A 115,343-nucleotide genomic window follows, 5' to 3' on the forward strand; every position below is an offset into this window, starting at 1 on the left:
GTCGGGGGACCCCGCGTCCGGCACCCTGATGACCGCCCTCAACTCGGGCCTGTGAGACCGCGGCGTCCCGGTCCGCCCCCTGCCCGGGGCGTCCCGGGACGCCGCCCCCGCCCGGCCCCGCCCCCGCCCGGCCCCGCCCCCGCCCGGCCCCGCCCCGGCCCGCGTGGCCGTGGGCCAAGATCGTTGCGCGAGTTGCCGGGCAATCGGGCGTATCTTGCGCGGTCATTCCCCCGATTGCCCGGCAACTTGGATGATCTATCGACGGCGCGGAGGCGTGACAATCCGGCTGAAGCGGTCTTATCTGGTACGCGACGATCATTCTGCGCCGCTGGAGGCCCGTCGTGTCCACAACCGCCAAGAGGCTGGCCGCCGCGGCGGCCGCGCTGCTCGCCACGCTCGCCCAGGGCCTGCCCGCCGCGGCCGCGCCCACGGTGACGGTGCTCTACTACGGCCTGAGCAACCCACGTGGCCTCGCCTTCGACGCCGACGGCGACCTGTACGTGGCCGAGGCCGGTCGTGGCGCCGACGGCAGCCCCGACCCGGTCTGCCTGCCCCGGCCGCAGGGCGAGGGCTGCTTCGGTACCACCGGCGCGGTCGGTCGCCTGAGCTCCGACGGCTACGAGCGGCTGCTGACCGGCCTGCCGTCGCTGGCCGGACCCGACGGCACCGAGGCCATCGGCCCGACCGACGTCGCGTTCAACAAGCACGGCCACAGCCTGCTCACCATCGGCCTGAGCGAGGACCCGAAGGTGCGCGCCGAACTGCCCGCCCCCGGGCAGTTGATGGGCGGCCTGTTCACCATGCGCCGTGACCCGAAGAGCTGGCTGACCCTGAGCCTCTACCCCGAGTTGGTCACCGACATCGCCGGGTCCGAGGCGACGGCCAACCCCGACGGCGGCGAGCTGGACAGCAACCCGCAGTCGGTCGCGTACGACCCCGACGGCGCCGTCGTCTCCGACGCCGCCGCCAACGCGCTGTTCAGCGTCAATCCGGCCGGGGCCGTGTCGACGCTGGCGGTGTTCCCCAACCGGGAGGCGGTCGCCCCGCCGAGCTTCGGCCTGCCCCCGGGCACCACGATCGGCATGCAGTCCGTGCCGATGGGCGTGGCCGTCCACGACGGCGCCTACTACGTCGCCGAGCTGACCGGCGCCCCGTTCCCGACCGGCGGCGCCCGCGTCTACCGCGTCGTGCCCGGCCAGGCCCCGACCGTCTACGCGCAGGGCCTCACCACCGCGATCGACCTCGCCTTCGGCCCCGACGGCTCCCTGTACGTCCTGGAGTTCACCCACACCTCGATGTACGGCCCCGCCCGCGGCGTCGGCGCGCTGATGCGCATCCGGCGCGAGGGCGCGACGCCCGAGGTGGTGCTCGGTGACATCAACTTTCCGGGCGGGCTGACCATCCGGGGCGGGAGCGCCTACTTGACCGACTGCTCCACCTGCGCCAACAGCGGCCGCGTACTCCGCGTCCCCCTCCCACGCTAGCGAGGTAAGGAAGGGCCCCTTCTTATCGCATTACGCGGTAGAAGGGGCCCTTCTTAACCTCCGTGCCCGTCCAGGCGGCGACGGCGGCGCGGTCAGGCGGCGGCTCGGGCGTACAGATCGGCGCGGACCCTCGCGGCCGGATTGCCGAAGGCGACCATCCTGGTCAGGCGGGTGCCGATCGGGGTGTGGTGCACGATCGAGGCCATCGTCCGCTTGGCGGCGTCGGCGAACCGGCTGCCGCTGCCCAGCGCACCCTTGGCCTGCAGCTGCTGGAACTTGATCACCCGGCCGATGTCGGCGGTGCGCGGCCCGGTGTACCCCGCCAGCGCCGCCGCGGTCACCACCGCGTCCGGCCCGTCCCGCTCGGCCTGCTCCAGCGCCGTCAGCAGCACCGGATGAGCCAGTACGGCGTCCTGCAGGGCCAGGTTGACGCCCTGGGCGCCCAGCGGGCTGTGGGTGTGCGCGGCGTCGCCGATGAACAGCAGCCCGTCGCGGGCCCACTCGCGGGCCGTGCCGCAGAACACGTCCAGCAGGCTGAGGTCCTTGAGCGCGTGCACGTGCTCGCGGATGCCGTCGGCGTACTCCGGAGCGGCCCGGCACAGGTCGTCGCGGAACTGCCCGAACGGCTGCGCCGCCAGCTGCTTGTAGCCACCGTGCGGCAGCGCCCAGCCGACCTGCACCCCGGGCGGGGCACCGTAGTGGACCAGCATGCGGCCGCCGCCGCCCCGGATCGTCACCGTGCGCGGCGGGTCGCCCTTGACCGGCACCTTGAACCAGAGCAGGTCGAAGTCGAAGACGTCACGCCGGTCGTACGGCACGCCGCTGAGCTGCCGGGTCTTGGAGAACCGGCCGTCGGCGCCCACGACGCAGCGGGCCCGGATGACGGTGCGCCCGCTCGGGCCGGTCACCACCGCGCCGCGTACCGCTCCGTCCTCCCGCACCAGTTCGGTGATCTTCGTGCCGGGCAGGTACCGGAAGCCGGGCAGGCCCTCGCACCGGGCCAGCAGCTCCGCCAGGATGTGCTGCTGCGGCAGCGCCAGCATGTAGTTGTACGCCCCCGGCAGGGTCCGGTAGTCGACCCACAGCACGGCCCGCCCGCCGCTGTAGAGCTGGAACCGGTCGTGCACGTGGCTGCCGCGCCCGCGCGCGGCGGCGAGCACGCCCAGTTGGTCAAGCACGGCCAGCCCACCCGGCTGCAGGATCTCGCCCCGGTACTCCCGGTCGAACGACGAGGACTTCTCCACCACGGTCACCGCCACACCGGAGCGGGCCAGCAGCAGCGCCAGCGTCAGCCCGGCCGGGCCGCCCCCGATGACGCACACGTCAGTGGACCAGTTGTCGGTCTCGGTCACAGTCGCCTCCTTCGTCCCTACGGTCGCAACCGGCGGCTCGAGTCGCGCTCAAGGCGCGCTGGAGACGTCCGCCCGGTTGCTCCGAACAGGCCACTGACCTGCCCCGACCAGGGCACATTGGTCTTGGGAGAGGAGCCCGACATGGATCAGATGACACACGCCACCGCGACTGCCGCCGCCACCGAACCGCAGGACTGTCCCGGCCCGGTGACCGCACGCTGGAAGGCCGAACGCGACAAGCTCGACAAGGAGATCGCCGAACGCGGCGTCGACTGGGACCAGCCCCGGTCGATCTACTGGAACGCCGCGTGCGGCCCGGAGGCGGGTGCGGACTTCGCCGCCGTACGCGCCCGGGTACGCCGCTACGCCGACTTCGCCCCCACCTTCGAGGCGATCGCGCGCCGCCGCGAGGCCCGCGCCGCGGCCGCCGACGCCGCCGGTGACCTGGTCACCTCGCGCGACAACCACTTCATGGCGGCGCTGCACTGGGGTGCGGCCCAGTGGCCGATCCACGCCGACGACGAGGTCAACCGCTTCTACCACCGGCGCAAGCGCGACTGCTTCCGTCGCTACGCCGAACTGGCCGACCACCGCATGGAGCAGGTGACGATCCCGTTCGAGGGGCACCACCTGCCCGCCTGGTTCCACCTGCCGCCCGGCTACACCGGCGGGCAGGTCCCCACGGTGATCGCGGTGCCGGGGATGGACAGCTTCAAGGAGGCGACCGTATCGCTGTACGGCGACCGCTTCCTCAGCCGCGGGTTCGCGGTGCTCGCCATGGAGGGCCCCGGCCAGTACGAGGCCCGGATGCTGGGCGTGCCGATGACCGTCGAGGGCTGGACGAAGGCGGGCACGGCCTGCGTGGACTGGCTGCTGCAGCGGCCGGAGGTCGACCCGAACCAGATCGTGCTCAGCGGGATCAGCTTCGGCTCGTTCGCGGGCACGCTCGCGGCGGCGTACGAGCCTCGGCTGCGCGCCTGCGCGGTGATGAACGTCTGCCACCAGCCCGGTTGGAAGGCCGCGTTCGGCAAGGCGTCGCCGACCTACAAGATGCGCTTCATGTACATGTCCGGCCACGACGACGAGGCCGAGTTCGATCGGTTCGCCAAGACCCTGGACCTGACCCGGCATGTGGACCAGTTGGCCATGCCGTATCTGGTGGCGGCGGGCGAGCGCGACGAGCTGAGCCCGATCGAGCACACCCGCAAGCTGCTGAGGTCGGTGCCGGGTCCGAAGCGGTTCGTCGTGTATCAGGACTCGCGCCACTCCATCGGCGGGGTGCCGTCGACCAACCTCGGCCCGTTCGCGCCGACGCTGGTCGCGGACTGGCTGGCCGCGCGCCTGCGGGGCGAGGAGTTCACCAGCGAGGAATGGTTCATCGACGCCTCCGGCAAGGTGACCGCGACCGCCCTCAACTGATCGCCGTCAAGAAGGGCACCTTCCACCACGCAAAGCGAGCAGATCCTCTGCTCGTCTCGCTGACGCGAGCCGACGAAGGTGCCCTTCCTTACCTGTCAGCGGAAGATGGCGATGGGGTTGAGGACGAGGTGGCCGGTGGCGGCGTCCCAGCCCTGCACCGTGCCCAGGCAGCGGGCCCAGAACTGCTCCTCGGGCACGTCGTCGCGCAGGCCGGAGTTGCTGCAGCGCAGCCGGATGCCGGCCGCGCCCTCGCCGACCGTGCCGTCGCTGTATGGCGCGAGCAGGGTGGTGTGCCGGTCGGAGCCGAGCGTCGGCTCCAGCCGGAACACCCCGCGGACCAGCACGTACGCCCCGCCGCCCAGCTGGCTGAGCTTGACCCGCGAGCGGCGCATGGGCACGTTCCGGCTCGGGGTGACCGCCAGCCGTTCCAGGTCGACCTGGACCAGGTCGTCGGCGAGCACGTCCATCATGATGCCGATGACCGTGATCGGTTCTGCCACTTCCAGGTACTTGCGGAACTCCTCGCGGTTGCGCTCGATGCTCGCGCCGAACTTCACCATCGGCACGTCGCCGTCGGCGCCGACCCGGCGGCGGCTGCCGACCTTGGCCTGCACCTCCTGCTCCAGCGCGCCCTGGTACTTGTACTGGTAGAGGTCCATCACGGACTTGTCGTGCAGGTAGAAGCTCAGGTACGGCGGCCGCCGGGTGCCGCGCCTGCGGTCGGACAGTTGGGCGATCAGGACGCCCACCGCCAGCAGCACGGCCAGCACCGTGCCCAGCCACACCAGCAGCCACGGCCACCACACGCTCCACCACAGGTCAGCAGCCACGGATCTCCTTGAACGCGGTCAGCAGGGAAGTGGTGTCCGCGTCGACGGCGAAGCCGCCGGTGGCGCGGGCGACCCGGTCGAGGTCGGCCCGGTCGGCCTCGCCGTACGCGATGGCGAAGGTGCGCACGGGAGCGGCGGGCAGGTCACGCAGGAGCCGGTCGAGGCTGATCCCGGCGTTGTTCTCGCCGTCGGTCATGAGCACGATCGACACCTGCTGGCGCGGGTCGTCCCGGCGCAGTGCGGCGGCCCGGTCGTAGGCGTGCTCGAGCGCCGACCACACGGCGGTGCTGTCGTCGAACGAGTCCACGCTCAGCCACGAGCGCAGTTTGTCCAGGTCGGCGGCGGAGTTGACGATCAGGTCCCGCTCGTCGAGCACCCGGCCGCCGAACCGGATCACGGTGAACCGCTCGCCGCGGAAGATCCGGCCGAACTTTCCGTCGGGGGTGCGGTCGGCGCCGCCGAGCGCGGCGAAGGCCTGACGCAGCGCCGCGATGCGGGCGCCGCGCATCGAGCCGGAGAAGTCGAGGGTGAACACGACCCGGGTGGGGGCGTGCAGCGCGGGGTCGGCGTACCGGGTCAGCAGCCGGTCGACGACGTCCAGGGTGTCGGGGAAGTACAGCGCGTTGCCCATGGACCCGGCCAGGCGCGGGTCGCGTTCGACGCCCGGGTCGACCGGCCGCCGCAGCGTCCGCTCCATGATCTGCCGCTGCGCCACGGGGCTCTTGAGCCAGGCCACCGCCGTGTCGTACGCCTCGCGCCGGGCCGGGTCGAGCAGCAGCAGCGGGTAGTCGGAGATGACCAGCCCGTCCTGCGGGTAGACCAGTTCGAGCGGCTCGGGCAGGCGCCCGCTGGCGTTGAGGCGCAGCAGCGCCGACTCGTAGTTGACGACGGCGTCCAGTTCGCCGCGGTGCGCGACGAACGCGTCGAGCAGCTTGGCCGAGTCGGGCGCGGTGACGGTGTGGCCGGTGAAGAAGCCGCGCAGCCGGTCGCAGGTCACGTCCTGCGGGCGCAGCGCGCCGCCGTGGCCCGCCGCGGCGGTGGCCACCCCGACCAGCGCGGCCAGCCCGCTGTTGGACTGGCGCGGGTCGGCCATGGCGAATCGCAGCGACCCGGTGGCGGCGCTGTCGGCCAGGTCGGCCCAGGACACCTGGTGGTCGGGTGCGGCCGCGCGCAGCGCCTGCGCCACCGCGGGGGTGACGCCGACCGCGACCGGCGAGGTCATGATGCTGGTGCTCAGCGGCGCGGGGGAGGTGCCGCCGGAGGCCGCGAGCTTGAGCCGGAAGTAGCGGTCGGACGACAGCCAGGCCAGATCGTGCCGGTACGCCCCCGGGGTGAGCGCGTTGGCGGCGTCGACCGTGCCGGTGAGGTCCAGCTGCAGCTCGACGCCGGTCCGGGCGCGCAGCTCATCGAGGATCGGCTGCATGTCGGCCAGCTCGGCGCTGGCCAGCACCCGCAGCACCTGGCGCGGCGGGTCGTCGCCGGTGCAGCCCGCGATGCTGCCCAGCAGCAGGCATCCGGCCAGCACGGCGGCCCAGGACCGGGGTGGGCGCCTCACGGGCAGCTCCCGGTTATCTTGATCATCTCTTCGAACAGCGGGAGCTCGGGCAGGACCGCCTTGGTGTCGTCGCCGCCCGAGGAGGGCACCTGGATGCCGTGCGCGGACAGGTGCTGCGCCAGGGGCAGGCTCTCGGTGACCGTGTCCGGTGCCAGCACCCGGAAGCCGAGTTCGACGGCGCGGCGGCGCAGGTCCGGGTCCTCGGTGACGAGGCGGCTGAGCCGGTCGCCCTGTTCGTTGAGGGCGATCAGCTGCGGCTGGGTGAGGAAGTTGGTCTTCGGGTAGAGCAGCACCCGGCTGCGGTCGACCTGGCCGGTGCGCGCCACCTGGCCGAGTTGGTACGACAGGAACTGGTGCTCGTACACCACGATCACCGGCGCCGAGCCCTTGCCCTCCGGGGTGATGTACGGCCGGAACAGGTCGGCACCCGGCAGCCCCTGCGCGGTCACCAGCGGCTTGATCTTCTGTGCCAGCGCGGTCGCCTCGGCCAGGTCGCGCGGCACCCGGTTGCCGTTGCTGACGAACGCGACCAGCCCCATGTAGGTGCTGGAGGAGTTGGACGAGCAGATGTTGGGGGAGTGGGCCAGGACCGCGTTGCCATTGGAGACGCCGAAGTCCGTCAGCCCCAACGAGTTCCAGGTCTTGGTGGGGTTGGCCGCGACGTCGAGAAACTTGGCCAGGTCGAGCGTGTAGTACAGCGACTGTCCGGCCGGGGCGCCGCGCTGCGGCTCGGCGATGTCCGCCGCGCTCAGCGCCTCGGCGTACTCCCGGTAGGTGGCGAGCACGATCGGACTGGTGAAGGGCCGGTAGACGCGGGTGTAGGCGGGCGGCGTCGCGCTCTGGCGCTGGGCGATGATCAGGTCGGCCGACTGCTGGCCGGACGGGAACACCACGTCGTAACCGGCGAGGTCGTGCAGGGCCACGTCGCGCGAGCCGGTACGGGTGACGTGCACCTGCAGGTGGTGGCGCATCAGCAGCCGCTTGACCTCGGGGTCCTCGAAGAAGTCGCCCTTGGAGGCCATCTTGCCCTCCAGCACGACTGTCTGCTCGAACGGCAGCGCGATGTTGCCTGACGGGATCAGCACGGAAAGCCCGACGACGACGCACGTCAGCGCCGCCCCGAACGGCACGAGGAACCGGCGGCGCAGCCCGAAGGGCGCGGGACGGCTCCGGACCGCCAGTGACGGCTCCGCCACGGTGGTGCTGCCGATCGACACGACGGTCTCCATTGGACTGGACGCGGGCTGCCCATGCGTGAGTTTCGATGGTAGTGGGTGCGCTCCAGTCGCGGTTGGACGGATGGTGAACCATCGGTTGCGATACCGACACCACGATCATCGGCAATCGCTCTCCCATGATCGGCGGAGAATCTTTGCAGCCGTCCACAAACCTCGAATGCTGCCCCGGGCAACAAATAGGCTGGCCAGCGCCCTTGCTTTAACGGACGCGGGCATCTGGTGGCGTCACACGCGCGAAACATGGCCTTGACAGACATTGAACGAGGGACAACTCTCTCTTCAGAGAGCGCTCTCTATCGCCCCACCGGCTCGTCCCCTCGCGCCGGCAAAGCCCGGACCCCGATTTGGGAGAAGAGATGCAACCTGCCCCGCGTCTCGCCGCCTCCCGCGGCAGACCCCTGTACGCCCTCGCGCTCGCCGCCGTGGCGACGCTGCTCATCGCCTACGCCGTCGTCATCGCGACCAACCCGGCCAACGCCGCGGTCACCCTGCTGTCACAGGGCAAGACCGCGACCGCGTCCTCCACCGAGAACGCGGGCACCCCGGCCTCGGCGGCCGTCGACGGCAACACCGGCACCCGCTGGTCCAGCGCCGCCGCCGACCCGCAGTGGCTCCAGGTCGACCTGGGTGCCACCGCGAACATCAGCCAGGTGGTGCTGAACTGGGAGACCGCCTACGGCAAGTCCTTCCAGATCCAGGTCTCCGACAACGCCACGACCTGGACCAGCATCTACAGCACCACGACCGGCACCGGCGGCGTGCAGACGCTCAACATCACCGGCTCCGGCCGCTACGTGCGGATGTACGGCACCGTGCGCGCCACCGGCTACGGCTACTCGCTGTGGGAGTTCCAGGTCTACGGCGAGATCCCGGGCGGCGGCGCCTGCGCCGGCAACGCGGCCCTGGGCAAGACCGCCACCGCCTCCTCGGTCGAGAACGCGGGCACCCCGGCCTCGGCGGCCGTGGACGGCAGCGGCACCACCCGCTGGGCCAGCGCCTTCGCCGACCCGCAGTGGCTGCAGATCGACCTGGGCTCCACCCAGTCCATCTGCCAGGTCGTCCTGACCTGGGAGGCGGCGTACGCCACCGCGTTCCAGATCCAGCTGTCGGACAACACGACCACCTGGACCACCGTCTACAGCACCACCACCGGCACCGGCGGCACGCAGACGCTCAACGTGTCGGGCAGCGGCCGCTATGTGCGGATCTACGGCACCGCGCGGGCCACCGGCTACGGCTACTCGCTGTACGAGGTGGCGGTGCGCACCGGCACCCCGACCTCGCCCAGCCCGAACCCGTCGCCCAGCCCCAGCCCCAGCCCGAGCCCGAGCGGCGACCCGATCCCCGGCGGCGGCTCGCTCGGCGCCAACGTGAAGGTCTTCGACCCGAGCATGTCCGGCGCCACCATCCAGGCGCAGGTCGACGCCGTCTTCCACGAGATGGAGTCCAACCAGTTCGGCACCCAGCGCTACGTGCTGGCGTTCAAGCCGGGCACCTACAGCGGGTTCAACGCCCAGATCGGCTTCTACACCTCGATCATCGGTCTCGGCCAGAACCCCGGCGACGTGCGCATCAACGGCGACGTCACCGTGGATGCGGGCTGGTTCCAGGGCAACGCCACGCAGAACTTCTGGCGCTCGGCGGAGAACCTGTCGGTCTACCCGTCGGCCGGTTTCACCCGGTGGGCGGTGTCGCAGGCGGCCCCGTTCCGGCGCATGGACATCCACGGCGACCTGAACCTGGCCCCGAACGGCTACGGCTGGGCCTCCGGCGGCTACATCGCCGACAGCCGGGTCTCCGGCTCGGTCGGGCCGTACTCGCAGCAGCAGTGGTACACCCGGGACAGCCAGATCGGCGGCTGGGTCAACGGCGTGTGGAACATGGTGTTCTCCGGCGTGCAAGGCGCTCCGGCCAACAGCTTCCCGAACCCGGTGTACACGACCCTGGCCACCACCCCGTTCAGCCGGGAGAAGCCGTACCTGTACCTGGACTCGGGCGGCAACTACCGGGTGTGGGTGCCGTCGCTGCGCACCAACGCGTCCGGCACCAGCTGGGCGGCCGGCTCGACCCCGGGCTCCTCGCTGCCGCTGAGCTCGTTCTACGTCGCCAAGCCCGGTGACAGCGCGGCGCGGATCAACCAGGCGCTGGCCCAGGGCCTGCACCTGCTGTTCACCCCGGGCATCTACCACGTCAACCAGACGATCAACGTCAACCGGGCCGACACCGTCGTGCTGGGCCTCGGGTACGCGACGATCATCCCGGACAACGGGGTCACCGCCATGCAGGTGGCCGACGTGGACGGCGTGAAGGTGGCGGGCATCCTGTTCGACGCCGGTGCGACCAACTCGCCGAACCTGCTGGTGATGGGCGCGTCGACCTCGGGCGTCTCGCACGCGGCCAACCCGTCGTCGATCTCGGACGTGTTCTTCCGCATCGGCGGCGCCGGTCCCGGCAAGGCCACCAACAGCCTGCTGGTCAACAGCAACAACGTGCTGATCGACCACATCTGGGCGTGGCGCGGCGACCACGGCGCGGGCATCGGCTGGACGGTCAACACCGCCGACACCGGTCTGATCGTCAACGGCAACAACGTGCTGGCGACCGGCCTGTTCGTCGAGCACTACCAGAAGTACAACGTCATCTGGAACGGTCAGGGCGGCCGCACCATCTTCTTCCAGAACGAGCTGCCCTACGACCCGCCGAACCAGGCGGCGTACATGAACGGCACGACGAAGGGCTACGCCGCGTACAAGGTGGCCAACACGGTCACCAGCCACGAGGCGTGGGGCATGGGCAGCTACTGCTACTTCAACGTCGACCCGACGATCCACGCGGCACGCGGGTTCGAGGCGCCCAACAACGCCAACGTGAAGTTCCACAGCCTGCTCACGGTGTCGCTCGGCGGCAACGGTGTGATCGACAACGTCATCAACACCACCGGCGCCGCGGCCCAGGGCACGGCCACCGTGCCCGTCAACGTCGTCAGCTACCCGTAACCGCGGTGGGCGCGGGGGGGGGGGGGGGGGGGCCCCCCCCCCCCCCCCCCCCGACGGCGACGTGAACGTGATCACCCTCGGGTGACCGGGCCCGCGCGGCGGGGCTAAGCTCGACAGCGCGAAGGGGAGTAGCTCCCAACGCGGTGGTCGACACAATGGCCCGCCCGTGCGGTCCCGGTCACCCGACCTCGTCTACGACGGGGTGAGCGAGACCTTCGACTTGGCTGAAACGCCGGGTCGAGGTCGTCGCGTGCGCCCAGCCCGGTGTGTGTTCCCGGGAGGGCGAGAAAGTACATGGACGGGTTCCTGGCCGCGCTGCTCATCAGCTTCGGCGTCATCTTCGTGGCGGAGTTGGGCGACAAGTCCCAGCTGATGGCGATGACCTTCGCCACCCGCTACCGCACCAGCACGGTGCTGATCGGCATCACCCTGGCCACGGCCGTGGTCCACCTGGTCTCGGTGGCGGTCGGCGCCGGGCTCGGCGCGACGCTGCCCACCGGCCCGATCAACCTGATCGCCGGGCTGGCGTTCCTCGGCTTCGCCGCCTGGACCCTGCGCGGCGACAAACTCACCGACGCCGACGAGGCACGCGCCGCCAAGAGGCACCGGTCGGCCCTGTGGGCCGTGGCGGGCACCTTCTTCCTGGCCGAACTCGGCGACAAGACCATGCTGGCCACCATCACGCTGGCCACCAGCCACGGCTGGTTCGGCACCTGGCTCGGCTCCACCATCGGCATGGTCGCCGCCGACGCCCTGGCCATCCTGGTCGGCCGCCTGCTCGGCAAGCACCTGCCCGAACGAGCCATCAGGTTCGGCGCCGCCGCCCTCTTCGCCATCTTCGGCGGATGGCTCCTCATCGAGGCCATCACCCAACTGACCTAACCAAGATCGCTCAAGCTGCCGGGCAATCGGGCGTATCTTGGGGCGCCATTCCCACGATTGCCCGGCAACTTGAGCGATCTTGCGCGGCGGCGGCGGCGGCGCGCGCGTCCGCGGCGGCGGGCGGGGCGGCGGGTGCGGCACGGGCGGGTGGGTGGGACTGTGTGGGTGGACGGGGTGGGTGGGACTGTGTGGGTGGGACTGTGTGGGTGGACGTGGGTTCGTCGGTGCTCGGGTGGTCCGGATCGCGTGCTTTACTGGGCCGACCTCGCCGCGGCACCTGCCGTGGCGGCGTGACCGTCTCCCCGCGCAGGAGCCTCCGTGAGCAGCCCGCATCACCACGCCGACGTGACGAACCACCGGTACGGCGACTCGCCGCGTCACGACCACGCCGGTGCCGATCCGGGCGGGCACGGCCACTCCCATGCGCACGGCTCGCAGCCGGTCGCGGTCAGCCGCAGGGCGACGCGGCTGACCCTGGCCGCGCTCATCCCGGCCGCGCTGCTGACCCTGGTCGGGCTGGTGCTGCTGTGGCCGGGCCAGCTCAAGTCCGAGCCGTGGACCGGGCCGCCCCAGTTCGAGGGCGTGGTCCAGGCGGTGCACTCGGTCGACTGCGCCACGGTCCCGGAACCGCCCGCGCAGAGCCCGGACCAGAGCGGGCCGCCGGTCTGCGGTGAGGTCACGGTCCGATTGACCGGCGGGCCGGAGGAGGGCAGCGAGGTCACCACGGCGATACCGGCCGGGCCGGGCGCCCCGCGGGTGTCGCCGGGCGACAAGGTCTTCGTGATCAAGACCGATGACTCGGCCGAGGGTGGCGGGGTCACCTACGACATCCTGGACCACGACCGCGGCGACGGCATGTGGGCGCTGGTGCTGGCGTTCGTGCTGGCGGTGGTGGCGTTCGGGCGCTGGCGGGGCGTGGCCGCCCTGGGCGGGCTGGCGTTCACGTTCGCGGTGCTGCTGATGTTCATCGTGCCGGCGATCCTGCAGGGCAGCTCGCCGCTGCTGGTCGCGATCGTCGGCTCCGCGGCGATCATGCTGGTGGTGCTGTACCTGACCCACGGGATCAACATCCCGACCTCGATGGCGGTGCTGGGCACCCTGGCCGCGCTCGCGCTGACCGGCGGGCTGTCCGCCCTCGCCGTGAGCCTGCTGCACCTGACCGGCATGTCCAGCGAAGAGTCGCTGTACGTCACCTTCGTCAACGGCGACATCAACATGCCCGGACTGCTGCTGGCGGGCATCCTCATCGGCGCGCTGGGCGTGCTCGACGACGTGACGGTCACCCAGGCGTACACGGTGACCGAGCTGGCGCAGGCCAACCCGGCGCTGGGCTTCGCCAAGCTGTACGCCGCCGCGGCCCGGGTCGGCCGCGCGCACATCACCTCGGTGGTCAACACCATCGTGCTCGCCTACGCGGGCGCGTCGCTGCCGACGCTGCTGCTGCTCGTCGCCGGTGGGTCGCCGCTGGGCACCACGCTCACCTCGGAGTTCCTGGCCCAGGAGATCGTTCGCTCGATCGTCGGCACCCTCGGCCTGATCACGGCGGTACCGATCACCACCGCGCTGGCGGCGCTGGCCGCCAGCGGCGGCAGGCGCGAGCGGCGCCGGACCCCCTCGCCCCGCCCGCAGCGCCCGCGGCACACCGACGCCCTCGAAGAGGCCTGGGGCGTCCCGCCGGAGCGGCACGACACCGCCGGGTATCACCGACACGGGTGAACCGTCCGGTGTGGCCGGAGAAAATCCGGCGAACTGAGCACGATTGCGGAAGTCTGGCACGCCCGATTCCGGTAAGTTTCGCGAGTTACGCGCTCGTCCGAACGACCGGAGGCACTTCCGTATGACCACCAGCAAGCTCATCAGCAGCGCCGCCGACACCGTCACCGCGGTGGTGACCGCGCCGCCGATGTCGGCCGTCACCAAGGAGTCGCCGACGCCGAGCAGCGGCTTCGACGTGCACGGGCTGTGCGAGCACCTGCTGAACTCGATCCACATCAGCCGGACCGCGGTGCGCCGGGAGAGCTGGCCCGCGGGCAAGGTCGTGGTCATGGACCAGCCGCCGTGGGTGAAGTTCCCGCCGGAGCTGGCGTCGCTGAGCGCGGCCTGGGCGGCACCCGACGCGATCGAGGGCGAGGTGCAGCTCAACGGGCGGATGCTCCCCGCCGAGCTGGGTGCCGGGATCACGCTGATGGAGCTGGTCGTGCACGGCTGGGAGCTGGCTCGGGCCAGCGGGCAGACCGTCGAGTTCGACGACGAGGTGCTGGAGGTGGCGCTGGCGCAGGTCGCGGGGGTGGCCCCCAGTCTGCGCGGGCGGCCGGGCGGCTTCGGGCCGGAGGTGCCGGTGCCCGCCGAGGCGAGCACGCTGGACCGGCTGGTAGGCCTGAGCGGCCGCGACCCCCACTGGAAGCCCTGACCGGCACCGACAGACCGCTGCGCGAACGGCGACCTCCACCTGGAGGTCGCCGTTCGCGCACCTGGAGGTCGCCGTCTGCGCGAAACGTCGCGTTTACATTTGCATGCGTCGAAGTTACCGTGTCTCTATAACGTTATAGACAACGTTGTACAGACGCCAGGGAGGCGCTATGCACCGTCGCACCGTCCTACGTGGCGGCGTCGCCGTCGCGGGCGGGCTCGCCCTCGCCGGTCAGGCCGTCACCGCATCCTGGGCCGGCGGCACCGGCACCCCGGTCACCCTCGTCGGCGACACCTCGTCCGGCGGGATCTACTTCCCGTACGGCGCCGGCCTCACCCGTACCCCGTTCCTCAAGCTCCCGGCCGGGTCCATCCGCGCCACCGGCTGGCTGTCCCAGCAGCTGTCGCTGGACGCCTCCGGCATCGCGGGCAACTACGACCAGGTCTCGCACTTCCTCGTCTACGCCGACAGCGGCTGGGTGAACCCGGCCAAGGGCGGCTGGGAGGAGTTGCCGTACTGGCTGCGCGGCCTGACCGCGCTGGCCGCCGTCACCGGCGACGCGGCCCTGCGAAGCAAGGTCTCCACCTGGGTCAACGGCATCGTCGCCACGGTCCAGCCGGACGGCTTCTTCGGCCCCACCGCCCTGCGCACCTCGCTGGGCGGCGGCCCGGACTTCTGGCCGTTCATGCCGCTGCTGCAGGCGCTGCGCACGTATCAGGAGTACTCCGGTGACACCCGGATCGTCCCGATGCTGACCAAGTTCCTGCAGTACCAGAACCAGTTCGGCGCCTCGGCGTTCAACCAGAGCTGGGGCTCGGTGCGCTGGGCGACCAACCTCGACACGGTGTTCTGGCTGTTCGCCCGGACGGGCCAGAGCTTCCTGCTGTCGCTGGCCGACAAGATCCATCAGTACAGCAAGAACTACGTCAACAACCTGCCCAGCATGCACAACGTCGACCTGGCGCAGGGCTTCACCGAGCCCGCGCTGATGGCCCTGCGCGGCAACACCTCGCTGACGCAGGCGACGTACAACAACTACTCGACCATCCAGTCGCAGTGGGGGCAGTTCCCCGGCGGCGGGTTCGCCGGGGACGAGAACATCCGCACCGACCAGCGCGACCCCCGGCAGGGCTTCGAGACCTGCGGGATCGTCGAGTACATGCAGAGCTTCGAGACGTTGACCCGGCTCACCGGCGACCCGAGCTGGGCCGACGGCTGCGAGAACCTGGCCTTCAACTCGCTGCCCGCCTCGATGGAGCCCAACCACAGGTCGCTGCACTACATCACCAGCGCCAACAGCGTGCAGCTGGACAACCGGGCCAAGACCCAGGGCCAGTACCAGAACGGGTTCGCCATGCAGGCGTACCTGCTGGGCGTGGACCAGTACCGGTGCTGCCCGCACAACTACGGGCAGGGCTGGTCGTACTTCACCGACAACCTGGTGCAGGCCACCGCCGACCGGGGCCTCGCGGTCACCATGTACGCCCCGAGCACCACCACCGCCAAGGTCGGCGCGGGCGCCGCCACGGTCACGCTCACCCAGGAGACGTCGTACCCGTTCAACGGGGCGGTGACGTTGCGGCTGGCCACCTCGGGTGCGGTCGCGTTCCCGCTGTACGCGCGCATCCCGAGCTGGTGCCCCAACCCGTCGCTGACGGTCAACGGCGCCGCCCAGCCCGTGGTGGCCGGACCGGCGTACGTGGCGGTCAACCGCACCTGGAACAACGGCGACACCGTGGTGCTCACGCTGCCGATGTCGCCGAAGACCACCACCTGGACCGCGAACCAGAACGCGATCTCGGTCAGCAACGGCCCGCTGACCTACTCGCTGGAGATCGGCCAGAACTTCCTGCGCTACAACGACCCCAACAGCGCCTGGCCGGAGTGGCAGGTGTTCCCGACCTCCGCCTGGAACTACGGTCTGGTCCCGGGCACATTCGCCGCGGTCGCGGGCGGCGGCTCGGGCAACCCGTTCACCCCGGCGGGCACCCCGGTGGCGCTGACCGCGCAGGCCCGGCCCATCCCGAACTGGCAGGCCGACAGTGAGAACGTGGTGTCGCGGCTGCAGCTCAGCCCGGTCGCGTCCAGCGAGCCGATCAAGACGGTACGGCTCATCCCGATGGGCGCGGCCAGCCTGCGGATCACCTCGTTCCCGGTGATCGGCGGGTCGCGGCAGTGGCAGCTGCCGGCGACCCCGTCGGCGTCGTGGACCTTCTCCGGCGACACCGTCACCGCGCTCAACAGCTACTACGACCCGGCCAGCTCGTACGACCAGTCGCACCGGCGCTTCACCTGGTGGGACCACACCGGCACCAGCGAGTGGGTGCAGTACACCTACGTCGCGCCGGTCAGCGCCAGTTCGGTCAGCGTCTACTGGTACGACGACACCGACCACGGCCAGTGCCGGGTGCCCGCCTCGTGGCGGCTGGAGTACCTGAACAGCTCCGGCGCGTGGCAGGCCGTGTCGGGGGCCTCGGGGTACGGGACGGCGCTCAACACGTACAACACGACGACCTTCACCGCCGTGACCACGACGGCGCTGCGCATCGTCGCGCAGCTCAAGGCCGGGTTCTCTGGCGGCGTCCTGCAGTGGAACGTCACCGCGACCCCGGCGATCACGCGCCCCAACACCTGGTACCGCGTCCAGAACGCCAACAGCGGCAAGGTGCTCGGAGTGGCCGGGATGTCGACGGCCGACAGCGCCAACGTGGTGCAGTTCGCCGACAACGGCAGCGCCGACCACAACTGGCGCTTCGACCACGTCGGCAACGGCTGGTATCTGATCGTGAACCAGAACAGCGGCAAGGTGCTCGCGGTCGGCGGCATGTCCCGGGCCAACAGCGCGCTGGTGCAGCAGTTCGCCGACAACGGCAGCGCCGACCACTACTGGCAGCTGCTCGGCGACGGCGGCGGCTGGCTGCGCATCCGCAACCTCAACAGCGGGCTGGTGCTCGGGGTGTCGGGCATGTCGACCGCCGACAGCGCCCAGGTGGTGCAGTACGAGGACAACGGCACCGCCGACCACCGCTGGCGCCTGCTGGGCTGAGCAGTGCGCCCACCGCCGGACGACGCGTGCGCGTGGCTCGGCGGTGGGCGCCGCCGGGTGGGATAGAACTAGGGCGAGGACACGGACCTGCAGCTTCGCATGATCGGCACAGGCCGCGGCCGATTCATGTCGCGCACACGGGGGAATCCATGCGACTTCGTACGACAAGACCGCGCATCCGGCGCCTGGGCGTGCTCGGCGCCCTGCTGCTGCCGGCGCTGCTGGCGGTGCCCGCCACCGCGACAGCGGCAGGCAACGACCACGAGGGCAAACCCAAGTCCAAGCCCGCGGTGGCACAGGGCGCCGAAGCCTTTGGCGTCAACGACAGCGGCCAGCTCGGTGACGGCAGCACGACCGACCGGCGGCTCACCGCAGTCACCGTGGCCATCCCGGACGGGGTCAAGGCCGTCGCCGCCGGGGTGTTCCACGGCCTGGCGCTGCTGAACAATGGCACCGTCAAGTCCTGGGGCATCGGCGCCAACGGCGAGCTGGGTAACGGTCAAACCCAAGACTTTCCGGTACCCGGTTCGGTGGCGGACCTGACCGGGGTCAAGGCGATCAGCGCAGGCGGCTTCTTCAGCCTGGCGCTGCTGGACAACGGTACCGTGATGAGCTTCGGTCGCAACAATGTAGGCCAGCTCGGCGACGGCACCACCACCGCCCAGCCACTCCCGGTCGCGGTGATCGGGCTCCCCAGGAAGGCGGTCGCCATCTCGGCGGGCGTCGACCACAGCCTGGCCCTGCTGGACGACGGCACGGTATGGGCCTGGGGCGGCAACGGCCACGGCCAACTCGGCAATGGCACCACCAGCAACCAGCCGCAGGCCACCCCCATCGCGGTCACCGGTCTTACCGGCGTCAAGGTCAAGGCGATCAGCGCGGGCTTCACCTTCAGCCTGGCCGCGCTGGGCGACGGCTCGGTCCGGGCCTGGGGTGACAACGACCACGGGCAGCTGGGCAACAACTCCACCACAGACAGCTCGTCGCCGGTCGCGGTGGCGGGGCTGGCGGGCGTCAAGGTGAAGGCAGTCAGCGCGGGCGACGATTACAGCCTGGCCCTGCTGACCAGCGGCCGGGTGAAGGGCTGGGGCTTCAACGCTAACGGCGAGCTGGGTGACGGCACGTTCACCAGCCCCCGGCTGACTCCGGTGGACACGGTCGGCGTCACTGGCGTCACCGCGCTCGACGCTGGCTTCGGCGAGAAGTTCCCCGGCGGGCAGAGCCTGGCAGTGGCCAACGGCAAGCTGGTGGGCTGGGGCCTCAACGTCCTGGGCCAACTCGGCAACGGCACGTTGACCAGCCGCAACCTGGCCGCGCCCATCCGCACCGGCCTGGGCCGGCCGCACTCGGTCGCCGCAGGGCAGCTGTTCAGCGTCGTCTCCTGAGCGTGCCGAGCGCCCTACACTGGGTGCTGTCGGCCACCTTCAGGTGGTCGGCTCGGTGAGAGCCCCTCGTCCGGGTAACGAGGGGCCCTCACTCGGGGTCGCCGGGGCGGTAGGGCCGTTCCGGCGTCCACAGGACACGATGGCTGCCGAAAACCTTTTCGGCAAGATGGCAACGGCGTTACGGCCAGATTGACTGTGTCATTGTTTTGGTGAGATAGGACGAGCGCACGCCCGGTCGAAATCTTTCGACCGGGCGTGCGGTCTTTTCAGCTCCGGGTCCAGCGCTGGTACGGCTGGCCGTTGCAGTCGAACAGCACCAGCAGGGTGCCGTTGGCGGTGCCGCCGTTGACGGGCGAGATACACCGCCCGCTCTGCACTCCCGCGATCGAGCCGTCGGCGCGCAGCGTCCACTGCTGGTTGGCGGCACCGCTGCAGCTCCACAGGATGACCTTGGTGCCGTTGGCGGTGCCCGCACCGTACGCGTCGAGGCACTTGCCCAGGATCTGCAGCGCCGCGCCCGACTGGGTCACCGTCTGGTTGGCGCCGCCGTTGCACGTGTACAGGGCCAGCTGAACCCCGTTGGTGGTGCTGGAGTTCGGGTCGTCCAGACAGGTGCCCGAGGCGCCGTTGACGAGCTTGAACGTGGTCGGCTGGGGCGGGGTGGTGCCGCCGGACTTGATCAGGAACAGGTTGTCGGCGACGTTGTAGTACGTGGCCAGGTAGCTGCCCGCCGCCGGGTTGGTGTGGTAGTAGTCGTCGTGGTTGCAGTCCAGGCGGTCGTCGTGGGCCCGGTCGGTGCAGCGGTAGACCAGGGTCACGCCGTCGCTGTCCTTGTAGCACATGACGTCGTACTCGTCGACGCAGTGGGCGGCGCCGGAGGCGTTGGGGGCGTTGTCGTTGACCGCGCCGAGCGTGTGGCCGAGTTCGTGCGTGGCCACTCCGGCGGTCCAGCAGCCGTTGTCGGCGCGGGCGTACTCGGGGCCGACGTTGGAGCGGTTGCTGTCGCCCTTGCGGGTGTCCCCGGCGAACCCGCCGATGCCGCAGTAGACGTTCGCGTCGACGAACTGCAGGTACTTGCGGTCGGTACGGGTGTACCCGGCCGCCTGCACCGCGTTGAGCAGCGGTGCCCAGTCGTTGGCGTTGAGCGCCGCGTCGGGGATCTGCACGTCGCGCACGACCGCCCGGCAGGCGCCGTTGACGTTCTCGGTCACGTAGCGCACGTGCCGGGTCCCGCCGGTCTCGGCGGCACTGGCGTTGTAGATGTTGTCGACGCCCTCGGCCAGCGTCCGGAACGTCTCCAGGTACTGCGCGTAGCGGCTGGTGCTGCCGTGCACGTACAGCACCTCGACCCGCTTGCCGGAGGTGCCGTCGCCCTCGCAGACCGGCAGGGCACCGGCGGCGACGGCCGCGGCCAGCGGCTTGATCTCACGCTTGACGTCCAGACCGGCGGGCGCGGCGTCGGGCCCGTGCGTGCACACGACGTGGTGGTTGGTGACGATCCGCTGGAGCCCGGCGCAGAGGTCGGCACCGGGCCGGGCCTGCGCGGCCGCGGACGGCAGCGCGAAGGACAGGAGCAGGAGTGAGGCCGCGGCGGCCAGGACGCGGCCGCCAGGCAGGTGCAGGTTCATTGCGGTTCCTTCCCATGGGGGTATGGGTGGCCGCTGTGTACCCGGCACAGCGTGGGCCGGTGCCGCGACTTCGCGGCCCCGGCCGACGGATCAGGAGGCGGGTTCGCCCGAGGGCGCGGTCAGGGTGACGCCGGTCGCGACGGGGGTGCCGAAGTTCGGCGTGCCGTCGGCGTTCCAGGTGAACTTCTGCACCCGGGTCGACCGGTTCATGTCGCAGCCGCCGCTCACCGAGCTGTTGGCGTGGTACACGATCCAGTCTTCGGTGCCGTCGGGCGACTTGAAGAACCCGTTGTGGCCGGGCCCGTAGACGCTGTTGGCGTTGGAGCGCTGGAAGACCGGGTTCGGCGACTTCGTCCAGGACGAGGACAGCAGCGGGTCGCCGGTCCCGTTGTACGTCAGCATGCCGAGCTTGTAATCCGGAGTGGAGCAGTGGCTGGTCGAGTAGATGATGAAGGTCTTGCCGCCGTGCTGCAGGACCTCACCGCCCTCGGCCACCGCGCCGCCTACGGTCTCCCAGCTGAGCGTGGGCGTGGTCAGGATGCGGCGAGTGCCGCTGGCCGTCCACGGGTTGCTCAGCGGGCGGATGAACATCGGCTGCGAGCCGTTGTAGAACGTGCCCAGCAGGTACAGGTTGCCGTTGAGCTGCAGGATGCCCGGGTCGAGCTCCCAGGTGTTGTCCGAGGTCGGGTCGAGCAGGTCGGCCTTGAACGTGTACGGGCCCATCGGGTCCAGCCCGGCGCTCTCCAGCACGTGGATGCGCTGGGTGCCCAGGTCGTACGGCTCGCGCCCGGCGGTGTAGTAGAAGTACCAGCGCTGCCCGTTCGGGCCGTTGAGCAGGTGGAACTCCGGCGCCCACATGGTGCCGGCACCGTTGGGGTTGACCAGGTTGAAGATGACCTGGTCGGTGGCGGTGGCCAGGCCGCGCATGGTGGTCGCCTTGCGCATGGTGATGGTGCGGTTCCAGGTGGTCGTGGCCAGGTAGTAGTAGCCGTTGTAGTAGGTCAGCCACGGGTCCGGGCCCTGCGCCTTGATCGGGTTGGTGTAGGTGTTCCCGGTCCCGCCGCCAGAGGTGACGGTCCAGGTGAAGGTGGCCGAGCCGCTGACACCGCCGCTGGTCGCGGTCACCGTCACGGTGTACGTGTTCACCGTCGACGGGGTGCCGCTGATCACCCCGGTCGAGGTGTTGAGGCTCAGGCCCGCGGGCAGGCCGGTGGCCGACCAGGTGTACGTGCCGGTGCCGCCGCTGGCCGCTAGGGTCAGGCTGGTCGCGGTGTTGACGGCAGTGGACCGGTTGCCCGGGTTGGTGACGGTCACCGAGCCGCTGGTGGTGGTGTAGCTCGGCAGGCGCCACACGCGGCTGGACGCGGTGCTGCACGGCAGCTGGACCAGGCCGGTGTTGGCGGTGGCGACGCCCCCGGCGGGCACGACGCACTTGCCGGAGCTGACCGACACCAGGTTGAACGTCTTGTCGGTGCCGCTGACGGTCACCGGCACCAGGCGCCACTGCTGGTTGGTGTTCGAGTGGCAGGTCCACTGGATGATCGTGGCGTTGTCGGCGGTCGAGGCGCCGTTGACGTCGACACACTTGCCCGCGGTCAGCGTCGCGATGGTGTAGGTGTCGGTCGTCCCCGACACCGGGTTGAACGTGAACCGCTGGTTGGTGCCGGAGTTGCAGCCGTACTGCACGAGTTGGATGCCGTTGTTGGCGTTGCTGTTGGGCAGGTCCATGCAGTTGCCGCCGTTCTGGTTGACGGCGGTGCTGCTGAAGCTGACCGCGGCCACGGCGGGTTGCGGCACGAGCAGCAGCGCCGCTACCAGCAGCGGCACGCTGAGCAGGGTGATACGACGAGGCGAACCTCTCACGGGGCACTTCCTTTTGCGGGTAGGCGGGTGCGATACACCGCTGGGATGGAAAGCGCCCCACGAGCCGCAGCGTTGCGCTGCGCGGCCCGACCGCACGCCTACCCGGTCACCCCAGTGGCTCCAGGCAGTATCGCCGACATCCACATCGGTGGACAAGACTCACTCGTCGCCGCGCAGGTGGGGAGGGTGTGCGCGCGCCTTTGCTCTGCACCCACGCGCTTGCTCTGCACCCGTGGGCGCGACACCGACCGGGCCGGGAAAGCCGGGTTCGGGAAAGTACGCCGAAAATTCGGGTTTATCGCCACGAAGGCGGGGGTAACCCGCGCGCGTACGGAAAGGGGTTCACCATGGACGGGGCGACACCGCCACCCGGCGACGCGCCCGCCACGGCGGGCGGTGGCCTCATCGAGGAAGTCGCCGGGTTGCGCAGCAAGGGCCGCCAACTGGTCGAGGAGTTGGTCCGGCTCTCCCGCCAGTTGACGGAGCTGCACCGTGCCGTCAGAGCGGACCAGACCTCCGGTCGACAGCGACCTCCCGAACGGCCGCCGCCCCGGCTGTCGGCGGGTGGGCAGCCGGACAGCCGGGGACGGGAACCGGGCGGTCGGTCGGGGCGGGACACCCGCCTGCTCTGACCGACCGCCCGGGATCGGAGCACCTAGGGACAGCTGATCCGGCTGTCGCCCGTGTCGATCGTGCACATGTCCAGGCCGGTGCCGCCGTCGGCGCTGTCGTTGCCGCCGACTCCGTCACGGATGTTGATGACGTCGTTGCCGTCCTCGCCGTACACGGTGTCGCTGCCGCTGCCCGCCGTGATGATGTCGACGCCGGGTCCGCCATAGATGGTGTCGTTGCCCGCGCCGGCGCTGATGATGTCGTTGCCGCCCAGGCCGCAGATCACGTCCGGGCCTGCCGTGCCGACCAGCACGTCGCTGGCGGCGGTGCCGACGATGGTGCACGCGGGCGGCGCGCCCGTGGTCACCGTGAGGCTCGCCGCGGCCCCCGGCCCGGGTCCGCTCTCGGCGGCGGTGACCGCGCTGGTGGTGTTGTTCTTGACGCCGGTGGTCTGGGCCAGGACATTGACCTTGAGGGTGCACACCGCCGACGGGGTGAGCGTCGCGCCGGTGAGGATGATCAGTGGGCCGCCCTGGTTGGCCACGACCGAGCCGGAGCAGGTGTTGACCACCGCCGGGGGTGTCGCCACGACCAGTCCGGTCGGAAGGGTGTCGCTGAAGGCGATGCCCGTCAGCGTGTCCACGGCGTTGGGGTTGGTGACCGTGAAGGTCAGCGAGGTGGTGGTGCCGACTGGGATCGACGCGGCGCCGAAGGCCTTGGCGAGGGTCGGTGGCAGCGGCGCGGCCGCAGCGGGGTGTGCCGTGGCGGCGACGAACCCCGCCGCCATCACCGCCAGTGCGGCGGCTCTGCGCAGCAGGCGGCTTCCGCTGTGCCGGTCCTGCCGGGCGGTGGCCTGTCGGCCGTGCTCTGCGGTGCTCATGCCAGTTCTCCCGTGCCACTTGTGAAACGGATCGACTACCGAATACTAGGCAGCACAAGGGATATTTCGGGCGACGATGGAAAACTTTCTCAAATCGTATGTAGAGTACGCGAATCACTCTCGGGTTTCGTGGTATCTCGCGTCGGTCTGAGCATCCACTCCGGAGGGATCACAGCGATGGGTGTGGTGTTGTGTGGCGGTGGTAACGCCGTCGTCCTTGATCGTGTGACGCCGACGTAACGCATCGTTCCTACCCTGGAAATCACCGGTCGGCGCGACCGGTCGGCGGGAAGGGGTGGGTGTGGCGGCGACCGCGGCCCGTGACGGTGTTTCCCAGGTCAGGACGGTGTGCTCGTACTGCGGCGTGGGCTGCGGGATGGTGCTCGACGTCGCCACCGGGCCCGACGGGCGTCGGCGCGTACTCAAGGCCGTCGGGGACCGCGAGCACCCGGCCAACCGCGGCCGCCTCTGCACCAAGGGCGCCACCAGCGCGGACATGCTCGCCGCGCCCGGTCGGCTGACGTCGGCCCGGCTGCGCGCCGAACGCGGCGGCCCGCTGGCCGAGACCGATCTGGACACCGCGATCGACCACGTGGCCGGGCGGCTGCGGGCCATCGTCGACGAGCACGGACCCGACGCGGTCGCGTTCTACGTCTCGGGGCAGCTGACCCTGGAGGCGCAGTACCTGTCGAACAAGCTGGCCAAGGGGTTCGTCGGCACCAACCAGATCGAGTCGAACTCGCGGCTGTGCATGGCCAGCGCGGGCAGCGGCTACAAGCTGTCGCTTGGCTCGGACGGCCCGCCGGGGTCGTACCAGGACTTCGACCACGCCGACGTGTTCTTCGTGATCGGCGCGAACATGGCCGACTGCCACCCGATCCTGTTCCTGCGCATGATGGACCGGGTCAAGGCGGGCGCGAAGCTGATCGTGGTCGACCCGCGGCGCACCGCCACCGCCGAGCGGGCCGACCTGTTCCTGCAGATCCGGCCCGGCACCGATCTGGCGCTGCTCAACGGCCTGCTGCACCTGCTGGTCGAGGCTGGGCAGGTCGACGAGGCGTTCATCGCCGAGCACACCGAGGGCTGGGACGCGATGGCGGCGTTGCTGGCCGACTATCCACCCGCGACGGTCGCCGAGCTCACCGGGCTGGCCGAGGCCGACCTGCGCCAGGCCGCGGCCTGGATCGGGGCGGCCGGGGACTGGATGAGCTGCTGGACCATGGGCCTCAACCAGAGCACCCACGGCACCTGGAACACCAACGCACTGTGCAACCTGCACCTGGCCACCGGCGCGATCGGGCGCCTGGGCAGCAGCCCGTTCTCGCTGACCGGGCAGCCCAACGCCATGGGCGGCCGCGAGATGGGCTACATGGGCCCCGGTCTGCCGGGGCAGCGGTCGGTGCTGGCCGCGGCCGACCGCGAGTTCACCGAGGGGGTATGGCAGCTGCCCGCGGGCACCCTGCGTACCGACGTTGGCCAGGGCACGATCGACATGTTCGAGCGGATGGCCGCCGGGCAGATCAAGGCGTGCTGGATCGTGTGCACCAACCCGGTGGCCTCGGTCGGCAACCGCAAGACCGTGATCGCCGGGCTGGAGGCCGCCGAGCTGGTGATCGCGCAGGACGCGTATGCCGACACCGAGACCAACGCGTACGCCGACGTGCTGCTGCCCGCCGCGATGTGGGCCGAGACCGACGGCGTGATGATCAACTCGGAGCGCAACCTCACCCTGGCCCGCCAGGCGAGCGACGCACCGGGCGACGCCGTGCCGGACTGGCTGCTCATCGCCCGCGTCGCCACCGCCATGGGCTACCCCGGGTTCGACTACGGCAGTGCCGAGGAGATCTTCGCGGAGATCCGCCGCTTCGCCAACCCGCAGACGGGGTACGACCTGCGCGGCGTCTCGTACGCCCGGCTCGCCGCCGGTCCGGTGCAGTGGCCCGCCGCCGACCCGGACGGCCCCGACCGCAACCCGGTGCGTTACCTCAACGACGGGGTGAGCCGCCACCTGGTCGAACGCCCCGACGGCAGCCGCCCCCGGCTGGCGTTCGCGACCGCCTCCGGCCGCGCCGTGTTCTGGCCCCGGCCGCACCTCGCCCCGGCCGAGCTGCCCGACGACGACCACCCGTACGTCCTCAACACGGGCCGGGTGCAGCACCAGTGGCACACCCTGACCAAGACCGGCAGGGTCGACAAGCTGAACAAGCTCAATCCCGGCCCGTTCCTCGAGGTCAACCCGGCCGACGCGGCGGACCTCGGACTGTCCGAGGGCGACTCCGTGCGGCTGACCTCACGCCGGGGCGAGGCCGTGCTGCCCGCCGTGGTCACCGACCGGGTGCTGCCAGGCACCTGCTTCGCCCCGTTCCACTGGAACGACCTGTTCGGCACCGACATCACCGTCAACGCGGTCACCAGCGACGCCGTCGACCCGATCTCGCTGCAGCCGGAACTGAAGCACTGCGCGGTCGCGCTGGCCCGGGTCGCCGCGCCGCTGCCCGTCGTCGCCGACGAGCTGCTGCCCGCGATGACGCCGATGGGCGCCGACGACCTGCGGCGGATGCTCGGCCTCGACGACGCGATCCCGGTGTTCACCGAGAACGAGCGCCGGTACCTGTCCGGGTTCTTCACCGCGCTGGCCGCCTCGCCCCGAGAGGGCGTGCCGGTGCTGCCGCCGTCGGCACCGATCGACGCGGGGCGGGCGCTGTGGCTCAACGGGATGCTCGCGGGCACCTACAGCCGCGCGCTGGGGCAGTCCCGGGTGCCGTCGGGCCGCCGGATCCAGATCCTGTGGGCGTCGCAGACCGGCAACGCCGAGGGCTTCGCCGGGGTGATCGGGCAGCGGCTGGCCCAGGACGGCTGGCAGCCGACCGTACGCAGCATGGCCGACCCGCTGCCCGAGATCCTGGCCGGGCCCGCCGACCTGCTCGTGGTCACCAGCACCTTCGGCGACGGCGACGCGCCCGACAACGGCGGCGCCTTCTGGCAGGCGCTACGCGACCCCGGCGCGCCCCGCCTGGACGGTCGCCGCTTCGCCGTGCTGGCCTTCGGCGACTCGATGTACGCCGACTTCTGCGGACACGGCCGCCGCCTCGACGCCCGGCTCGGCGAACTCGGCGCGCTGCGGCTGACCGAACGCGCCGACTGCGAACCCGACTACACCCCGACCGCCACGAGCTGGCTCGACCGCGTCGTCGCCGCGCTGGCCTCGGCCCCGGCGGGCGGGACGCGCACCGCGACGGGCGGTCCGGCCGCGCCGACCCGTGAGGCGCCGCTGGCCGCGGCGCTGGTCGGCAACCGGCTGCTCGGCCTGCCCGGCTCGGCCAAGGAGGTGCGGCAGTTCACCTTCGACACCAGCGGCGGCGAACTGGCCTACAGCGTGGGCGACGCCCTCGGCGTGTGGCCGGTCAACTGCGGCGAGCTGGTCACGGAATGGCTGGACGCGACCGGGGTGGATCCGTACGAGCCGGTCGAGGTCACCGGGGTCGGCACGGTGCCGTTCATCGACGCGCTGCGGCTGCACCTGGAGATCGCGAAGATCAGCCCGGACTTCCTGCGGTTCGTCGCCGAGCGCACCCACGACCAGCATCTGCGCTCGCTGCTGCGCCACGACAACACCGGCGAGCTGGCCAAGTGGAGCTGGGACCGGCAGGCCGTCGACGTGGTGGCCGAATACCGGCTGCGCGCGAGCGCGCAGGAGTGGGTCGGCGCGCTCAAGCGCCTGCAGCCCCGGCTGTACTCGATCTCCTCGACGCCGCTGGTCGACCCGCACCGGGTCAGCCTGACCGTGTCGGTGGTGCGCTACGCCAACCGCGACGGCCGGGCCCGTAAGGGCGTGGCGTCGACGTTCCTGGCCGACGCCGCCGCCGACCTGCAGGTGCCGGTGTTCGTGCAGCGCTCGCCCCACTTCCGGCCACCGGCCGACCCCGACACTCCGATGATCATGGTGGGTCCGGGCACCGGCGTCGCTCCGTTCGTCGGTTTCCTGCAGGAGCGGCGAGCGCTGGCCGCCAACGGCGCCAACTGGCTGTTCTTCGGCGAGCAGCGGCGCGCCACCGACTTCTACTACGCCGACGAGCTGCGCGAGCTTGGCGACGACAAGGTGCTGACCCGGCTGGACCTGGCCTTCTCCCGCGACCAGCGGCACAAGGTGTACGTGCAGGACCGTATGCGCGAGCACGGCGCCCAACTGTGGTCCTGGCTGCAGGACGGCGCCAACTTCTACGTCTGCGGCGACGCCCACCGGATGGCCAAGGACGTCGACCAGGCGCTGCGCGACATCGCCACCGCCCACGGCAACCTCACCCCCGAGGCCGCCGCCGTCTACGTCAAACAGCTCGCCGCCGACAAACGCTACGTCCGCGACGTGTACTGACCACTGGCAGAGATCTTGGCCGGCCGGACGCTCTAGATCGGAACTGGTGGTCGTAAAGCTGGCTTTACCGGCGCCTTCTGACCGACCGCAGCGATCATGGCCGCGGATGGCCACCAAGATCACTGTCTCCGGTCACCTTCCGGGCGGCAGCGGTGCCACACCTCGATCAAGATGGCCATCGGTGGTCGGTCACCGGGCGAGGACGGCACCCCCGTCTCAGCCGCCGCTCCCCAACCCGGCCATGACCGCCGACGGCGCAGGACTCTGTTCATGAAGCAGACGCGGCTGTACAGGCGCCCTCGACTGGCAAACCGTAGCTAAAGCAGGATTCAGGCCTTGCATCTGCGGTTGGTAGGCTGGATCGCGTGACGTCATACCGCATCGGTGAGGCCGCGGAGCTGTTCGCGGTCAGCGCCGACACCATGCGCCGCTGGGTCGACGCGGGGCGGGTGCCCGCCCACCGTGACGAACACGGCCACCGGGTCATCTCCGGGGCGGACCTGGCCGAGCTGGCCCGGTCGTTCACCGCCGAGGACGACGGCTCCGGCCACTCGTCGGCGCGTAACCGGCTGCGCGGCATCGTCACCGCCATCGTCCGCGACACGGTGATGGCCCAGGTCGACATCCAGGCCGGACCGTTCCGGATCGTCTCGCTGATGAGCCGGGAAGCCGCCGACGAACTGGACCTGCGGGTCGGCTCGTTGGCAGTGGCGGTGATCAAGTCGACCACGGTGGTCGTCGAGCGGGCCACCGCGCTCAAGGGGAGGGCGAACGTATGAGACACAGGTGGATCCGTACGGCGCTGGCCGCGGTGTCCCTGGTCGCGGCCACCGCGCTGGCGGCCTGCGGCTCGGACACGCCGCAGCCCGACGCGAGCGGTAGCGCGGCCGGGATCAGCGGAGACGTGACCGTGTTCGCGGCCTCGTCGCTGACCGAGTCGTTCAAGCAGATCGGCAAGGACTTCGAGGCGGCCCACCCGGGCACCAAGGTCACCTTCAACTTCGCGGGCAGCTCCGCGCTGGCCACCCAGATCATCCAGGGTGCCCCGGCCGACATCTTCGCCGCGGCCAGCCCCGCCACCATGAAGACGGTCACCGACGCCGGTGACGCTGCCGGCACGCCCACGGTGTTCGTCAAGAACCAGCTCGTCATCGCGGTGCCCAAGCTCAACCCCAAGGGCGTCACCGGCCTGGCCGACCTGACCAAACCCGGTCTGAAGGTGGCGCTCTGCGCCGAGCAGGTGCCGTGCGGCGCGGCCGCGAAGAAGGCGCTGGACGCGGCGGGCGTCAGGCTCACCCCGGTCACCCTGGAGCAGGAGGTCAAGGGGGCGCTGCAGAAGGTCAAGCTCGGCGAGGTCGACGCGGCGCTGGTCTACCGCACCGACACCCAGGCGGCCGCCAACGACGTCGACGGCATCGAGTTCCCCGAGTCGGCCAAGGCCATCAACGACTATCCGGTGGTGCTGCTCAAGAACGCTCCGAACGAGACCGCCGCACAGGCGTTCCTGGACTACCTGCAGACCGGTCCGGCCAAGGCCGTGCTGGGCGCGGCCGGATTCCAGGCCCCCTGAGGCGTACGGCATGAGCGACGCCCCCGCCGCCACGGTGACCGACCGGTCGCCGCGGCGGCGCGCGCCCCGGCAGGCCCCGGTGGTGCTGCTGGTCCCCGCGCTGTTGGGGCTGGCATTCCTGGTCGTCCCGCTGGCCGGGCTGCTGCTGCGCGCACCCTGGGCCACCCTGCCGCAGCACCTCGCCAGCCCCGGTGTGCTGGCCGCGCTGCGGCTTTCCCTGGTCACCGCCAGCCTGGCCACGATCGTGTGCGTGCTGCTCGGCGTGCCGCTGGCGTGGCTGCTGGCCCGGGTCGAGTTCCCGGGCCGTCGGGTGGCGCGTGCCCTGGTCACCGTGCCGCTGGTGCTGCCGCCGGTGGTCGGCGGCGTGGCGCTGCTGCTCGTGTTCGGCCGCCGCGGCCTGATCGGGTCGTGGCTGGACAGCACGTTCGGGATCACGCTGCCGTTCACCACCGCCGGGGTCGTCGTCGCCGAGGCGTTCGTGGCGATGCCGTTCCTGGTCATCGCCGTCGAAGGGGCCCTGCGCGGCGCCGACCACCGGTACGAGGAGGCGGCCGCGACCCTGGGGGCCGGGCGGTGGGCCGTGTTCCGGCAGGTCACCCTCCCGATGGTGGCGCCCGGTGTGGCCGCCGGGGCGGTGCTGTGCTGGGCGCGGGCGCTGGGCGAGTTCGGGGCCACCATCACCTTCGCCGGGAACTTTCCGGGCCGCACCCAGACCATGCCGCTGGCCGTCTATCTCGCCCTGGAGACCGACCTGGACGCCGCGATCGTGCTCAGCCTGGTCCTGCTCACCGTGTCGGTGGTCATCCTCGCCGCGCTGCGCGACAAGTGGATCGCCACGTCATGACCGGCGCGCCCCTGCTCGACGCCCACCTCGTGGTACACCGCGACAGCGGCTTCGACCTCGACCTCCGGCTGGCCATCGGCCCCGGCGAGGTCGTCGCGCTGCTCGGCCCCAACGGCGCGGGCAAGACCACCGCGCTGCGCGCCCTGGCCGGGCTGCTGCCGCTGACCGGCGGACGGATCACGCTGCGCGGCGACCTGCTCGACGAGCCGGGCACCGACCGGTTCACCCCGCCCGACAGGCGACCCATCGGCGTGGTGTTCCAGGACTACCTGCTGTTTCCGCACCTGAGCGCGCTCGACAACGTCGCGTTCGGGCCGCGCCACCGGGGGATGAAGCAGGCTGCGGCTCGTACCCACGCGATGGCCTGGCTGACCCGCGTCGGCCTGGCCGAACACGCCCAGCGCAAGCCCCGGCGCCTGTCCGGCGGGCAGGCCCAGCGCGTCGCGCTGGCCCGCGCCCTGGCCGTCGACCCCGTGCTGCTGCTGCTCGACGAACCGCTCGCGGCGCTGGACGCCCGCACCCGCCTGGACACCCGTGCCCAGCTGCACCACCACCTGGCCGAACATCCGGGCGCCACGCTGCTGGTCACCCACGATCCGCTGGACGCCCTGGTGCTCGCCGACCGGCTGGTCATCGTCGAGCACGGCCGCATCGTGCAGGAGGGTCACGCCGACGAGATCACCGCCCAGCCGCGCACCGACTACGTCGCCCGCCTGGTCGGCCTCAACCTCTACCGAGGCAGCGGCGACGGCCACACCGTCACCCTGCCCGGCGGCTTCACCCTGACCAGCGGCGACACCGCGTACGGCGACACGTTCATCGCGTTCGCGCCGACCGCTGTCGCGCTGCACCCGCACCGCCCCGACGGCAGCGCCCGCAACACCTGGGCCGCCACCATCACCGGCATCCAGCGCCACGGCGACAACCTGCGCATCCAGCTCGCCGGGCCGGTCACCGCCGCCGCCGACATCACCCCCGGTGCCGCCACGCAGCTCGACCTCGCCCCCGGCCGCACCGTCTGGGCCGCCGTCAAGGCCACCGAAACCCGCGCCTACCCGGCATGAGCAGGTCCGATAGCCTTGACCGATGATCGTGACCACCGCGACCGAGGCCGCACCCGGGCGTCCCGCCAACGAGGACCAGGTGTTCCAGCAGGGTCGGGTAGTCGGCGTGTTCGACGGTGTCACCGCCCCGGACCTGCCGGACGGCTGTGAGCACGGCCCCGCGTGGTACGTCCGGCGCCTGGTCACCCGGCTACGCGAAGCACTCGCCGACGCCCCGGCGGCTGCCCTGTCCGAGGTGCTCGGCCAGGCCATCACGCGCGTGCGCGGCGATCACCCCGGATGCGACCTGGCCAACCCCAGCACTCCGGCGTCCACGGTCTGCCTGGTCCGCGCCGACGCCGATCACCTGGAGTATCTGCTGCTGGGCGACAGTCCGCTCGTGGCCGAGCAGGGTGGGCGGGTCGTCGCGCTCACCGACGACCGGTTCGACCTGGTCTACGCGGACATCCGGGCCGAGGCGCTGCGCGGTGACGTGCCGCTCGGGTCGGCCGAGCACATCGCGCGGCAGCGCACCGCCGCACTGCGCAAGCAGGAGCTCACCAACACTCCCGGCGGTTACTGGATCGCCGCCGCCGATCCGCGGGCCGCTGCGAACGCGATCACCGGGCGGCTGCCGCTGACCGGGCCGGACGAGGTACGCCGGGCCGTGCTGCTCACCGACGGGGCGTCCTGTGCGGTCGACATGTTCGGGCTGTTCGACTGGGCGGGGCTACTGGACCTGGTCACCGAGCAGGGGCCGGAGGAGCTGATCCGGCGCGTGCGCGCGGCCGAGACCGCCGACCGCGACGGGTACGCCCGACCGCGCCACAAACGACACGACGACGCGACCGTCGCGCTGTGCCGCTTCGGTACGGCGTGATCGATGTGGCGCCCATCACAACGTGAGACAGGACGTCGGGGCTGCTCGTGTCATTCCGCAACTACTACCGAGAAGAGGTGAGCGGTGCGCGGTGCGGGCGACTTCGACGAGTGCTACCGAGCGACCTCCCGGCGGCTGCTGAGCTACGCGTACGCCCTCACCGGCGACTGGACGCAGGCCCAGGACATAGTGCAGGAGGCCTACCTGAAGGCCTGGCGGCAGTGGGGCCGGCTGTCGCATTACGAGGACGTCGAGGCATGGCTGCGGCTGATCGTGCATCGTCAGGCGACCGACTCGTGGCGCCGTCTGGTTCGGTGGCGTCGCGCGATGCCGCTGCTCACCGCCCCGACGCAGACGGCACCGCCTGACGAGTCGGCGGTGCTGGTCAGCCAGGCCCTGGCCGAGCTACCGCTGACGCACCGCCGAGTCCTGGCGCTGCACTACCTGTTCGATCTGCCGGTTGCGCAGATAGCGGTCGACACGGGCGTGCCGTCGAGCACCGTCACCACGTGGCTGGCGAGGGGACGCGCAGCTTTGTCCACCGCGCTCATAGCGATAGAGGTGAGCGGCAAGTGAATGACATCGAAGAAGCCTTCGCCCTGATCCGCCTCGAGGCCGAGCAGCGAGAGCTCCCCATGGCCGACCAGGTCCGCCGGTACGGCGACCGACGCGCCCGCCGCCGAGCGGCGGTAGCCACCCTGGCCGCTGTCGTCGTCGGTGTAGTCGCGACGATCAGCGTGTTGCCCCTGATCACGTCTCCGAAGACCCTGCCGCCTACCCGTGCGACCGATGCGTCGCCTGCCCTCAGCGGCGGCGAGATGAGCAAGCTGATTGACCAGGCGCGCGAGGATGTGGGAATCGGCTCGGCAGTCAACGCGAAGCAGTTCGCCGTGAGCTCCGGACCGCTGGACACGACCGTCCAGAACGTGGCCGAGGCCGTTCCCGAGAATTCGTACACGCTGGCCGTGACCTGCAGAGGTGCTGGCAAGGTGACGGTCACCTGGTCATTCGGAGGCAGGGCGAGCGGCGACCACATCGAGGTGGGAGCTGACGGCTACCTGTCTCAAACAGGTCACCTGACTTGTGCGCCAGCGTCGGTGAAGAACTTGCCCGCCTTGATGAAAGATCACCGTAGCGGGACATTGACTGTCCGCATCGAGCCCGACAGTGAAGCGCTCAACCACGCCGCATACGCCTATGTGATCACCACAGATTGACTCGTGGCGGCCACGGGCCCGAGGTGGGTGGCCAGGTCGGTGAGGATCTGGACGTAGTCGTCGTGCTCGAAGGTGAACGGCAGCGCGAACGCGACCTCATCGACCTAGCGGAACGCGGCGTGCGCGTACAGCCGCTCGGCGATTTCGGCCGATTCGCGGCGTACTCCGCGCACTTGGCGCGCTGTTCGGGGCTGGCCGAGTCGGCGGGGTGACGACCAGCCCCTGCGACACCGGGGCCGCCTGCCCGTAGGGATGGGCTGCCCGGAACGCCCGGACGTGGGAGCGGATCTGCTCGAAGTCCTCCGACTCCACCGTCTTCACCACGCTGCTGGTCAGCAGGTTCATGCCGTGCTCGCCCGCCCACTGGCACGAGCGCAGGCTGCCGCCGCCGTACCACATGCGGTCGGCCAGCCCGGGGGAGTGCGGCTGGACCCGGTCGGAGAACACCTCGATCGCGGCCTCGCGCCGCGTGATCAAGTCAACGCGGCCTGAGCGGCCAGGTGATCTGTTGTTCCGAGCGCCGCTTCGCCGCCTCGCTCGCTGCCGTCGGGAGCACTTCGCCGTACGCTCGCGACATGACCGGCCTTATTCAGGTGTCCACTGCCACCGAGCACCGCGAAGCCGCCGTCACCCTCGCGGGTAACGCCGTCCGCCTCCGCCTCGCCGCCTCCGCCCAGGTCAGCGGTCCGGTGACTTCCGTGTTCTGGCACCTTGGCGAGTACGGTACGGGCGAGGAGTGGCAGGCGACGCTCATCACCACAGAGGATCGGTACGCCGAGCTCGAGGCGTTCCTGCTCGCAAACCACCCATGGCAGAACCCACAGGTCACGGCCGTCCCGGTTACCGCCGGGGCGAGCGCATGCGTCACCTGGGCTCGCAATGCGGTCACTGCGGACTGACCGCGAGCCTGTCACGTAGCTCGCGCATGGCGGGCGTCCCCTCGAACGGGGCGGAGAGCGCGAGCGTCGCCGCCATCCGCGCCTTCGGCCTGGTAGAGGACACGCCAACCGTCAGCCTGTGCGCGCGAGTGATCGTGGCAGCCGCCAGCTCTATCTCACGCCCGTGCAGGTACGCCTCAGCCAGCGCGAGCAGATACAGCGCCTTGTCGCGCGCGTACGCCTCCGGGAAGTCAGCCAGTGCGCTCGTCAACGGGGGCACCGCTCGCAGGGGTCGGCCAAGAGCCGACCAGCACCGGCCGGTCATGATGGCGATCTCCTGCGCATCCACCCACGTCGCCCAGTCCGGATCGGCGGGGGCGCCTGCGTCGTCGAGAGCGCCTGCGGCGGAGCTGAGCGCCTCTTCGGCCTCCGCGACCAGCCCGGCGACGGCAAAGGACCACGCAGCTCGGTCGAAGACCAGCGCGCGAACCCGCGCCGGTACGCGGGCAGTCAATGCCTGGCACGATGCGCGGGCAAGCTCGACGTCTACCTGGCCGGTGAAGGCGCGCTGGTACGCATCGAGCGCGAGCGCGTTCGCGACCAGCGCCTGATCTCCTGCCTCGACCGCCGCCTGCCGACTCGTCTGATAGAGCCGCAGCGAGCGATCGGTCCAGCCGGCGTCGAACGCCGCCCAGCCTGCCAACTGGGCCTGCTCAGCCAGCACGGCGAGCAGTGTTCGGCGGGTGTCAGTTGTGTACGTGGCACCGCTGAGCACAGCCTCTGTCGCTTCGACCTCGGCGAGGTAGAGGCCAAACGTGTCGGCGCCGCCGAGCGAGTCGTCCAGGCGGCGGAGCTGAGCCATGCGGTCGAGCGCTATGCCGACGTCCACGGTCCCGACTCTGCCACCGGAAGCGCCCGCCAAGGCTGCGCCACCTGCTGCGACCACCGTCAGCAGCTCCCGCCGATTCACGTCGACGACGGTACGCCGTCTGCCTCGGGTCGCGGCCAACGCGATCAGCACCCCGTTGGCGCCGAGCGCGTTGTCGAGCGCGCGGGCCAGCTCCGGAGACGGCTCTCGGAATCCGCTCTCGGCGTGACCGACAGCCGCTTTACTCCAGTTGATCCGCTTCGAGAGTGCGTAGAGACTCAGCCCCGCCGTTCTCGCGAAGGGCCTTCAAGGTCTCGCCGAAACCGCTTGCCACGTTCCGCTTCCCGTAGACGACCGTAGACGGCTCGCACCTTCTCCACGCGACATGCGACCGCGAGGCTACTCATAGCGCGGGGCGGTCGTAGATCCGAGATCCGGCCGCCTCGCCGCCCTAATCAGACGGTACGCCGCACCAGGGGAGGGATCAACGATGGTCGCTAGCGTGGCGGAGCCGGCCCCGATCACCGCGAAAGCTGAGATCGTGACGGCAACCGACACCAGCCGCGACGGGCTTTGCGCAGGCTGCCTCGACGACTACGGCATCGCCACCTGGGCACCATGCACTGTCTTCCGGCGGGCTGATTGCGTGCTCGCAGCGGAGGCGGGCCAGTGACCGACTCCGAGACGCGCCCTGCGTGGGCCGACGAACCGACCGCGGAATGGACCCTCGCCGAACGCCTGCGGTACGACATCGCCGAGTTCAACGACGCTCAGGGCTTCCGCTCGACCGCTGAGCCCGCTTGGCTCACGGTTCCGACGGGCGTGTATCGGGCCATTGCGGCTGGGCTGCGTGACTCGTGAGCACCAGCCCGACATTCTGGGTCGTCGCTGACGGCTCAGGCGTTCGTGTGGGCGACGTCGTCGCCGTTGAGGCTGGTGAGGGGCCAATTGTTGAGGTAGGTCAGGTAGGTTGGCCGGTCGTCGAGGTGCACAACAGCCGACGCGAAACCCACCCCCTGTGCATCATCACCCGCGTTCGGTACGGCACGCGCAACACGTAGCTCATCCATGCCACAAACGGCATGCGACCCGATCTCGATGATGTCGACGGCTCAAGATCCCGCTGGCCGTCAGCGTAGGCGCAGGTTGACGATCCCTCAGCGAACCCCTCCGGCCACCCCGGCCAGCAGTTCACCCGCAGGCTGTTGCTGTCGACCCGGCGCCCGGTGGCCTGGCCCAACCGCCGTCCGGCGGAGACCACCTTGAAGTTCGCCACCAACTGCCCTCGCTGATGCGTACGCCGCCACTCCGGCGCCGTGAGTGCGTCCCCGACGATTGTGGGGCTTCGTAAAGCGCACCCAAGTTTTGGCTGGTCAGACAGATATCGTTGGCAGTAGCGGCGGTTCGACACATCGCCCGTCAAGTCGTTTGTGATGGGCAGTAGCGTATTGATGGTGTCCGGTCATGTGTTCATCAGCTATAGCCATGCCACCGACGGGCCGTATGTTGAGCGGCTTGCCGTATACCTGGAGGCGGCGGGTCTGGCGGTCTGGTTCGACCGCGAGATCATCACTGGTGACCGGTGGAGCAGGGCCATTGAGGAGCGGATCGACACGTGTGCGGCGTTCATCGTGGTGATGAGCGACGCAGCGCGGCAATCAGCATGGGTGGACCGGGAGATTGATCAGGCACAGGAGATGGGCAAGCCCATCTTTCCGCTACTGCTGGACGGCCGACGCTTCTTCCGACTCGCCGATATTCAACATGAGCCCGTACACGGCGGAAAGATGCCCTCACTAAGATATGTGAGCAGGTTGCGTAGGTTATCGGCTCCCGCCGAGCCGCCAACGCGCCGGGTGGTGGAGCATGCCGCTCCCGCCGAGCCGCCAACGCGCCGGGTGGTGGAGCATGCCGCTCCCGCCGAGCCGCCAACGCGCCGGGTGGTGGAGCATGCCGCTCCCGCCGAGCCGCCAACGCGCCGGGTGGTGGAGCATGCCGCTCCCGCCGAGCCGCCAACGCGCCGGGTGGTGGAGCATGCCGCTCCCGCCGAGCCGCCAACCCATCGGGTGCTGGAGCACCTCACTCCCATCGACGAAACCTACGGTTACGCTTCCATGTCCGCGCTGGCGTTCGGCCCGGGCGGGCGTACCCTTGCCGGCGGCTGTGTCGATAGTGTTGTTGACGTGTGGGATCTGGCCGAGCAGCGCCCGCTCAGCAGGGCCGCCATCCTCACCGGCCACCGGAAGTGGGTGTCGGCGGTGGCGTTCAGCCCAGATGGGCGCATCTTGGCTACCGGCAGCGGTGATATGACGGTGCGGCTGTGGAACGTGGCCGACCCGCCGCCCCGGGTTTCCGCCGCCACCCTCACCGGACACGGGGGCTCTGTGGTGTCAGTGGCGTTCAGCCCAGATGGGCGCATCCTGGCTACCGGCAGCAGCGACATGACGGTGCGGCTGTGGAACGTGGCCGACCCGCTGCACCCGGTTGCCGCCGCCACCCTCACCGGCTACGCCGCTTCTGTACGGTCGATGGCGTTCAGCCCAGATGGGCGCATCCTGGCTACTGGCAGCAGCGACATGACGGTGCGGCTGTGGAACGTGGCCGACCCGCTGCACCCGGTTGCCGCCACTACCCTCACCGGACACGGGGGCTCTGTGCTGTCGGTGGCGTTCAGCCCAGACGGGCGCATCCTTGCCACGGGCAGCCGAGACATGACGGTACGGCTGTGGAACGTGGCCGACCCGCTGCACCCGGTTGCCGCCACTACCCTCACCGGACATGAGGGCTCTGTGCTGTCGGTGGCGTTCAGCCCAGATGGGCGCGTCCTTGCCACGGGCAGCCAAAACATGACAGTGCTGCTATGGAACGTCAACCCGCTGCTAAAGAGCCTCACTGCCACTCTCACCAGCCGCATCTACCGCACCGAGGAGGTGATGTCGCTGGCGTTCAGCCCCGACGCGCACACCCTGGTAATCGGTATTAGCGAAGACAAGTCTGTGAGGCTGTGGAAGATAGAGACGTGATAGCCCATCGTGAAGCAGGTATCGAAACCGCCTTCCAAGCACCGAATGGATGCCGCAGCGTGCGGCCTCAGGCATCGCTTGTGGTCGGGTGCCAGCCGAGTGCCGGGCCGAGGCGGGTGGCCAGGTCAGTGAGGATCTGGACGTAGTCGTCGTGCTCGAAGGTGAACGGTAGCGCGAACGCCACCTCGTCGACCTCGCGGAACCCGGCGTGCGCGTACAGCCGCTCGGCGATCTCCACCGACGTCCCGACCAGGTCCGGCGCGAACATCAGCCGAGCCGGCCCCTGCGGGGTCGCCGTACGCGGCAGCCGCTTCGCGGCGTACTCCGCGTACTTGGCGTGCTGTTCGGGGCTCGCCGAGTCGGTGGGGATGACGACCAACCCTTGCGAGACGCGCGCCGACCGGCCCGAAGGATGGGCCGCCCGGAACGCCCGGATGTGGGACAGCTGGATCTGCTCGAAGTCCTCCGACTCCTCCGCCTTCACCACGCTGCTGGTCAGCAGGTTCATGCCGTGCTCGCCCGCCCACTGGCACGAGCGCAGGCTGCCGCCGCCGTACCACATGCGGTCGGCCAGCCCGGGGGAGTGTGGCTGGACCCGGTCGGAGAACACCTCGATGCCCTCGACACCCTTGAAGTCGGAGGCGGGCTCGCCGCGTACCAGGTGGAGCAGCCGCCGGACCCGCTCGTAGCCGAAGTCCTCGGCGTCGGCGGTGTCCGGGTAAAGCGCCTGCTTGACCCGGTCGAAGTGGGTCGGCGGGCCGACGCTGACGCCGGGGTTGAGGCGACCGCCGGACAGGATGTCGACCGTGGCCAGGTCCTCGGCCAGGCGCAGCGGATTCTCCCAGCCCAGCGGGGTGACCGCGGTGCCGAGCTCGATGCGGCTGGTGCGCTGCGTCGCGGCGGCGAGCACCGCCACCGGCGACGAGATGCCGAACTGCAGGTGCCGGTGGCGCAGCCAGGCGCTGTCGAAGCCCAGGCGCTCGCCCAGTTGAATGATCTCCAACGTGGACTCGTGGCCGCGTCGCGGATCGGCCTCGTCGAACAGCCCGATGGTGAGGAAGCCGAGCTTGCGCAGCGGCTGCGAGGGGAGCGGCACGGGCGGACCTCCGTCGTGAGTCGCCTCCATGATCCCACGGCCGGGCCGCGCGCCCCGACCGCGCGGCCCGGCTGTGGGATCAGCCGATGGTCACCACCTTCGCCCACTCCGGTGGCGCGTCGGGCACGTACTCGTTCTCCTTGTCCTCGTCCCACCTGGGCGCGTCCGGGCGGGCGAACAGCCCGACCACGGTCCGGCACGGCGGTTTGGTCTCCGGCCAGGGCGTCTGCCCGTCGGTGAGCACCACCACGACGTCGGGGCGCGGGTTGGCCCGCAACGCCTTGGCGAAGCCTTCCCGCAGGTCGGTGCCGCCGCCGCCGACCAGCGGGATGCCCTCGGCGCGGCACAGCGGGTGCGCCACTCCTGCGGCCGCGTCGCAGGACATGACGCTGACCAGGTCGCGGCGGCCGCCCACGCCGCGGGCGATGGCGGCGACCTCCAGCAGCGCGCTGCCGAGCTCGGTGTCGCTCACCGAGCCGGAGGTGTCGATGATGACGCTCACCCGGGGCGGGGTGCGGCGCAGGCTCGGCAGGACCACGCCGGGCAGGCTGGCCGCCCGCCGCGACGGCCGGCCCCAGACGTAGTCGTCGCCCGAACCGGAGGTCGAGGCCGCCGCGCGTACGGCCGCGCCCAGCAGGTCCCGCCACGGCTGCGGCGGATGGAATGCCTGCTTGGCCCAGCGCTGCCAACCCTGCGGCACGTCACCGCGCCCGCTCATGCCCTGCGCCACCCGGAACCGGACCGCGTCGCGTTCCTGCTCGGTCAGCCCGCACGCGCCGCCGGGGCCGAGGTCCCACTCGCGGTCCAGGCCGTCGGCCCCGCTGCCGCAGTCCAACCAGACCAGACCCTGGGTGTACGGCCCGAGCCGGAACTGCCCCAGGTACTCCTCCATCAGCAGGTCGGACGGCAACTTCAGCAGTCCGGGCTGGACTGCGTCGGTGGGCCAGGGCAGCCCGTCGCCGTACACGTCATCGTTGATCTCGCAGTCGGCGGCGATGTTCATCCGCAGGCGCTCGCCCGGACCCGACAGGTTGTGCCGCGCCGCGTACCGGTCGCCGCGCCCGTGGTGGTCGCGCAGCAGGTGGGACACCTCGTGCACCCATACCCCGGCCAGCTCCTCCAGCGGGGTCGCGGCCACGAACGCGGGCGAGACGTAGCAGCGCCAGTGCCGGTCCACCGCCATCGTCGGCACCCGGCGGGACTCCACCGGCTGCAGCGCGAACAGGGCGGTGGCCAGGTACGGCCGCACCTTCGCCGCGTACAGCCGGGCCGCGTACAGCTTCTCGGTGTCCATCGTCATCGGCGCGCACCGGCCTGCTCGGCGGCCTGCTCGACCGCCTGGTCCGCGCGCTTGGCCACCGCCACCGCCCCGGCCAGCCGCTCGATCGCGGCGGGCACGTCCCAGCCGTCCTGCCGCAGCGAGGCGAGCGTGGTCGCGGGCACGACCACCAGGTCCGGCGCGCCGGTGTCCAGGGCCAGCACCAGCAGCGCCCACGCCGCGTCCCAGCGGGACCGGTCCGGGCGGGCGCGGACCGCCGCGACCACCCCGTCGAGCACCGCCTGGCGCAGGTCGCCCCGGTCGGGCAGCACCGCCGACGCCGGGTCGGCCAGCAGCGCCTCCGGGTCGGGCAGGTCCATCCGGTCCAGGCTCGCCAGCAGCTCCAGCCCCGGCCCGTCGCCGACGGTGCCCCGGACCAGCATCGACAGCACCTCGCGGGAGGTGCCCGCGGCGGTGGCGAAGGCGATCAGCCGCAGCGCCATGTCCCAGCTGCGCGGCGACGGCCAGGGGCCGCCCCGGCGGGTCTCGGCGCTGGGCAGCTTGTGTACGAGGCCGGGTCGGGCGGTCAGCAGCCCGCACACCGCGCGGCGCGCGTAGGCCACCGACTGGTGCAGCCGGGCCGGGTCGAGCCTGGGCAGCGTCGCCCGGGGCCAGACGCCGCCCAGACCGCGTACCACCACCTCATGGTCGTAGCTCCACTGCAGATGCACGAACCGGTTGGCCAGCGGCGCGCTCAACTCCCAGCCGTCGGCGGCCGACGACCTCGGGTTGGCCGCGGCCACGATCCGTACGCCCGGCGGCAGTTCCAGCGCCCCGACCCGGCGCTCCAGCACCAGCCGCAGCAGCGCCGCCTGCACCGCCGGGGGAGCGGTCGACAGCTCGTCAAGGAACAGCAACCCGCGCCCGGCCTGGACCAGGCGGACCGCCCAGTCTGGCGGGGCCATCGGCACGCCCTGCACCGCCGGGTCGTCGCCGACGATCGGCAGGCCGGAGAAGTCGGTGGGCTCGTGCACGCTGGCGATCACCGTGGTCAGCGGCAGGTTCAGCGACGTGGCGAGCTGGTTCAGGGCCGCGGTCTTGCCGATGCCCGGCTCGCCCCACAGCAGCACCGGCAGGTCGGCGGCGACGGCCAGCATCAGCGCCTCCAACTGGGTGTCGGGACGCGGTTCGGTGGCGGTGTCGCCCAGCAGGGCGAGCAGCTCGGCGGCGACGTCGAGCCGCTGCGCCGGGAGAGTCGTGAACGGAAGGTCAAGGACGGAAATAGACATGTGGCATCACCTTGAGGGCAGGTCAGGGCCGCGCCGCGGCCGGAGTAAGAAAGAGAAGGGCGCGTGGGTACGCGGATCAGCGCGGACTGCTCGCCTGGCGTGGTCGGGCGCGGCTTGCCCCGCGACGGCTGTCGCCTGGTGCCCGGACCGGTCCGCGACCGGTGAACCCGGCCCGGTACAGCCCGTGCGTGACCTGCCGCTGCGCCGCGCGTTCGAGTTCTTCGCGCAGCGCTCCGGCGCGCAGCAGTACGTCCGGCCCGAGCAGCGCTTCGACGGCAGCCAGGGCACCGGCGGTGTCGCCGTGGTGGAGCCGGGCCTGGACGTCGGGCAGGCACTCCGGACTCCGGTGTGCCAGGTCGATCGCCCGCAGGCAGGCCATCGGACTGCCGCCCAGCTCGGCCAGGAGCGACTCCCGCCGCAGCTCGACCGGATCGTGGTCCAGCGCGACCAGCACGCCGTCCACGATCCCGATCCGGTGGTCGGTGCCTCGGCACTCGACTACGCGCACCCCCGTGCCCACGTCGTCGAGTCGGCCGCCATCGACCGGTTGGTGGTCGGGCACCAGCGCCGCCGCGACGAGCGGGTGCAGCCGGTCGGGCATGACGGCCCCTGCCCGCAGCAGTTCCAGGTCGGGCAGGACCCAGGTCGCCGCGTACGGCAGGACCGGACGCGCCGGGTCGTCCCGCTTCACGCGTGCGAGCCGGGCCACGCGGAGCCGGTCGGCCGACACGTCGAGTGACAGCCGCTGCCGCCCGCGCAGCCGTACCGTCACGGCGCCGGTCCGCCCTTCGGCCTTCAGCAGCAGCGCGGCCTCGGCCGCCCACCGGTCCACGGCACAGCCCGAGTCCGGCGGCACCAGCTCGGGCGACACCGGATCGGCTCGGTCGTACCTGGACGGTGCGCTCGCTCCGGACCGCCGCCCCAGTTCCTGCGCGTGCCGGACGTCCCACAGGTGACGATGCAGGTCGAGCCGGAACCGACGGTCGGCATGCGGATGCGGATGCACGTGGGGCAGCTCGGCCGGGCGGGACTCGTCCCACAGGGCCAGGCTGATCCGCTGCCCGGCGTCCGCCCACGCCGGTGGCGTCCGAGCCACCAGGTGCACGGCGGCACCCGAGCCGGTCGAGTGGTAGCGGGCCAGCGAGATGGTCAGGCCCGGCCGGAGCAGGCCGTCCGGGGCGATCCGGGGCATGTGCCAGCGGAGCAGGTCAGGAGCCAGATTGCGCAGATCGGCGCGCAGACCGTCCGCGAACTCCCGGCCATGGATGCGGGCGATGACCCGCAGATTCAGATCGACGTCGAAGCGTGCCGCTGCGCACGCCCCGGCCCAGTCGCCCGCGATGCGGCGGGCGGTCGCAGATCGGATCATCGAGGGCGGCACGGCGAATTCGCGTACGTGCTGCCAGAAGAGGAGACGGGCGTCTCCGTTCGCAACAGTCGAGCGCATCAGCACTCACCTTTTGCGGACGGGACCTCCGTTCCGTTCAGGAAGGTAGTCATCGCGGGCAGCGTAACGCATCGCGTCACCGCTGTCAGGTACAGTCTCGGCCCATGGCGGCAACGCAGGTGTCTCTGCGCCTGTCGCGCCTGGGAGGTTGAGGTGACGGACGAGGTCACGGCCTCCTGGGTGAGGATCGAGGCCTGGCTGGACCGCCATGCGCCCGCCAGCGCGACGCTGTTGGCGGGCCCGGCCGATCACGCCGAGATCGACGCCGCCGAAAGCACCCTCGGTCTGCCGTTTCCCGCCGAACTGGTCGTGTCGCTGCGCCGTCACGACGGCCTCACCGAGTGGGCGGGCATCTTTCCGGATCTGCCGCCCGCCTCGGTCGCGCAGATCGTCGAATACCGCCAGATCTGCATGGAGGTCGCCGAAACCGTCGACGGTTTCGCCGTGTCCGTCACCGGTGAGCCGTGGTGGCATCCACTGTGGCTGCCGTTCGCCGTCGACGTCGGTGCCATGGTCATCGACCTGAGGCCGGGACCCGGACATGGGCGGCTCGGGTGGGCCGGGCACAGCAATCCCGGCTTCTTCGACGACGGCTGGCCATCGCTCGGCGCATACCTTGACGCCGTGGCGCAGGCGCTGCACGGTGGCGGCGACGTGGGTGGCTGGTTCCCGTACCTGGAGGCCGGTGGCGGCCTGTGGTGGAGCGGTGCGGACGAGACCGAACTGAACGGCGAACCGCTCGTTCCAGCACCGCGCTTCTGAGCCGGACTCAGTCGGCCAGGCGGCGGACCTTCACGGTGCTGTCGCTGCGGGTGCCCGGCTGACCCTCCGGTCCCGTGGCGGCGAACTCGTACGCCTGGCTGACCAGCACCTCCCACTCGTGGTCGGGCAGCGCCAGCGCCGCCAGGACGTCGTCCGGGCTCGGGAACTCGACGTCGTCGTGGTGCCCGGCATGCCAGGACGGGAAGGCGCAGTGCCCGACGACCAGCAGCACCCCGCCCGGCAGCACCGCGGCCGCCGCCGTACGCAGCACCGTCCGCCATGGCAGCGGGCCGCGCGAGTGCAGGAAGCAGACGCTGACCAGGTCATACCTGCCGGCGGGGAACGACTCGGCGAGGTCGTGGCGCTGCCAGTCGATGTGGTCGCCGAGCCCGGCCACGGCCGCGTGGGAGGCGCCGCGCCGCAGCGCGGTGGGGGAGATGTCGACCGCCGTGACCCGCCAACCGTGCGCGGCGAGCCAGATCGCGTCGGCGCCCTCGCCGCAGCCCAGGTCCAGCGCCATCCCCGGGGTCAGCCCGGTCGCCTCGCGCACCAGCGCCGCGTTGGGCTTGCCGCTCCACACCTGCTCGCTGCCGCGGTAGCGCTCCTCCCAGAGCTGCTCGTCGCTCTGCCGGGTGTCGGGATGGTCGTGGGACATGGCGCGCTCCTGTCGTCGTACTCCGACATGATCCGTCAGTGGCCCACGGGCCGCACGGATTCCGCGCCGTCAGGCCGCGGTCAGGTCGATCCAGTATCGCCGGGTGTAGCCCAGTTCCGTGTGGCGGATGTCCTCCAGCACGCCGCCGTTGCGCTCGATGGTGCGCGCCGAGGCGATGTTGGTGTCGTCGCAGGTCACCAGCGCGCGGTCGAGGCCGCGGGCGCGGGCGTGCCCCAGCACCTCGCCCAGCGCCCACGAGGCCAGACCCCGCTTGCGCGCCGAGGGTCGGACACCGTAGCCGATGTGGCCGCCGGCGTGCAGCAGGAAGTCGTTGAGCCGGTGCCGCAGCGAGATCGACCCGACGATCTCGCCCCGGTCGGCGATCCACCAGTACGTCGCGTGCACCAGGCCCTCGGCCACCGGGATCGACTCGTCCGACATCCGCTTCATGCGGTCGACGAACACGGTGAACCCGGCCAGGGTGTCGACGTCCTCGTCCTGGCGCAGTCCGCTGCCGTGCTGGATGACGTCGCGGCCCCAGTCGTCGCGGCAGTCGAGCCAGGCCTGGTGCAGCGCGGTGTTCGGTGTGATCAGCTCGGGCATGGCGGCCAGGGTAGGTGCTGGTGACGACCTCGTCGACCGGATTTGCGGCCGATCGCGTCACGCCCTACGTCCCGCTATTTGAGATTTAATAGTAAGTATTCTTGACTGTTAATCATCGACTCGGGACGATCTGAAAACGCTCGTCCCCAGGAATGCTCCTCCCCCCGTCCAGAACGGAGCAGCGATGAACAGACTGCGCATCTCTGTCGCAGCCGCCATTACCGCCCTCGTCGCCACCGTCGCGGCCGTCGCACTGGCCGCCCCCGCCGGTGCCGCCGAGCTGATCTCCAACGGTGGCTTCGAGTCGGGCAGCCTGTCCCCGTGGACCTGCTCCGGCGGCACCGGCAGCGTCGTGTCCACCCCCGTCCGCACCGGCACCAAGTCGCTGCAGGGCGCCGCCTCCAGCAGCGACAACGCCAACTGCACCCAGAACGTGGCGACCGTGTCGGGCACCTCCTACACGCTCACCGCGTGGGTACGCGGGAACTACGTCTACCTCGGCGTCACCGGCGGCGCCTCCAACTGGACCCCCAGCGCCGCCAACTGGACCCAACTGACGGTCACCTTCACCGCCAGCAGCACCTCCACCCAGGTCTTCCTGCACGGCTGGTACGGACAGGGCACCTACTACGCCGACGACGTGTCGCTGCAGGGCCAGGGCGGCACCTCCGTCCCGGGCGTGCCGGGCACCCCGGTGGCGGGCACGATCACGAACACCTCGATCGCGCTGTCGTGGGCCGCGTCCAGCGGCACGGTCAGCGGCTACCGGGTGTACGAGGGCAGCACCGTGGTCTCCTCGCCGACCGGCACCTCGGCCACCATCTCCGGCCTGGCCGCGTGCAGCACGCACACCTACTCGGTGGCGGCGTACAACAGCACCGGGGAGTCCGCGCGCTCGGGCAGCGTCACCGTCACCACCACCGGCTGCACCACCGGCGTGCCCGGTCCGCCGAGTAACCTGCGGGTCACCGGCGCGACCGACACCTCGCTGTCCATCGCCTGGAACGCGGGCACCGGCACCATCAGCGGCTACCGCGTCTACGAGGGCAGCACGCTGCGCACCACCACCACGGCCCTGGCGGCGACGCTGTCGGGCCTGGGCACCTGTTCCAGCCACACCTACACGGTCAAGGCGTACAACGGGACCGGCGAGTCCACCGGGGTCTCGGTGACCGGGACGACCACCGGCTGCACCACCGGCACCCTGCCCAAGCACCTGCTCACCGGGTACTGGCAGAACTTCACCAACGGGGCGACGCCGCTGCGGCTGTCGTCGGTGCCGACCAGCTACAACATCGTGGCCGTGGCCTTCGCCGAGGCGAACGCGAGCACCCAGGGCGCGGTCACCTTCAGCGTCGACTCCGGACTGTCCTCGGCGCTGGGCGGCTACACCAACGCCCAGTTCACCGCCGACATCTCCACCCTGCACTCGCGCAACCAGAAGGTGATCCTGTCGGTCGGCGGCGAGAAGGGCACCGTGTCGGTGTCCAGCTCGACGGCGGCGACGAACTTCGCCAACAGCCTCTACACCCTGATCACCACGTTCGGGTTCGACGGCGTCGACATCGACCTGGAGAACGGTCTCAACGCGACCTACATGGAGCAGGCGCTGCGCAACCTGCGCTCCCGCGTCGGCTCGAACCTGATCATCACGATGGCGCCGCAGACGATCGACATGCAGTCCACCGGGTCGAGCTACTTCGCGCTCGCCCTGGCCATCAAGGACATCCTGACGATCGTGCACACCCAGTTCTATAACTCGGGCAGCATGCTCGGCTGTGACCAGCAGTTCGCGTACTCCCAGGGCACCATCAACTTCATGACCGCCCTGGCCTGCATCCAACTGCAGAGCGCGCTGCGGCCCGACCAGGTCGCCCTGGGTCTGCCCGCCACGACCCAGGCGGCGGGCGGCGGCTACGTCAGCCCGAGCGTGGTCAACAACGCGCTGGACTGCCTGGCCGCCCGGACCAACTGCGGCAGCTTCGTGCCGCCGACGGCCTGGCCGAGCATCCGTGGGGCGATGACGTGGTCCATCAACTGGGACGCCAGCAACGGATACGCGTTCGCGAACTCGGTGCACGGCCACCTGGTCGGCATGCCCTGACCCGGTGACACGGACGAGCGGCGGGCCCCCGGGGGGGGGCCCCCCCCCCCCGGGGGGGGGGGAGGGCGTGTGGGGGGGCGGGGGGGGGGGAGGGGGGGCCCCGCCCACGGGGTTGGCCTTGCCGCCCCGGGGCTCCCGGGGCGGGGGGGGCCCGGGGGGGGGGGCCCGCCGCTCGGCGTCTGGTGGCTCAGGACTTGGCGGGCTGCGGCGTAGCGTGCTGCTGGGGCGTGGCCGGGCCGAGCAGGCCGTACCGGGCGGTGTCGAGCGTGCCCTTGCCGGTCACCGCGTAGCCCGGCGAGGCGGCGTCGGTGGTCAGCGAGATGTTTGCCTCGTAGCGGGTGTACCAGTTGGCCGCGCCCTTGGGCGGCTGGGCGGTGCCGGCGTTGATGACGTACGGCTTGGTCGCCAGCGCGGTGTTGGTCGAGGTCATGGTGACCGTGGCCGCGTTCTCCCCGGTGTACACCCATTCCACCTGCGAGGACTCGTTCTCGTCGTCACCGGTGCGCTCGAACTCGGTTGCGTTCAGCACGTCACCGCTGTACGCGGACACCAAGCGCTTCTTGTTCTTGGTGTCGTCGACGATCAGCATCGGCAGGTAAGTCGAGCCCCACTGCGGCCGCAGTTGCGCGTCCACACCCAGGATGGCGAAGTCGCCCACCACGCCCCGGCCGGCCTTCCAGTGCTCGACCACGCTGGGCAGCGGAATGTTGCCCCAACTGTGCTCGTGGAAGCCGTGCCCGTCGAACTCGCGCACCTCGTCGTAGATCTTCAGCGTGCCGGTCGCCTTGCCGGTCGGCACGGGCGCGGTCCAGCCGTAGTACGTGTCGGTGCTGCCGAGGAAGATGACGCCGGTGCCGGGCCGGAACGGCGCGGCCTGGTTGGTCAGCGTCAAGTCGAGGCCGAAGTCTCCGTCACGCCCGGTCAGCCGATAGGTCTTCGTGTCACCGGTGAGGCTGAACGGACCGATCTTCACGTCGCAGCGGTCGGTGGCGCTGGAGAACTGGTTCCAGGCGTACGTCTTGATCACGTCGAAGTTGGAGCCCCACGGGAACGACATGACCAGGCTCGCGGCGGGCAGCCGGTTCTGCTCGGTCGGATTGAGGGTGAGCGCGTCGCCGGGCCGGGTGCGCAGCGTGAACGTCACCACCGTGCCGTCGTCGGTCATGAACTCGCAGTGCCAGCGCTCGTACACCTTGGGGTCGCTGTTGACGGCCGCGGTGCGGAACCCGCCCTCCCACGGCTGGAACTGGTCGGCCTTCAGCGACAGCCGCTCGTAGTCCGACGGCGCGTCGCCGAACGTGTTGAGCGTGGCGGGCGGCAGCCCGGCCTTGGGCTTCTCGTCGCTGCCGCAGCCGGCCAGGGCCGGGATGGCGGCGAGCGATCCGGCCGCGAGCGCGCGCAGCACGGTGCGTCGCGACGGCGTGGAGCTGTACAGATGAGCATTCATGGCGCCGTCCCATCGCCCCGGCCCCGAGCGGGCGAACCGCCGGAGTCCAACCCATTGATTGTTGTTTGCGCAGAATATACGGCTCACTGGCCGGGTTGGCGGCGATTTGAGCAAAGTGTCCGTGGGTCGCGCAAGACCACTCAATTTGCCGGGCAATCATGGGAATGGGGCCACAAGATTCGCCCGATTGCCAGGCAACTTGAACGATCTTGTAGGCTCGGGCGGGGTGGTGACAGCGCGAAGCGCCCCCGCGGCCAGGCCGGGGAGCGCACGCGGAACCGGTCGGCTCAGCGAACCGGATCGCGGCGGTACAGCCGCTTGGCCCACAGGTAGCAGCACACGGTGATGCCCACGCCCCAGGCGACGGCGCCCACGGCGTTGCCGCCGATCGGACCGCCCAGCAGCAGCCCGCGCAGGGTCTCCATCATCGGCGTGAACGGCTGGTACTGCGCGAACCAGGCGACCGGGCCGGGCATCGAGTCGGTGGGCACGAAGCCGCTGCCCATGAACGGCAGCAGGATCAGCGGCATCGGCAGGTTGCTGGCCGACTCGATGCTCTTGGCGACCAGACCGCAGGCCACGCCGAACCAGGTGATCGCCAGCGAGATGAGGGTCAGCAGCCCGGCGGCGGCCAGCCACTGCACCACATTGGCGGTGGGGCGGAAGCCGACCGCGATCGCCACGCCGATCACCACGGCCAGGGCCAGCAGCATCTGCACCAGGTTGCCCAGCACGTGGCCGGTCAGCACGGACGGGCGGAAGATCGCCATGGTCCGGAACCGGGCGATGATGCCTTCGCTCATGTCCTGCGCCACCCCGATCGCGGTGCCCTGCGCGACACCGGCGATGGCCAGCAGCAGGATGCCCGGGGTGACGTAGTTGGCGTAGACCTCCCGGCCGCCACCGGCGGCGATGCCGTCGCCGAGGGTGCCGCCGAAGACGTACACGAACAGCAGCAGCATCACCACCGGCACCCCGATCAAGTACATGATCAGCGGGTAGCGGCGGGCGCGCAGCAGGTACCGCCGCAGCATGGTGGTCGAGTCGCGCAGCGCGTAGGTGGCGGTGCTCATCGGGTGGCTCCTTCGAGGGTGGTGGCGGTGTCGGGGCGCCCGGTCAGGGCGAGGAAGACGTCGTCGAGGTCGGGGGTGTGCACGGTCAGCTCGGCGACCTCGACGGCGGCGCGGTCGAGCCGGTCGAGCACCTCACGCAGCGAACCGACGCCGCCGTCGCTGGGCACCTGCAGGGTCAGCGCCTCGTCGTCGCGGGTGTTCGGGCCGAGCGCGCGGGCCGCGGACTCCAGTTCGGCGAGCCCGGCGAAGCGCAGCCGGATGTGCCCGCCGGGGATGAGCCGCTTGAGCTCGGCCGGGGTGCCCTCGGCGATGATCCGGCCGTGGTCGAGCAGCGCCACCCGGTCGGCGAGCTGGTCGGCCTCCTCCAGGTACTGCGTGGTGAGGAGGATGGTGACCCCGCTTGCGACCAGGTCGCGGATGATGTCCCACATGGTGCGACGGCTGCGCGGGTCCAGGCCGGTGGTCGGCTCGTCCAGGAAGATGACCTTCGGGTTGCCGACCAGGGTCATGGCCAGGTCGAGTCGGCGCCGCATGCCGCCGGAGTAGGTCACGACCGGCTTGGTGGCCGCGTCGGACAGGTCGAACCGGGCCAGCAGGTCCGCGACGCGGCGGCGGCCCTCGGCCTTGGGCAGGTGGTTCAGGTCTGCCATGAGCATCAGGTTCTCGGCGCCGGTGAGCAGGTTGTCCACGGCCGAGAACTGGCCGGTGACGCCGATCGCGGCCCGCGCGCCGTCGGGGTCGGCGGCCACGTCGTGTCCGGCCACGACGGCCTGGCCGCCGTCGGCGCGGATCAGCGTGGACAGGATGTTGACGGTGGTGGTCTTCCCGGCGCCGTTCGGGCCGAGCAGGGCGAAGATCGTGCCCGTGGGCACGTGCAGGTCGATGCCTTCGAGCACGGCCGCCTTGCCGTACGACTTGCGCAGGCCGGTGACCGTGATCGCCGATCGGGGGGTGGTCATGGGGTGCTCTCCTTCAGGAACGGTGGATGATGATGTCGCCCCAGTGCGTGCGGGCCCGGATCTCGACCTTCTCGTCGGTCTCCCGCGGCCCTTCGGCGCCGGCGAGCTCGTTGCGTACGGCGCCGGTGGCGTTGAGGTCCAGCCAGGCGGCAGTGCCCTCGGGGATGCCGACCTCGAGCTTTCCGGCCGCGGTCTGCAGCACGACCGCGCCGCGGACGACCGCGCCGACGCGGATCCCGCCGTGGGCCGTCTTGGCGGTCAGCCCGGCCGCGGCCCGGCCGACGTTGATGCCTCCGTTGGCGGCGTTGATCCGGGCCGGGCCGTCGGCGTCGCCGAGCCAGATCTCGCCGTTGGAACTCTTGAGAACCGTGCTGCCGGTGACGTGCCCGACCCGCAGGCGGCCGGTGCCGGTGGCGGCCTCGGCGTCGCCGTCGACGTGGTCGACCCACAGGTCGCCCGCGCCGGTGCCTGCCTGCAGCGGGCCGGTCTGCTGCAGGTGCAGGTCGCCGTAGCCGGTCCTGACGCGGCACTCGCCGAGCCGTCCGGTCGCCCGCAGTGAGCCGATGGAGGTCGAGCCCTCCAGGCCGGAGCCGGTCGGCACGTGGATCTCGACGTCGATCGACCCGGGCTTGCCGAACAGCGAGCTGGTCTTCGGCGTCCGGACCAGCAGGCGCCCGGCGGTGAACTCGACCCGGGTCTGCTCGGCCAGCTTCACCGACTTTGCGTTGTTGTTGCTCGGTCGCACGGTCACGACGGTGTCGGTGCGCTCGGCCGCGTGCACGCGCACCTCGGCGGCCGAGACCTGGATATCGACGATGATCGGTGTCGGTGTGTCGAAAGTGGGCATGGTGGTCCCCTCGTGGCGGGTAGGTTGAGAGAAAGTCCTGGTGGAGCCGGGTCAGCGGACCCAGCCCGTGTAGCGCTGGCCGCTGTCGACGACCTGCGCGGAGGTGGGGCGCGGCGCGGAGTCGGCGCCCAGCATGGCGGCGGCGGCGCGGACCAGCCACGTGTTGACCGACATCCGCTCGCGGGCGGCCGCCTCCTCGATCCGGGCCTTGAGGTCGTCGGGCAGGCGCAGGTTGATCCGGGTCATCGGGCCGCGCTCGCCGGAGCCGTCCTCGACCGGGGCGGAGGCGGGGGCGGGGGTGGCGGGTTCGCCGGCGGGCGGCGTCTCGTCCAGGCGGGGGGTCACCACGAAGCCCGGGTCGCGTCCGCGCAGGCGCAGCTCGACCGAGCCGGGGGCCATGTCGCGGGTGATCTCGTCGGCGGCGGCCGACAGCGCTTCGAGCAGCGTCAGCCGCACCGCCGACTCCAGCGGCGCGGTGAGGCGGTCGGCGAGCGCGCGGGCGTCCTCGCCACCGGCCTCGGCGGCGGTGGCGAGTTCGCGGCGCAGCGTCTCGACGTACGGCGTCAGATCCATGACGTCACTATGGCACCAAGATGGCACCACTCGCAAGCCATTCTGGCTCATTCGTGTGCCATGAACGCGCGGAAGGGGCCGAACCCGCAGGTCCGGCCCCTTCCGTGCGGACGCCAAGATCGGTCGAGGGAAGTTTCAAGATCGGTCAAGTTGCCGGGCAACCGGGCGAATCTTGGGGCGCCTTTCGCCCGATTGCCCGGCAGGTCGGGTGATTTAGGACCCCTGTGGTCAGAGGGCGCGCTTGTTGAGGAGGCGGTTGGGGGTGCCGGACAGGGTGCCGGTGACGACGCCGGTGGTGGCGTTGTTGATGATCCAGGTGTGGACGGTGGCCTGGGTGGCGTCGCCGTAGGTCGCCTTGTAGAGCACGGCGATGCCCGCGGCGTGCGGGGTCGACATCGAGGTGCCGTTGTAGCTGCCGGTGGTGTTGCCCGGCAGCGTCGACACGATCGCCGAGCCGGGGCCGTAGATGTCGACGCAGGAGCCGGTGGAGGAGTAGCTGGCGCGGGCGTCGGTCGAGGTGGTGGCCGCGACGACCAGGGCGGCGGTCAGGTTGCGCGGTAGTCGGTCGCAGGAGTTGCCGCCGGTGTTGCCCGCCGAGGTGGCCAGGAAGACGCCCGCGTTCATCATGTTGGTCAGCGCGGTGGCCAGGGTCGAGCTGTAGGTGATGTTCCACGACGTGTTGGCCACGGCGGGCTTGACGTGGTTGCTGGTCACCCAGTTGACCGCCGCGACCGCCCCCGAGGTGGTGCCGCTGCCCGCGCAGTTGAGCCACTTCACGCCGTGCAGCGACACCTGCTTGGCCACGCCGTACGAGGTCGAGCCGATGGTGCCCGCCACGTGGGTGCCGTGGCCGTTGCAGTCGGTGTTGTTGCTGTCCACGGCGTTGTAGTTGAACTGGGCCCGGCCGCCGAAGTTCGGGTGGCCGGCGTCCACGCCGGAGTCGATGATGTACGCGTGCACGCCCGCGCCGGTCGCGGTGTAGCTGTAGCTGGCCGACAGCGGCAGGTTGGTCTGGTCGACGCGGTCGATGCCCCAGGCGGGCGGGCTGGGCTGGGTGGTGTCCAGCACGTGGTGGTGCCACGCGTCGCGCTCGATGGCGACCACGTCGGAGCTGTGCGACAGCTCGGTGACCTGGGCGGGGCTCAGCGCGGCGGCGAAACCGTTGACCGCCTTGCCGAAGTCGACCCGGGTGGTGGCCTTCAGGGCGCGCAGCGCCGTGCCCCTGTCGGCGCCGGGGCGGAAGGTGACGAGGTAGACGCCCGGGATGACGGTCGTGTCCGCGTCGGCGGCGGGTGCCGTGATCGGGACGGGGATCGCGCGGTACGGCGCCCCGGCCGCGGTGGCGGAGTCGGGTAGGGCCACGAGGGTGACCACGGTGGTGGCGGTGATGGTGGCGAGGGCGAGCAGGCGGTGGCGCCAGGGCCGTGTTGATGACACGTCTTCCTCCACATACCGGTGGACGTCCTGGGTGGACGGTATCTGGCCGGGAGATTACATAGACGTTGTTACGACTATCAATGCTTTGGGCGTGACGTTTTCGGCGGTAGGCCGGAACTGGCGCGATGCCGCCAAGGACAACTTTCGGTGAGATCGACAGAAGTTCTTGTTGGCACATCTGAAAGTGTGGACACATCGATGAAAAGTCTCTAGGGTGGCCGTCATCAATGTTTCGTATGTGTAACCGGCGGCGCGGTTACCCCTGAGCCCACCCCGGCATCCGGCGCGGCGGCGCGCGCCCTGCCTGGCCTCTCCCAGTCAGGAAGGGTCGGACCCCCATGTCCACAAGACACGCGTTCAGACGTACCCTCAGGCACGCGGCCGCGGCCGCGCTGCTGCTCACCGGCCCGGCCCTCGTGGCCGTCGCCACCACCGCCGCCCCCGCGGCGGCGCACACCATCGACCCGGCCGGATTCCAGCAGATCGAGCTGGCGCGCGGCGTCGCCGAGATGGGCGAGCCCATGTCGCTGGCCGTGCTGCCCGACCGGTCCGTGCTGCACACCGCCCGCAACGGCACGCTGCGCCGCACCGACGTCAACGGCGTCACCTCGGTGGTCGGCACCATCCCCGTCTACACCCACGACGAGGAGGGCCTGCAGGGCGTCGGCATCGACCCCGGCTTCGCCACCAACCGCTACATCTACCTGTACTTCGCCCCGCCACTGTCCACTCCGGCCGGTGACGCGCCCGCGACCGGCACCGACTGGACGGCCTGGACGGGGGTCAACCGGCTGGCCCGGTTCACCCTCAACGCCGACTTCACGGTGAACATGGGCAGCCAGGTCAACGTGCTGGACGTGCCCGCCAACCGGGGGCTGTGCTGCCACGTCGGCGGCGACATCGACTTCGACGCGGCGGGCAACCTCTACCTGTCCACCGGCGACGACAGCAACCCGTTCGACTCGGCCGGGTACGCCCCGATCGACGAGCGCACCGACCGCAACCCCGGCTACGACGCGCAGCGCTCGGCGGGCAACACCAACGACCTGCGCGGCAAGATCCTGCGGATCAAGGTCGCCGCCAACGGGACGTACACGATTCCGTCGGGGAACCTGTTCGCGCCGGGCACGGCCAAGACCCGGGCCGAGGTCTACGCGATGGGCTTCCGCAACCCGTTCCGGATGAGCGTCGACAAGGCCACCGGCGTCGTGTACGTCGGCGACTACGGCCCCGACGCGGGCACGACGGATGCCAACCGGGGCCCCAGCGGACAGGTCGAGTTCAACCGGATCACCTCGGCGGGCAACTACGGCTGGCCGTACTGCACCGGCGCCAACACCAGCACCGAGACGTACAACGAGTGGAACTTCGCCACCAACAGCACCGGGGCCAAGTTCAACTGCACCGGCGGGCCGACCAACAACTCGTTCCGCAACACCGGTCTGACCACGCTGCCCGCCGCGCGCCCCGCCTGGATCAAGTACGGCGGGGACAGCGGCACGCCGACCGAGTTCGGCGGCGGCTCCGAGTCGCCGATGGCCGGGCCGGTGTACCGCTACAACGCCTCGTCCACGTCCGCGGTCAAGTTCCCGCAGGACCTGGACGGGATGTTCTTCGCGATGGAGTTCGGGCGGGGCTGGATCAAGCCGATCCACGTCAACGCCGACGGCAGCCGGGGCACCATCGACGCCTTCCCGTGGACCGGCAAGCAGGTCATGGACTCGGCGTTCGGCCCGGACGGCGCCCTGTACGTGCTCGACTACGGCACCGGCTACTTCAACGGCGACGCCAACTCGGCGCTGTACCGCTTCGAGTACGTCGGCACCGGCAACCGGGCGCCGATCGCGAACGCCAACGGGACGCCGACCTCGGGTTCGGCGCCGCTGACGGTCGCGTTCTCGTCGGCGGGTTCGTCGGACCCCGAGGGCGGGGCACTGACGTACTCGTGGGACTTCGGTGACGGGACCAGCTCGACGGCGGCCAACCCGAGCCACACGTACGCGACCAACGGGACCTACACCGCGACACTGACCGTACGCGACCCGCAGGGCGTCGCGGGCGGCGACAGCGTGATCATCACGGTCGGCAACACCGCGCCGACGGTGTCGCTCAACGTGCCGGGGGACGGGCAGTTGGTCAGCTTCGGCGACACGGTCAGCTACTCCATCTCCGTCAGCGACACGCAGGACGGCGCGATCGACTGCGCCAAGGTCAAACTGACCTACGTGCTCGGCCACGACCAGCACGGGCACCAGATCACCTCGAAGAACGGCTGCTCGGGCACGATGACCATCCCGGTCGACGGTGAGCACGACGACGCGGCGAACATCTTCGCGATCTTCGACGCGGAGTACACCGACGGCGGCGGGCTGACCACACACGCCCAGGCGATCCTGCAGCCCAGGCACCGGCAGGCCGAGCACTTCGGCTCCTCGCTCGGCATCAACACGTTCACCAAGACCACGGCCGAGGGTGGCAAGACCGTCGGTGACATCCACAACGGCGACTGGATCTCGTTCACGCCGTACCGGCTGACCAACGCGACCGGCTTCACCGCCCGGGTGTCCTCCGGCGGGGTCGGCGGCACGCTGCAGGTCCGGGCCGGGTCGGCCACCGGCACCGTGCTCGGGTCGGCGACCGTCCCGGTGACGGGCGGCTGGGAGACGTTCACCAACGTCAGCGGCACCATCACCAACCCGCCCAACGGCACCACCGCGCTGTATCTGACCTTCTCCGGTGGCGCGGGCGCGCTGTTCGACCTGGACTCGTTCACGTTCACCACCGCCGCGGGCGTCGGGCCGATCAAGGGCCTGGGGGGCAAGTGCCTGGACGTGCGCGGTGCGGCCACGGCCGACGGCACCCAGGTGCAGATCTACACCTGCAACGGGACCGGGGCGCAGACCTGGACCGTCAACGGGCAGACGCTGCGGTCGTCGGGCAAGTGCTTGGACATCTCCGGCGGCGGCACGGCCGACGGCACCAAGGTGCAGATCTGGACCTGCAACGGGTCGGGCGCGCAGAACTGGGTCTACCAGTCCTCGGATCAGACCCTGCGCAACCCGCAGTCGGGCAAGTGCCTGGACGTGTCGGGCAACAACTCCGCCGACAGCACGGTCGTGCACCTGTGGACCTGCGTCGCCGGGGCGGCCAACCAGAAGTGGACCCTGCCCTGACCAGCCGCGGGCCGGGCGGCACCCCCCGCCCGGTCCGCTCCCTCCCTCGTTAAAGGAGCAACCCCGTGCGCAGCATCCTGCGAACCGCGCTAGGCACGGCCGCGGCCACGCTGACCGTGCTCGCGGCCACCGCCTGTCCGGCGGCCGCCGCCGACACCCCGTACGACGTGCTGGTCTTCTCCAAGACGGCCGGCTTCCGGCACGACTCGATCGCCGTGGGCACCCAGGCCATCCGTGATCTGGGCGCCGCCAACAGCTTCACCGTCACCGCCACCGAGGACGCCGCCGCCTTCACCACCGCCAACCTGGCGCAGTACGAGGCGGTCGTCTTCCTCAACACCACCGGCGACGTGCTCAACGACACCCAGCAGACCGCCTTCGAGAGCTACATCCGGGGCGGCGGCGGGTACGTCGGCGTGCACGCCGCCGCCGACACCGAGTACTCCTGGCCGTTCTACGGCAACCTCGTCGGCGCCTGGTTCGCCTCGCACCCGGCGATCCAGCAGGCCAACGTCAAGATTGAGGATCGGGCCAAGGCCGCCACGGCGCACCTGCCGCAGACCTGGACCCGCACCGACGAGTGGTACAACTACCAGACCAACGTCCGGTCCACCGCGAAGGTGCTGGCCACCCTCGACGAGTCGTCCTACACCGGCGGCGGCATGGGCGCCGACCACCCGCACGCGTGGTGCAAGACGATCGACAGCGGCCGGTCGTTCTACACCGGCGCCGGACACACCCAGGAGTCGTACGCCGACCCCGCGTTCCGGGCGCACCTGCTCGGCGGCATCCGGTACGCCGCCAACCGCACCAAGGCCGACTGCCGCCCCGAGAACGGCTACACCGCCCTCTACAACGGCTCGACCACGGGCTGGTCGCAGGCGGGGCCGGGCAGCCTCACCAACAGCGACGCCACGCTGACCACCGTCGGCGGCATGGGCCTGTTCTGGTACAGCGCCAAGCAGTTCACCTCGTACTCGCTGAAGCTGGACTGGAAGCTCACCGGCGACTCGAACTCGGGCGTGTTCATCGGCTTCCCGCCGTCGACCGACCCGTGGTCGGCGGTGGACAACGGCTACGAGGTGCAGATCGACGCCACCGACGCCGCCGACCGGACCACCGGCTCGGTGTACACGTTCCAGTCGGCCAACATCGCCGCCCGCGACGCCGCGCTCAACCCGCCCGGCGAGTGGAACACCTACGAGCTGCTGGTCGAGGGGGAGCGGCTGCAGATCTTCCTCAACGGCGTGAAGATCAACGACTTCACCAACACCAATCCGGTGCGGAGCCTGGCCGGGCACATCGGCATCCAGAACCACGGCACCGGCGACACCGCCGCGTTCCGCAACGTACGGATCAAGGAGCTGGGCGGCACCACGCCGACCGACGTGACGCTGCAGGCGGAGTCGTTCACCACCGCCAGTGGCGTACAGGCGTTCACCAAGGCGGGCGCGAACAACGGGCAGACGCTCGGCTATGTCGACCCGGGCGACTGGGCGTCGTACGCCAACGTCAACACCGGCGGGGCGACGAGCTTCCGGGCCCGCGTGGTGTCGGGCGGTCCGGGCGGTGCCATCCAGGTGCGCACCGGCTCCACTACCGGCCCGATCCTCGGCACGGTCGCCGTGCCCAACACGGGCAGCTGGTCCACGTACGCCAACGTCAGCGCCCCGCTGACCGGTGTGCCCACCGGCAACCAGACGCTGTTCCTGACGTTCACCGGCACCGGCACCGGCCTGTTCGACGTCGACGACTTCACCCTGGTCAAGACGGCGACGCCGGGCACCGGCCCGATCAAGGGCCTGGCGGGCAAGTGCCTGGACGTACGCGGTTCCGGCACTGCCGACGGCACCCAGATCCAGCTCTACACCTGCAACGGCTCCGGGGCGCAGAACTGGACCGTCAGCGGGCAGACGTTGCGGGCGCTGGGCAAGTGCCTGGACGTCTCCGGCGGCGGCAGCGCCGACGGTACGAAGATCCAGCTGTGGACCTGCAACGGCTCCGGCGCGCAGAACTGGGCCTACCAGTCCGCCGACCAGACCCTGCGCAACCCGCAGTCGGGCAAGTGCCTGGACGTGTCGGGCAACAACTCCGCCGACAGCACGGTCGTGCACCTGTGGACCTGCGTCGCCGGGGCGGCCAACCAGAAGTGGACCCTGCCCTGACCGTGTCGCGGGCCGGGCGGTGAGCGTCGCCCGGCCCGCGACCTCGACAAGTTTTGGCTGGTCACTGGCGTGGCGATGGCGGATCGGATCGGGACTGTCTCCGTACGATCTGGCCAATCGTTGTGAAAGGTGACCAATGCGAAAGATTGATCGGGCCGCGGTCGTCGCCGCGGCCCTGCTCACCGCCGCGCTGACCGGCGCCACTCCTTCCTGGAGCGCCACTTCCTGGAGCGCCGCCGGGGCCGGTGAGCAGACCTACGACGGCGCCGGAACCTACACCTTCGACCTGCCCCAGGGCGTCGCCGTGACCCTCGAAATGTGGGGCGCGGGCGGCGGAGGCGGCGGTGGCACCGCCGGTGGTGGCGGCGGGGGCGGCGGGGGCGGCGGCAAGGCCCTGCTCGGTCGGGGCGGTGGCGGCGGCGGGGGCGGCAGTTCCGGCGGCGGGGGCGCGGGCGCCGGATCGGGCGGCGCGGGCCAGTACGTCAAGTGCGTGCTGCCCGCCGGGTTCCCGCCCGCCCACCTGTCCATCGTGCTCGGTCGGGGCGGTAGCGGCGGTCGCGGCGCCACCGGGGTGGCAGGCGGTGCGCCCAGCGCGCCCGGCGGTAACGGCAATTCGGGCCAGTCCTCGGCAGCCGGTTCCGACGGCGCCGATGGCGCGCCCACCGAGGTCAGCGTGCTGTTCAACGGCACCCCGCTGAGCCTGACCGCCGCCGCGGGCGGTGAGGGCGGCAAGGGCGGCCCGGCGTTCGCCGACAACGGCCCCGGCGGCGAGGACGCCACCGCCGCCCGTCCCGGCCAGGCCCGGCCCGGCGGCCTCGGCAGCACCACCCCCGGCGACGGCGGCGTGGGGGGCCACGGCGCCGTGCTGTCGCCGCGCCTGTGCGAGGCGGTCGACGGCGCCGACGGCAACCCGGGTGGCAACGGCACCAACGGCACCGGCGGCGCGTCCGGCGCCGACGGCGCCACCAACGGCAACGGCGGCACCGGTGGCGCGGGCGCGTCCGTGGTCGGCACCGGCGGTGCGGGCGGCACGGTTACCGACGGGGTGCCGCACGGCGTCGGCGGTGCGGGCGGCGCGGGCGGCAAGGGCGGCAAGGGCGGCGCGGGCGGCAACGGGGCGTACGACAGCAGCCTGGCGGCCTTGGGCGGCGGCGCCGGCGGCACGTCCTCGGCCGGGGTCACCGGCCTGGCCGGCGCGGACGGCCACGTCCGGCTGACCTGGTGAGTCCCCGAGCTCACACCTGCTGGTTGTACGCACAACCCGGCAGGTGTGAGCTCCGAGCTGGCCCTCCGCCGGAACGGGGCGGCGACCCGGCGCACCGAGGTCCGCCGCGCTCCAGTCGTCGTCGCCGGGGTGCGATGACGCTCAACGCGGCCGCGCCCCGCCGCCCGGTGCCGCCGTTTCGTGCCTCCGCTCGTGCCTCCGCCCGTGCCTCCGCCCGTGCCTCCGCCCGTGCCTCCGCCCGTGCCTCCGCTCGTGCCGATCGCTCAGACGTGCAGGCTGCGGCCGCCGTCGACCACGATGCGCTGGCCGGTGACGAACCCGGCGCCCTCGGTGGCGAGGAAGCTCACCACGTGCGCCACGTCCTCGGGCGTACCCATCCGGCCGGACGGGACCGTGGCCAGGTAGCCGTCGGTCTCGCTGCCCTCGTGCCGCTCCACCGGGATCCAGCCCGGCGCGACGGTGTTCACGGTAACCCCGTGCGGGGCCAGCTCGTGCGCCCAGGCGCGGGCCAGGCCGATCTGGCCGCTCTTGGCCGACGCGTACGCCGACCAGCCCACCGGCGGCCGATCGGCGATCTCCGAATCGATGTGGATGATGCGGCCCCAGCGGCGCTCGACCATGCCGGGGGACAGGGCACGGCCGAGCAGCACCGGGCTCTGCACGAAGAACGCGAGCTGGCTCAGGTGCGCCTGCCAGTCCGCCTCGGCGATCGGCGCCTCGGGCTGTGGTCCGGTGGCGTTGAGCACCAGCACGTCGATCGGGCCCAGGTAGCGCTCGACGGAAGCGGCCAGCTCAGCCACGGCGGTCTCGTCGGTGACGTCGGCGGCGAACGCGGCCGCGGTGCCGCCCTCGGCCTGGATCTCGTCGACCAGCTGCGCCAGCGGTCCGCCGCAGCGACGGCTGTTGACCGCCACCGCCATGCCGTCGCGGGCCAGCCGCTTGGCGACGGCCCGGCCCAGGCCACGGGAACTACCGGTGATGAGCGCTACGCGCTTGGGGGCTGCCACGCCGGTCGATCCTGCCAGCGTCCACCGTCTGCCACACCCCCGTCCTCCACACTGCGACCCCCATCACCGCGCCGGGCGCGGCCGCCGAGCGCGCCGAGTGGAAATGGGCGGGCACCGAGCCGTGTCCGGCGGCTACCGTCGTGATCCGTGACAGCGACACCGATGCGGCAGATCCGGGCCTGCTACGACGCGGACTCGATCACCGTCTACCAGGCGTATTCGTCCCTGATCGCCGAACCGGCGGTGGCCGCGGGGCGGTTCTCGACCGGGTTCAAGCGGGATCGGATGACGTGGATCAAGCCGTCGTTCCTGTGGATGATGTACCGCAGCGGCTGGGCGGCCAAGCCCGGCCAGGAGCACGTGCTGGCGATCCGGATCCGGCGCGAGGGCTTCGCCTGGGCCCTGGCCAACAGCGCGTTGAGCAGCTACGAGCATGGTGTGCACGCCGACCGGGCACAGTGGCAGCGATCACTGCGCGCCCCGGTGCGCGTCCAGTGGGACCCCGAACGCGACCTGCACCTGCGGCCGCTGCCGTACCGGGCGATCCAGATCGGTCTGTCCGGCGAGGCCGTGCCCCGCTACGTCGACGAGTGGACGCTGGGCATCGAGGACGTCACCGCGGCCTGTCGCGAGATCCGGGCACTGGTGGTGGCAGGTGACCTGGCGGGGGCGGCGGCGCGGTTGCCGGTCGAGCGGCCGTACCCCCTGGAACCGGTGCCTGCCGCATCATGATCCGAAATCGTGGACGCTGGGTGCTGTCATGGCGACATCCAGCGTCCACGATTTCGGATCTCCGCCGGTTACTCGTCGATCCAGGCTGTTGCGGGGGCCGTGCGCCGCAGCACCAGGCCGTCCCTGATCTCCCACCAGTAGGCGTCCTGTTCCTCGGGGGAGATCAGCATCAGGCCGATGGCCTCGGCCGCGCCCCGCTGATCGGGGTCCAGTTGGATCCAGCCGCGCGCGGTTGCGTATCTGCCCATGCCGCGCAGCGTGGCGGCGCGGACCGGCAGCAGCGCCGGTCCGCGCACGAGGTGGTCAGCCGACGGGGGTGCGGACGCGGTCGGCGAGGGTGCGGCCGTGGCTGTGCGCGGTGGCATGGGCGTCGCGCAGGGACTGGTCGGCCAGGCCGCGCAGGGCCTCCATCGCCGGGTTGACCCCGGCCAGGGTCAGCTCCGCCTCCACCTGGTGCAGGTCGAGGCCGAACACGTCGCTGAAAATGCGGTGCAGCCAGGGCGTGCCGTGGTCCCAGCCTTCGCGTGGGCTGCCCGGCCCGTACCCGCCGCCGCGCACCACGACCAGGGCTGCCGGGCGTCCGAGCAGCGGCCGGTCCGCGCCGGGTCCGAGCCGCGGGTCGGTCATGAGCAGGTCGATCCAAACCTTGAGCTGCTGCGGGATGTTGAAGTTGTAGAGCGGCACGGCGAACAGGTAGGCGTCGGCGGCCAGTACCTCGTCGGCGAGGTCGGTGGCGAGCGCCACCGCCTCGGCCTGCGCGGCGCTGCGGTGCTCGGCCGGGGTGCGGCCGCCCACCACGGCGTCGGCCCAGGCCTGCGCGGGCAGCGGGGCCGCGCCGAGGTCGCGGCGCAGCACGGCCGGGTGCGGCTGGTCGCCCCGCCAGGCCGCTTCGACGGTATCGGCGACCTCACGGCTGACCGACCCGTCGGTACGGATGCTGGCGTCGAGGCGGAACAGGTTCATGACATCTCGCTTTCCCAGACGAGCTTACTTCCAGATGTTCTGTTTGACAGAACATCTAGTTCCTAGCACATCTCGCGTGGCACCGCCACTCGCGTACCATCGAGTCCGTGACCGCCACACCCGCCCCCGCCGCCACCAATCCCTGCGCGGGCGACCCCGGTTCCGCCACGGACTTCGGCCTGGCCCTGGGCGCGGTGTTCCGGCAGTACCTCAAGGCCGCCGCCGACGCGGCCGACGGTGTGCCCGGCGGCGGGCGCGGCTATCAGGTGCTCGCGCTGTCGGCGGCGGGGGTGTGCGCCAGCCAGCTCGCGCTGGCCAAGCAGCTGGGCATCGACCGGACCGTGATGACGTACCTGGTCGACGACATGGAGCGCGGTGGGCTGATCGAGCGGCAGCCCGACCCGGCCGACCGGCGGGCGCGCCGCCTCGTCCCGACCGAGCAGGGCCGGGCCGTGCTGAAGCGGGTCCGGGAGAAGTTGGAGCGCGCGGAGCGGGAGATCCTCGCGGGGCTGGCCGAGGAGGAGCGCGAGACGCTGCGGACGCTGCTGCAGCGCGTGGCCCGGCACCACCGGGCGACCGCCGAACACGCCTGTCAGGCGGCCGCGGCGGTCGTCCAGGCCTGAGCCGTCAGGGCGTACGCGCCCGCGTGGCCTGCCACTTCGCGACCAGGGCCGCGATCTCGTCCTGCAGGAAGACGAAGAACTCGGTCATCTCGGTGAGTCGGGCGCCCGCGGCGGACTCGGCGCCCACGGCCGAGACGCCCTCGGCCATCACATCGGCGACCAGTTTGTACACGCCGCCCTTGGCGACGCTGGCCATGTACCAGGAGTTGCTGACCGAGCGGTAGCGGGTGCTGCGGGAACCGGGGACCGGCTCCCGCAGCACCAGGCCGACCTGGACCAGGTAGCGCACGGCGTCGGAGGCCGCGGCAGGGCTGACCCCGAGCCACTCGCCGAGCTGCGCGGCGGTCATCACCCCGTCCTCGGTGCAGGTCAGGGCGCCGAGGACCCGCGCGGGCATGCGGGGGAAGCCGAGATCGGACAGCGTCACCGCCAGGTGCTCGACGAAACGTCGTACCGCTTCCTCGTCACGTTCGGCCATCCGCACATCCTCCATCACCGGTCGGTCCGGCCGCAGCCAGCGCTGTCACGTGTCAGGTGGCCAGGTCCCGCCGCCGGAACAGCGCCATCCCGGCCGTCGTCAGCGCGATCGCGACGCCGAGCAGAGCCAGGATCGGGGTGGCGGTCGGGTCCACGGCCGGGATCGCCGGCACGTGGGTGAACGGGGACAGGTCCCGTACCAGCTGGGGCAGTCCGAACAGGTCGCCGAACAGCCCGCAGGCGATGCTCACCACCAGCGCGGCCCAGGCCAGGCCGACGGTGTATCGGGGCAGCGCGCCGAAGACCAGCACCACGAACCCGGCCACCACCAGCGCGCCGGGCAGCTGGGCCAGCCCGGCCCCGGCCAGGGTCAGCACGCCCACCTCACCACCGGCCGCGGCGTCGGCCAGGCCCATGAACACCCCGGCCAGCACCAGCAGCACCGTGGCGCCGAAGACCGCCCAGATCACATGCGCGGCGACCCAACGGATCCGACCCACGGCGGTGGCGAGCACCGCCTCGGCCGTGCCGCCGGACTCCTCCGCGCGCAGCCGCAGCAGCGCCTGGATCACGAAGCCTGCGGCGAGCGCGCCGTACACGTTCATCATGGCGGCGAAGAAGACGTCGACCAGGCTCGGTCCACCCCCGCCCGCCAGGCCGTTCATCATGTCGACCACGCCCGCGTTGGTGCCGAGCGCGTCCTTGACGGCCTTGCCCAGCGAGCCGATGCCCAGGCCGAACACGGCGCTGCCGATCACCCAGCCCAGGGTGGAGCCCCGGTTGAGCCGCCAGGCCAGGCCGAGCGGGCCGCGCAGCGTACGCGCGGCGGTGGCCGGACCGGGCCGGTCCGGGAGCATGCCCGCGCCCAGATCCCGGCGATCCACCAGCGCGAACGCGGCCGCGACGAGCACGGCGGCGAGCAGCAGCGGCAGCACCAGCACCCACCAGCGCTCCTGCCCGTACGGCCGGGCCAGTTCGCCCCAGCCCAGGGGGGACACCCAGGTGAGCCAACCGGGGTCGACGGCGATGCCGTCGGCTGCCCGCTCGCCGAGCGCGTCGCCGATGCCCCGCACCAGGTACGCGACGCCGACGGCGGTGGCGGCGGTGCCGTTGGCCGCCCGCGCGCCCTGGAACAGTTGGGCCGCGACCGCGGCCACCCCGGCGAACGCCAGGCCGGTGACGGTGCACGCCGCCCCGAACGCCAGCGCGCCCTCGGTGCCCAGCTTCGCGCCCATCAGCGTGGCGGCGACCACCAGGCCCAGCAGTACGTTCGCGACACCGATGGTGATCAGCGCGGCCGACAGCGGGGCGTGGCGGCCGACCGCGCCCGCGCCGATCAGCTCGGCGCGCCCGTTCTCCTCGTTCTGGCGGGTATGCCGGACCACCGCGAAGGTGCTCATCAGCGCCACCACGACCAGCATGGTGGTGAGGTTGCGGAAGTTGACCAGCGCGCCGAGGTCGGCGCCGACCGGCACGCCGCGCATCACCAGGATCGCGGCGCTGGTGCCCGCCCCCTTGAGCGCGGTGATGCGGGACTGCTCGTCGGCGAACTCGCTGGCGACCGCGCTCGCCCCGGCCGAGGACAGCGCCGCCGCGGCGACGATCCAGACCGGCAGTTGGATGCGGTCGCGCCGAGCCGCGAGCCGGACCAGGCGGCCGGTGCCCGCGTACGCGTTCACCGTGTCGCCTCCGTCTCGGCGGGCTGCCGGCCGTAGTGGCGCATGAACAGCTCCTCCAGCGTCGGCGGCTGGCTGGTCAGCGCCTTGACATCGAGCGTGGCCAGGCGCGCCAGCACGCCGGGCAGCGCGGCCGCGTCGACGTCGAACCGGGCGCGGGTGGTGTCGGCGTCCAGGTCGTGCACGCCCGCCAGCTCGCCCAGCCCGGTCAACGGCTGCCCGGTCTCCACCGTGATCGTGGTACGGGTGAGGTGCCGCAGCTCGGTCAGCGTGCCCGACTCGACGGTCACCCCCTCGCGGATGATGCTCACCCTGTCGCAGAGCGCCTCGACCTCGGAGAAGATGTGGCTGCTCAGCAGCACGGTGGCGCCGCGCGCGGTCACCTCGCGCACGGTCTGCTGGAACGCCGCCTCCATCAGCGGGTCCAGGCCGGAGGTCGGCTCGTCGAGGATGAACAGTTCGACGTCGGAGGAGAAGGCCGCCACCAGCGCCACCTTCTGCCGGTTGCCCTTGGAGTAGGTGCGGCAGCGCTTGGTCGGGTCGAGCTGGAACCGCTCCTCCAGTTCGGTGCGCCGCGCCTTGTCCAGGCCGCCGCGCAGGTCGCCGAACAGGTCGATCGCCTCACCGCCGGTGAGGTTGGGCCACAGGTTCACGTCGCCGGGCACGTACGCCAGGCGCTTGTGCAGGGCGACGGCGTCGCGCCAGGGGTCCCCGCCGAGCACCTGGACCTGGCCGGAGTCGGCGCGCAGCAGGCCGAGCAGGACGCGGATGGTGGTGGACTTTCCGGCACCGTTGGGCCCGAGCAGGCCGTGCACCTCGCCGGTGGCGACCGTCAGATCCAGGCCGTCGAGCGCACGGCTGCGCCCGAACGCCTTGGTCAGACCGGTCGCGGAGATCGCGTGAGTCATAGCCCTGAACGTACGCTTCTTTCACAACTTCGTGAAGGTTCTGTTACGTCAAGATTCTGTATAGCCCGTCACGCCCCGGTGGTCACGCCGAGCGCGTCGGCGACTTCGTGGGCGAAGCGGTCGGGGTTGTCGAGCATGATGTTGTGCCCCGTGTCGGGAATGGCCACGAGCCGTACCCCGGCCTGCGTCAACTGCGCCACGCCGCCGGGTTCAGCGCCGGCGGGGTGCAGGTACGTGCGGGGGATGGCCAGGCTCCGCAGCTGCTCGCGCATGGTGGGCACCGTCGCGCGGGCCAGATGCACCGCGCTGCGATGCAGGGCCTCGCGCCCAGCCAGGCGCATCGTGGCAGCCCAGTGCGGGCCGACCCGCTCCAGCGTCTCGTCCCACCCGTGTGCCAGGAACTCGGGCTCGGTGTAGGTGGCGATGCCGGAGCTGCCGGGTCGGCGCGCCGGTGTGCTGGGGTCCAGGTTCGCGTCGACCAGGACCAGCTTGGCCACCAGGTGCGGGTGGCGCGCCGCGAGCACGATCGCGACCGCGCCGCCCATGCTGTGGGCGATCACCTCCGCCCCGGTCGCCGCGGCCTGCGTCAGCGCGGCGGCCAGCACGTCGGCGTGCTCCTCCAGGGTGTATCCGAAGTCGGCGGGCCGGTCGCTGACGCCGAAGCCGAGCATGTCCATCAGCAGAGTCCGGTGCCCGGCCAGGGCCGGGTGGGTCGCCGTGTTGAGGAAATACGGCGCCGAGGTGGCGCCCAAGCCGTGGAGGAAGACCCGGGCCGGGTCGGTGCCCGGCAGCTCCACCCAGCGGATGCGGCTTCCGTCGGGCAGCACCTGTGCGTCGCGCATTGCTTCCTGCTCCTCAATCTCGTTTGAATACCTCGGACTCAAGGTATCACGGAGACAAGGCATACTGGGGTGAAGGTCGACTCAGGGGGAATGGATGATCGAGCTCGCGGTGCTCGGGTTCCTGTACGAGCAGCCACTGCACGGCTATGACCTGCGTAAGCGCGTCGCCGCGTTGACCGGCCACGTACGGCCGATCGCCGACGGCACGCTGTATCCCCTGATCAAGCGGATGGAGGCGGCCGGGCAGTTGACCCGCGAGGTCCAGCGGGGACAGATCGCCGCGCCGCGCCACATGCTCACCCTCACCGAGGTCGGGCGGGCCGAACTGCTGCGGCGCCTGCGCCAGCCCGACGATCTGTTCATCACCGACGAGAACAGGTGGTTCACGCTGCTCGCGTTCCTGCGCCACCTGGACGATCCCGTGGCGCAGTCTGCCGTGCTGAACCGCAGGCTCGCCTTCCTCACCCAGCCCGCCAGCTTCCTGTGGGACGGGGACCGGCCGCTGCGCGCGGCGGACTTCGACGACCCGTTCCGGCAGGGCATGTTCACCATCGCCACCGCGACCACGCGTACCGAACTCGCGTGGCTGCGCACCACACTCGCGACCCTGGCCGGGCCGACGGGCGAGCAGAGACCGTGAGCTGACGCCGTCGCCGGACAGGGGATCATCGCTCACGCCTGCCGACGCGCACCGCACCACCGTGCGATGCGCGTCGACCCCGTTTTGCCTGGTGGAAGACCCTAGCGCGATCAGGCGGGCAGGTGCAGATAGAGGCGCGTGCCGGTGGGGCGGAAGCCGAGGCGTTCGTAGACGCGGCGAGAACCGTCGCCGGAGTACTCCAGCCATACCGAGGCCGCGCCCTGGGTGAACATGGCCGCCGCCACGGCCGCCGTGACGGCGGCGGCGACGCCTCGGCCGCGGTACGGCGGGCGCGTGCCCACGCCCGCCAGTTCGGCGGTGCCGACGGCCGTGGGCGCGCAGGTGGCGCCGCCCGCGCAGGTTCCGTCGGGTGCCCTGACGAACCGCACCGCCCCGCCGCCGTCCTGCAGCCGGCGCAGCCGGGCGGCGCCGCCTGCCGACGAGGCGAACTCGCCGGTGAACGCCTCGGACAGGGCGGCGTCGATCGACAGGAAGTCGTCGTCGGAGTGCGGGGTCTCCGCGAGCGGCCCGCCGTGCGGCGACGTGAACGTGTCCGGGGTGCAGACCAGGAACTCGTGCGTCTGCTCGACGGTGAACCCGGCGGCGTACAGCGCCGGGGCGACGGCGGGCGCGGCCCCGGGGGCGAACTCGAGTCGGGGCAGCAGGCCGCGCTCGCGGAACGCGGCGATCAGCTCCCGTACGTCGTCATCGGCCGGTGCGGCGCCGGGCAGGGGAGTGGCGTAGTTGAGGTACGGGCTGGTGCTGTCGGGGTCGAAGCCGCAGACGAAACCCGGGGTCTCGACGACCAGGGGGCGGCGGCGAAGGTTGGCTACGGCGTACTGCTGGACGATCGTGTCCATGGTGGTGGTTGATCCTCACGGAAGCGAAGCGGTGGCACGCGCCGGGACAGGCGTCATGGGCGCGCGAAAGGTCCGAACGGGGCGGTGCGCTCAGGCACCGGGCTGTCGGGCCGCCGTGAGAGCGGTGGGCACTGCGAGGACCAGCTGCCGGTATGGCAGCGGCTCAGTGCCGACGGCGGCCGCTGGGGGACGCCGAGACCATGGACTTCGTTCCTAACCGTGGAATGACCGCGTAATGCGATGCATGCCGAGTCTGCCACGCGTTTCCCGAGCGCCGCAACCGGGGCCGCCGCGGCGACTGACGCCGCCGGCAACGGCCCTCGTCCGCCCGGCACGGTCGTCGGTCCCGGGTGAATGACAGCGGAGCAATCTATGAACCTCAATGCGGCTGTTATATACAGAGACATCTGTGCGTCACCCGCACGGAACCGTCATCCGGGGAGCCATCCATGAGACGTACCGTCGCCGTCGCCGTTGCCGCATTGCTGGTCACGGCCGCTGCGGGCACCGCCGCGTCCGGCGCGCCGCGACCGCGTACCGACGCTGTCACCGCGGCGCTCGCGTCGCTCACCGCACCTGGGACAGCCACCGGCGCCGAGACCTACCAGCCACAGCGGACCATCGTCGACGCCGACGGCAGCGCCCACGTCCGCTTCCAGCGCAGGTACCACGGCCTGCGCGTGCACGGCGGCGACGTCGTAGCGCACCTGGACCGTACCGGTGCCGCCACCGGCGTGGGCGACGCGTCGGCCGCGCCGCTCACCCTCGACCCCACCGCCCGCGTGACAGCGGCGTCGGCGGCCGCGGCGTCCCGGCGCGCCTTCCACGGTACGGTCACGTCGGTCGGCGCGCCCGAGCTTGTCGTCGACGCCGACGCGGGCAGGCTGGCCTGGGAGACCGTGGTGCGCGGCTGGGCCACCGACGGGCAGACCCCGTCACACCGGCACGTGCTGACCGACGCGACGACCGGCACGGTGTACGGGTCGTACGACGAGATCGAGACCGTGCTCGGGACCGGGCTGGCGATCTGGTCGGGGGCGGTGAGCATCGACACGACGTTCGGCGGTGCGTCGTACGCCATGGTCGACCCGTCGCACGGCGGCAACCGCACCTGCGACATGTTCAACACCACGAGCGGGCCGTGCACGACCTTCACCGACGCTGACAACACGTGGGGCAACTTCACGATCACCAACCGGGCCAGCGCCGCCGCCGACGCGCACTTCGCCTCGGCGAAGACGTACGACTACTTCAAGTTCGTACACGGGCAGAGCGGACGTACCGGCAGCGGCACCGGCATCACCTCGCGGGTGCACTACGGCAGCAACTACGTCAACGCGTTCTACGACGGAACCCAGCTCACCTTCGGTGACGGCGCGGGCAACGCCCGCCCGCTCACCGCGATCGACGTCGTCGGGCACGAGCTGAGCCACGGGTACACCGATGCCCTGGTCCCGTTGGTCTACAGCGGCGAGTCCGGCGGCATCGACGAGGCCAGCAGCGACATCTGGGCCACCATGGTCGAGTTCTACGCGGGCGCGCCCGGCGACCCCGCCGACTACACCATCGGCGAGGAGGTCGACATCTACGGCACCGGGGTGCCGCTGAGCAACCTGTACGACCCGGCGCTGGACGGCTCGTCGCACAGCTGCTGGTCGGCGGCGACCCCGGGCGCGGATCCGCACGTGTCGGCAGGGGTCGGCAAGCACTTCTTCTTCGACCTGGCCGAGGGCACCGGCGCCACCCCGTGGGGCTTCAGCCCGGTCTGCGGTGCGGCGAAGGGGGTCGTCGGCATTGGCCGGGCCAAGGCGGAGAAGATCTGGTACCGGGCGCTGAAGGTGTACGCGCTGCCCACGGTCAAGTACGTCAACCCGGGCAGCCCCGGCACCACCATGCGCGCCTACACCCTGGCCGCCGCGGCAGACCTGTACGGCATGTGCTCGATCGAGTACAAGACCGTCAACGCGGCCTGGGTCGCGGTCAACGTCCCCGGTTCGATTCTGTGCGGGTCGCTCGCGGCCGAGTAGCCTGCCCGGCGGCCGTTAAGAAGGGCCCCTTCTACATCGGAAAGCGATAAGAAGGGGCCCTTCTTACCTCAGGCGGGTGGGAGGACGACGGTCCAGCCGATGGCGCGGGCGGAGGCGACGGTGCTGGTGGCGGAGACGCCCGCCCACGGGCCCGCGGCTGCCCCGGAGGTGTCGCCCGCGACGGTGGACAGCAGGCCGCCGCCGGTGCCGGTGGTGGTGCGGCGGACGGTGACCGTGCCGGGCACCGTCCAGGTGGCGGTGCTGCTGAGCTTCTGCACCCAGTAGCTGAGCACGGTGGAGCCGCCGGTGCCGACCGTCACCGGCGCGGTCGCGTGCGCGGTCTTGGTCGCGGTGTCCTCGAACGCGCCACTGGCCGACACCGCCCCGGCCCCGGAGTACGCCACCAGGACCATGCTGGACTTCGTGATCGCATCGAGCGTCGTCGACACCGTCGAACCCGCGGTGCCCGCCACCGCCGTACGAGTGAACACCCACGAGACCAGGTCGGTGCCGTCGGACTTGGTGCCCACCAGCGTCCAGCCGGTCGGGGTGGTGGTGGTCGCGCCCCGGTTGCCGGACAGGAACAGCACCAGCCGGTCGCCGGGCTGGACGGCCGCGGGCACGGTCACCGACGGGGTCTGGGTGTTGGCGTCGGTTCCGGCCGAGGCCCGGAACGTGATCGTGCCCGGGGGCTGCGAGCTGACGGTGACGGTGTGCGTCACCGTGCCGGTGGCCCCGTCGTCGTCGGTGACCGTCAACGTGACCGGGTAGCTGCCCGCGGCGGCGTACGTGCACGTCGGCGCGGTTCCGGCACCGGTGGCGCCGTCGCCGAACGTCCACGCGTACGACGCGATGGTGCCGTCGGCGTCGGCCGCGCCGGAGGCGTCGAAGGTGCAGGCGAGCTGGGTGCAGGACGAGGTGAACGCGGCCGTCGGGTTCTGGTTGACCGGTGGGGTGGTGCCGTTGGGCTTCAGCACCACGGACCACTGCTCGCCACCGCCACCGGCGACGGTCACCCCGGACAGGCCCGGCACGGTGACGCCCCGGGTGCGGCTGGTGGTGGTGCCGTCACCGAGCTGGCCGTTGGCGTTGTATCCCCAGGTCATGACGCTGCCGTCGGCCATCGCCGCGATGCCGTGGTCGCGGCCGGAGGCGATCGACACCGCCGACGTCACGCCGAGCACCGACACGGGCCGGGTGCGGTTGGTGGTGGTGCCGTCCCCGAGTTCGTCGCGGTAGTTGCGGCCCCACGACAGCACCTGGCCGTCGGCGCGCAGCGCGTACGAGTGGTGCGCGCCCGCGGTGACCGCGGTGACGCCCGAGGCGATGACCTGTACCGGGGTGAGGCGGTCGGTGGTGGTGCCGTCGCCGACCTGGCCGTAGATGTTCCAGCCCCACGCCCAGACGGAACCGTCGGTCAGCCGGGCCACGCCGTGGTCGCGGCCGCCCGCGATCGAGGTGACGTTGGCCAGCGTGCCGACGCGGACCGGGCTGGTGCGGGTGGTCCGGGTGCCGTCGCCGAGTTCGCCGTTGTCGTTGAGACCCCAGGCGACCGTCCAGCCGTTGGCGCGTACGGCGTAGCTCATGTCGCGCCCGGCGGCGATCGACACCGCGTCGGTGAGGCCGGCGACCTGCACCGGCGAGCTGCGGGTGGTGGTCGAGCCGTCGCCGAGCTGCCCGGTCGTGTTCAGCCCCCAGGTGTAGACGGTGCCGGAGGCGGTGCGGGCCATCGAGTGGTTGTGTCCGGCGGCGACCTCGACGACGTTGCTCAGGCCGGGCACCATCGTCGGGGACGGACGGTTGGTGAGGTTGCCCAGGCCGAGCTGGCCCTGCTCGCTGCTGCCCCAGGTCCAGACGTGCCCGGCGGAGTCGAGGGCGACCGCGTGCTCGCGCCCGCCCGCGATCTGGACGATGTCGGTGAGGCCGGGGACCGCGCCGGGCGTCAGGCGTGCGGTGGTGGTGCCGTTGCCGAGCTGCCCGAACCCGTTGCCGCCCCATGTGTACGCCGTGTGGGTGACCACATCGGCCTGCGCGCCGGTGCCCGCGGGCAACGTGATCACCACGAGCAGGCCCACCAGGACCGCACGCAGGTACTTTGTGGACATACGCATGGAACGCCTCCCGGCCGCAGGTCGGCGTGAAATCTAACCCGGGCACGGCGGGGTGCGGCAGCGTCGGTTCAGCTGACAATTCCGGCCGTACATACGGGGTGGCGCTGCCGACGCTCAGCTGAGCCGTTCGGCGCGCCGGCGCCGTATCCGCCTCGCCGCGACCACCGCGAACACACCGAGGCCTGCCACGCCCAGCAGGATCGCGGCGATCGTCCTTTGGTAGGCGTCGCTGTGCAGGCCGTAGACCTCGTCGGCGGCACCGGTGTACCGGGCGGGCAGGCGGTCACCGAGCTGGACCCGGCGGACCGGCGGGTCCACGAAGCCGACGCGGGGCAGGGTGAGGCTACCGTCGTCGGCGGTCCACGATCCCGTGGTGCAGTCGCCCATCACGCACGCGGTCGACGCGAACACTCCAGACAGGCCCTTCTCCTGGTGCGCGCGCCAGGACGGCCCGAGGTGCCGCGCCCCCTGCACCAGGAACATCACCGACAGGATCGGCAGGACCGCCCACAGTGCCAGCACCTTCACAATCTTGGTGGTGAACTCGCGGGTGAAGTCGTCTTCCATCGAGGTCCCTCCGGAACCCGGGCAAGGATGAGGCCAGGACGGTGGCTCACGGTATACCCGTCGGGGGAGCACCGCTGACCCGAACAGTCCCAGATTCCTAGGATGGCGTAGCCATAGTGACCATGATCGTGGCACGCGCCTAAGCACTGCCTCGCGGATTCGGATCTGCTCAGGCGCGGAAGCGGTTCGGGTCGGGTTGGCTGAGCCGGTCGGCGCGCTCGCGCCGCTTCCGGTGGACGGCGATCGCACCGACGGCAGCCAGTCCGATGAGTCCCACCAGGATGTTGGCGATCCGGCTGCGGTAGTTGTTGCTCGGGATGCCGTAGACGGCACCGGAGCCGCCGGCGTACTGGGCGGGCACCCTCCTGCCGGTGTGCAACCGCTGATCGGGCTCGTCATAGAGGCGTACCGGGTGCAGCCGGATCCGGCCGTCGCCGGAGGTCCACGTCCCACCGCCGAGGCAGTCGCCGTGGCTGCAGCGCGCGGTGAAGACTCCCGGCGTGCCGAGCCCTTCGTGTGCGCGCCAGGCCGGGCCCAGTTGCAGCACGCCGTCGATCACGAACCATGCGGACATGACGGGCAGCAGCAGCCACAGCGCCAGGGCCCTGCCGATGCGGGCGTTGTCCTCGCGCACCATGCGCTCGACATCCACGCGGACGTCCTTCCGCGACTTTGCTCGGCCGGAGGAGCCGAGGCGGGGGCTCACGGTATACCCGCCGCGCGAGCGCCGCCGCCCCGGCGCGGGCGGCAACGGTCGTGTCCGGATGAAATTCATGAATGCTGGCGAAAAGCGCACTCTGGGGCGCTGATCGCATCATGCTGGGCTTCGGGGGCTGTGTCCGGGCTGGTGGGTGCGGGGGAGTGGTGGGGATGACCGCGGCGGTGGGCGCCGAGAAGAGGACGTTCACCCAGCGGATGCTGGACGGGGTCGAGCGGGTCGGCAACAAGGTCCCGCACCCGGTGATGATCTTCTTGTACCTGATTCTGTTGATCATCATCCTCTCGGCGGTCTTCGCCGCGTTCGGGGTCAAGGTGACGTACGAGACGGCTGCCCCCGGGCCGATCGCGGCCGAGGAGACCTACCCCGGCGGCACCATCGAGCCCTCGCTGGAGATCCCACCGGAGGAGCTGTACCACCCTCCGGTCAAGACCCACACCGAGACCACCGAGATCAGAAGCCTGCTCACCGCCGACGGCATCCGGTTCATCTTCACCTCGGCGGTCAGCAACTTCACCAACTTCGGCGTCGTCGGCGTCATCCTCGTCGCCATGATCGGCGTCGGCCTGGCCGAGCGGGCCGGGCTCATCGGCGCGCTGATCCGCAGGCTGGTCGCGGTCGCCCCACCCTGGTCGCTGACGTTCATCATCGTGCTGGTCGGCATCCTGTCCTCGATCGCGTCCGACGCCGGATACCTGGTGCTCATCCCACTGGGCGCGGTCGCGTTCATGAGCGTCGGGCGGCATCCGCTGGCCGGGCTCGCGGCGGCGTTCGCGGCCGTCGGCGGCACGTTCATGGTGAACGTGCTGATCACCCCGACCGACGGCATCATCACGGAGATCACGAACGAGGCCGTCGCGCTGGCCGATCCGACCAAGAAGATCGGCTTGACCGCGAACATGCTGTTCGCCATCGGGTCGACCATCTTCCTGGCGATTCTGATCACGGTCGTGACGGAGAAGATGATCGAGCCACGGCTGGGCAAGTTCACCGGGACCGTGTCGAACGAGCCCACCGACGTCCCCGACGCGAACCCGGCCGAGGGGCACGCCGACCCGGCCGGGCAGGCCCGCGGGCTGCGGTACGCGCTGTGGGGGCTGCTCGCCGTGCTGGCGCTGCTCCTGCTGCTGTCCGTGCCGCCCCGGCCCTGGGGCATCCTGCGCAACCCGGTCACCGGCAGCCTGGTCGAGGACTCGCCGCTGATGGACAGCCTGATCTTCATCATCATGCTGGTGTTCCTGGTCTGCGGCCTGTGCTACGGCGCGGGCGCCGGGACGCTCCGGGGCAGCGCGGCGGCGATGGACGCGATCACCAAGACGTACGCCGGGCTCGGCGGTCTGATCTTCATGTTGCTGGTGATCGCCCAGTTCATCGCGTACTTCAACTACACGAACATGGCCACCGTCGCGGCGGTGAAGATGGCCGACGCCCTGGAACGAGCCAGCATCGGGCCGTTGTGGCTGCTCATCGGGTTCATCGTGGTGGTGCTGCTGCTGGACATCATCATCCCGGGCGTCATTCCGAAGTGGGCCATCTTCGCGCCGATCTTCGTGCCGCTGTTCCTACGCCTGGGCGTGGCGCCGCAGACCGTGCTGGCCGCCTACCGGGTCGCCGACTCGCCGATGAACGTGGTCACCCCGCTCATGGTGTACCTGCCGTTCATCGTGCTGCTGGCGCAGAAGTACAAGAAGGGGGCGGGCGTCGGGACGGTGATCTCGCTGATGATCCCGTACACGATCATCATCGCGGTGGCCTGGACGCTGTTCTTCGTCGCCTGGTATCTGCTGGGCATCCCGCTCGGCCCGGGTGCGCCGGTCCACCTCGCGTCGTAGGACCGCGCCGTGAGCCAGGCGGCGGTCGCGTTCGCGATCCTCGGCGCGGCGGTCGTGCTGTTCGTCTGGAACCGACTGCCCGTCGAGGTGGTGGCGCTGGGCGCGGCGCTGAGTCTGTACTTCACCGGGCTGCTCGGGCCCGCGCAGATCTTCGCCGGGTTCGGCGATCCGGTCGTCATCTTCGTGGCCAGCCTGTTCGTGGTCAGCGAGGGGTTGGACGCGACCGGGGTCACCACGTGGGCCGGGCAGGCGCTGACGGCACGGGCCGGGACCGGGCGCACCCGGCTGCTGGTCCTGGTCATGCTGCTGGTCGCCGGGCTCACCGCCCTGATCACGGTCAACGGGGCGGTGGCGGCGCTGTTGCCGATGGTCGTCGTCTTGGCCGTACGCACCGGACTGTCGCCGTCGGAGCTGGCGATGCCGCTGGCGTTCGGCGCGCACGCGGGGTCGATGCTGGCGCTGACCGGCACCCCGATCAACGTCATCTCGTCCGAGGCGGCCCAGGGCGCCACCGGCCGCGGGTTCGACTTCTTCGAGTTCGCGCTGGTCGGGGTGCCGCTGGTGCTCGGCACGATCGCGATCGCGGTGCTGGCCGGACACCGCCTGCTGCCCCGGCGCGCCGCCGAGACGATGCCGCAGGACCTCAGCCGCCACGCCCGCACACTGGCCAAGCAGTACCGGCTGGACCGGGACGCGTACCGGCTGGCGGTGCCGGTCGACGGCGGGCCGGTCACGGTGCCGGACCCGGACGCCTACCCGGGGCTGGTGCTGGTCGGGGTACAGACGGCCGACGGGCTGCCGCGGGCGTCCGGCGCGGTCGGCGCCGGTGACGTGCTGGTCATGAGCGGCGACGCGGAGTCGGCGGCCCGGTTCGCCGCCGACCGGGGGCTGGCGTTCCTGCCCGGGGCCACCGCCGACCACGTCGTGGGCGCGTTGCTCAACCGGGCGTACGGCGTCGCCGAGGTCGTCGTCAGCCCGCGCTCCGGCCTGGTCGGGGCGGCGGCGTTCCCGGGGATGGTCACCGACAGCGGCGACCTGGTCGTGCTCGCGGTGCAGCGCCGGGGACACCTGCGGGGGCCGGGCCGCACCGAGCTCGCCGCCGGAGACACGTTGCTGGTGCAGGGTGACTGGGCGGCGCTGGAACGCAACGTGGACCGTGACCCCGACGTGCTGGTCGTGGACTCCCCGGCGCTGCTGCGCCGCCAGGCGGTGCCGCTCGGTCCCGGAGCCAAGCGTGCTGTGGCGGTGCTGCTCGGGATGGTGGTGCTGCTGGCGAGCGGGATCGTGCCGCCCGCGGTGGCGGGGCTGCTGGCGGCAGGGGCGATGGTGGTGCTGCGGGTGGTGACCATGGGGCAGGCGTACCGGGCGATCTCGTGGACGACCGTGGTCATCATCGGGGCGATGATCCCGCTGTCGGTGGCCATCCAGCAGTCGGGTGCGGCCGAGTTGGTGGCGCAGGCGCTCGTGGGGGCGGTCGGCGGCGGTGGCCCGTACGCGCTGCTGCTGGGGTTGTTCCTGCTCACCGCGGTGCTGGGGCAGCTGATCAGCAACACCGCGACGGCACTGATCGTCATTCCGATCGCGTTGTCGGCCGCCGGGGAACTGGGGGTGTCGGTGCGGCCGGTGCTGATGTGCGTGACGGTGGCCGCCGCGGCGGCGTTCCTGACGCCGGTGGCGACCCCGGCCAACATGATGGTGATGGGGCCGGGCGGCTACCGGTTCGGCGACTACTGGCGGTTCGGCCTGGTCATGCTGGCCTGGTTCGGGATCGTGTCGGTGCTGCTGGTCCCGGTCTTCTGGCGTTTCTGACCCTTCGGCGGCGGTCTCGCCGATCTCGCGCACGGATTCCGCCCGACCCTGGTGCGCCTCCACCCAGTTCCTGTTGATCAACTAGGATGCGGGCATGGCGTTGCTGCACAAAGCTGAGCTCACTCCGACCAAGCTGGAACTTCTGGCCGCCTGGCTGCCCACCCGGTCCTGGTACGACGGACCGGCCGCCCCCGCGCTGGAGCGGGTCGCGGCGTGCCGGTTCGACGACCCGGCGGGTGAGGTCGGCGTGGAGACCATCGTCGTGCGTGCCGGTGACGGCCCGCTGCTGCACACCCCGCTGACCTACCGCGACGCGCCGCTCGCCGGGGCTGAGCAGTGGCTGGTCGGCACGACCGAGCACGCCGTGCTCGGCAAGCGTTGGGTGTACGACGCCTGCGGCGACCCGGTCTACGTGGCCGCCCTGGCGGGCGCGATCCTCACGGGCTCGGGCGAGGCGCTGGAGTTCGTCGAGGAGGACGGCCGCGCGGTTCCACGGACCCCCGCGATGAGCGTGCGCGGCACCGGCGCCGCGACCGCCGCCCCGTCGGTGGCCGAGGCGGCCGTGACCGACGGCGACCCGGCGCTGCTCGCGGTCGGTGAGCTGGAACTGGCGGTGGCCCGCGTTCTCGACCCGTCGGCGGACGCCGGCACGCGGCTCGTGCTGCACGGTTCGTGGCCGGACCTGGCCGGTCGGGTGGTGCTGGCCTGGGTGCGCTGAGGCGCCGTACGTCCGGATCGGCACCGACAGATCCGACCGGTCCCGGGCGCGTCGAAGACGAGCTTCCGACATCACCCTGTAAATCTGTCACTGATCGTGACCTGCGCGTTTGTGTGAACCGCCGGTCCAGTGCTCAGTTCGGGGGGAATGAAATGGAACCGTTCTGCGTGAGCAGACGACGGGCCGCAGTGATCGCGTTGGGGGCGGTATTGGCGCTTCCTGTCGTCCTGCACCACACGGAGAAGCCGGCCGGCGCCGATGGCGGCCAGGGCCAGGCGGTGGCGTGGGGTGACAACGACAGCGGTGCTCTGGGCGACGGCACGACCATTCGTCGCCCAGAGGCCGTGGTGGTCGAGGGCCTCAGCGGGGTGAAGGCGTTGTCAGGCAGTCTCAGCCGCGGACTGGCGCTGCTGAACACCGGGACAGTCCGAACCTGGGGGAACAACGAAGAAGGGCAGCAGGGCGACGCCACCACGACCAACCATCTCACGCCTGGCGCGGTGCCCGGGGTCGACAGGGCCAGCGCCGTGGCCGCCGGTGGGGTGCACAGCCTCATCCTGCTCGATAGTGGCAAGGTCCTGGCCTTCGGTTCCAACAGGTACGGTCAGCTCGGCATCGGCACCGTCTCCGACCGGGAGCGGCTGGTCGAGGTGCCCGGCCTCAGCCACGTACGGGCGATCGCGGCCGGCAAGTATCACAGCCTGGCCCTGCTCGACAACGGGAAGGTGATGGCCTGGGGCCTCAACGACCGGGGTCAGCTGGGCATCGGTGTCACCGATCCTGCCGAGACGGGGCGCTCCCGGCCGGTCGAGGTGGTGGGTCTGACCGGGGTGAAGGCCATCTCCAGCTTCTACGATCACAGCCTGGCCCTGCTGGACAACGAGGACCGCACCGTCAAGGCGTGGGGCGACAACTCGGGCGGCGTGCTGGGCAACGGCGTCACCGGTGGTCTGTCCAACACCCCGGTCGCCGTGCTGGGCCTGACCGACGTGGAGGCCATCGCGGCGGGCGGGACGTTCAGCCTGGCCCTGCGCGGCAACGGCAAGGTCAAGGCGTGGGGCGACAACACGTTTGGCCAGCTCGGTCTGGGCGTGGCCTCGGCGCCCCGCAACCGGCCGACTGACAACGTGGTCGGCCTGTCCGGTGTTCGTGCCATCGCCGCCGGGATCGGGCATGGCATGGCACTGGTCGACAGCGACGACGACATCGTGAAGACCTGGGGTATCAACAACGCCGGCCAGCTCGGCGACGGCCTCATCAACTCGGCCCCCAACCCCACGCCGATCACCGTGCAGACCACCCTGGCGCACATCGGCGTCATCGCCGCCGGCCACTTCAGCTCCTACGCGGCCGACTGACGAGGTCGCCGACCCGGGACTGAGGTCGACCCCGGCTCTTCGAGCCGCCGGGGTCGACCTCACGGTGGTGTGACGTCCTGGTCGATCCGGACGCCGCGTCGTCAGGCGCCCCAGATCCGCTCGGCGTAGTCGAGGAAGTTGCGGCCCATGATCTTCTCGATCCGGCCCGAGGTGAACCCGCGCTGCTCCAGCAGCGCGATGAGCTGCCGGAACTGGTCCACCCCGCGCAGGTCCACCACGAACGGGAAGGTGTCGGCGCGCTCCCCGGCGGCCCCGACCCCGGCGGCCTGGCGCTGGGCGACGTGCTCGGCGAGCTGGGCCCGGTAACCGTCGAGGTCGTCGATGGAGGTGACGGTGCCGTCGGTGCCGATGCCGACGGCGTCCTCGCCGCAGACGTTCACGGCGTGCACGATGTGCTCGACGACGTCGGCGGCGCGGGCGTGGCCGGTCGGGTTGAGGAACGGCATGAAGTAGATGCCGACGAAGCCGCCCTGCTCGGCGACCAGGCGCAGTTCCTCGTCGGTCTTGTTGCGGGGCAGGTCGGTCAGTGCGCGGCAGCCGGTGTGGTTGATGGACACCGGGCGGGTGGCGGTGCGGATGGTATCCAGGCAGGTGTTCTCGCCGCTGTGGGACAGGTCGACCATGATCCGGTGCTGCTCGAGCGTGGCGACGACGTCGCGGCCGAACGGCGTCAGGCCGCGGTTGTCCGGCGCCATGGAGCCGTCGCCGATGTGGTTGGCCTGGTTGTAGGTCAGCTGGATGACGCGTACGCCACGACCGGCGAACTCGGCGATGCGGTCGAGGTCGTCGCCGACGGCGACGGCGTTCTGGAAGCCGTAGATGACGCCGACCTTGCCATCGTGGTGGGCGGCGCGGATGTCGGCGGCGGTGCGCACCTTGAGCAGGTCGTCGGGGTGCTGGTCGATGATGGCGTCCCAGACGTCGAGCTCGTGAATGGTGTGCTCGTAGGGCGGCATGTCGCCGAGGGTGTAGCCGAGGGTGATGTTGACGGCGGTGAGGCCGGAGGCGTGCGCGTCGGCGATGGTGCGGGCGTCGATGGTGAGCTCGTCGCTGGTCTGGATGAGCTTGCTCGCCGCGTCGGAGGAGTGCGGAGCGTTGGGGTTGTCGAGCGCGCCCAGCGCGTTGATGATCATGTAGTCGGTGGTGCTCATCAGGCGGGCGTTCCCTTCGGCTGCGGGGTGTATTCGGTGCGGTCGTAGCGGCGGCCGCGCTTGACGGTGAACTCGACGGTGCGGATGTTCTCCAGGTCGGCGACCGGGTCGGCGGCCAGGACGACCAGGTTGGCGAGCTTGCCCGCCTCGACGGTGCCCATCCGGTCGGCGGCGCCCATGCTCATCGCACCGACCAGGGTGGCGCAGCGGATGACCTGTTCGGCCGGGATGCCGCAGCGGCGCCACAGGAACAGCATCTCGTCGTGCAGCGACGGGAACGGCTGGTCCGGGTCGGTCTCGTAGTCGGTGCCGGTGCTGATCGGCACCCCGGCCAGGTAGGCGTCGGCGGTGAGCCGGATCGACAGGTCGATGTTGGCCAGGGCACGGTCGCGAGCGGCGTCGTCGTCGGCCTGCTCGGCCATCCAGATCCACATGCTCGCGGTGGCGTCGAGCACGGTGCCGCGGGCGATCATCAGGTCGTACAGGGCGTCCAGGCGGGGGTGGCCGTCGCGGACCAGGGCGGCGGTGTCGATGGGCGCCTTGGTCTTGTAGCTGGTCAGCGACTCGTCGACGGTCTGCTGGGCGAGCAGGGTCACGTGCGAGACCGCGTCGACGCCCGCCCCGACGACCTCGGCCGGGGTGGCCGGGAAGACGGCGGCGTGGGCCCAGACGGCGATGCCCTGGCGGTGTGCCTCGGCGGTGATCGCGGCGACGGTGCGGGCGGGCAGGTCGGCGTAGACCTTGATGGCGGTGGCGTGGGTGCCGCGGGCCATCGCCACGGCCAGCGGCAGTTCGGTGTGGTCGTCGATGGCCTGCATCCACGGGACGTGCCCGGGGGTCTCGCCCTGCGACACCTGCCAGGTGCGCGGGTCGTCGAAGAAGTTGGGTCCGGCCATCAGCGCCGCGTAGTGGATGTCGGGGCCCGGGATCTCGCCGACGAGCGTGGCGCGGGTGAGGTCGGCGATCTGGCGCAGGTCGTCGGCCATGTCGCGGATGGCGGTGACGCCGCCGTACACCTGGCGCCGCAGCGCGGCCTCGGCGACGGGCCGGTTGGGCGGGGTGGCCAGGTGCTGGTGGGAGTCGATGAGCCCGGGGAGGACGTATCGGCCGGTCAGGTCGACCACGGTGGCGCCGTCGGGGACGTGGGTCTCGGCGTCCGGGCTGACCTGGGTGATGACCGGGCCGTCGACCAGGATCGTGATCCCGGTGCGAGCCGGTCCGCCGGTGCCGTCGATGAGAGTCGCGTTCCGGTACGCCACCACGGTCCCCGGTGCTGCCGGGGCGTGGGGCGTGGGGGCGCCCTCGTCCTCGTGTGCCATCGTCGCCACCTCCGCTTGTTACAACAGCTGTAACACTTGTATCGTTTGTTGAAACCTCGCGGTACTGTACTCCCCGCCGGACCCGAAGCGAAAGGAGCGGTGACGATGCCACGATCCGCCAGCTCCGCGGTGGACAAGGCGCTGGACCTGATCGAGGCCGTCGCCCGCGCCGACCGTCCCCAGCGACTGGGCGAGCTCGCCCAGTCCGTCGGCCTGCACCGCGCCACCGCGTACCGGGTGCTGCTGGACCTGGTCGCCCGGGGTTGGGTGCTGCGCATCGGCGAGCACTACCTGCCCGGCGGCGCCGCGCTGCAGGTGTCGCGGGCGGCCGCGGCCGGTTCGCTGGCCGCGCTCGGCCACCCGGTCCTGGAGCGGTTGTCGCAGGCCACCGACATGATGGTGAACCTGCAGGTGCTGGAGGCCGACCGGTCGCGCGTCGTCGACGCGGTCCGCCCCGCGCGGCTGCAGATGATCAGTGACCTGCTCGGCGAGGCGCTGCCGGTGCACCGGTTCGCCGGGCCGCTGGCGCTGGTGGCCCAGCTCGACCCCGCCGCGCGCGAGCCGTACCTGGTGCCCGCGCGCGAGGCCGGATATCCGCTCGACGGAGCGCGGGGGCTGTCGGCCGACCTCGACCGTGCCCGTGCGGACGGCTACGCGCTGGAACGCGGCCGCAACGACAAGCTCATCGCCTCGATCAGCCGCGCCGTCGTGTCGGCCAAGGGCGTGCCGCTGTGCGCGCTGACCGTCGTCGGCCCCGACAGCGAGTTCGACGACGCCCGCGTGGCGCAGCTGCGTGGCCGGCTGGCCGAGGCGACCGCCGCGCTGGGCACCACGCTGACCACCCTCACCGACGACGGGAGCAATCCGTGAACGGCGTCCGCATCCTCGACCGCGAACAGACTCGGGCCGGGCTCGACCCGCTGCTGGTGCTCGACGCGGTCGCCGCCGCGCTGGTCGCGTTGAGCCGCGGCGAGGTGTCGGCGCCGCCGCGCATCGCCGCCATGGCACCGGCCGGGCTGCTGGGCGCGATGCCCGCGTACGTGCCGGGCCTGGGCCTGGCCGCCAAACTCGTCTCCGTCTTCGCCACCCCGGGACAACCCGGCCGCAGCACCCACCGCGGCATCGTCGCCCTCTACGACGAGCACGACGGCACCCCGGTCGCGCTGCTGGACGCCGAACCCCTCACCGCCGTACGCACCGCGGCCTCGGCGACGCTGAGCATGCGCGCCCTGGCCCCGGATCCGGCCCGCATCGCCGTGCTCGGGGCGGGTGTGCAGGCGCGCGCCCAACTCGACCTGCTCGCCGCGCTCGGAATCGGCGTGCCGGTGACCGTCGGGGGGCGCGACCTGGACCGGGTCGCGGCGCTGGCCGCCGACTACGAGTTCGCCGCCGCGTCGGGCATCGAGGCCGCCGTGCGCGGCGCCGACGTGGTGTTCTGCTGCACCGGGGCCCGCGAGCCGCTGTTCCCGAGGGCGTGGCTGGCCGACGGCGCCCACGTCAGCTCGGTCGGCGGTTCGCACGGCTGCGAAGTGGACGCCGACACGATCGCCGCGGCTGCCCTGTTCGCGGAGTGGCCGGGGGCGGCCGCCGCGGCGCCGCCTGCCGGGGCGTTCGAGCTGCAGGGCGTCGACCCGGCGCGGGTGACCCTGCTCGGGTCGGTTTTGGACGGTCGGCACCCGGGGCGCGGCGGCGCGCTGTCCGTATACAAGTCCACCGGTCACGCGGCACTCGACGTGGCCGCCGCGGCGGTGGTGCACGCCTGGGCGAGAGCGACAGATGTCGGCACCGTGCTCGGGGGGTGACCGCGAGGTATCCACTAATTCGCATGAACCGTCTACGCTGACGCGGGTGATCACGAGTTCGCCGTGGGGCGCGGGCGAAGCATTGGCGTACGCGCACGCCGGCGGCCCGCGCCCGTACGACGAGATCGGCTCCCGGTTCCGGTCGGCCGCCCCGCAGACCGGGGCCGTGCCGCTGCGGACCATCACCGATCTGCGCCGCGAGCGCGACATTCGCACGCGCGGCCGCCTGCCCGCCCGGCTGCAGGGCCTGCTCGACCACGCCGACCGGCTCGCCCACCGCCCGATCGACCTGCCCACGGTCTCCGGTCGGATGGGCTGGGAGGTCCGCGGCGAGGTGATCCACCTGACCGTGCACCCCGACGGGCAACCGCCGCAGGTCTGGTCGTTCCCGCTGACCGCCCCGCCGACGCTGCTGCGCGACCAGGCCGAGGACGACGACGTGCCCGCCGGGGCCAACCAGACGCACCGCATCGAGCTGGCGGGCGTACGGTGGCTGCCGCTGCCGACCCTGGCCGCCACCGGCCGGATGCTGCGCATGCAGGACTGGCGCGACCAGCTCGTCAGTGACGTCCACCCCGGACGGCTGTACCTGTTCGTGTCGCACCGCTGGCTCACCCCCGACGAACCCGACCCCGACGGCACCCAGGCGTGCGTGCTGGCCTGGCACCTGCTGTCGGCGGTGTGCGAGGCGGTGCGGGTGGCACACCTGCGCGGGCTGCGCCGCCCGCGCCGCCGCAGCACCATCCTCGGCCTGCCGATCGGCATGGCGGGCACGGAACTGGCCGAGGCGGTCGTGGTGAACGTGCTGCGGCCGCTGCTCGACGACGACGCGCTGGCCGTGCTGTACACGGAGGTCAGTGCCCTGGACGCGCTCACCGCCGACCGGGGGCTGGCCGCGGCGCTGGCCGACCCGGGGCTGTCCCGGCTGCGCGAGATCGTGGCCGCCTCGCAGCTGCTGCGCGCGGTCCTGGACCGGATCATGCTGTGGTACGACTACGCCTGCCTGCCCCAGCGCCCTCACGCCGACGCGCAGGAGGTGCGCGAGGTTGAGCAGGGACTGCGGGAACTGCGTGCCTACCAGCTCATCGGCCGTACCGTGGTAATGCTCGACGACGTCGACGCGCACCTGGCCAGCGCCTGGTGCACGCTGGAGGCACTGGTCGCCGACGCGCATCACACCAGCCTGCACCTGCTGCCGGGCGGCCCGGTGTCCGCCGACGCGGCCGAGGAGTCCGATCGGTTCCTGCGCGAGGCCCTGGCCGACCGGCCGCACCTGGTGTGGCGGGCGCTGCTGGACACCGAGGTGTTCGGGCTGCAGGACCGGGTCGCGTGCATGGCGCGGCTCGGCCTGGTCGCGACCCGCCCCGGTGACCTGCCGCTGGTCTACCAGCACCTGCTCGCCCTGGGCGCGCCGCAGGGCGTGCACGTCGACGACGCCGAGGTCGTCACCGGTGTGCTTCCGCTGCCGGTGGCCGGGGCGGACGTGTTCGTGCCGGTCGACACCGCCCGTCCGGTCCGGCCGACGCCGCCCGGCGGCGCCGGGCTCGACCTGACGGCGGCACTGCACCTGACCGGGGGCCCCGGCCCCGATCCCGCGCACCGGGCGTCCTGGCAGCGGTGGGACGTCGGCGCGCACGCCGTGATCGTGGCCGCGTGCGAGGCCGAGGCGGTCCTGGTCGCGGACTGGGTCCGCACCCATCCGGCGGAACTGGCCACCGCGCTCGGCGGCCCGGTCGGTTCGCTGAGCTGGCTGGCCAGCGACATCGCCCCGGTCGGGCACCTGCCGTCGGGGGCGCTGCGCACCGCCGTGGTCGAGGCCGACCGGTGGGTGCTGCTCACCTCCACCGCCCGGCTGCGGCACTGCGCCGCCACGGCCGCGGTGGTCACCGCGGTCACCACCGCCGGGCTGCCGCTGCTGCACGTGGCCATCGACCGGCGCGGCGACAACATCACCGAGCTGCCACCGGGCGACCCCGCCGACCGGCGGGTGCGGCGCGTGCCCGCCGACCGGTTACGCCACGCCGACATCGCCGGCGGAGTGTTCCGCGCCGGGCTGATTCCACTGGCCTACGCGGTGGTCGGAGGAGACCGGTGAGCCCCCTCGACCCGACCGAGCGTTGGCTGGATGCGTACGCGCAGGCGCAGCGGCTGGCCGCCGCCGCCGACCACGCCGCCAGCGCCGCCCTGCTGCGCGAGGTCCTCACCGAGCTGTCCTGGGCCGACACCGTACCCGGCGGCCTGGCCGCGAAAGTGCACGGCCTGGCCGGGGCCAACGCGCTGCACCTGGGCGACTACACGGCCGCGGTCGCCCACACCGAGCAGGCGCTGCGGCTGTGTGAGACGGTCGGCGACACCGAAGGCGCGGCGATCTACACGACCAACCTGGAGCTGGCGCGCCTGGCCGAGGGCGCCGGACGCGGCGACCCGGCGTCGCTGCGCGCCATCGACGTGCGCCGCCGCATCGCCGAAGCGCAGGACCTGTCCGACAGCGGCCGGTACGCGGTCAGCAACGGCGTGCTGCGGGGGCTGCTGGCCGACGCCGCCCCGGAGACGGTGCGCCATCTGGCCAAGGTGTACGGCCTGCTCGGACTCAACCTGTACCGGCTGGGTCAGCTCGACGCCGCCCGCACCCACACCGAGGCGGCCCTGGCCCAGTGCCGCCGCACCGGCGACGCAGACGGGGTGCGGATCTACACCGCCAACCTCGCCGTGATCGGGTAGACGCGCCGAAACCGACCCCGCCGCGCCCGCCACGACGGCAGACTGCAGAGGTGAGCGGCGGAGCCGATGCCCAGGACCTGCCCGCCGACGTGGACCTGCTGGCCCTGGTACGGCGCTTCGAACCGGTGCTGCGCTTCACGGCGGGCGAGCTGTTCTTCCCGATGACCGTCGAGCGGTACCTGTCCGGTGCCGCGCTGTGGCTGGCCCCCGCGCACGGTCGTGGCCCGGCCACGCTGCTGGTAGACCACGGTGCGCTGGACCCCGACACCCTGGCCCGCGCCGCCCGCGAGCACCCGACCGACCGCCTGTTCCTGCGGTACGCGGCCCGCTCGCTGCAGCGCGCCGAGCTGCGCCAGTGGCGTCGCCGCCCCGACCGGCCCGCGTTCCGCGGCGTGTCCCGGTTGGCCGCGGTCGGGCTGCTCGGCCGGTTCATCGACTCGGGCATGCGCCTGTCCCTGATCCTGCGCGGCCGGGTCCCGGGCGGCCTGGTCGCCGCCGGGCAGCAGCGCTACGCCGCGACCGGGCCGCCGCGCGAGGCCTACCACGCCCACGTCAGCACCGACGGCGGCTACGTGGTGATCCAGTACTGGTTCCTGTACGCGATGAACGACTGGCGGTCCACGTTCGCCGGGGTCAACGACCATGAGGCCGACTGGGAGCAGATGACGCTGTACCTGGTGGACACCGGGCGCGAAGGGCGCCCCGAGGACCGGTACGAGCTGGCCTGGGTGGCGCTGTCCTCGCACGACGAGGTCGGCGACGACCTGCGTCGACGGCCCGACGATCCGGACCTGACCTGGGTCGAGGGCACGCATCTGGTCGGCAACGCGGGCGCGGGCTCCCATTCGGGCGCCTACCTGCCCGGCGACTACCTGGTCCGGGTCCAGCCGCCCGCGCTGGCCAGGTTCATCGCCGGATACACGGCGGTGCGCTCGGTGCTGTTTCCGTGGACGCGCGGGCGGCCGTCGCTGGGCGTCGGCATCCCGTACGTCGACTACCGGCGCGGCGACGGCGTCCAGGTCGGACCGGGCACCGGCCGCGAGTGGACCCCGATCCTGATCGACTCGCGGACCCCGTGGGTGCGCGACTACCGGGGGCTGTGGGGGCTGGACACCGACGACCCGTTCGGCGGCGAGCGGGCCCCGGCCGGGCCCCGCTACGAACGCAGCGGCGCCATCCGGCAGTCGTGGGCCGACCCGGTGGGCTGGGCCGGCCTGGACCGGGTGCCGCCCGAGGCCGACGTGGTCGCCGCCCGCACCGCCCGGGTCGCCGAACTCGACCAGCTCATCGACGGCCTCGACGAGCAGATCGCCGACGGGCAGCAGGAGCTGCGCCGGGCCAGCGCGGGCGTGGAGGCGCTGCCGCCGACGGTCACCGGGTCGCGGCGCGGCGGCGACGGCGCGGCGGCGCAGCTGGCCGAGCGTGAGGTGTCGGTGGCGGTACTGCGGGCCCAGCGCCGCGCCGCGGTCAACGAACGCGACCAGCTGCGGCAGGTCGACGACGCGAGGGTGCGGCCCGACCCGCACGCGCACCTGCGCCACCGGGCCGTACCCGACGTGACCACCTCGGCCGGGGTGCTGCTGCGGTTCTGGACCGGGGCGTCGCTGTCGATCCTGCTGCTCCTGCTCGGGGTCGGCCTGCTGCTCGACCTGGGGCCGGTGCTGTGGGTGACCGTGATCGCGGTGCTGGTCGTGATGGCGGTCGAGGCGGTGCTGCGCGGGCGGCTGCTGGTGTTCCTGCTGGGCCTGGGCATCATCGCCGCGATCTGGTACGTGGTCTGGCTGCTGCTGACCAACCTGCGGGTCGCGGTCGGCGTGCTGGCCGTTGCCGCCGCCGTCGCCCTGGGGGTGGCGAACCTGCGCGGCCTGCTCGACCGTCGCTGAGTCCGTCGCGCGCCCGACGGCATCCGGGCCGACGGCGTGGTCCGGCCGCACCCAGCGCCGGAACAGTGCATTCTGGGAGAGTCCGGGCGCGACGGAGGGTGGGCTGCCGGTGTTGCGATGGCGTGAGGTCTACGGTGGCAAGACGCCGCCGGCCGGCGGGGTCGTGGCCCCCGACGAGCGACTGTCCTGGCCGCGCATGGCCGGGCTGGGCGCCCAGCACGTGGTCGCGATGTTCGGCGCCACATTCGTGTTCCCGGTCGTGATGGGCCTCAACCCGCAGCTGGCGATCATGGTCAGCGGCGTGGCGACCGTCGTGTTCCTGCTCATCGTGCAGGGTCTGGTGCCCAGCTACCTGGGCACCTCGGCCTCGTTCGTCAGCGCCGTCGCCGCGATCCGCGCCCAGGGTGGCGACTCCGCGCAGGTCACCGGTGCGATCCTGGTCGCCGGTGTGGTGCTGGCCCTGGTGGGTCTGCTCATCCACCTGCTCGGCTTCCGGGTGCTGCACGCGGTGCTGCCGCCGGTGGTGACCGGCGCGGTCGTGATGCTGATCGGGTTCAACCTGGCCCCGGTCGTGGCGAAGGTGTACTGGCCGCAGGACCAGTGGGTGGCGCTGGCGGTGATGCTGTTCGTCATCGTGGTCGCCGTCGCCGCCCGCGGCTTCGTCGGCCGGATCGCGATCTTCCTGGGCCTGATCTTCGGGTACGTCCTGTCCTGGCTGCTCGACCGCGTCGCCGGTCCGATCACCTCGGTGCTGCCCGGGGCGAGCGGCCCCACCACCCACGACCGGGTCGACTGGTCCGGGGTGACCGCCGCGCCGTGGCTCGGCTTCCCGCCGCACACCAGCACCGACGCCAACGGCAACGAGATCGCCGGCTGGCACCTGCCGGAGTTCAAGTTCGCGTTCATCCTGCTGGTGCTGCCCGCCGTGGTGGCGCTGATCGCCGAGAACGCCGGGCACGTCAAGGCGGTCGCCGAGATGACCGGCCACGACCTCAACCCGGTCATGGGCCGGGCCATCGGCGCCGACGGCGTGGCCACCGTGCTGGCCAGCACGGTCGGCGGCTCGCCGACGACGACGTACGCGGAGAACATCGGGGTCATGGCCGCGACCCGGATCTACTCCACGGCCGCGTACTACCTCGCGGCGCTGGTGGCGATCCTGTTCGGGTTCTCGCCCAAGTTCGGCGCGGTCGTGTCGGCCACCCCGGGCGGGGTCCTCGGCGGCATCACCGTCGTGCTGTACGGCATGATCGGCCTGCTCGGTGCCAAGATCTGGAAGGAGAACGGGGTCGACTTCGGCAACCCGATCAACCTGGTGCCGCTGGCCGCCGGAATCATCATCGCCATCGGCGACACGTCGCTGGTGTTCAGCCCCACGTTCACCCTCAGCGGCATCGCGCTGGGCACCATCGTCACCATCGTCGGCTACCACCTGGCCCGCTGGCTGGCCCCCGAGCACCTGCGCGAGCAGCAGCGCCACGAGCACACCGCCGCCGGCACCGTCCCCTACGACGAGCGCCGCGGCATCGCCGACGCGTAAGAAGGGCCCCTTCCTATCGCTTTCCGTAGTAGAAGGTGCCTTCTTAACCGTCCACCGGGCGGGAATCCGTCGCCGGGGGACGGGCTGTGGTCGCTACCGTCGGCCCGATGAGACACAGCACCTCGCTGGTGTGGCGCACCGCGGCCCCCGACGACGCCGAAGCCGTGGCCCGCCTGCACGCCGACAGCTGGCGGCGCCTCTACCGCGGCGCGTACGCCGACGCGTTCCTCGACGGTGATGTCGTCGCCGACCGGCTCGCCGTGTGGTCGGCCCGGCTGGCCGCCCCCGCCGGGAGCGTCACCGTCCTCGCCGAGGACGGTCCCGACCTGGCCGGTTTCGTGCACGTGGTGCTGGACGAGGGCGGGCGCTGGGGCAGCCTGGTCGACAACCTGCACGTCACGGCGTCCCGTCACCGCGGCGGCATCGGCGCCGAGCTGATGGCCCGCGCGGCCCAGGCCGTGCTGGCCCAGGCCGCGACCCCGACGATGTACCTGTGGGTGCTGGCGCAGAACACCGCCGCGCAGGGCTTCTATCGCGCCGTCGGCGGCGTGCCCGTCGAGCGGGGACTGGTCGCGCCACCGGGCGGCGTGCCGCAGCGGCTGCACGGCGCCCCCGCGAAGCTGCGGTTCAGCTGGCCCGACGCGGCACCCCTGGCCGCCCGGCTCGACGCGCCGCCGTGCTGATGTCATGGGGCGGGCGGCAGGGTGGCTCGGTGACCCGGACGGCCAGCCGGGCCGAACCAGCTGCGAACTCCTCCGCCGACCGCCCGGCACGCTGGTTGGCACCTGGTCAGAGCTGCTCGATCACTTCGTAGGGGGTGTCGAGCTCGGTTTCGCCGAGGATGTCGAGCAGGAGCTGGAATTGGACGAACGTCTCGCGCGAAGGTGCCGACGTGGCGGCCCATACCGCGTCGCATTCGTCGCATTTCTTGACGGTCAGTTCGTAGCGGCTCACCCGGACCAGCTCAAGCGGTCCCTGCCTACACCGGGGGCAAACGCTCATGGGCCCTTCGCTTTCCGTGCGGTGGGTGACTTGACAACACAACGCGCGAACCCGGGATTCGACACTCACGCGTCAACCCACGACGATCAGGAACGACTGCTCCCACCGCACCGGCTCCTCGTACGTGTACGGCGGCCGCTGGAAGATCCGGGCCGAGAACGGCGGTGACTCGAGTTCGTCACTCGGGCTGGGCAACGGGGTGTGGACGGCGTCGACGACGAACGTGTAGTCGGCCCGTACCGTCGCTCCGGCCTGCGGGCCGTCCAGCGGGCAGATCACGCTGACGCCATCGGCGCCGAAGTCCTCGTAGGTGCAGCCGTCCCAGCCCGGCCCTGCTGGGCGCAGCCACGGCTGCAGGCTCATGGCCAGTACGAGCTTGGCCACGCCGAGCGTGCCGGTGTTGGCCACGGTGACCGTCAACTGACCGGTCTGCCGTCCGTCTGCGGCGGGGCGCAGCACCACGTCGGTCGTGTTCAGGGCGAGGGCCGCGTGCTCCGGCCGCGCGGGCCAGGTCGTCGGGCCCGCCACCTGCTTGAACGCGCCACCCTCCAGTCGGAACGTGCGGCGCTGGAACGGCACGCTGCTCTGGCCGCCGTCGCTGAACTCCCGGGACAGCTCGACGACCACTCCGCTGGGCGCGGCTTCGATGTGGTGGATCATCGCGATGGTCGGTCCGGTCGCGACCACCCGGCCGACGGTGGCCAACCGGTTCGCCCCGTCGCGCCGGAACGCGACGACCTGCGTACCCGGCGACTCCGGCCCCTCGCTGCACATGAACGCCGCGACCAGTTCCCTGGTGCCGTCGCCGTCCACGTCGGATTCCAGCTGCTCCATGACCCATACCGGTAGCGCGGCCTTCTCGGAGATCCCACCCTGGTTGAGCGTGATCCGGCCGGACGCGCACGCCGAGGCGCGGGGACCGGTCCACGCCGGCAGGGTCAGCGTCGCCCCGGCGAACGGGCCGACGTCGGGGGAACCGTCGGCCGTCGGCGCGGGCAGCCGCGTCGGTGACGGCGCGACCGGCAGCGAGGCCGACGGCGTCGGGTTCGCGGGCGGCACGGACCGGTCACCGCCACCGCCGAGAGTGGCCACCGCGGCGACCACGGCGAGCACCGCCGCGGCCAGCGCCGACATCGCCGCCGTACGCCCGGCGCCGAGCCGCCGGGACGAGGCCACTGCCCGTTCCCGCAGGTCGACCGGCTTCACCTCGTCGGCCGCACTGGCGTAGAACTCGCGCAGCTCCGGGGCGAGCAGGCGTAGCTTGGCCAGCGCCTTGGCGCTCTGGCTCTTCACCGTGCCGACCGTGACGCCCAGCGTCCGCGCGGTCTGTTCCTCGGTCAGGTCGTCGAAGAACCGCAGCACCAGTACGGCCCGTTGCCGGGGCGGCAGCCGCAGCAGCAGCGACCGCAGGGTGACCTGTAGTGCCGTCTCGTCGGCCACGTCCGAGTCGGCGGCGGCGCGGGCGGGCAGCTCGTCGGTCAGCGTCTCGGCGACCCGGCGTCGCCGCCACCACGAGACCTGCAGGTGGTACATAGTCTTGCGGGTGTACGCGTCGGCCGCTCCGCTGGCGTGCAGACGCGACCAGGAACGGTGCGTACGGGCCAGCGCCGACTGGACCAGGTCCTCGGCCAGGTGCTGGTCACCGGTGAGGAAGTAGGCCGCGCGCAGCAGCGCGGCGGTCCTGGCCCGGACGAACGCGTCGAACTCGGCAGGCAGCGGGGCAGCGGACGATACCGACATGCCACTCAGGACGCGTCCCACCCGCTCGATGGTTGCCCGCGCCGCGCCGCCGGTCAACGAGTCCGAACTCAGCGCACGGGCTTGCGGCGCAGCACGTACTCCAGCACCAGGAACGGGAATCCGAACAGCCAGAACGCGTGCTCGGCCCGCAGTTCGCCCTGCTCGAGGTACACGTCGAGGCGCTCGCGGAACCCGTGGACCGCGGCGGCGGTGAGCCTGCCGGTCGGCTCGTCGACGACGGTCAGGTAGTGGCCGGGCTGGTCGGTGGTGCCGACACTCGCGAGCGCCAGCCCGCCGTCCGGGCGGTTGCTCGGGGCGAGGGTCGCCGTGAAGCTGGCCTGCGGCAGCGGAAACCCGACACTGACATAGCCGCGGTCCTCGTGCCGGTAGGTGGTGTAGATGCCGACGTAGATCGGCTCGTCGGTGTCGGCGAACGAGCGGATCCAGCCGCGCCGGCTGATCAGGCCGTCGGGGTCGGTGCTGATGGTGTCGATGCGACTGCGTACGCCGCGCAGGGTCTCGCGCTGGTTCATCGGGACGTTCGCCTGGCCGAGCGGGCGGGCGACGAGGTTGCGGTACAGCAGGTAGCCGGGGCGGACCCAGGCTCGCCAGCGCGGCACGATGTCGAGGGAGAACCGGGTGGTGTGCTCGTAGAACTCGCGCACCAGCGGGTGGACGGCGGTCGGGTCGAAGCCCGGTCCGGCGAGTTCGTCCAGGCTGGACACGATGCCGACGTCGGGGGCGTCCGGGGTGTAGTGGCCGCCGACAGTGGCGGCGAGCTCGCGGACATACCCGGTGCCGACGTAGCGGGTCTTGGCGGTCAGCGGCACCACGAACGGCAGCCGCTCCGGGTCGACCTGCTCGGCGAGCAGGCTGACCTGCGGGTCGCGGAAGATCAGCGCCGACAGGCACCGGTACGCCAGGACTGTCACAGCCGCGACGAGCGCCGCCGGGACACCGGGCCACCCGGCCGCCGGCGCCCAACCGACGGCCAGGCCCACGACCGGTCCGAGCAGCACCTTCTGCGGGCGCAGGCCGAGCAGGCCGACGACCGCGCCGACGATGAGCCCGACCACCGGCGGGCGGTGGACCGCGAGCCCGAGCAGCCAGCCCAGCGGGGCCGCCAGCGCGACACTGGCCACGATCCGCGACCACAGGGCCGGGATCTGACCGGGCCGCTGCCGCGCGCGGGCCACCAGGTCGGTGACGGCGAGCGCGACCGCCCCGGCCACGGCCGCCACCGCGATCGCGACGGCGCCACGGCTCGCGCCGAGCGCGGCACCGGCCACCGCTCCCATCAGCGCGGGCAGCGCGATCGAGCCGGGTCTGCGGGTGGGTGCGGTCTCGTCGTGTGTCACGCCGAGAATCTACTCAGGCGGGCCTGGCGCGACGAGCGTGTATCGGTAGCGGACCTCGGGACAGGGGAAACCGCGGGAATGGTCGACCCGGTGCGCCCCGTCGGCCGACCAGTTTCCGGCTTCGTAGTAGCGGCGAGCGCGTTCGTTCGAGGCCAGCACCCACAGGACCGCGTGGCGGCAACCGGCGGCGAACAGCCGGTCCAGGCCGTCGGCCAGCAGCGCCCGGCCACCGCCGATCCCTTGGTACGCGGGCAGTACGTACAGCGCGGTCACCTCACCCACCAGCAGCGGGTCGTGCGCGTCGGCCGCACTGGCGGACGCGTTGACGAACCCGATCACGCCGCCGGTGGGGTGATCCAGCACCGTGGTTCCGAGCGGTGCTTCGTCTTCGGCGATCCACCCCCGCCAACCCGGCACCCGTTCGGCCGGGTCGAGTCCGGCGAGGTAGGCCTGCGGTACCTGCCCCCGGTAGGTGTCCTGCCAGGTGCGGACATGGACCGCCGCCAACGCCTCGGCGTCGGCGGCGGTGGCCCGGCGGATCCGCATGCGTGACAGTATCGCCCCGTCGCCTCGGGTATCGCCCGTCACGGCAGCGGATCGGTGGCCTGCGGATGGCCGCCGTCGCCGTCGACGATCACGTCCATGGTGCCGTCCTGGGTGAGGTCCACCATGGTCACGTCCACCTTGCCGTCACCGTCGGTGTCGGACTGGAACAGGTCGGGTTTGCCGTCACCGTCGGTGTCGATCGCCCACAGGTCGGGGTTGCCGTCACCGGTCGTGTCCAGCGCGAGGATCTCTTCATGGCCGTCACCGCGGGTCTGCACAACGTCAGTCATGCCTGCGGTGATACCCCGACCCGGGCCGGTGAAACGACGGTCAGGGCAGGCGGAGGTTGAACCACCAAGAGCATAAACCAGATCCCGATGCGCCACACTCGGTCGTTCGACCCTCGCGACCTGCGGTTTCACGCGCATAAGCTTCCCGCTCGTACCGGTTCGAGGTGGCGCCCCTCGCACCGGCACCGGACGTTCGCCGCTCGCGGCGGGCGTCCCTTTCTGTCCGCAGAGCCACGGAGGCATGTTGATCGAGGCTGAGCTCATCGCGCGTACCATCGTCCTGTCGTCCACGAAGCTGCCGGAGGCGACCGAGGTGTGGGCATACCGCACCCTGGTCGCGGGCTACCCCGGCTACCGCAGCCGCCTGGCGGACGCGCTGATCCGCCTGGAGCGGGTCACCGTCGACCCGGCCGACCGGCTGCGGACGTCGCAGGAGGCGGTCGCGACCGCTCGACTGATCGATCCAGTCCAGGACCATACCGCCACCGAGCTGCTGATCTGGGCACTCGACGCCCTCCAGCGCAACCTGTACGCCGCCGGGCGCCCCGCCGAAGGCCTGGCCGCGCGCCGCGAGATCATCGAGCGCTACCCGGCCGACCTGCACCGTCAGCGCGGCTGCTCGGTCAACGACTGCTACGCGGCCAGAACGCTCCCGCCCGTCGCGGAGTGGATCGCCGACCTGGCCTCATGACCTGACCTCCCCGGCCACGGTCCGTGGGCCCTGTCCGCGAACCGTGGCCGGTCGGGAACGCAGGAAGTGCCAGAGCACATCGGCGGCGGTAGGGCTAAGGTCCAGCTTGGCCAGCGCCTCGACCGGCGCGAACCGCACCTCGTCGCCCTCGCCGAGCAGCAGCTCGCCACCGAGCAGGTCGCGCACGACCAGGGCGGTGATGCCGCACTGGCCGCAGGACAGGTTTTCGGGACGCCAGGTCGACCGGATCCCAGGTGTCCGGTCCCCAGGACTGCTCCATGGCAGGCCGCAGCTGCGGCAGGGTAACCATCACCGCATCGTGCCGGGCGCCCACGATGTCGCGTCCCGGTGTGGGTCCGGGGGCGTCGGCCGCAGTGACGCACACGTGTGGGGTTGTGCGCACAACCCCACACGTGGGCGGCGCGAGCGTCGCCGCGCATGACCTCCGACCGGGTAAGACGGTGCGGATCGCGGTGCACCTGGAGTCGCTCGGCTCCGGCAAGGGACATCGCCCACGGGGAGACCGAGCGCCCGGACCCGTTGCCGACGCGGCTGGAGGCGTCCTGGCCCTGGTGACGGATGGTCGACAGACCGCGCTGGCGCCGACCGGCCGCCTCTACCGTCGCGGCATGACCTATCTCGCCACCCCGGCCGAGTCGCCCCTGTACGACACCGAGGCCCCGTACATCCCCAACTACCTGCGCGTGTTCGCGCTGCGGCCGGAGGCGTACGCGGCCTGGCAGCAGCTGGCCGGGGCGGTGAGCGGGGGCATGGACCTGCGCCGCTACGAACTGGCGACGGTGGTGGCGGCCAAGCGACTCGGTTCGGACTACTGCACCCTCGCCCACAGCAAGGTGCTGCGGGAGCGGTTCTACGACGAGGAGCAGCTGCGTTCGATCGTCGCCGACCACCACGCGGCCGGGCTCGATCCGGTCGACGTGGCGGTCATGGACTTCGCGGAGAAGGTCGCCGCAGACCCGACCACGGTCACCGAGGCCGACGTCGCGCGGCTGCGCGGGCACGGACTGTCCGAGGCGGACGTGCTGCAGGTGGTGCTGGCGGTGTGCGTGCGCCGGTTCTTCAGCGGCGTGCTGTCCGCTGTGGGCGCCGACCCCGATCCCGCACTGCTGCCGTAGCGGGTCAGGGAGCGGTCGGCACCGGCTCGGTGCAGGTGACGAAGTCGAGGTAGCCCTGCCGCAGGGACGGGCCGGTGCAGGTCTGGGTGGTGAACCCCGCGCCGGGGCCGGCGAAGTGGTCCAGTCGAGAGTCGGTGATCACGATGACCGTCCCCTCGATGGTCGAGGCGTACTGGAGGGTGATCGGATCGCCCTCGACCGTCGGCCGGGTGACGACGAGTTCGGCGACGCGGCGGGCGCCGACCGCGTCGATCAGGCAACTTCCGGCCCGCGGTGGCAACGTCTCGCCCTGGTTGAGGCGGAACACGCCGCAGGCCGCGCTTTCGGTGCCGTGTTCTGGCGGTCTGGCCGACGGACTGGCGGTCGGGCGAGGGGTGGCAGCGGCAGGGGTGCCAGTGTCGGAGCTGTCGCAGCCCGCCGTCAGTGCCAGCCCCAGGATGACGAATGCCGTCGCGGTACGCATGCGGTGTCCCTTCCCCGTGTCTGCGGGTGGGACGTGTCCGGCCCCGGCACCGGTTCCCGATGCCGGTTAAGAAGGGCCCCTTCCACTTAAGAAGGGCCCCTTCCACCACGTAAAGCGATAAGAGGGGGCCCTTCCTTACGGCTTCAGCGGCGGCGGTCGACGATGCTCTGGCAGGGGACGCAGTGCGTCGCCCACGGCATCACCTCGAGCCGCCCCGGCGGTACCTGCTCGCCGCAGCGCACGCACACACCCAGGGTGCCCTCGCCCAGGCGGCCCAGCGCGTCGCCGAGGCGGACGAGTTGCTCCTGCAGCGCGGCGGTGACCAGGCTGTGTTCGGCGCTCTCGGAGGCGGCGGTGCCCGCGTCGGCGGTGTCGCCGGGACCCTGGTCGTGGATGTGTCGCAGCCAGTCGGCCTCGGTCTCGATGCGCAGCTGCTCGGCGGTGTCGTCGTAGCGCTGCCGCAGCAGCGCACCGAGCTGGGTCAGGTCGAGGTGGTCGGCAACGGCGGTCATCATCACTCCTAACGGGATGGCTTGCGTTTGCGGCTTCCCCGCCGGTGGGCGGCTAAACCTCCGGCAAGCCGGGGGCGATGTCCCGATGCTGGCAACAGTGGCTGAGCCCCGGCTGAAAGCTTGCCGGGACGATGTTGAATGCTCTACCGCGATATTGCGCTGGCCTGCGATGCTGTCGGGCGGTAGCCTCGGCCGTCGACCGAGGGGGCATGCCGCGATGACCGAGACCCTGACCCTGTGGCGTCCGACTGGGCCGCAGGAGTTGGCGCTGGTCGAGGCGTCGGGCTGGCGTGAGTGGCCGCCGCGGCGGCCCGATCAGCCGATCTTCTACCCGGTGCTGAACGAGCGGTACGCGATCCTGATCGCCCGGGATTGGAACGTCCCGGCCTCCGGCGTGGGATATGTCACCCGGTTCGAGGTCGAGCGGCAGTTCGCGTCCCGATACCCGGTGCAGCAGGCGGGCGGGCGCGACATCCTCGAACTCTGGGTGCCCGCCGAGGAGCTGGCCGAGTTCAATCGGCACATCGTGGGCACGATCGAGGTCGTGCACGAGTTCCGCTGAGTCAGCCCACCGCGCGGGTCAGCCACGGCCGCAGGACGGGCAGGACGGCGGCGGCCTGCATGGCGCCCATGTGGTCCAGGCCGTCGAGCACCGCGACGTCCCAGCCGTGGGCTTCGGCGGCGGCGCGTTCGCGCAGCAGCGGTCCGGCGATGTCGACGACGACGCCGCCCCAGTCGGGGCCGTACGCGATGGTGTCGGCGGAGCCGACGACGCACAGCCGCGGGCAGTGGACCCGGGCCTGCGCCGCGCGGTCGTCGAAGGTCCGCAGCGCCTGGTAGAGGGTGACGAACTGGCGGGTCTGGGCCTCGGTCGAGGTGACCTGGACCGTGGCCCAGTCGCCCGCGACGACCTCGCCGGGCGGCGCCGCCGGGGCGGTGGCCTTGGCGTGGGCGGCGGTGGTCACGGCCAGCATCTGCCGGTACGGGCCGTCGATCGGCGGGTAGCCGCCCATGACCAGCGCGGCCAGCCGATCGGTGCGCAGGGCGAGTTGGAGTCCGGCCAGGGCCAGCCACGAGTAGCCGTAGTAGGCGAAGCGCTGGGCGCCGGCGGCGTCGGCGACGGCGAGCAGGTCCGCGGCGACGTTGTCTGGGGTGAGCGTGTCGGGCTTGGGGTGCCGCTGGACGTGGCCCTCGTAGTCGAAGGCGATGACGCGGAAGCGGTCGGCGAGTCCGGCGATCAGGTCGCGGCCGAGTTCGGGGTCGGCACCCCAGGCGCGCATCGCGTCGGCCTGCGGGCCTTCGACCGGGTCGGGGTTGACCGCCAGCAGCAGGTCAGGGCCCTCGCCGGTGAGGTGCAGGGGCAGGTGGGCGCCGTCGTGCAGCGTCGCGTGGGTCATCGCGGCTCCTGATTCCGTACGGTGTAAAGTGATGCCCCGAGACGATAGCTTACGGCGTACGGAGATGCCACGTGACGGTCTATGGCGGCCAGGGCGACCCCGCCCGCACCATGGCGCTGCTCTGGCGGGCGGGCACCCCGTCCGGCACCCGCACCGCCCCCGGCCCGCGCCCCGGGCTGACCGTCGACGCGATCGTGGCCGCCGGGATCGCCCTGGCCGACGAGTCCGGCCTGGCCGGGCTGTCCATGCGCGCCGTCGGGCAGCGGCTGGGCACCTCCGCGATGGCCCTCTACACCTACGTGCCGAGCAAGCGGGAACTGCTCGACCTCATGTACGACCAGGCCCACGCCGACCTGCCCACCGGGTACGCCCTCGACGGCGGCCCGCGCGCGGCGGTGCTGGCCTGGGCCGCCGACCTGTGGGACCGCTACCTGCGCCACCCCTGGCTGCTGCAGGTCTCCTACGCCCGCCCGGTGCTCGGCCCGCACGAGCAGGTGGTGCTGGAGGCGCTGCTGGGCATCCTCGCCGAGACCGGGCTGCCCATGACAGTGCGTCGCACGGCGGTCGGCACGCTGCTGCACCTGGTCCGGGGCATGGCGCAGACGGCGGCCGAGTCGCGCGCGGCGGCCGCGGCCACCGGTGACTCCGACGAGCACTGGTGGCACGCCCGCGCCGCGCAGCTCGCCCACGTGGCTCCCGACTTCGCGCAACGCTTTCCGCACTCGACCGCGCTGGCCCAGGCCCCGGTGGGGGAGTCCGGGTACGACCCGGTCGCCATCGCGCGGGCGGCGCTGACCGGAGGACTCGACCTGCTGCTCGACGGACTCGACGCGGCGAAGTGATCACGGAACGCAAGTTCTTTAGGCACTGAACGCAAAAATATTTCCATACTGCGTCTCTATCTTGCGTTGGCGTGTCTACGGAGTTACGGTTCCGTCCGATCAGGCCGAACGCGACCGCTCCGCGCCCGGTAACCCGCCGTCCCCGGTGATCCCCCAGGAGTAGGTCATGCCTGCCGCCAGACGTCTGCATCGGATGCTCGCCGCGCTGCTGCCCGCAGCCGTCGTGTCCGCCACCGCGCTAGCCCTGCCCAGCCCCGCCGTCGCCGACCAGACCACCATCTCGGTCGACACGCTGCGCACCGGCTGGGACGCCAACGAATCCGGGCTGTCGCCCTCGGCGGTGTCGGCCGCCGACTTCGGCCAGCTGTTCAACACCACCCTCAACGGCCAGGTCTACGCCGCGCCGATCGTGGTCAACGGCACCGTCATCGCCGCCACCGAGAACAACTGGGTGTATGGCCTCAACGCCGTCACCGGCGCCATCACCTGGTCGCGCAACGTCGGCCCGGCCTGGCCCGCCTCGGCCATCGGCTGCGGCGACCTGGTGCCCAACATCGGCATCACCAGCACCCCGGTGTACGACCCGGCCACCGCCTCGGTCTACTTCACCGCCAAGGTCAACGACGGCCCCGACGCCGACCACCCGCACTTCTACCTGCACGCGGTCAACCCGGCCACGGGCGTCGAGCGCACCGGCTGGCCGGTGACCATCCAGGGCAGCCCCACCAACGATCCGTCCAACACGTTCAACGCCAAGACCGCCGCGCAGCGGCCCGGTCTGCTGCTGCTGGACGGGGTCGTCTACGCGGGCTTCGCCAGCCACTGCGACTACGGCCCGTACGTCGGGTACGTGGCCGGCGTGAAGACGTCCGCGCCGCAGATGTCGACGCTGTGGTCCACCGAGGCCGGTCGCTCCAACGGCATGGCCGGGATCTGGCAGTCCGGCGGCGGCCTGGTCTCCGACGGCTCCGGCCGCATCATCGTGGCCACCGGCAACGGCGTGTCGCCCGCGCCCGGCCCCGGCACCAGCCCGCCCGGCACCCTCGCGGAGTCGGTGATCCGGTTGCAGGTCAACGGCGACGGGTCACTGGCGGCGCGGGACTTCTTCAGCCCGTACAACAACAGTCGGCTGGACCAGGACGACACCGACTTCGGCTCCGGCGGCCCGATGGCGCTGCCCGCCGGGTTCGGCACCAGCGCGCACCCGAAGCTGCTGGTGCAGGTGGGCAAGGACGGCCGGGTGTACCTGCTGGACCGCGACAACCTCGGCGGCAACGCCCAGGGTGCGGGCGGCACCGACGCCTCGGTCGGCGCCCCGGCCGGTCCCTACAACGGCGTCTGGGGACACCCGGCGTTCTGGGGCGGCGACGGCGGCTACGTGTACACGGTGGAGAACCAGGGCTTCCTGCGCGCCTTCAAGTACGGCGTGAACGGCTCCGGCCTGCCCGTGCTCAGCTCGACCGGGACCAGCTCGTCCACGTTCGGCTACACGTCGGGCTCGCCCGTGGTCACCTCGACCGGCACCACCTCGGGCACCGCCATCGTCTGGGTCGTCTACAGCGACGGCGCCAACGGCGCCAACGGCCAACTGCGCGCGTACGACGCGCTGCCCGTCAACGGGCGGCTCAACCTGCGGTACTCCGCGCCGATCGGCACCGCGACCAAGTTCGCCACGCCGACCACCGACAACGGCCGCGTCTACGTCGGCACCCGCGACGGCCGGATCTACGGCTTCGGCCGCCCCACCACCGCCGCCCTGACCAGCTCGCCCACCGACTTCGGCAACGTCGCCGTGGGCAGCACCGGCAACGCCACGGTCACCGTCACCGCGACGCGCACCGTCACCATCTCGGCGATCACCACCGCGGCCCCGTTCGGCACCACCCCGCCCGCGCTGCCGGTCACCCTGAACACCGGGCAGACCCTGTCGGTGCCGGTCCGGTTCACCCCGACCGCGCCCGGCGGCGCCGCGGGCAGCCTGTCGTTCACCACCAACGCCGGCAACGTCGCGCTCGACCTGCATGGCAACGGCACGCAGACCGGACTGGGGGCGACCCCGGGGACGCTGGCGTTCGGCACCGTACCCACCGGGGCGAACAAGACGCTCAGCGTGAGCATCACCAACACCGGCACCAGCGCGGTCACCATCACCGGTGCCACCGCGCCGTCCGCGCCGTTCACGGCGACCGGTTTCCCGGCCAACGGCACCACGCTCGCGGCCGGTGCCTCGGTCTCGGTGTCGGTGAAGTACACGCCGACCTCGGCGGGCAACCACACCGGCTCGCTGTCGGTGGCCAGCAACGCGGGCTCGGTGACCGTGCCGCTGACCGGCACCGCCGTCACCGGGGCCGCCCAGCTCACCATCACCCCGAACCCGCTGAAGTTCGGGCAGGTGCCGATCGGGCAGACCGCCACCGGCACGTTCGACATCGCCAACACCGGCAACATCACGCTGACCATCACCAAGGCGGCGCCGCCGGTGGGGGCGTTCAACACCACCACCCCGGTGTCGGAGGGGCAGCAGCTCGCCCCCGGTGACGTGATCCACCAGACGGTCACCTTCACCCCGCAGACCGCGGGTGCCCAGTCCGCCGTTTACTCGATCACCGGTGACGACGGGCAGGGCGCGATCCTGGTCCAGCTCACCGGCACCGGCGTGACCGGAGGCACCGGGACCACCAACGTCGCGGCGGGACGGCCCACGTCCTCGTCGACGGCGCAGGCCGGATACCCCAGCGGCAACGCCACCGACGCCGACGTGAACAGCTACTGGGAGAGCGCCAACAACGCGTTCCCGCAGTGGCTGCAGGTCGACCTCGGCTCGGCCATGGCGGTGGGCAAGGTGACGCTGCGGGTGCCGCCGGCGGCGGCCTGGGCGACCCGTACCCAGACCGTGGCGGTGTCGGGCAGCAACGACGGCAACACCTTCAACGCGATCACCGGGGCGCAGGGCATGACCTTCGACCCGGCCACCGGCAACACCGCCAGCCTCACGTTCGCCCAGACCACGACGCGGTACGTGCGGCTGACGTTCACCGGCAACACCGGCTGGCCCGCCGGGCAGGTGTCGCAGTTCGAGGTGTACGCGGCCGGAACCAGCGGCCCGGCCACGCTCACGGTCAACCCGACCTCGCTGGCGTTCGAGTCGACCGCGGTCAACGACAACAGCGACTGGCAGACCGTCGAGGTCACCAACACCGGCACCGGCCCGGCGACGTTCACCGGCATCACCACCACCGGTGACTTCACCCGCACCACCACCTGCGCAGCGACCATCGCCCCCGGCGCCAACTGCATCGTCACGGTCACGTTCCACCCGTCGGTGGCGGGCAACCGCACCGGCACGCTCACCATCGCGAGCACAGCCACCAACGGTTCGCTCACGGTGGCGCTGTCCGGCACCGGCACCTCGACCGGCTCGGCGACCCTGTCGGCGAGCCCGACCGGGCTGACCTTCGGCGCGACCACGGTCGGCGGGGCCGGCGCGGCCCAGACGGTGACGGTGTCCAACACCGGCAACGCCACGGCCACGGTGTCGTCGGTCGCGGCCACCGGTGACTACACGCAGACCAACACCTGCGGTGGCAGCATCGCCGCGGGCGGCTCCTGCACCGTCTCGGTGGTGTTCCGGCCCGCGGCGGCAGGTACCCGCACCGGCTCACTCACCGTGACCAGCAGCGCCACCAACTCGCCGCTGACGGTGTCGCTGACCGGCACCGGCACCGGCGCGGTGACCAACCTGGCGCTCAACAAGCCGACCAGCCAGTCGTCCAACGTGCAGACCTACGTGTCGGGCAACACGGTCGACGGCAACGCCAACACCTACTGGGAAAGCGCCAACAACGCGTTCCCGCAGTGGGTGCAGGTCGACCTCGGGTCGGCGCAGCCGGTCGGCCGGATCGTGCTGAAGCTGCCCCCGGCCACGGCCTGGGCGACGCGCAGCCAGACCGTGGCCGTGTCCGGCAGCACCGACGGGACGAACTTCACCACCCTGAAGGCGGCCGCGTCGTACACGTTCGACCCGGCGACCGGGAACGCGGTGACGATCACGTTCCCGGCGGGGACGGTCCGGTATGTGCGGATCACCGTCACCGCCAACACCGGGTGGCCCGCCGGTCAGGTCTCCGAACTGGAGGTCTACGGGTCCTGACCGGGCCGTCGTCCCGTCATCGATCCGGCGGTTACACGTGTGGGGTTGTACGCACAACCCCACACGTGTAACCGCGCAACGGGACGACACAAGCGGCCGCCGCCGTAGCCCGGCATTTCCCGATCGGCTGCGGCGGCGGCCGCCGCCGTGTTCAGGCCGCCGCGTCGTAGGCGTGCAGGCCGATCAGCAGCCCGGCCGGGTCGACGAGGTAGCAGCCGTGCCCGACGCCGGCGATGGTGAACGGCGCCACGACCACCGTGCCGCCGTTGGCGCGCACCCGGTCCATCGCCTCGGGCAGCGACTCGACCCGGATCACCGGGATGGCGCGGGGCTGGCCGTCACGGGAGAGCATCAGGCCGGTGTCCACGCCCGGACCGTCACCGTGGGCGGCGACCAGATAGTCCGGGGCGGCGAACGGCTGCGGCCGCCAGCCGAAGGTGGCGGTGAAGAACGCGCTGGTCGCCTCCAGGTCGGGGCTGTTGAGCTCGACGTACGTCACGGGCTGGGTCATGTGGTGTCTCCTTGGTCCGCCGGGCCGGGCCGCAGGCGCGGTGCCGCGCGGCCGGTCGCCGCGGTGCGGCGGGCCCAGTCCTCGACGACGCCGAGGGCGTCGGTGTTCAGTTCGTGCCAGCGGTTCCGGCCGGACGTGGTGGTGACCAGCAGCCCGGCGTCCTGCAGCACCTTGATGTGCTGCGAGACCGCCGGTCGGCTCATCGGCAGCAGGTCGGCCAACTGACCGGTGGTGGCCGGGCCGTGCGCGAGCCGCTGCAGGATCACCCGCCGCGAAGCGTCGGCGACCGCGGTGAGGATCGCATCGAGATCCGCCGAGATGATGCCCTCCTGACCGTCGTTCGCAGGTCACGCCGATGCGTAAGTTGTAGCTTACGCATCGCGCCAATCGGTCGGCAACCTGGGTGCTTGCGTACCAGCAGCCCATGACCTGGCCACTCCGGGCGTCGTTGATCGGTACATGACACATGTGAAGCGAATCGGTGCAGGTCTGCTCCTTGCCGGCGCGGCGCTGTCGCTGCCCACTCCGGCGAGCGCCGCCCCGGTGCCGGTGGAGACCCAGCACACCCCCGAGGCTGGCCTGCCCATCGTCGGTGACCTGCTCGGCAACCTGCCCATTCTCGGCTCTCTCCTGAAGGACCTGCCGCTAGCCGGTCCGCTGAACGGGCTCGGCGGGGCCGGTGGCGCCGGGCCGACCGGGCTCGGCGGGCTGTTCTGACCGATCCGTGGCGGGGGGGGGGGGGGGCGGGGGGGGGGGGCGCCGGGGGCGGCCGGCCCCGCCCCCCCCCCCCCCCCCCCCCCCCCCCCCACGGCCCTGACTCGTCCACAGGCCGCACCGAGCATCGGATCGGCCGGGTAGCCTGCTTGCCGACAGAGGGGGCGGCAGTGGACGACGACGGGCGGCGGGTGGCGCGGTCGCTCACGGCGTGGCTCGGTGACCTGAACTTCACCGGCAAGGACGCCGACCAGGTGACCCAGGTGCTGGTCGAGGCGGTGCTGGCGTGGGGGACCGCGCAGGGCTGGCGGGTATATCGCAAGGCCCGCAGCGTGGTGCCGCTGCCGCCGCCGTACGCGGACCGGCATTCGTGGGTCGACGTGGGCATCGGTCGACCCGACGGTCCGCCGGTCGTGGTCGAGATCGACCAGTCCGACCGGCGTCGCACCCTGGAGAAACTGCAGGCCGAGGCCGCCGCGGGACGGGTCGCGCTGTGGGTGCGCTGGGGCACCGGACGGTTCGTCGAACCGCCGGAGCCGGTGCTGCTGGTGCCGTTCCCGGTCAGTGCCGCGAGCGGACCGGGCGCGAAGCTGTTCTCGGCGCCGGTGCAGCAGCGGCCGGCGCCCGTGCACAGCGGGATCGACCTGGCGCAGTCGACCCAGGACGACCTGTTCGAGGGGTGACTACCAGCGTTCGCGGCGCGGCGCGCGGTCGCGGTCGCGGCGCACCGTCACCCGCTTGCCCTTGATCGTGGCGCTGCGCAGCGCGTCGATGACCTCGTCGGCCGCGCCCGCGGGCACCTCGACCAGCGAGAACCGGTCGGCGATCTCGATCGCGCCGATGTCGCGCCCGGACAGGCTCGACTCGCCCGCGATCGCGCCGACCAGGTCCTGCGGCCGTACGCCGTTGCGCCGTCCCAGCCCGACGAAGAGCTTCACCGCGCCCGAGGCGGGCCCACGGCTGCCGCCGCGACTGGGCTCGCGCTTGCGGTCGGGGCGCTCGGCCGCCTCGGACAGGTCCGGGATGACCTCGTCGTCGGGGGCGTTGCCCATCGCCTCGTGCGCGAGCTTCACCGCTGCGAGGGCAACCTCGACGATGTCGAACTCGTCGGCCAGCGTCTCCACCACCACCCGGAACTGCTCGTAGTCCTCCTCGAGCAGGCTCTCGTGCAGCGCGGACTTGGTCAGCTCCAGTCGGCGGGCGTGCAGGTCGGCGACGGTGGGGATCTTCTCCATCGTGATCCGCTGCTTGGTGACCCGCTCGATCGTCTTGAGCATGCGGTGCTCGCGCGGCTCGGCGAGGGTGACCGCGACGCCCTCGCGACCGGCGCGACCGACCCGGCCGATGCGGTGCACGTACGCCTCGGGCGCCGACGGCACGTCGTAGTTGATGACGTGGGTGAGCTGCTCGATGTCCAGGCCGCGGGCGGCCACGTCGGTGGCGACCAGCAGGTCGGCGGTGCCCGCGCGCAGGCGGCCCATGACCCGGTCGCGCTGCTCCTGGCTCATGCCGCCGTGCAGCGCCTCGGCCCGGTAGCCGCGCCCGTTCATGGTCTCGGTGAGCTGGTCGACCTCTTCGCGGGTACGGCAGAACACGATCGCGGCGGTGGGCGACTCCACGTCCAGGATCCGGCCGAGCGCGGCCGGTTTGTGCGAGCGGGCCACGACGTACGCGCTCTGGCGCACCTTCGGCGCCTCGCCGGGCGGGGTCGACGCGCGGCCCATCTGGATCCGGACCGCGCTGCGCAGATAGCGCTGCACCAGCCCGTCCACGCGCGAGGGCATGGTGGCCGAGAACAGCACGGTCTGTCGCTGCTCGGGCGTCTCCTGCAGGATCGCCTCGATGTCCTCGGCGAAGCCCATGTCGAGCATCTCGTCGGCCTCGTCGAGCACGACGGTACGCAGGTCGCCCAGCTGCAGCGTGCCGCGGCCGATGTGGTCGATGGCGCGGCCCGGGGTGGCCACCACGACGTCGACGCCGCGCCGCAGCGCCGCGAGCTGGCGCCCGATGGGCTGGCCGCCGTAGATGGGCAGGACTCGTACGCCGAGGTCGCGGCCGTAGCGGTGGAAGGCCTCGGAGACCTGGACGGCGAGCTCGCGGGTGGGCACCAGCACCAGCGCGACCGGGTCGAGGCTCTCGCGGTCCGGGCCGAGTTCCGCCCACCGCTGCAGCACGGGCAGCGCGAACGCGGCCGTCTTGCCGGTGCCGGTGGCGGCCTGGCCGAGCAGGTCCGCACCGGTGAGCAGCGGGCCGATGGCCTCACGCTGGATCGGGGTGGGCTCCTCGTAGCCGAGGGAGGTGAGGGCTTTGAGCAGCTCGGGGCGTAGGCCGAGGTCCTCGAAGGTGACGGTGTCGTCGGCCGTCTGCTGCGTCGGTTGCTCGGTCATGGCCCGCTTCCTGCTCTGCGATACGCGGTGGGCTTCCGGAACCCAGACAAACCGCCCCCGGAAGATCACTTTACTACAGCGCGTTTCCGACCCCGCAGGCGCCAGCCGGGCCGCGGTTTCGGGGAGACTGTACGAATTGTGCGCTCATTGTCGCACCCTCCCCGAAACCGCGGTCCGCATCCGGGTCAGCTCGTCTCGCCCGCCACGGAGAAGGAACGCAGCCGCTGGACGGCCAGCCACGTTCCGGCGACCGTGATCACCGCGCTCATCACCGCTGCCACGGTGGCTGAGATGGTGGTGCCGATCAGGGTGCTGCCCGAGATCTTCTGCGCGATCGCGATCACGTAGTGCTGCACCGACACCGAGCGGGTCCCGGCGACCACGTTGCTGAGCAGGCCCTCCCAGATGACCACGTACAGCAGGCCGAGCAGGACCGGGCGGCGGGTGACCACGCTCAGCGCCAGGAACAGCGCCGAGTATGCCAGGGCGCCGATCGCGCAGGCCGCCGCCAGCGCCGGTCCGAGGTCGGACAGGTCGGCGACGACCGCCGCGACGAACATCGGCACCGCGCTGACCACGCCGCTGACCAGCGTCGCCACGGCCAGTTTGGCCAGGATGATCCGGCTGCGGGGGATCGGCTTGGTGAGGATGTGCACCACCGTGCCGTCGTCGATCTCGGAGCCGAGCACCCCGGTGCCGACGATCAACGAGATCAGCGGCAGCAGCACCGCGACGCCCAGCCCGACCAGTACGCCCTGGGCGAGCTCGTCGGGCTTGGCGCCGATGGCCTTGCCGACCGCGGTGATGCCGATCAGGATCAGCGGCAGGGGCAGCAGGAGCAGGGACCGGCGGCGGCCGAGCAGGCCGCGCAGGGTGATCCAGGCGATTGTCAGGTTCATCGCGGGCTCCTAAGCCGAGACCAGGTAGGAGAAGACGCTTTCCAGCGACTCGTCGGACGGGACCAGCGCGCGTACGCGTACGCCCTGCTCCAGGGCGATGCGGGGCAGCGCGCGGGTGAAGGTGCCGTAGTCGCCCGCGTGCACGGTCAGCCCGTCCTTGCCCAGCGTCACCCCGGCCACCGACTCCGACGCCATCAGCGCCACAGCCAGGCGCCGGTCGTCGCTGGACCGGATCGCGAAGACGTGCGGCCGGTGCGTCATCAGCCGCCGGATGGTGCGGAAGTCGCCCGAGGCGGCCAGCCGCCCGGCCACGACCACCTGCACCGTCCCGGAGACCTGCTCGACCTCCTCCAGGATGTGCGAGCTGAACAGCACCGTGCGGCCCTGCTCGCCGAGGCGGTGCAGCAGCTCCATCATGTGCATGCGCTGGCGCGGGTCCATGCCGTTGAACGGCTCGTCCAGCAGCAGCACCGCCGGGTCGTGCACCAGCGCCGCGGCCACCCGCATCCGCTGCCGCATGCCCTTGGAGTACGTGCCCATCCGTCGGTCCTGCGCGTCGGTCATCTCGACCAGCTCGATCGCGCGCCGGGTGGCGGCGGCCGGGTCGGGCAGCCCGTGCAGGCGGGCGCTGGCCAGGACGAACTCGGCGCCGGTGAGGAAGCCGTACACGGCCTCGCGCTCGTTGACCAGGCCCAGTTGGCGGTAGATGCCGGGGTTGCGCCAGGTCGCGACGCCGTCGAGCAGCACCTCGCCCCGGGAGGGGGCCAGGAACCCGGCCATCATGTGCAGCAGCGTGGTCTTGCCCGCGCCGTTGGGGCCGAGCAGGCCGGTCACGCCGGGGCCGAGCGTCATGGTGACGTCGTTGACGGCCACGACGTTGCCGTACCAGCGCGAGACGCCACGCAGTTCGAGGTCGGTCACAGCGAAACCTTCCGGTAGCGCAGCAGGAGCAGCAGGGTGCACCCGGCCGCGAGCAGCACGGTCACGAGGGCGTAGAGCGGTCCGAAGGCGCCGATCTCCAGGCTCTGGGCGTGGTAGAGCCAGACGCGTACGCCCTCGGGCAGCAGGAACGGGCTGGCCAGTGGGGCGAGCTTGGCCAGGGTGCCCTCGCCGCCGAGCGAGACGAGCAGGCCGACCACGGGCGTGGTGACCATGAAGACGACCACGATCGCGCCCGCGGCGAAGGCGCGGCGGCTGGCCAGCGACGCGATCAGCACCGAGACGCTGCTGAACACCAGCGCGTAGACGGCGGAGACGACCCACCCGCCGAGCATGCCGCGCGCCTCGGCCCACGCCCCGGCGCCGGTCCCGGCGGAGAACGCCGAGCCGACGAACAGCAGCAGCTGCGGCCCGGCCATCAGCAGCCACGACGCGGTGAACAGGGCGGCCAGCTTCGCCAGCGCGTAGTCCGACCGCTGGATCGGGCGGGAGAAGTACAGCGGCAGCGTCTGGTTGCGCAGGTCGCGCGAGACCAGCTCCGGCGCGACCACGGCCAGGAACACCAGCACCAGCAGGCTGGCCACCGACGGCAGTTCCTGGTACGCCAGGAACGTCTCGCCGGTCTGCGCCTTGACCGCCACCGCGATCACGGCGAGCAGGGTGACCAGGCTGACCACGATCCACGGGAAGATCTTGGCTTTGGCGCTGCGGCCCAGCCCGAACGAGACCCGCAGCCCGTGCTCGAACAGCGACCGCGCCGCGTACGCGCGCCCGAGCCGGGCACCGGCGTAGCGCTGGTAGCCGATGTCGTGGATGACACTGGTGTCAGGCATTGGTCGCCTCCAGGGCGGTCGGCGTCGCGGTGGAGAACAGCTCGGCCACCCGGTGGCGGCGCTGGTCGAGCCGGTGCAGCGGCAGGTCGAGATCCGCGACGGTACGCAGGATCAGGTCGTAGGTGGCCTCGTCGTCCAGCGGCACCAGCAGCATCCGGCCCTCCGGAGTCACGCCGAGGCCCCGCTCGCGCAGGGCCGTGGCCAGCTCGTCGGTGCCCTCGGCGACCTCGATGGCCAGCACGTCGGTGCCGGTGGTCATCGCGTCGATACGGTCGGCGCGCAGCAGCCGCCCGCCCTCGATCGCGATCAGCGAGTCGCAGATCCGCTCGATCTCGCCGAGCAGATGCGAGCAGACCACCACCGAGATGCCGAACTCGGTGCCGATGCGCTGGATCAGCGCGAGCATCGCGTCCCGTCCGGCCGGGTCCAGGCCGTTGGTCGGCTCGTCGAGCAGCAGCAGGTCCGGGTCGTGCACCAGCGCCTGGGCGAGCTTGACGCGCTGCTTCATGCCGGTGGAGTAGCCGCCGATCTGGCGGTAGCGTTCCTCGTACAGGCCGACGTGGCGCAGCGCCTCGGAGGCACGCTCGCGGGCGACGGTGCGCGGCAGGCCGCTCATGCGGCCCATGTGCGTGACGAACTCGGCGGCGATCATGTCCGGGGGCAGGCAGTCGTGCTCGGGCATGTAGCCGACCCGGGCTCGCACCTGCTCGGGGGCCTTGGTCGGGTCCAGGTCGAGCACCCGCACCTCCCCGGTGGTCGGGGTCAGCAGCCCGAGCAATGTCTTGATCATCGTGGATTTGCCGGCGCCGTTGGCGCCGACCAGCCCGATGATGCCCGGCTCGACGGCCAGGGTCAGGTCGGACAGGGCGGTCACCCCGCCCGGATAGGTCTTGGTCAGCGAACGTGTCGCGATGAGGGGCACGCCCGCCAACCTAGCCTCGCGGCGCACCCCCGCAGATCAGGTGTTCACCCTGGCTTCGACCCTGAGACCGGCGGCGCGGACGAGGCATCGACGACGTGCACGCGTCACCGCGGTGATCGAGCACCTGCGGACCGGGACCCCACGTGAAGATCCTGTCAGGGGGCCGACCCTTCTCCTTTGTGGATGGACCTGACATTGTTGCCTGGTGACCGGGTTCGAGATGCTCACCGCTGTCGGCACCGTGTTCGGGATCGTCGGCGTGATCATCCAGGTGTACCAGCTGGTCAGCGACCGCAGGAAGAACCACTCGACGCCCCAGGGGCCGTTGCCGGTTCAGCATGCGCAGGACCGACCGCTGTTCACGCCTTCGGCCGCCGAGCCCGCGCCACCTGCCCGTTCGGGGTATCGCCAGCCGCCGCCCACCCAGCATGTTCCCGTCAACCAGCCGCCCCCCACCGCGCCGGAATCATTGCCCAAGACGACGGCCTGGACCGTCCTCGGCGCGGTCATCCTCGGGTTGCTGATGTTCAGCTCGTTCGGCTGGATCGTCAACTACGACGGGTTCGTCCAAGACTTCGGCGCCGGCAGGGCGCTGTCGGAACTACGCAGCATGGCGGCGATGCTGTCGATCGTCGTCATTTTGAGCGGGGTCCGCGCGACCCGTCGGCTCCTGCGGGACCGCGCCGCCGGAGGGACCACGACGTGGCTGCGCTACTACGCCTGGTTCCTGGCCACCGCCACGACCGCGGTAGCGCTGGTATCCGTTCACTTCCAGACCATCTTCGGGCTGTGATCTGCGAACCTGTTGACCGTCGGCTCATCGTCCAGGTACGTCACGCCCGGTCGGCCTCGGCCGCGCGCGGGCGTCATTCTGAAGGCATGGCGCAGGATGACGAGACCAGGGGAGTACGGGCGGCGATGTGCGCGGCGGCCGTCGAGGAAGGCTGGGACGCTGCGTTGGCGCAGCGGCTGGCTGACGTGGCCGTCCGCCGCTGGCGCAGCTTCGAGAGGCGTACCCGGCCGAACAAGCGCACCCCGCAGGCGCGGCTGCAAGATCTGATTCAAGGGCTACGGCAGGCCTCGCCCGTCGACGAGATCTACCTGGAGCCGGGCGATTTCGAACGGCTCGCCCCCCGATTCGCCGGACTGCTGGCCGAACTTCCTTGATGATCACCGGCAGCAGTACACCCGCTGTAGTTCGAAAGCCGGTCGAGGGTGTTGTGCGACCTGCCTTCGCTTAGACTCCGGCGGGTGATCGTGCGGAAAGCCGGTGTGGCGGAGGCGGCGGCGCTCGCCGAGCTGCGCGGCATCGAATCGGACAACTTCTCCGCGTACGCCGAATGGGTCGCCGCCCACGCCGAGACCCATCTGCCGTTCGTGGCCGAGATCGACGGGTACGTGATCGGCGTCGCCTGGCTGCATGTCGCGGAGCGGGTGCCGGGCACCAACGCGCTCGACCGGCGGTATGGCGACGTCCAGTCCGTGGAGGTGCGCGAGGCGTACCGCGACCGCGGCATCGGCACGGCGCTGATGGCCGCGATCCTCGACGAGGCCCGCGCCCGTGGCCTGCTGTTCGTCACCGTCCACTCCGGCCGTCGAGCGGTGGACTTCTACCTGCGCAACGGCTTCACCCACCATCGTCAGCTGATGCTGTGGGAGCCGGCCTGATGGCCTGGTCACCGCGTTCCTGCTTGCTTGCACGGACTTTAGCCAGCCGAAGGAGATCGGCGACCAACCTCCGGGTCCGATCCTGCACGTCAAGCGGAGGGCCTGCTGACGGCCGCGCATTCGCCGCGTGATCATGGCTGAAGATCGAACTCGTCGGCGAGCTCGTCGGCATAGGCGCGTACCAGGTCATCGCCGACGATCGCCACGAGCCGGAGAAGGTCGGTCGCCTCCTCGACGGCACCCTGATCCAACAGCATCAACGCGAGCAGGCACCGGCAGCGGTTCTCCGATGCCGCCGCGCCCTGCCGAAGCACGGCTTCTGCCTCATCCAGTCCATTCGGGGCGATGAGCAGGAGGGCACCGAGAATGGCCATGGCGTTCCGGTCGTCCGAACCCACCAGCTGACGGTGATGCTCGATCGCTCGATCGATCTCGCCCTGAGCGCGCAGGAAGGCCGCGTGGCTCAGCAACGCTCCTACGTCACCGGACTCGACGGCCTTCCTGTACAGCGAGCGGGCTTCGGCGAAGTCGCCCTGTTTCGCGCGCAGGGCGGCGAGAGGTGCCAGAGCCTGTACGGCACCCGCAGCGGCCACCTTCCGGTACACCGCCTCCCGGGCGTCGAGGTCCGTCCAGACGCCAGGCAGGTTGACGAGCCTTTTGAGGGCCTGGCGATCACCGTCCGCGGCGGCTCGGTGGTACAGAGCTGTCGCTATCGCGTGCCCGCCCGCGGCCCACTCGTGATCTGCAAGCGCGACCATGACGGCCGGAGCATGGCGTTGACTGACTCGGCGAAGAATGAACGCCCACCCCCCGGCGAGTTTGTCCCAAAGCCGATTCCACAGGCGATCGGCCAAGGCTGACCGTCGTGCTTGCGAACGCATACCGTCGATTCTGACAACCCGGTACACCCCGAAAGCCGGTGCTGCTGGACTGCGGTCGGAGGAGCGCCGGTGGCATGGCCGGATGCCGTCGAGTCAAGCGTCGGTAAGCCGACTTGGCGGCGATGGACGTGATTCACATCTGGTTCGTAGGCTGTGCCCGCCCGAGGACACACCTCGATGGAGGGACCTGCGATGCGGTGGTTCAAGACGACGGCGCGTGGGATCACCGCCGCATTGGCGTTCGGCTCGGCGCTGCTGGCCGCCGCACCCGCGTACGCCGCCGACGGCGGCCTGACGGTGACGGTGCGCGCCACCGACCCGCTCGCTCCAGTCGTCACCCTGACCAACGGCGGCACCGAACCGTGCCAGGTCGCCGCGACCGGCCTCGGCACGCTCACGATCACCGCGCTGACCCAGGACAACCGGTCCACGGCGCCGATCGTGTTCACCCCCGGGTTCGACGAGCCGCTCACCACGGTCATCGCCCAGCAACTGCGTACCCTCGATCCCGGCCAGTCGATCGACCTGAAACTGCAGGTCGTCCCGGCCGGCCCGACCGGCCACGCGCTGGAGGACATCGCCTACACCGGCCCGATCGCGACTACCGGGCTGCTCTACCCGGTCCGCGCCGGGATGCCGCTGGAGCTTTCCGTCACCTACGCGCTGCCGATCGCGGTCGAATCCGGGCCGCCGCCGTGTCAGGCCGCCGGTCCGAGCGGCGACGCGCCCCCGACCGCGCAGGCCGCGCCGCCGAGCACCGGTGATCGGC

The 115,343-nt window shown here is 71.5% G+C and carries 102 protein-coding genes and 1 pseudogene (1 of these 103 running past the window's edge); 51 read left to right on the forward strand and 52 right to left on the reverse strand.

All coding sequences use genetic code 11. From position 1 onward, the window contains the following. Window positions 1–341: 341 nt before the first annotated feature. Window positions 342–1,484 carry a ScyD/ScyE family protein gene (locus KUA19_RS26660; protein ID WP_217400257.1) on the forward strand — a complete coding sequence of 381 codons (1,143 nt, stop codon included), beginning with the start codon at window positions 342–344 and terminating at the stop codon, window positions 1,482–1,484. Window positions 1,485–1,576: 92 nt separating this feature from the next. Here the strand turns inward: KUA19_RS26660 and KUA19_RS26665 are convergent, their stop codons facing one another. Further along, complete coding sequence (locus tag KUA19_RS26665) at window positions 1,577–2,836, reverse strand: FAD-dependent oxidoreductase (protein WP_217400259.1); 1,260 nt, start codon at window positions 2,834–2,836, stop codon at window positions 1,577–1,579. 141 nt (window positions 2,837–2,977) lie between these two features. On the opposite strand from KUA19_RS26665, the gene KUA19_RS26670 reads away from it, so the two are divergent. Next, complete coding sequence (locus KUA19_RS26670) at window positions 2,978–4,255, forward strand: alpha/beta hydrolase family protein (protein WP_217400261.1); 1,278 nt, start codon at window positions 2,978–2,980, stop codon at window positions 4,253–4,255. 95 nt (window positions 4,256–4,350) lie between these two features. On the opposite strand, the gene KUA19_RS26675 is transcribed toward KUA19_RS26670, so the two are convergent. From KUA19_RS26675 to KUA19_RS43135, 3 genes are read right to left on the reverse strand one after another with little or no spacing between them, the layout of a single operon-like run. Then, entirely contained in the window at window positions 4,351–5,085 is a 735-nt protein-coding gene (locus tag KUA19_RS26675; protein WP_217400263.1) for a hypothetical protein, read from the reverse strand. Beyond that, window positions 5,075–6,640, reverse strand: coding sequence for a substrate-binding and vWA domain-containing protein (locus KUA19_RS43130; RefSeq protein ID WP_308167668.1), 1,566 nt, complete (start codon window positions 6,638–6,640; stop codon window positions 5,075–5,077). Before KUA19_RS43130 ends, KUA19_RS26675 begins: the two co-directional genes overlap by 11 nt. Continuing rightward, on the reverse strand, window positions 6,637–7,857 hold the full coding sequence (locus KUA19_RS43135) for a hypothetical protein (protein WP_254550184.1): 1,221 nt from the start codon (window positions 7,855–7,857) through the stop codon (window positions 6,637–6,639). The genes KUA19_RS43130 and KUA19_RS43135 overlap by 4 nt, the downstream gene beginning before the upstream one ends. Window positions 7,858–8,234: 377 nt before the next feature. Between KUA19_RS43135 and KUA19_RS26685 the strand changes: the two genes are divergently transcribed. The 6 genes from KUA19_RS26685 to KUA19_RS26710 all read left to right on the forward strand — a co-directional run bounded on the left by KUA19_RS26685 (window position 8,235) and on the right by KUA19_RS26710 (window position 18,597). Next, entirely contained in the window at window positions 8,235–10,874 is a 2,640-nt protein-coding gene (locus KUA19_RS26685; protein WP_217400265.1) for a discoidin domain-containing protein, read from the forward strand. A gap of 294 nt (window positions 10,875–11,168) precedes the next feature. After that, window positions 11,169–11,756 carry a TMEM165/GDT1 family protein gene (locus KUA19_RS26690; RefSeq protein WP_217400267.1) on the forward strand — a complete coding sequence of 196 codons (588 nt, stop codon included), beginning with the start codon at window positions 11,169–11,171 and terminating at the stop codon, window positions 11,754–11,756. Window positions 11,757–12,074: 318 nt separating this feature from the next. Beyond that, a complete protein-coding gene (locus tag KUA19_RS44655) occupies window positions 12,075–13,472 on the forward strand; it encodes a YibE/F family protein (RefSeq protein ID WP_308167671.1) in 1,398 nt (465 codons plus the stop codon). 121 nt (window positions 13,473–13,593) lie between these two features. After that, window positions 13,594–14,166, forward strand: coding sequence for a TIGR03086 family metal-binding protein (locus KUA19_RS26700; protein ID WP_217400269.1), 573 nt, complete (start codon window positions 13,594–13,596; stop codon window positions 14,164–14,166). 169 nt (window positions 14,167–14,335) lie between these two features. Then, window positions 14,336–17,212 carry a beta-L-arabinofuranosidase domain-containing protein gene (locus KUA19_RS26705; protein ID WP_217400271.1) on the forward strand — a complete coding sequence of 959 codons (2,877 nt, stop codon included), beginning with the start codon at window positions 14,336–14,338 and terminating at the stop codon, window positions 17,210–17,212. Between the two features lie 149 nt (window positions 17,213–17,361). Then, complete coding sequence (locus KUA19_RS26710; protein WP_217400273.1) at window positions 17,362–18,597, forward strand: RCC1 domain-containing protein; 1,236 nt, start codon at window positions 17,362–17,364, stop codon at window positions 18,595–18,597. A gap of 266 nt (window positions 18,598–18,863) precedes the next feature. On the opposite strand, the gene KUA19_RS26715 is transcribed toward KUA19_RS26710, so the two are convergent. Together KUA19_RS26715 and KUA19_RS26720 are read right to left on the reverse strand one after the other, a co-directional pair. Next, window positions 18,864–20,225, reverse strand: a complete 1,362-nt coding sequence (locus tag KUA19_RS26715) for an RICIN domain-containing protein (protein ID WP_217400275.1) — start codon at window positions 20,223–20,225, stop codon at window positions 18,864–18,866. 90 nt (window positions 20,226–20,315) lie between these two features. After that, window positions 20,316–22,052 (reverse strand): family 43 glycosylhydrolase, encoded by a 1,737-nt coding sequence (locus KUA19_RS26720; protein WP_308167672.1) that lies wholly within the window; start codon window positions 22,050–22,052, stop codon window positions 20,316–20,318. Window positions 22,053–22,435: 383 nt separating this feature from the next. On the opposite strand from KUA19_RS26720, the gene KUA19_RS26725 reads away from it, so the two are divergent. Continuing rightward, a complete protein-coding gene (locus KUA19_RS26725) occupies window positions 22,436–22,720 on the forward strand; it encodes a hypothetical protein (RefSeq protein WP_217400277.1) in 285 nt (94 codons plus the stop codon). A gap of 23 nt (window positions 22,721–22,743) precedes the next feature. Here the strand turns inward: KUA19_RS26725 and KUA19_RS26730 are convergent, their stop codons facing one another. Further along, window positions 22,744–23,580: a calcium-binding protein gene (locus tag KUA19_RS26730; RefSeq protein WP_217400279.1), complete on the reverse strand. Its 837-nt coding sequence runs from the start codon at window positions 23,578–23,580 to the stop codon at window positions 22,744–22,746. A 301-nt stretch (window positions 23,581–23,881) separates the two neighbouring features. On the opposite strand from KUA19_RS26730, the gene KUA19_RS26735 reads away from it, so the two are divergent. The 8 genes from KUA19_RS26735 (at window position 23,882) to KUA19_RS26770 (ending at window position 33,506) form a co-directional block, all read left to right on the forward strand. Further along, window positions 23,882–27,952, forward strand: a complete 4,071-nt coding sequence (locus KUA19_RS26735; RefSeq protein WP_308167674.1) for a bifunctional nitrate reductase/sulfite reductase flavoprotein subunit alpha — start codon at window positions 23,882–23,884, stop codon at window positions 27,950–27,952. Between the two features lie 365 nt (window positions 27,953–28,317). After that, window positions 28,318–28,731 (forward strand): TOBE domain-containing protein, encoded by a 414-nt coding sequence (locus tag KUA19_RS26740; RefSeq protein ID WP_217400281.1) that lies wholly within the window; start codon window positions 28,318–28,320, stop codon window positions 28,729–28,731. A gap of 11 nt (window positions 28,732–28,742) precedes the next feature. Beyond that, complete coding sequence (gene modA / locus KUA19_RS26745) at window positions 28,743–29,522, forward strand: molybdate ABC transporter substrate-binding protein (RefSeq protein WP_372451860.1); 780 nt, start codon at window positions 28,743–28,745, stop codon at window positions 29,520–29,522. A 10-nt stretch (window positions 29,523–29,532) separates the two neighbouring features. Further along, a complete protein-coding gene (locus KUA19_RS26750; RefSeq protein ID WP_217400285.1) occupies window positions 29,533–30,366 on the forward strand; it encodes an ABC transporter permease in 834 nt (277 codons plus the stop codon). Next, window positions 30,363–31,430, forward strand: coding sequence for an ABC transporter ATP-binding protein (locus KUA19_RS26755; protein WP_217400287.1), 1,068 nt, complete (start codon window positions 30,363–30,365; stop codon window positions 31,428–31,430). The genes KUA19_RS26750 and KUA19_RS26755 overlap by 4 nt, the downstream gene beginning before the upstream one ends. A 22-nt stretch (window positions 31,431–31,452) precedes the next feature. Continuing rightward, a complete protein-coding gene (locus KUA19_RS26760) occupies window positions 31,453–32,289 on the forward strand; it encodes a protein phosphatase 2C domain-containing protein (protein ID WP_217400289.1) in 837 nt (278 codons plus the stop codon). An 84-nt stretch (window positions 32,290–32,373) separates the two neighbouring features. Continuing rightward, window positions 32,374–32,865, forward strand: a complete 492-nt coding sequence (locus KUA19_RS26765; protein ID WP_217400291.1) for an RNA polymerase sigma factor — start codon at window positions 32,374–32,376, stop codon at window positions 32,863–32,865. Next, a complete protein-coding gene (locus tag KUA19_RS26770; RefSeq protein ID WP_217400293.1) occupies window positions 32,862–33,506 on the forward strand; it encodes a hypothetical protein in 645 nt (214 codons plus the stop codon). Before KUA19_RS26765 ends, KUA19_RS26770 begins: the two co-directional genes overlap by 4 nt. 96 nt (window positions 33,507–33,602) lie before the next feature. Here KUA19_RS26770 and KUA19_RS26775 read toward each other — a convergent pair whose 3' ends face one another. After that, window positions 33,603–33,983 (reverse strand): hypothetical protein, encoded by a 381-nt coding sequence (locus KUA19_RS26775; RefSeq protein ID WP_254550185.1) that lies wholly within the window; start codon window positions 33,981–33,983, stop codon window positions 33,603–33,605. 98 nt (window positions 33,984–34,081) lie between these two features. Here KUA19_RS26775 and cutA point away from each other — a divergent pair, with 98 nt between their 5' ends. Then, window positions 34,082–34,405, forward strand: coding sequence for a divalent-cation tolerance protein CutA (gene cutA / locus KUA19_RS26780; RefSeq protein ID WP_217400295.1), 324 nt, complete (start codon window positions 34,082–34,084; stop codon window positions 34,403–34,405). Here the strand turns inward: cutA and KUA19_RS26785 are convergent. Beyond that, window positions 34,392–35,534 (reverse strand): helix-turn-helix domain-containing protein, encoded by a 1,143-nt coding sequence (locus KUA19_RS26785; protein WP_217400635.1) that lies wholly within the window; start codon window positions 35,532–35,534, stop codon window positions 34,392–34,394. The genes cutA and KUA19_RS26785 overlap by 14 nt on opposite strands. A gap of 387 nt (window positions 35,535–35,921) precedes the next feature. Here KUA19_RS26785 and KUA19_RS26790 point away from each other — a divergent pair, with 387 nt between their 5' ends. After that, the gene (locus KUA19_RS26790) at window positions 35,922–36,113 is read left to right on the forward strand and encodes a hypothetical protein (protein WP_217400297.1); all 192 of its coding nucleotides are present in this window, start codon (window positions 35,922–35,924) and stop codon (window positions 36,111–36,113) included. Window positions 36,114–36,148: 35 nt separating this feature from the next. Here the strand turns inward: KUA19_RS26790 and KUA19_RS26795 are convergent, their stop codons facing one another. Next, window positions 36,149–36,322 carry a hypothetical protein gene (locus KUA19_RS26795; RefSeq protein ID WP_217400299.1) on the reverse strand — a complete coding sequence of 58 codons (174 nt, stop codon included), beginning with the start codon at window positions 36,320–36,322 and terminating at the stop codon, window positions 36,149–36,151. Window positions 36,323–36,706: 384 nt separating this feature from the next. On the opposite strand from KUA19_RS26795, the gene KUA19_RS26800 reads away from it, so the two are divergent. Then, window positions 36,707–38,275 carry a toll/interleukin-1 receptor domain-containing protein gene (locus KUA19_RS26800; RefSeq protein ID WP_217400301.1) on the forward strand — a complete coding sequence of 523 codons (1,569 nt, stop codon included), beginning with the start codon at window positions 36,707–36,709 and terminating at the stop codon, window positions 38,273–38,275. Between the two features lie 67 nt (window positions 38,276–38,342). Here KUA19_RS26800 and KUA19_RS26805 read toward each other — a convergent pair whose 3' ends face one another. The 4 genes from KUA19_RS26805 to KUA19_RS26820 form a co-directional block, all read right to left on the reverse strand. Then, entirely contained in the window at window positions 38,343–39,371 is a 1,029-nt protein-coding gene (locus KUA19_RS26805; RefSeq protein ID WP_308167676.1) for an LLM class flavin-dependent oxidoreductase, read from the reverse strand. 79 nt (window positions 39,372–39,450) lie between these two features. Further along, window positions 39,451–40,671: a vWA domain-containing protein gene (locus tag KUA19_RS26810; RefSeq protein WP_217400305.1), complete on the reverse strand. Its 1,221-nt coding sequence runs from the start codon at window positions 40,669–40,671 to the stop codon at window positions 39,451–39,453. Then, the gene (locus KUA19_RS26815; RefSeq protein WP_217400307.1) at window positions 40,668–41,918 is read right to left on the reverse strand and encodes an AAA family ATPase; all 1,251 of its coding nucleotides are present in this window, start codon (window positions 41,916–41,918) and stop codon (window positions 40,668–40,670) included. The genes KUA19_RS26810 and KUA19_RS26815 overlap by 4 nt, the downstream gene beginning before the upstream one ends. A gap of 76 nt (window positions 41,919–41,994) precedes the next feature. Beyond that, window positions 41,995–43,365 (reverse strand): amino acid adenylation domain-containing protein, encoded by a 1,371-nt coding sequence (locus tag KUA19_RS26820; protein ID WP_217400309.1) that lies wholly within the window; start codon window positions 43,363–43,365, stop codon window positions 41,995–41,997. 153 nt (window positions 43,366–43,518) lie between these two features. Between KUA19_RS26820 and KUA19_RS26825 the strand changes: the two genes are divergently transcribed. Then, on the forward strand, window positions 43,519–44,127 hold the full coding sequence (locus KUA19_RS26825) for an SMI1/KNR4 family protein (RefSeq protein WP_217400311.1): 609 nt from the start codon (window positions 43,519–43,521) through the stop codon (window positions 44,125–44,127). A 7-nt stretch (window positions 44,128–44,134) separates the two neighbouring features. Here the strand turns inward: KUA19_RS26825 and KUA19_RS26830 are convergent, their stop codons facing one another. Together KUA19_RS26830 and KUA19_RS26835 are read right to left on the reverse strand one after the other, a co-directional pair. Further along, window positions 44,135–44,782, reverse strand: coding sequence for an SAM-dependent methyltransferase (locus KUA19_RS26830; RefSeq protein ID WP_217400313.1), 648 nt, complete (start codon window positions 44,780–44,782; stop codon window positions 44,135–44,137). 69 nt (window positions 44,783–44,851) lie between these two features. Beyond that, window positions 44,852–45,385 carry a GNAT family N-acetyltransferase gene (locus tag KUA19_RS26835; RefSeq protein WP_217400315.1) on the reverse strand — a complete coding sequence of 178 codons (534 nt, stop codon included), beginning with the start codon at window positions 45,383–45,385 and terminating at the stop codon, window positions 44,852–44,854. Between the two features lie 184 nt (window positions 45,386–45,569). Between KUA19_RS26835 and KUA19_RS43150 the strand changes: the two genes are divergently transcribed. After that, window positions 45,570–47,489, forward strand: a complete 1,920-nt coding sequence (locus KUA19_RS43150) for a fibronectin type III domain-containing protein (protein ID WP_254550187.1) — start codon at window positions 45,570–45,572, stop codon at window positions 47,487–47,489. Window positions 47,490–47,676: 187 nt separating this feature from the next. Here KUA19_RS43150 and KUA19_RS26850 read toward each other — a convergent pair whose 3' ends face one another. The 6 genes from KUA19_RS26850 to KUA19_RS26875 form a co-directional block, all read right to left on the reverse strand. Beyond that, window positions 47,677–48,936 (reverse strand): hypothetical protein, encoded by a 1,260-nt coding sequence (locus tag KUA19_RS26850; protein ID WP_217400317.1) that lies wholly within the window; start codon window positions 48,934–48,936, stop codon window positions 47,677–47,679. A 287-nt stretch (window positions 48,937–49,223) separates the two neighbouring features. Next, window positions 49,224–50,009, reverse strand: a complete 786-nt coding sequence (locus KUA19_RS26855) for an ABC transporter permease (protein WP_217400319.1) — start codon at window positions 50,007–50,009, stop codon at window positions 49,224–49,226. After that, a complete protein-coding gene (locus KUA19_RS26860; protein ID WP_217400321.1) occupies window positions 50,006–50,968 on the reverse strand; it encodes an ATP-binding cassette domain-containing protein in 963 nt (320 codons plus the stop codon). The genes KUA19_RS26855 and KUA19_RS26860 overlap by 4 nt, the downstream gene beginning before the upstream one ends. 13 nt (window positions 50,969–50,981) lie before the next feature. Beyond that, window positions 50,982–51,815, reverse strand: a complete 834-nt coding sequence (locus KUA19_RS26865) for a DUF4097 family beta strand repeat-containing protein (protein ID WP_217400323.1) — start codon at window positions 51,813–51,815, stop codon at window positions 50,982–50,984. Between the two features lie 51 nt (window positions 51,816–51,866). Next, the gene (locus KUA19_RS26870; RefSeq protein WP_217400325.1) at window positions 51,867–52,388 is read right to left on the reverse strand and encodes a ribbon-helix-helix protein, CopG family; all 522 of its coding nucleotides are present in this window, start codon (window positions 52,386–52,388) and stop codon (window positions 51,867–51,869) included. Between the two features lie 228 nt (window positions 52,389–52,616). After that, entirely contained in the window at window positions 52,617–53,825 is a 1,209-nt protein-coding gene (locus tag KUA19_RS26875; RefSeq protein WP_217400327.1) for a S8 family peptidase, read from the reverse strand. 338 nt (window positions 53,826–54,163) lie between these two features. Between KUA19_RS26875 and KUA19_RS26880 the strand changes: the two genes are divergently transcribed. The 3 genes from KUA19_RS26880 (at window position 54,164) to KUA19_RS26890 (ending at window position 60,388) form a co-directional block, all read left to right on the forward strand. Next, window positions 54,164–56,998 (forward strand): PQQ-dependent sugar dehydrogenase, encoded by a 2,835-nt coding sequence (locus tag KUA19_RS26880; protein WP_217400329.1) that lies wholly within the window; start codon window positions 54,164–54,166, stop codon window positions 56,996–56,998. 65 nt (window positions 56,999–57,063) lie between these two features. Next, on the forward strand, window positions 57,064–59,163 hold the full coding sequence (locus KUA19_RS26885) for a ThuA domain-containing protein (RefSeq protein WP_217400331.1): 2,100 nt from the start codon (window positions 57,064–57,066) through the stop codon (window positions 59,161–59,163). Window positions 59,164–59,299: 136 nt separating this feature from the next. Beyond that, entirely contained in the window at window positions 59,300–60,388 is a 1,089-nt protein-coding gene (locus KUA19_RS26890; protein ID WP_217400333.1) for a hypothetical protein, read from the forward strand. Between the two features lie 263 nt (window positions 60,389–60,651). Here the strand turns inward: KUA19_RS26890 and KUA19_RS26895 are convergent, their stop codons facing one another. Next, the gene (locus tag KUA19_RS26895) at window positions 60,652–61,395 is read right to left on the reverse strand and encodes an SDR family NAD(P)-dependent oxidoreductase (protein ID WP_308167677.1); all 744 of its coding nucleotides are present in this window, start codon (window positions 61,393–61,395) and stop codon (window positions 60,652–60,654) included. Between the two features lie 162 nt (window positions 61,396–61,557). Between KUA19_RS26895 and KUA19_RS26900 the strand changes: the two genes are divergently transcribed. Further along, a complete protein-coding gene (locus tag KUA19_RS26900; protein ID WP_217400641.1) occupies window positions 61,558–62,127 on the forward strand; it encodes a DUF4291 domain-containing protein in 570 nt (189 codons plus the stop codon). Between the two features lie 68 nt (window positions 62,128–62,195). On the opposite strand, the gene KUA19_RS26905 is transcribed toward KUA19_RS26900, so the two are convergent. Continuing rightward, the gene (locus KUA19_RS26905) at window positions 62,196–62,375 is read right to left on the reverse strand and encodes a hypothetical protein (protein ID WP_217400335.1); all 180 of its coding nucleotides are present in this window, start codon (window positions 62,373–62,375) and stop codon (window positions 62,196–62,198) included. Window positions 62,376–62,430: 55 nt separating this feature from the next. Further along, window positions 62,431–63,090, reverse strand: coding sequence for an FMN-dependent NADH-azoreductase (locus tag KUA19_RS26910; protein ID WP_217400337.1), 660 nt, complete (start codon window positions 63,088–63,090; stop codon window positions 62,431–62,433). A 107-nt stretch (window positions 63,091–63,197) separates the two neighbouring features. On the opposite strand from KUA19_RS26910, the gene KUA19_RS43155 reads away from it, so the two are divergent. Then, window positions 63,198–63,713 carry a MarR family winged helix-turn-helix transcriptional regulator gene (locus tag KUA19_RS43155; RefSeq protein ID WP_217400339.1) on the forward strand — a complete coding sequence of 172 codons (516 nt, stop codon included), beginning with the start codon at window positions 63,198–63,200 and terminating at the stop codon, window positions 63,711–63,713. Window positions 63,714–63,717: 4 nt separating this feature from the next. Here KUA19_RS43155 and KUA19_RS26920 read toward each other — a convergent pair whose 3' ends face one another. From KUA19_RS26920 to KUA19_RS26935, 4 genes are all read right to left on the reverse strand, one after another. Continuing rightward, on the reverse strand, window positions 63,718–64,191 hold the full coding sequence (locus tag KUA19_RS26920) for a GbsR/MarR family transcriptional regulator (protein ID WP_254550188.1): 474 nt from the start codon (window positions 64,189–64,191) through the stop codon (window positions 63,718–63,720). Between the two features lie 52 nt (window positions 64,192–64,243). After that, window positions 64,244–65,869, reverse strand: coding sequence for an ABC transporter permease (locus KUA19_RS26925; RefSeq protein WP_217400344.1), 1,626 nt, complete (start codon window positions 65,867–65,869; stop codon window positions 64,244–64,246). Further along, on the reverse strand, window positions 65,866–66,774 hold the full coding sequence (locus KUA19_RS26930; protein WP_217400346.1) for an ABC transporter ATP-binding protein: 909 nt from the start codon (window positions 66,772–66,774) through the stop codon (window positions 65,866–65,868). The genes KUA19_RS26925 and KUA19_RS26930 overlap by 4 nt, the downstream gene beginning before the upstream one ends. A 68-nt stretch (window positions 66,775–66,842) precedes the next feature. Next, on the reverse strand, window positions 66,843–67,616 hold the full coding sequence (locus KUA19_RS26935; protein ID WP_217400348.1) for an alpha/beta fold hydrolase: 774 nt from the start codon (window positions 67,614–67,616) through the stop codon (window positions 66,843–66,845). A 94-nt stretch (window positions 67,617–67,710) separates the two neighbouring features. On the opposite strand from KUA19_RS26935, the gene KUA19_RS26940 reads away from it, so the two are divergent. After that, window positions 67,711–68,256: a PadR family transcriptional regulator gene (locus KUA19_RS26940; protein ID WP_217400350.1), complete on the forward strand. Its 546-nt coding sequence runs from the start codon at window positions 67,711–67,713 to the stop codon at window positions 68,254–68,256. Window positions 68,257–68,366: 110 nt separating this feature from the next. Here KUA19_RS26940 and KUA19_RS26945 read toward each other — a convergent pair whose 3' ends face one another. After that, a complete protein-coding gene (locus tag KUA19_RS26945) occupies window positions 68,367–69,116 on the reverse strand; it encodes a GNAT family N-acetyltransferase (protein ID WP_217400352.1) in 750 nt (249 codons plus the stop codon). A 449-nt stretch (window positions 69,117–69,565) separates the two neighbouring features. On the opposite strand from KUA19_RS26945, the gene KUA19_RS26950 reads away from it, so the two are divergent. Further along, the gene (locus KUA19_RS26950; RefSeq protein WP_217400354.1) at window positions 69,566–71,143 is read left to right on the forward strand and encodes a M4 family metallopeptidase; all 1,578 of its coding nucleotides are present in this window, start codon (window positions 69,566–69,568) and stop codon (window positions 71,141–71,143) included. Window positions 71,144–71,211: 68 nt separating this feature from the next. Here KUA19_RS26950 and KUA19_RS26955 read toward each other — a convergent pair whose 3' ends face one another. From KUA19_RS26955 to KUA19_RS26965, 3 genes are all read right to left on the reverse strand, one after another. Next, window positions 71,212–73,254 (reverse strand): RCC1 domain-containing protein, encoded by a 2,043-nt coding sequence (locus KUA19_RS26955; protein WP_217400356.1) that lies wholly within the window; start codon window positions 73,252–73,254, stop codon window positions 71,212–71,214. 114 nt (window positions 73,255–73,368) lie between these two features. After that, window positions 73,369–73,821 carry a hypothetical protein gene (locus KUA19_RS26960; protein ID WP_217400358.1) on the reverse strand — a complete coding sequence of 151 codons (453 nt, stop codon included), beginning with the start codon at window positions 73,819–73,821 and terminating at the stop codon, window positions 73,369–73,371. Between the two features lie 169 nt (window positions 73,822–73,990). Further along, window positions 73,991–74,473 carry a hypothetical protein gene (locus KUA19_RS26965; protein ID WP_217400359.1) on the reverse strand — a complete coding sequence of 161 codons (483 nt, stop codon included), beginning with the start codon at window positions 74,471–74,473 and terminating at the stop codon, window positions 73,991–73,993. Window positions 74,474–74,691: 218 nt separating this feature from the next. Here KUA19_RS26965 and KUA19_RS26970 point away from each other — a divergent pair, with 218 nt between their 5' ends. The 4 genes from KUA19_RS26970 (at window position 74,692) to KUA19_RS26985 (ending at window position 80,256) form a co-directional block, all read left to right on the forward strand. Next, the gene (locus KUA19_RS26970; protein WP_217400361.1) at window positions 74,692–76,371 is read left to right on the forward strand and encodes an AbgT family transporter; all 1,680 of its coding nucleotides are present in this window, start codon (window positions 74,692–74,694) and stop codon (window positions 76,369–76,371) included. Between the two features lie 9 nt (window positions 76,372–76,380). After that, window positions 76,381–78,180 carry an SLC13 family permease gene (locus KUA19_RS26975; protein WP_217400363.1) on the forward strand — a complete coding sequence of 600 codons (1,800 nt, stop codon included), beginning with the start codon at window positions 76,381–76,383 and terminating at the stop codon, window positions 78,178–78,180. Between the two features lie 94 nt (window positions 78,181–78,274). Then, window positions 78,275–78,898: a CG0192-related protein gene (locus KUA19_RS26980; protein ID WP_217400365.1), complete on the forward strand. Its 624-nt coding sequence runs from the start codon at window positions 78,275–78,277 to the stop codon at window positions 78,896–78,898. A 167-nt stretch (window positions 78,899–79,065) separates the two neighbouring features. Next, window positions 79,066–80,256: an RCC1 domain-containing protein gene (locus tag KUA19_RS26985; RefSeq protein ID WP_217400367.1), complete on the forward strand. Its 1,191-nt coding sequence runs from the start codon at window positions 79,066–79,068 to the stop codon at window positions 80,254–80,256. A gap of 101 nt (window positions 80,257–80,357) precedes the next feature. Here KUA19_RS26985 and KUA19_RS26990 read toward each other — a convergent pair whose 3' ends face one another. Further along, window positions 80,358–81,428 (reverse strand): dipeptidase, encoded by a 1,071-nt coding sequence (locus KUA19_RS26990; protein WP_217400369.1) that lies wholly within the window; start codon window positions 81,426–81,428, stop codon window positions 80,358–80,360. Beyond that, the gene (locus KUA19_RS26995; RefSeq protein ID WP_217400371.1) at window positions 81,428–82,747 is read right to left on the reverse strand and encodes an amidohydrolase family protein; all 1,320 of its coding nucleotides are present in this window, start codon (window positions 82,745–82,747) and stop codon (window positions 81,428–81,430) included. The genes KUA19_RS26990 and KUA19_RS26995 overlap by 1 nt, the downstream gene beginning before the upstream one ends. 105 nt (window positions 82,748–82,852) lie before the next feature. Here KUA19_RS26995 and KUA19_RS27000 point away from each other — a divergent pair, with 105 nt between their 5' ends. The 7 genes from KUA19_RS27000 to KUA19_RS27030 all read left to right on the forward strand — a co-directional run bounded on the left by KUA19_RS27000 (window position 82,853) and on the right by KUA19_RS27030 (window position 91,376). After that, window positions 82,853–83,617, forward strand: coding sequence for an IclR family transcriptional regulator (locus tag KUA19_RS27000; RefSeq protein ID WP_217400372.1), 765 nt, complete (start codon window positions 82,853–82,855; stop codon window positions 83,615–83,617). After that, window positions 83,614–84,549: an ornithine cyclodeaminase family protein gene (locus KUA19_RS27005; RefSeq protein WP_217400373.1), complete on the forward strand. Its 936-nt coding sequence runs from the start codon at window positions 83,614–83,616 to the stop codon at window positions 84,547–84,549. The genes KUA19_RS27000 and KUA19_RS27005 overlap by 4 nt, the downstream gene beginning before the upstream one ends. A 46-nt stretch (window positions 84,550–84,595) precedes the next feature. Continuing rightward, window positions 84,596–86,644 carry a hypothetical protein gene (locus KUA19_RS27010; protein ID WP_217400374.1) on the forward strand — a complete coding sequence of 683 codons (2,049 nt, stop codon included), beginning with the start codon at window positions 84,596–84,598 and terminating at the stop codon, window positions 86,642–86,644. Next, window positions 86,641–87,270, forward strand: a complete 630-nt coding sequence (locus KUA19_RS27015; RefSeq protein WP_217400375.1) for a hypothetical protein — start codon at window positions 86,641–86,643, stop codon at window positions 87,268–87,270. Before KUA19_RS27010 ends, KUA19_RS27015 begins: the two co-directional genes overlap by 4 nt. Window positions 87,271–87,320: 50 nt before the next feature. Next, the gene (locus KUA19_RS27020) at window positions 87,321–89,153 is read left to right on the forward strand and encodes a hypothetical protein (RefSeq protein WP_217400376.1); all 1,833 of its coding nucleotides are present in this window, start codon (window positions 87,321–87,323) and stop codon (window positions 89,151–89,153) included. Window positions 89,154–89,262: 109 nt separating this feature from the next. Then, a complete protein-coding gene (locus tag KUA19_RS27025) occupies window positions 89,263–90,693 on the forward strand; it encodes a uracil-xanthine permease family protein (protein ID WP_308167678.1) in 1,431 nt (476 codons plus the stop codon). Between the two features lie 107 nt (window positions 90,694–90,800). Further along, a complete protein-coding gene (locus KUA19_RS27030; protein WP_217400377.1) occupies window positions 90,801–91,376 on the forward strand; it encodes a GNAT family N-acetyltransferase in 576 nt (191 codons plus the stop codon). A gap of 106 nt (window positions 91,377–91,482) precedes the next feature. On the opposite strand, the gene KUA19_RS27035 is transcribed toward KUA19_RS27030, so the two are convergent. The 5 genes and pseudogenes from KUA19_RS27035 to KUA19_RS27055 all read right to left on the reverse strand — a co-directional run bounded on the left by KUA19_RS27035 (window position 91,483) and on the right by KUA19_RS27055 (window position 95,629). Next, the gene (locus KUA19_RS27035) at window positions 91,483–91,647 is read right to left on the reverse strand and encodes a hypothetical protein (protein ID WP_217400378.1); all 165 of its coding nucleotides are present in this window, start codon (window positions 91,645–91,647) and stop codon (window positions 91,483–91,485) included. 1,266 nt (window positions 91,648–92,913) lie between these two features. Beyond that, a pseudogene (locus KUA19_RS43160) lies at window positions 92,914–93,435 on the reverse strand (SigE family RNA polymerase sigma factor); the annotation flags it as partial. 68 nt (window positions 93,436–93,503) lie between these two features. After that, window positions 93,504–94,793 (reverse strand): hypothetical protein, encoded by a 1,290-nt coding sequence (locus KUA19_RS27045; protein ID WP_308167679.1) that lies wholly within the window; start codon window positions 94,791–94,793, stop codon window positions 93,504–93,506. Between the two features lie 9 nt (window positions 94,794–94,802). Beyond that, window positions 94,803–95,339: a GNAT family N-acetyltransferase gene (locus KUA19_RS27050; RefSeq protein WP_217400382.1), complete on the reverse strand. Its 537-nt coding sequence runs from the start codon at window positions 95,337–95,339 to the stop codon at window positions 94,803–94,805. Window positions 95,340–95,377: 38 nt separating this feature from the next. Continuing rightward, window positions 95,378–95,629, reverse strand: coding sequence for a hypothetical protein (locus KUA19_RS27055; protein WP_217400384.1), 252 nt, complete (start codon window positions 95,627–95,629; stop codon window positions 95,378–95,380). 241 nt (window positions 95,630–95,870) lie between these two features. Here KUA19_RS27055 and KUA19_RS27060 point away from each other — a divergent pair, with 241 nt between their 5' ends. After that, entirely contained in the window at window positions 95,871–96,320 is a 450-nt protein-coding gene (locus KUA19_RS27060) for a hypothetical protein (protein WP_217400386.1), read from the forward strand. Here KUA19_RS27060 and KUA19_RS27065 read toward each other — a convergent pair. Continuing rightward, entirely contained in the window at window positions 96,315–96,605 is a 291-nt protein-coding gene (locus tag KUA19_RS27065) for a YunG family protein (protein WP_443623184.1), read from the reverse strand. The two genes, KUA19_RS27060 and KUA19_RS27065, sit on opposite strands and share 6 nt — an antisense overlap. A 287-nt stretch (window positions 96,606–96,892) precedes the next feature. Between KUA19_RS27065 and KUA19_RS43165 the strand changes: the two genes are divergently transcribed. After that, entirely contained in the window at window positions 96,893–97,456 is a 564-nt protein-coding gene (locus tag KUA19_RS43165; protein WP_217400391.1) for a carboxymuconolactone decarboxylase family protein, read from the forward strand. A 4-nt stretch (window positions 97,457–97,460) separates the two neighbouring features. Here the strand turns inward: KUA19_RS43165 and KUA19_RS27075 are convergent, their stop codons facing one another. Beyond that, a complete protein-coding gene (locus KUA19_RS27075; RefSeq protein WP_217400393.1) occupies window positions 97,461–97,919 on the reverse strand; it encodes a DUF4362 domain-containing protein in 459 nt (152 codons plus the stop codon). A 143-nt stretch (window positions 97,920–98,062) separates the two neighbouring features. Continuing rightward, window positions 98,063–98,431 (reverse strand): TraR/DksA family transcriptional regulator, encoded by a 369-nt coding sequence (locus tag KUA19_RS27080; RefSeq protein WP_217400395.1) that lies wholly within the window; start codon window positions 98,429–98,431, stop codon window positions 98,063–98,065. Between the two features lie 217 nt (window positions 98,432–98,648). Here KUA19_RS27080 and KUA19_RS27085 point away from each other — a divergent pair, with 217 nt between their 5' ends. Beyond that, the gene (locus tag KUA19_RS27085) at window positions 98,649–98,993 is read left to right on the forward strand and encodes an ADP-ribosylation/crystallin J1 (protein WP_217400397.1); all 345 of its coding nucleotides are present in this window, start codon (window positions 98,649–98,651) and stop codon (window positions 98,991–98,993) included. Between the two features lies 1 nt (window position 98,994). On the opposite strand, the gene KUA19_RS27090 is transcribed toward KUA19_RS27085, so the two are convergent. Next, a complete protein-coding gene (locus tag KUA19_RS27090; RefSeq protein WP_217400399.1) occupies window positions 98,995–99,828 on the reverse strand; it encodes an alpha/beta fold hydrolase in 834 nt (277 codons plus the stop codon). Window positions 99,829–99,899: 71 nt separating this feature from the next. On the opposite strand from KUA19_RS27090, the gene KUA19_RS27095 reads away from it, so the two are divergent. Continuing rightward, window positions 99,900–100,670, forward strand: a complete 771-nt coding sequence (locus tag KUA19_RS27095) for a TetR/AcrR family transcriptional regulator (RefSeq protein ID WP_217400401.1) — start codon at window positions 99,900–99,902, stop codon at window positions 100,668–100,670. Window positions 100,671–100,836: 166 nt separating this feature from the next. Further along, window positions 100,837–104,820 carry a choice-of-anchor D domain-containing protein gene (locus tag KUA19_RS27100; protein WP_217400403.1) on the forward strand — a complete coding sequence of 1,328 codons (3,984 nt, stop codon included), beginning with the start codon at window positions 100,837–100,839 and terminating at the stop codon, window positions 104,818–104,820. Window positions 104,821–104,971: 151 nt separating this feature from the next. On the opposite strand, the gene KUA19_RS27105 is transcribed toward KUA19_RS27100, so the two are convergent. Continuing rightward, complete coding sequence (locus tag KUA19_RS27105) at window positions 104,972–105,331, reverse strand: VOC family protein (RefSeq protein WP_217400405.1); 360 nt, start codon at window positions 105,329–105,331, stop codon at window positions 104,972–104,974. Beyond that, window positions 105,328–105,654: an ArsR/SmtB family transcription factor gene (locus KUA19_RS27110; RefSeq protein ID WP_308167686.1), complete on the reverse strand. Its 327-nt coding sequence runs from the start codon at window positions 105,652–105,654 to the stop codon at window positions 105,328–105,330. Before KUA19_RS27110 ends, KUA19_RS27105 begins: the two co-directional genes overlap by 4 nt. Window positions 105,655–105,799: 145 nt before the next feature. Here KUA19_RS27110 and KUA19_RS27115 point away from each other — a divergent pair, with 145 nt between their 5' ends. Together KUA19_RS27115 and KUA19_RS27120 are read left to right on the forward strand one after the other, a co-directional pair. Further along, entirely contained in the window at window positions 105,800–106,048 is a 249-nt protein-coding gene (locus KUA19_RS27115) for a hypothetical protein (RefSeq protein ID WP_217400407.1), read from the forward strand. 167 nt (window positions 106,049–106,215) lie between these two features. Then, the gene (locus KUA19_RS27120) at window positions 106,216–106,728 is read left to right on the forward strand and encodes a hypothetical protein (RefSeq protein WP_308167680.1); all 513 of its coding nucleotides are present in this window, start codon (window positions 106,216–106,218) and stop codon (window positions 106,726–106,728) included. Here the strand turns inward: KUA19_RS27120 and KUA19_RS27125 are convergent, their stop codons facing one another. From KUA19_RS27125 to KUA19_RS27145, 5 genes are all read right to left on the reverse strand, one after another. After that, the gene (locus KUA19_RS27125) at window positions 106,729–108,432 is read right to left on the reverse strand and encodes a DEAD/DEAH box helicase (RefSeq protein ID WP_217400409.1); all 1,704 of its coding nucleotides are present in this window, start codon (window positions 108,430–108,432) and stop codon (window positions 106,729–106,731) included. Between the two features lie 185 nt (window positions 108,433–108,617). Further along, complete coding sequence (locus tag KUA19_RS27130) at window positions 108,618–109,331, reverse strand: ABC transporter permease (RefSeq protein ID WP_217400412.1); 714 nt, start codon at window positions 109,329–109,331, stop codon at window positions 108,618–108,620. A gap of 9 nt (window positions 109,332–109,340) precedes the next feature. Continuing rightward, complete coding sequence (locus tag KUA19_RS27135; RefSeq protein WP_372451857.1) at window positions 109,341–110,294, reverse strand: ABC transporter ATP-binding protein; 954 nt, start codon at window positions 110,292–110,294, stop codon at window positions 109,341–109,343. Further along, a complete protein-coding gene (locus KUA19_RS27140) occupies window positions 110,249–111,103 on the reverse strand; it encodes an ABC transporter permease (RefSeq protein WP_217400414.1) in 855 nt (284 codons plus the stop codon). Before KUA19_RS27140 ends, KUA19_RS27135 begins: the two co-directional genes overlap by 46 nt. After that, the gene (locus KUA19_RS27145) at window positions 111,096–112,025 is read right to left on the reverse strand and encodes an ABC transporter ATP-binding protein (protein WP_217400416.1); all 930 of its coding nucleotides are present in this window, start codon (window positions 112,023–112,025) and stop codon (window positions 111,096–111,098) included. The genes KUA19_RS27140 and KUA19_RS27145 overlap by 8 nt, the downstream gene beginning before the upstream one ends. 241 nt (window positions 112,026–112,266) lie before the next feature. Here KUA19_RS27145 and KUA19_RS27150 point away from each other — a divergent pair, with 241 nt between their 5' ends. The 3 genes from KUA19_RS27150 to KUA19_RS27160 all read left to right on the forward strand — a co-directional run bounded on the left by KUA19_RS27150 (window position 112,267) and on the right by KUA19_RS27160 (window position 113,693). After that, window positions 112,267–112,818, forward strand: coding sequence for a hypothetical protein (locus tag KUA19_RS27150; protein ID WP_217400418.1), 552 nt, complete (start codon window positions 112,267–112,269; stop codon window positions 112,816–112,818). An 86-nt stretch (window positions 112,819–112,904) separates the two neighbouring features. Continuing rightward, on the forward strand, window positions 112,905–113,192 hold the full coding sequence (locus tag KUA19_RS27155; RefSeq protein ID WP_217400420.1) for a hypothetical protein: 288 nt from the start codon (window positions 112,905–112,907) through the stop codon (window positions 113,190–113,192). A gap of 84 nt (window positions 113,193–113,276) precedes the next feature. Further along, window positions 113,277–113,693 carry a GNAT family N-acetyltransferase gene (locus tag KUA19_RS27160; protein WP_308167682.1) on the forward strand — a complete coding sequence of 139 codons (417 nt, stop codon included), beginning with the start codon at window positions 113,277–113,279 and terminating at the stop codon, window positions 113,691–113,693. 131 nt (window positions 113,694–113,824) lie between these two features. On the opposite strand, the gene KUA19_RS27165 is transcribed toward KUA19_RS27160, so the two are convergent. Beyond that, a complete protein-coding gene (locus KUA19_RS27165) occupies window positions 113,825–114,451 on the reverse strand; it encodes a tetratricopeptide repeat protein (RefSeq protein WP_217400422.1) in 627 nt (208 codons plus the stop codon). 315 nt (window positions 114,452–114,766) lie between these two features. Between KUA19_RS27165 and KUA19_RS27170 the strand changes: the two genes are divergently transcribed. Further along, window positions 114,767–115,343: the beginning of a M91 family zinc metallopeptidase gene (locus tag KUA19_RS27170; RefSeq protein WP_217400424.1), read on the forward strand. Its footprint extends 1,979 nt past the window's final position; only the first 577 of its 2,556 coding nucleotides appear in the window; its start codon is at window positions 114,767–114,769; its stop codon lies beyond the right edge, outside the window.

Origin of the sequence: Catellatospora tritici, assembly GCF_019083965.1 — a bacterium.
Classification (GTDB): Bacteria; Actinomycetota; Actinomycetes; order Mycobacteriales; family Micromonosporaceae; genus Catellatospora; species Catellatospora tritici.

What these genes read in the sequence shown, in the direction of transcription:
- KUA19_RS26930 (WP_217400346.1), bottom strand. Translation starts at nt 66,774, where the DNA reads ATGACTCACGCGATCTCCGCGACCGGTCTGACCAAGGCGTTCGGGCGC.
- KUA19_RS26690 (WP_217400267.1), top strand. Translation starts at nt 11,169, where the DNA reads ATGGACGGGTTCCTGGCCGCGCTGCTCATCAGCTTCGGCGTCATCTTC.
- KUA19_RS27080 (WP_217400395.1), bottom strand. Translation starts at nt 98,431, where the DNA reads ATGACCGCCGTTGCCGACCACCTCGACCTGACCCAGCTCGGTGCGCTG.
- KUA19_RS26810 (WP_217400305.1), bottom strand. Translation starts at nt 40,671, where the DNA reads ATGACGATGGACACCGAGAAGCTGTACGCGGCCCGGCTGTACGCGGCG.
- KUA19_RS26710 (WP_217400273.1), top strand. Translation starts at nt 17,362, where the DNA reads ATGCGACTTCGTACGACAAGACCGCGCATCCGGCGCCTGGGCGTGCTC.
- KUA19_RS26835 (WP_217400315.1), bottom strand. Translation starts at nt 45,385, where the DNA reads ATGCCCGAGCTGATCACACCGAACACCGCGCTGCACCAGGCCTGGCTC.
- KUA19_RS26700 (WP_217400269.1), top strand. Translation starts at nt 13,594, where the DNA reads ATGACCACCAGCAAGCTCATCAGCAGCGCCGCCGACACCGTCACCGCG.
- KUA19_RS26815 (WP_217400307.1), bottom strand. Translation starts at nt 41,918, where the DNA reads ATGTCTATTTCCGTCCTTGACCTTCCGTTCACGACTCTCCCGGCGCAG.
- KUA19_RS26685 (WP_217400265.1), top strand. Translation starts at nt 8,235, where the DNA reads ATGCAACCTGCCCCGCGTCTCGCCGCCTCCCGCGGCAGACCCCTGTAC.
- KUA19_RS26955 (WP_217400356.1), bottom strand. Translation starts at nt 73,254, where the DNA reads ATGCGTATGTCCACAAAGTACCTGCGTGCGGTCCTGGTGGGCCTGCTC.
- KUA19_RS27130 (WP_217400412.1), bottom strand. Translation starts at nt 109,331, where the DNA reads ATGAACCTGACAATCGCCTGGATCACCCTGCGCGGCCTGCTCGGCCGC.
- KUA19_RS26795 (WP_217400299.1), bottom strand. Translation starts at nt 36,322, where the DNA reads ATGGATGAGCTACGTGTTGCGCGTGCCGTACCGAACGCGGGTGATGAT.
- KUA19_RS26960 (WP_217400358.1), bottom strand. Translation starts at nt 73,821, where the DNA reads ATGGAAGACGACTTCACCCGCGAGTTCACCACCAAGATTGTGAAGGTG.
- KUA19_RS27000 (WP_217400372.1), top strand. Translation starts at nt 82,853, where the DNA reads ATGCCACGATCCGCCAGCTCCGCGGTGGACAAGGCGCTGGACCTGATC.
- KUA19_RS26850 (WP_217400317.1), bottom strand. Translation starts at nt 48,936, where the DNA reads ATGAATGCTCATCTGTACAGCTCCACGCCGTCGCGACGCACCGTGCTG.
- KUA19_RS26945 (WP_217400352.1), bottom strand. Translation starts at nt 69,116, where the DNA reads ATGGACACGATCGTCCAGCAGTACGCCGTAGCCAACCTTCGCCGCCGC.
- KUA19_RS26855 (WP_217400319.1), bottom strand. Translation starts at nt 50,009, where the DNA reads ATGAGCACCGCCACCTACGCGCTGCGCGACTCGACCACCATGCTGCGG.
- KUA19_RS26820 (WP_217400309.1), bottom strand. Translation starts at nt 43,365, where the DNA reads ATGCGCTCGACTGTTGCGAACGGAGACGCCCGTCTCCTCTTCTGGCAG.
- KUA19_RS27030 (WP_217400377.1), top strand. Translation starts at nt 90,801, where the DNA reads ATGAGACACAGCACCTCGCTGGTGTGGCGCACCGCGGCCCCCGACGAC.
- KUA19_RS26905 (WP_217400335.1), bottom strand. Translation starts at nt 62,375, where the DNA reads ATGGGCAGATACGCAACCGCGCGCGGCTGGATCCAACTGGACCCCGAT.
- KUA19_RS26870 (WP_217400325.1), bottom strand. Translation starts at nt 52,388, where the DNA reads ATGGATCTGACGCCGTACGTCGAGACGCTGCGCCGCGAACTCGCCACC.
- KUA19_RS27060 (WP_217400386.1), top strand. Translation starts at nt 95,871, where the DNA reads ATGTTGATCGAGGCTGAGCTCATCGCGCGTACCATCGTCCTGTCGTCC.
- KUA19_RS26750 (WP_217400285.1), top strand. Translation starts at nt 29,533, where the DNA reads ATGAGCGACGCCCCCGCCGCCACGGTGACCGACCGGTCGCCGCGGCGG.
- KUA19_RS26995 (WP_217400371.1), bottom strand. Translation starts at nt 82,747, where the DNA reads ATGGCACACGAGGACGAGGGCGCCCCCACGCCCCACGCCCCGGCAGCA.
- KUA19_RS27105 (WP_217400405.1), bottom strand. Translation starts at nt 105,331, where the DNA reads ATGACCCAGCCCGTGACGTACGTCGAGCTCAACAGCCCCGACCTGGAG.
- KUA19_RS26725 (WP_217400277.1), top strand. Translation starts at nt 22,436, where the DNA reads ATGGACGGGGCGACACCGCCACCCGGCGACGCGCCCGCCACGGCGGGC.
- KUA19_RS26880 (WP_217400329.1), top strand. Translation starts at nt 54,164, where the DNA reads ATGTCCACAAGACACGCGTTCAGACGTACCCTCAGGCACGCGGCCGCG.
- KUA19_RS26860 (WP_217400321.1), bottom strand. Translation starts at nt 50,968, where the DNA reads ATGACCACCCCCCGATCGGCGATCACGGTCACCGGCCTGCGCAAGTCG.
- KUA19_RS26890 (WP_217400333.1), top strand. Translation starts at nt 59,300, where the DNA reads ATGCGAAAGATTGATCGGGCCGCGGTCGTCGCCGCGGCCCTGCTCACC.
- KUA19_RS26980 (WP_217400365.1), top strand. Translation starts at nt 78,275, where the DNA reads ATGGCGTTGCTGCACAAAGCTGAGCTCACTCCGACCAAGCTGGAACTT.
- KUA19_RS27155 (WP_217400420.1), top strand. Translation starts at nt 112,905, where the DNA reads ATGGCGCAGGATGACGAGACCAGGGGAGTACGGGCGGCGATGTGCGCG.
- KUA19_RS26755 (WP_217400287.1), top strand. Translation starts at nt 30,363, where the DNA reads ATGACCGGCGCGCCCCTGCTCGACGCCCACCTCGTGGTACACCGCGAC.
- KUA19_RS26950 (WP_217400354.1), top strand. Translation starts at nt 69,566, where the DNA reads ATGAGACGTACCGTCGCCGTCGCCGTTGCCGCATTGCTGGTCACGGCC.
- KUA19_RS26705 (WP_217400271.1), top strand. Translation starts at nt 14,336, where the DNA reads ATGCACCGTCGCACCGTCCTACGTGGCGGCGTCGCCGTCGCGGGCGGG.
- KUA19_RS26940 (WP_217400350.1), top strand. Translation starts at nt 67,711, where the DNA reads ATGATCGAGCTCGCGGTGCTCGGGTTCCTGTACGAGCAGCCACTGCAC.
- cutA (WP_217400295.1), top strand. Translation starts at nt 34,082, where the DNA reads ATGACCGGCCTTATTCAGGTGTCCACTGCCACCGAGCACCGCGAAGCC.
- KUA19_RS26715 (WP_217400275.1), bottom strand. Translation starts at nt 20,225, where the DNA reads ATGAACCTGCACCTGCCTGGCGGCCGCGTCCTGGCCGCCGCGGCCTCA.
- KUA19_RS43150 (WP_254550187.1), top strand. Translation starts at nt 45,570, where the DNA reads ATGAACAGACTGCGCATCTCTGTCGCAGCCGCCATTACCGCCCTCGTC.
- KUA19_RS27075 (WP_217400393.1), bottom strand. Translation starts at nt 97,919, where the DNA reads ATGCGTACCGCGACGGCATTCGTCATCCTGGGGCTGGCACTGACGGCG.
- KUA19_RS27140 (WP_217400414.1), bottom strand. Translation starts at nt 111,103, where the DNA reads ATGCCTGACACCAGTGTCATCCACGACATCGGCTACCAGCGCTACGCC.
- KUA19_RS26920 (WP_254550188.1), bottom strand. Translation starts at nt 64,191, where the DNA reads ATGGCCGAACGTGACGAGGAAGCGGTACGACGTTTCGTCGAGCACCTG.
- KUA19_RS27055 (WP_217400384.1), bottom strand. Translation starts at nt 95,629, where the DNA reads ATGACTGACGTTGTGCAGACCCGCGGTGACGGCCATGAAGAGATCCTC.
- KUA19_RS27085 (WP_217400397.1), top strand. Translation starts at nt 98,649, where the DNA reads ATGACCGAGACCCTGACCCTGTGGCGTCCGACTGGGCCGCAGGAGTTG.
- KUA19_RS27050 (WP_217400382.1), bottom strand. Translation starts at nt 95,339, where the DNA reads ATGCGGATCCGCCGGGCCACCGCCGCCGACGCCGAGGCGTTGGCGGCG.
- KUA19_RS26970 (WP_217400361.1), top strand. Translation starts at nt 74,692, where the DNA reads ATGACCGCGGCGGTGGGCGCCGAGAAGAGGACGTTCACCCAGCGGATG.
- KUA19_RS26935 (WP_217400348.1), bottom strand. Translation starts at nt 67,616, where the DNA reads ATGCGCGACGCACAGGTGCTGCCCGACGGAAGCCGCATCCGCTGGGTG.
- KUA19_RS26670 (WP_217400261.1), top strand. Translation starts at nt 2,978, where the DNA reads ATGGATCAGATGACACACGCCACCGCGACTGCCGCCGCCACCGAACCG.
- KUA19_RS27125 (WP_217400409.1), bottom strand. Translation starts at nt 108,432, where the DNA reads ATGACCGAGCAACCGACGCAGCAGACGGCCGACGACACCGTCACCTTC.
- KUA19_RS26910 (WP_217400337.1), bottom strand. Translation starts at nt 63,090, where the DNA reads ATGAACCTGTTCCGCCTCGACGCCAGCATCCGTACCGACGGGTCGGTC.
- KUA19_RS27090 (WP_217400399.1), bottom strand. Translation starts at nt 99,828, where the DNA reads ATGACCCACGCGACGCTGCACGACGGCGCCCACCTGCCCCTGCACCTC.
- KUA19_RS26730 (WP_217400279.1), bottom strand. Translation starts at nt 23,580, where the DNA reads ATGAGCACCGCAGAGCACGGCCGACAGGCCACCGCCCGGCAGGACCGG.
- KUA19_RS27165 (WP_217400422.1), bottom strand. Translation starts at nt 114,451, where the DNA reads ATGGTCGCGCTTGCAGATCACGAGTGGGCCGCGGGCGGGCACGCGATA.
- KUA19_RS26760 (WP_217400289.1), top strand. Translation starts at nt 31,453, where the DNA reads ATGATCGTGACCACCGCGACCGAGGCCGCACCCGGGCGTCCCGCCAAC.
- KUA19_RS27100 (WP_217400403.1), top strand. Translation starts at nt 100,837, where the DNA reads ATGCCTGCCGCCAGACGTCTGCATCGGATGCTCGCCGCGCTGCTGCCC.
- KUA19_RS26865 (WP_217400323.1), bottom strand. Translation starts at nt 51,815, where the DNA reads ATGCCCACTTTCGACACACCGACACCGATCATCGTCGATATCCAGGTC.
- KUA19_RS26830 (WP_217400313.1), bottom strand. Translation starts at nt 44,782, where the DNA reads ATGTCCCACGACCATCCCGACACCCGGCAGAGCGACGAGCAGCTCTGG.
- KUA19_RS26990 (WP_217400369.1), bottom strand. Translation starts at nt 81,428, where the DNA reads ATGAGCACCACCGACTACATGATCATCAACGCGCTGGGCGCGCTCGAC.
- KUA19_RS26900 (WP_217400641.1), top strand. Translation starts at nt 61,558, where the DNA reads ATGCGGCAGATCCGGGCCTGCTACGACGCGGACTCGATCACCGTCTAC.